Origin of the sequence: uncultured Imperialibacter sp., from assembly GCF_963974565.1 — a bacterium.
GTDB lineage: Bacteria > Bacteroidota > Bacteroidia > Cytophagales > Cyclobacteriaceae > Imperialibacter > Imperialibacter roseus.
In genome coordinates this window covers 518827-634169 of the sequence record NZ_CAXBCJ010000001.1, presented here as the reverse complement: position 1 = coordinate 634169, position 115343 = coordinate 518827, and the positions used below count along the sequence as shown (strand labels likewise).

The 115343-nt window shown below is 47.7% G+C and carries 96 protein-coding genes (2 of these 96 only partly in view); 21 read left to right on the top strand and 75 right to left on the bottom strand.

From position 1 onward, the window contains the following. The 7 genes from lepB to AAC052_RS02775 all read right to left on the bottom strand — a co-directional run. Positions 1–769 carry the 5' portion of a signal peptidase I gene (gene lepB, locus AAC052_RS02805; protein ID WP_339810760.1) on the bottom strand. The gene continues 323 nt to the left of window position 1, outside the view, so 769 of the gene's 1092 nt are visible here — the first part of the coding sequence; its start codon is at positions 767–769; its stop codon lies beyond the left edge, outside the window. 285 nt (positions 770–1054) lie between these two features. Next, positions 1055–1789 carry a 4-hydroxy-tetrahydrodipicolinate reductase gene (dapB, locus tag AAC052_RS02800; protein WP_339810758.1) on the bottom strand — a complete coding sequence of 245 codons (735 nt, stop codon included), beginning with the start codon at positions 1787–1789 and terminating at the stop codon, positions 1055–1057. A gap of 2 nt (positions 1790–1791) precedes the next feature. Beyond that, the gene (locus tag AAC052_RS02795) at positions 1792–2448 is read right to left on the bottom strand and encodes a DUF5683 domain-containing protein (RefSeq protein ID WP_339810757.1); all 657 of its coding nucleotides are present in this window, start codon (positions 2446–2448) and stop codon (positions 1792–1794) included. Continuing rightward, complete coding sequence (locus tag AAC052_RS02790; protein WP_317490051.1) at positions 2448–3359, bottom strand: ParB/RepB/Spo0J family partition protein; 912 nt, start codon at positions 3357–3359, stop codon at positions 2448–2450. Before AAC052_RS02790 ends, AAC052_RS02795 begins: the two co-directional genes overlap by 1 nt. Next, on the bottom strand, positions 3359–4147 hold the full coding sequence (locus AAC052_RS02785) for an AAA family ATPase (protein WP_151997090.1): 789 nt from the start codon (positions 4145–4147) through the stop codon (positions 3359–3361). The genes AAC052_RS02790 and AAC052_RS02785 overlap by 1 nt, the downstream gene beginning before the upstream one ends. Positions 4148–4395: 248 nt before the next feature. Beyond that, entirely contained in the window at positions 4396–6216 is a 1821-nt protein-coding gene (yidC, locus tag AAC052_RS02780; protein WP_339810756.1) for a membrane protein insertase YidC, read from the bottom strand. Between the two features lie 24 nt (positions 6217–6240). After that, positions 6241–7863 (bottom strand): CTP synthase, encoded by a 1623-nt coding sequence (locus tag AAC052_RS02775; RefSeq protein WP_339810755.1) that lies wholly within the window; start codon positions 7861–7863, stop codon positions 6241–6243. A gap of 278 nt (positions 7864–8141) precedes the next feature. On the opposite strand from AAC052_RS02775, the gene AAC052_RS02770 reads away from it, so the two are divergent. Both AAC052_RS02770 and AAC052_RS02765 read left to right on the top strand, forming a co-directional pair. Then, entirely contained in the window at positions 8142–12557 is a 4416-nt protein-coding gene (locus AAC052_RS02770; protein ID WP_339810754.1) for a PKD domain-containing protein, read from the top strand. Next, positions 12557–13594: a type IX secretion system membrane protein PorP/SprF gene (locus AAC052_RS02765; RefSeq protein ID WP_339810753.1), complete on the top strand. Its 1038-nt coding sequence runs from the start codon at positions 12557–12559 to the stop codon at positions 13592–13594. Before AAC052_RS02770 ends, AAC052_RS02765 begins: the two co-directional genes overlap by 1 nt. Positions 13595–13676: 82 nt before the next feature. Here AAC052_RS02765 and AAC052_RS02760 read toward each other — a convergent pair whose 3' ends face one another. The 5 genes from AAC052_RS02760 to AAC052_RS02740 all read right to left on the bottom strand — a co-directional run bounded on the left by AAC052_RS02760 (position 13677) and on the right by AAC052_RS02740 (position 18646). Continuing rightward, the gene (locus tag AAC052_RS02760; protein ID WP_339810751.1) at positions 13677–14249 is read right to left on the bottom strand and encodes a YceI family protein; all 573 of its coding nucleotides are present in this window, start codon (positions 14247–14249) and stop codon (positions 13677–13679) included. Between the two features lie 100 nt (positions 14250–14349). Further along, complete coding sequence (locus tag AAC052_RS02755; protein ID WP_339810750.1) at positions 14350–15471, bottom strand: aminotransferase class III-fold pyridoxal phosphate-dependent enzyme; 1122 nt, start codon at positions 15469–15471, stop codon at positions 14350–14352. Between the two features lie 114 nt (positions 15472–15585). Further along, on the bottom strand, positions 15586–16809 hold the full coding sequence (locus AAC052_RS02750; RefSeq protein ID WP_317490058.1) for a hypothetical protein: 1224 nt from the start codon (positions 16807–16809) through the stop codon (positions 15586–15588). An 88-nt stretch (positions 16810–16897) separates the two neighbouring features. Further along, positions 16898–17803: an aminotransferase class IV gene (locus AAC052_RS02745; RefSeq protein WP_317490059.1), complete on the bottom strand. Its 906-nt coding sequence runs from the start codon at positions 17801–17803 to the stop codon at positions 16898–16900. Positions 17804–17926: 123 nt separating this feature from the next. Continuing rightward, positions 17927–18646, bottom strand: coding sequence for a sulfotransferase family protein (locus tag AAC052_RS02740; RefSeq protein ID WP_317490060.1), 720 nt, complete (start codon positions 18644–18646; stop codon positions 17927–17929). Between the two features lie 237 nt (positions 18647–18883). Here AAC052_RS02740 and AAC052_RS02735 point away from each other — a divergent pair, with 237 nt between their 5' ends. Next, positions 18884–20071: an MFS transporter gene (locus AAC052_RS02735; protein ID WP_339810749.1), complete on the top strand. Its 1188-nt coding sequence runs from the start codon at positions 18884–18886 to the stop codon at positions 20069–20071. Between the two features lie 4 nt (positions 20072–20075). On the opposite strand, the gene AAC052_RS02730 is transcribed toward AAC052_RS02735, so the two are convergent. The 3 genes from AAC052_RS02730 to AAC052_RS02720 are packed head-to-tail and all read right to left on the bottom strand — an operon-like array spanning position 20076 to position 22266. Further along, complete coding sequence (locus tag AAC052_RS02730; protein ID WP_339810748.1) at positions 20076–21071, bottom strand: nucleoside hydrolase; 996 nt, start codon at positions 21069–21071, stop codon at positions 20076–20078. Between the two features lie 34 nt (positions 21072–21105). Further along, positions 21106–21408 (bottom strand): DUF1330 domain-containing protein, encoded by a 303-nt coding sequence (locus AAC052_RS02725; protein WP_317490064.1) that lies wholly within the window; start codon positions 21406–21408, stop codon positions 21106–21108. 30 nt (positions 21409–21438) lie between these two features. Next, positions 21439–22266: a LytTR family DNA-binding domain-containing protein gene (locus AAC052_RS02720; RefSeq protein ID WP_339810745.1), complete on the bottom strand. Its 828-nt coding sequence runs from the start codon at positions 22264–22266 to the stop codon at positions 21439–21441. Positions 22267–22445: 179 nt separating this feature from the next. Between AAC052_RS02720 and AAC052_RS02715 the strand changes: the two genes are divergently transcribed. Further along, positions 22446–23066, top strand: a complete 621-nt coding sequence (locus AAC052_RS02715) for a hypothetical protein (RefSeq protein ID WP_339810743.1) — start codon at positions 22446–22448, stop codon at positions 23064–23066. Positions 23067–23075: 9 nt separating this feature from the next. After that, a complete protein-coding gene (locus AAC052_RS02710) occupies positions 23076–24221 on the top strand; it encodes a serine hydrolase domain-containing protein (RefSeq protein WP_151997076.1) in 1146 nt (381 codons plus the stop codon). Positions 24222–24272: 51 nt separating this feature from the next. Here the strand turns inward: AAC052_RS02710 and AAC052_RS02705 are convergent, their stop codons facing one another. The 7 genes from AAC052_RS02705 to AAC052_RS02675 form a co-directional block, all read right to left on the bottom strand. Next, positions 24273–24716 carry an NUDIX domain-containing protein gene (locus AAC052_RS02705; RefSeq protein ID WP_339810741.1) on the bottom strand — a complete coding sequence of 148 codons (444 nt, stop codon included), beginning with the start codon at positions 24714–24716 and terminating at the stop codon, positions 24273–24275. A 119-nt stretch (positions 24717–24835) separates the two neighbouring features. Further along, positions 24836–24988: a carboxypeptidase-like regulatory domain-containing protein gene (locus tag AAC052_RS02700; RefSeq protein WP_339810740.1), complete on the bottom strand. Its 153-nt coding sequence runs from the start codon at positions 24986–24988 to the stop codon at positions 24836–24838. A gap of 233 nt (positions 24989–25221) precedes the next feature. After that, on the bottom strand, positions 25222–26904 hold the full coding sequence (locus AAC052_RS02695; RefSeq protein WP_339810739.1) for a TonB family protein: 1683 nt from the start codon (positions 26902–26904) through the stop codon (positions 25222–25224). Continuing rightward, entirely contained in the window at positions 26901–27263 is a 363-nt protein-coding gene (locus tag AAC052_RS02690; protein WP_317490070.1) for a BlaI/MecI/CopY family transcriptional regulator, read from the bottom strand. Before AAC052_RS02690 ends, AAC052_RS02695 begins: the two co-directional genes overlap by 4 nt. A 148-nt stretch (positions 27264–27411) precedes the next feature. Continuing rightward, entirely contained in the window at positions 27412–28668 is a 1257-nt protein-coding gene (gene fabF / locus AAC052_RS02685) for a beta-ketoacyl-ACP synthase II (RefSeq protein WP_317490071.1), read from the bottom strand. A gap of 36 nt (positions 28669–28704) precedes the next feature. Next, positions 28705–29271 (bottom strand): TetR/AcrR family transcriptional regulator, encoded by a 567-nt coding sequence (locus AAC052_RS02680; RefSeq protein WP_339810737.1) that lies wholly within the window; start codon positions 29269–29271, stop codon positions 28705–28707. A 52-nt stretch (positions 29272–29323) separates the two neighbouring features. Next, the gene (locus AAC052_RS02675) at positions 29324–30898 is read right to left on the bottom strand and encodes a D-aminoacylase (protein WP_339810735.1); all 1575 of its coding nucleotides are present in this window, start codon (positions 30896–30898) and stop codon (positions 29324–29326) included. 209 nt (positions 30899–31107) lie between these two features. Between AAC052_RS02675 and AAC052_RS02670 the strand changes: the two genes are divergently transcribed. From AAC052_RS02670 to AAC052_RS02660, 3 genes are all read left to right on the top strand, one after another. Then, complete coding sequence (locus AAC052_RS02670) at positions 31108–33102, top strand: tetratricopeptide repeat-containing sensor histidine kinase (protein ID WP_339810732.1); 1995 nt, start codon at positions 31108–31110, stop codon at positions 33100–33102. 180 nt (positions 33103–33282) lie between these two features. Next, positions 33283–33675 carry a BlaI/MecI/CopY family transcriptional regulator gene (locus AAC052_RS02665; RefSeq protein WP_317490076.1) on the top strand — a complete coding sequence of 131 codons (393 nt, stop codon included), beginning with the start codon at positions 33283–33285 and terminating at the stop codon, positions 33673–33675. A gap of 2 nt (positions 33676–33677) precedes the next feature. After that, positions 33678–35768 carry a M56 family metallopeptidase gene (locus AAC052_RS02660; RefSeq protein WP_339810729.1) on the top strand — a complete coding sequence of 697 codons (2091 nt, stop codon included), beginning with the start codon at positions 33678–33680 and terminating at the stop codon, positions 35766–35768. Here the strand turns inward: AAC052_RS02660 and AAC052_RS02655 are convergent. Then, entirely contained in the window at positions 35758–36006 is a 249-nt protein-coding gene (locus AAC052_RS02655) for a hypothetical protein (protein WP_339810728.1), read from the bottom strand. The two genes, AAC052_RS02660 and AAC052_RS02655, sit on opposite strands and share 11 nt — an antisense overlap. A 20-nt stretch (positions 36007–36026) precedes the next feature. On the opposite strand from AAC052_RS02655, the gene AAC052_RS02650 reads away from it, so the two are divergent. Further along, positions 36027–38165, top strand: coding sequence for a hypothetical protein (locus tag AAC052_RS02650; RefSeq protein WP_317490078.1), 2139 nt, complete (start codon positions 36027–36029; stop codon positions 38163–38165). 3 nt (positions 38166–38168) lie between these two features. Here the strand turns inward: AAC052_RS02650 and AAC052_RS02645 are convergent, their stop codons facing one another. The 3 genes from AAC052_RS02645 to AAC052_RS02635 are packed head-to-tail and all read right to left on the bottom strand — an operon-like array spanning position 38169 to position 39780. Next, positions 38169–38609 carry a DinB family protein gene (locus tag AAC052_RS02645; protein WP_317490079.1) on the bottom strand — a complete coding sequence of 147 codons (441 nt, stop codon included), beginning with the start codon at positions 38607–38609 and terminating at the stop codon, positions 38169–38171. Positions 38610–38622: 13 nt separating this feature from the next. After that, positions 38623–39207, bottom strand: coding sequence for a TMEM175 family protein (locus tag AAC052_RS02640; RefSeq protein ID WP_339810725.1), 585 nt, complete (start codon positions 39205–39207; stop codon positions 38623–38625). A gap of 51 nt (positions 39208–39258) precedes the next feature. Then, entirely contained in the window at positions 39259–39780 is a 522-nt protein-coding gene (locus tag AAC052_RS02635) for a hypothetical protein (RefSeq protein ID WP_339810722.1), read from the bottom strand. A 424-nt stretch (positions 39781–40204) separates the two neighbouring features. Between AAC052_RS02635 and AAC052_RS02630 the strand changes: the two genes are divergently transcribed. After that, complete coding sequence (locus tag AAC052_RS02630; RefSeq protein WP_317490082.1) at positions 40205–41122, top strand: ThuA domain-containing protein; 918 nt, start codon at positions 40205–40207, stop codon at positions 41120–41122. A gap of 10 nt (positions 41123–41132) precedes the next feature. On the opposite strand, the gene AAC052_RS02625 is transcribed toward AAC052_RS02630, so the two are convergent. The 4 genes from AAC052_RS02625 to AAC052_RS02610 form a co-directional block, all read right to left on the bottom strand. Continuing rightward, on the bottom strand, positions 41133–41732 hold the full coding sequence (locus AAC052_RS02625; RefSeq protein WP_339810718.1) for a hypothetical protein: 600 nt from the start codon (positions 41730–41732) through the stop codon (positions 41133–41135). A 64-nt stretch (positions 41733–41796) separates the two neighbouring features. Further along, complete coding sequence (locus AAC052_RS02620; protein WP_339787342.1) at positions 41797–42990, bottom strand: Gfo/Idh/MocA family oxidoreductase; 1194 nt, start codon at positions 42988–42990, stop codon at positions 41797–41799. 102 nt (positions 42991–43092) lie between these two features. After that, positions 43093–44283, bottom strand: a complete 1191-nt coding sequence (locus tag AAC052_RS02615; protein ID WP_339810716.1) for a nucleoside permease — start codon at positions 44281–44283, stop codon at positions 43093–43095. Between the two features lie 49 nt (positions 44284–44332). Further along, positions 44333–45190 (bottom strand): phytanoyl-CoA dioxygenase family protein, encoded by an 858-nt coding sequence (locus AAC052_RS02610; protein WP_339810715.1) that lies wholly within the window; start codon positions 45188–45190, stop codon positions 44333–44335. A 214-nt stretch (positions 45191–45404) separates the two neighbouring features. Here AAC052_RS02610 and AAC052_RS02605 point away from each other — a divergent pair, with 214 nt between their 5' ends. The 3 genes from AAC052_RS02605 to AAC052_RS02595 are packed head-to-tail and all read left to right on the top strand — an operon-like array spanning position 45405 to position 48362. Next, entirely contained in the window at positions 45405–46718 is a 1314-nt protein-coding gene (locus tag AAC052_RS02605; RefSeq protein ID WP_339810714.1) for a gluconate:H+ symporter, read from the top strand. Between the two features lie 58 nt (positions 46719–46776). Beyond that, entirely contained in the window at positions 46777–47238 is a 462-nt protein-coding gene (locus tag AAC052_RS02600; protein WP_339810713.1) for a RidA family protein, read from the top strand. 11 nt (positions 47239–47249) lie between these two features. Beyond that, positions 47250–48362, top strand: coding sequence for a D-TA family PLP-dependent enzyme (locus AAC052_RS02595; protein WP_339810712.1), 1113 nt, complete (start codon positions 47250–47252; stop codon positions 48360–48362). Positions 48363–48402: 40 nt separating this feature from the next. Here the strand turns inward: AAC052_RS02595 and AAC052_RS02590 are convergent, their stop codons facing one another. The 5 genes from AAC052_RS02590 to AAC052_RS02570 all read right to left on the bottom strand — a co-directional run bounded on the left by AAC052_RS02590 (position 48403) and on the right by AAC052_RS02570 (position 53257). Beyond that, on the bottom strand, positions 48403–49608 hold the full coding sequence (locus AAC052_RS02590; RefSeq protein WP_339810710.1) for an alpha/beta hydrolase-fold protein: 1206 nt from the start codon (positions 49606–49608) through the stop codon (positions 48403–48405). 45 nt (positions 49609–49653) lie between these two features. Beyond that, complete coding sequence (locus AAC052_RS02585; RefSeq protein WP_339810709.1) at positions 49654–50628, bottom strand: glycosyl hydrolase; 975 nt, start codon at positions 50626–50628, stop codon at positions 49654–49656. Positions 50629–50776: 148 nt separating this feature from the next. After that, entirely contained in the window at positions 50777–51493 is a 717-nt protein-coding gene (locus tag AAC052_RS02580; protein ID WP_339810708.1) for a rhamnogalacturonan acetylesterase, read from the bottom strand. Positions 51494–51574: 81 nt separating this feature from the next. After that, a complete protein-coding gene (locus tag AAC052_RS02575; protein ID WP_339810706.1) occupies positions 51575–51880 on the bottom strand; it encodes a nucleotidyltransferase domain-containing protein in 306 nt (101 codons plus the stop codon). 147 nt (positions 51881–52027) lie between these two features. Further along, complete coding sequence (locus AAC052_RS02570; RefSeq protein WP_339810704.1) at positions 52028–53257, bottom strand: DUF711 family protein; 1230 nt, start codon at positions 53255–53257, stop codon at positions 52028–52030. Between the two features lie 142 nt (positions 53258–53399). Between AAC052_RS02570 and AAC052_RS02565 the strand changes: the two genes are divergently transcribed. Next, the gene (locus AAC052_RS02565; protein ID WP_339810781.1) at positions 53400–54083 is read left to right on the top strand and encodes an FAD-binding oxidoreductase; all 684 of its coding nucleotides are present in this window, start codon (positions 53400–53402) and stop codon (positions 54081–54083) included. Between the two features lie 46 nt (positions 54084–54129). Here the strand turns inward: AAC052_RS02565 and AAC052_RS02560 are convergent, their stop codons facing one another. From AAC052_RS02560 to AAC052_RS02520, 9 genes are all read right to left on the bottom strand, one after another. Further along, a complete protein-coding gene (locus AAC052_RS02560) occupies positions 54130–54510 on the bottom strand; it encodes a nuclear transport factor 2 family protein (RefSeq protein WP_317490096.1) in 381 nt (126 codons plus the stop codon). Positions 54511–54624: 114 nt separating this feature from the next. Then, positions 54625–55458: a putative beta-lysine N-acetyltransferase gene (ablB, locus tag AAC052_RS02555; RefSeq protein WP_339810702.1), complete on the bottom strand. Its 834-nt coding sequence runs from the start codon at positions 55456–55458 to the stop codon at positions 54625–54627. Positions 55459–55462: 4 nt separating this feature from the next. Further along, the gene (locus AAC052_RS02550) at positions 55463–56737 is read right to left on the bottom strand and encodes a peptidase (protein WP_339810700.1); all 1275 of its coding nucleotides are present in this window, start codon (positions 56735–56737) and stop codon (positions 55463–55465) included. After that, on the bottom strand, positions 56730–57380 hold the full coding sequence (locus tag AAC052_RS02545) for a 3-oxoacid CoA-transferase subunit B (protein ID WP_317490099.1): 651 nt from the start codon (positions 57378–57380) through the stop codon (positions 56730–56732). The genes AAC052_RS02550 and AAC052_RS02545 overlap by 8 nt, the downstream gene beginning before the upstream one ends. After that, positions 57359–58057 (bottom strand): CoA transferase subunit A, encoded by a 699-nt coding sequence (locus AAC052_RS02540; protein WP_339810697.1) that lies wholly within the window; start codon positions 58055–58057, stop codon positions 57359–57361. The genes AAC052_RS02545 and AAC052_RS02540 overlap by 22 nt, the downstream gene beginning before the upstream one ends. Positions 58058–58060: 3 nt before the next feature. Beyond that, positions 58061–59323 (bottom strand): aspartate aminotransferase family protein, encoded by a 1263-nt coding sequence (locus AAC052_RS02535; protein WP_339810695.1) that lies wholly within the window; start codon positions 59321–59323, stop codon positions 58061–58063. A 133-nt stretch (positions 59324–59456) separates the two neighbouring features. Next, complete coding sequence (locus tag AAC052_RS02530) at positions 59457–61964, bottom strand: CehA/McbA family metallohydrolase (RefSeq protein ID WP_339810694.1); 2508 nt, start codon at positions 61962–61964, stop codon at positions 59457–59459. Between the two features lie 163 nt (positions 61965–62127). Next, on the bottom strand, positions 62128–63882 hold the full coding sequence (locus AAC052_RS02525) for a hypothetical protein (RefSeq protein ID WP_339810692.1): 1755 nt from the start codon (positions 63880–63882) through the stop codon (positions 62128–62130). Between the two features lie 184 nt (positions 63883–64066). Further along, a complete protein-coding gene (locus AAC052_RS02520; RefSeq protein ID WP_339810691.1) occupies positions 64067–64618 on the bottom strand; it encodes a DUF3124 domain-containing protein in 552 nt (183 codons plus the stop codon). 171 nt (positions 64619–64789) lie between these two features. Between AAC052_RS02520 and AAC052_RS02515 the strand changes: the two genes are divergently transcribed. Further along, on the top strand, positions 64790–65836 hold the full coding sequence (locus tag AAC052_RS02515; RefSeq protein WP_317490105.1) for a potassium channel protein: 1047 nt from the start codon (positions 64790–64792) through the stop codon (positions 65834–65836). A gap of 8 nt (positions 65837–65844) precedes the next feature. Here the strand turns inward: AAC052_RS02515 and AAC052_RS02510 are convergent, their stop codons facing one another. The 4 genes from AAC052_RS02510 to AAC052_RS02495 all read right to left on the bottom strand — a co-directional run bounded on the left by AAC052_RS02510 (position 65845) and on the right by AAC052_RS02495 (position 70670). After that, entirely contained in the window at positions 65845–66315 is a 471-nt protein-coding gene (locus AAC052_RS02510; protein WP_339810689.1) for a DUF6265 family protein, read from the bottom strand. 74 nt (positions 66316–66389) lie between these two features. Then, entirely contained in the window at positions 66390–67913 is a 1524-nt protein-coding gene (locus AAC052_RS02505; protein ID WP_339810688.1) for a sulfatase, read from the bottom strand. A gap of 218 nt (positions 67914–68131) precedes the next feature. Then, positions 68132–69481 (bottom strand): DEAD/DEAH box helicase, encoded by a 1350-nt coding sequence (locus tag AAC052_RS02500; protein WP_339810687.1) that lies wholly within the window; start codon positions 69479–69481, stop codon positions 68132–68134. A 367-nt stretch (positions 69482–69848) separates the two neighbouring features. After that, positions 69849–70670 (bottom strand): hypothetical protein, encoded by an 822-nt coding sequence (locus AAC052_RS02495; RefSeq protein WP_339810686.1) that lies wholly within the window; start codon positions 70668–70670, stop codon positions 69849–69851. Between the two features lie 426 nt (positions 70671–71096). Here AAC052_RS02495 and AAC052_RS02490 point away from each other — a divergent pair, with 426 nt between their 5' ends. After that, the gene (locus AAC052_RS02490; protein WP_339810684.1) at positions 71097–72530 is read left to right on the top strand and encodes an ATP-binding protein; all 1434 of its coding nucleotides are present in this window, start codon (positions 71097–71099) and stop codon (positions 72528–72530) included. A gap of 122 nt (positions 72531–72652) precedes the next feature. Here AAC052_RS02490 and AAC052_RS02485 read toward each other — a convergent pair whose 3' ends face one another. Together AAC052_RS02485 and AAC052_RS02480 are read right to left on the bottom strand one after the other, a co-directional pair. After that, positions 72653–73207: a dihydrofolate reductase family protein gene (locus AAC052_RS02485; RefSeq protein ID WP_339810683.1), complete on the bottom strand. Its 555-nt coding sequence runs from the start codon at positions 73205–73207 to the stop codon at positions 72653–72655. Between the two features lie 6 nt (positions 73208–73213). Next, positions 73214–73849, bottom strand: a complete 636-nt coding sequence (locus tag AAC052_RS02480; RefSeq protein WP_339810682.1) for a hypothetical protein — start codon at positions 73847–73849, stop codon at positions 73214–73216. A 442-nt stretch (positions 73850–74291) separates the two neighbouring features. On the opposite strand from AAC052_RS02480, the gene AAC052_RS02475 reads away from it, so the two are divergent. The 3 genes from AAC052_RS02475 to AAC052_RS02465 all read left to right on the top strand — a co-directional run bounded on the left by AAC052_RS02475 (position 74292) and on the right by AAC052_RS02465 (position 79199). Further along, positions 74292–76679: a TonB-dependent receptor gene (locus AAC052_RS02475; protein ID WP_339810679.1), complete on the top strand. Its 2388-nt coding sequence runs from the start codon at positions 74292–74294 to the stop codon at positions 76677–76679. Between the two features lie 38 nt (positions 76680–76717). Beyond that, positions 76718–77935, top strand: a complete 1218-nt coding sequence (locus tag AAC052_RS02470; protein ID WP_339810676.1) for a DUF4374 domain-containing protein — start codon at positions 76718–76720, stop codon at positions 77933–77935. Between the two features lie 64 nt (positions 77936–77999). Continuing rightward, the gene (locus AAC052_RS02465; RefSeq protein WP_339810673.1) at positions 78000–79199 is read left to right on the top strand and encodes a PepSY-associated TM helix domain-containing protein; all 1200 of its coding nucleotides are present in this window, start codon (positions 78000–78002) and stop codon (positions 79197–79199) included. A gap of 221 nt (positions 79200–79420) precedes the next feature. On the opposite strand, the gene AAC052_RS02460 is transcribed toward AAC052_RS02465, so the two are convergent. The 24 genes from AAC052_RS02460 to AAC052_RS02345 form a co-directional block, all read right to left on the bottom strand. Next, entirely contained in the window at positions 79421–82282 is a 2862-nt protein-coding gene (locus AAC052_RS02460; protein ID WP_339810670.1) for a pitrilysin family protein, read from the bottom strand. Positions 82283–82521: 239 nt separating this feature from the next. Further along, positions 82522–83637, bottom strand: coding sequence for a Fic family protein (locus AAC052_RS02455; protein WP_339810668.1), 1116 nt, complete (start codon positions 83635–83637; stop codon positions 82522–82524). A gap of 116 nt (positions 83638–83753) precedes the next feature. Next, positions 83754–84140, bottom strand: coding sequence for a DUF1801 domain-containing protein (locus tag AAC052_RS02450; RefSeq protein WP_339810667.1), 387 nt, complete (start codon positions 84138–84140; stop codon positions 83754–83756). A 6-nt stretch (positions 84141–84146) separates the two neighbouring features. Continuing rightward, positions 84147–84521 carry a DUF1801 domain-containing protein gene (locus AAC052_RS02445; protein WP_339810665.1) on the bottom strand — a complete coding sequence of 125 codons (375 nt, stop codon included), beginning with the start codon at positions 84519–84521 and terminating at the stop codon, positions 84147–84149. Positions 84522–84871: 350 nt separating this feature from the next. Beyond that, on the bottom strand, positions 84872–86236 hold the full coding sequence (locus AAC052_RS02440) for a sulfatase (protein ID WP_339810664.1): 1365 nt from the start codon (positions 86234–86236) through the stop codon (positions 84872–84874). A 24-nt stretch (positions 86237–86260) separates the two neighbouring features. After that, positions 86261–86728 carry a GNAT family N-acetyltransferase gene (locus tag AAC052_RS02435; protein ID WP_339810662.1) on the bottom strand — a complete coding sequence of 156 codons (468 nt, stop codon included), beginning with the start codon at positions 86726–86728 and terminating at the stop codon, positions 86261–86263. Positions 86729–86768: 40 nt separating this feature from the next. Then, a complete protein-coding gene (locus AAC052_RS02430) occupies positions 86769–88595 on the bottom strand; it encodes an SGNH/GDSL hydrolase family protein (protein WP_339810660.1) in 1827 nt (608 codons plus the stop codon). Positions 88596–88796: 201 nt separating this feature from the next. Beyond that, positions 88797–90629, bottom strand: coding sequence for a von Willebrand factor type A domain-containing protein (locus tag AAC052_RS02425; protein WP_339810658.1), 1833 nt, complete (start codon positions 90627–90629; stop codon positions 88797–88799). A gap of 199 nt (positions 90630–90828) precedes the next feature. Beyond that, on the bottom strand, positions 90829–91713 hold the full coding sequence (locus AAC052_RS02420; protein WP_339810657.1) for a TraB/GumN family protein: 885 nt from the start codon (positions 91711–91713) through the stop codon (positions 90829–90831). Between the two features lie 137 nt (positions 91714–91850). Continuing rightward, entirely contained in the window at positions 91851–92678 is an 828-nt protein-coding gene (locus AAC052_RS02415) for a helix-turn-helix domain-containing protein (RefSeq protein ID WP_339810655.1), read from the bottom strand. Between the two features lie 139 nt (positions 92679–92817). Then, complete coding sequence (locus tag AAC052_RS02410) at positions 92818–94359, bottom strand: acetylxylan esterase (RefSeq protein WP_339810653.1); 1542 nt, start codon at positions 94357–94359, stop codon at positions 92818–92820. 49 nt (positions 94360–94408) lie between these two features. Then, the gene (locus AAC052_RS02405) at positions 94409–96376 is read right to left on the bottom strand and encodes a sialate O-acetylesterase (protein WP_339810651.1); all 1968 of its coding nucleotides are present in this window, start codon (positions 96374–96376) and stop codon (positions 94409–94411) included. Positions 96377–96634: 258 nt separating this feature from the next. Next, positions 96635–97408 carry a CHASE2 domain-containing protein gene (locus AAC052_RS02400; RefSeq protein WP_339810649.1) on the bottom strand — a complete coding sequence of 258 codons (774 nt, stop codon included), beginning with the start codon at positions 97406–97408 and terminating at the stop codon, positions 96635–96637. 28 nt (positions 97409–97436) lie between these two features. Continuing rightward, entirely contained in the window at positions 97437–98897 is a 1461-nt protein-coding gene (locus tag AAC052_RS02395) for a serine hydrolase domain-containing protein (RefSeq protein WP_339810648.1), read from the bottom strand. Positions 98898–99049: 152 nt separating this feature from the next. Further along, positions 99050–100759, bottom strand: a complete 1710-nt coding sequence (locus AAC052_RS02390) for an FtsX-like permease family protein (protein WP_339810647.1) — start codon at positions 100757–100759, stop codon at positions 99050–99052. Positions 100760–100806: 47 nt separating this feature from the next. Continuing rightward, positions 100807–101676, bottom strand: a complete 870-nt coding sequence (locus AAC052_RS02385) for an ABC transporter permease (protein ID WP_339810646.1) — start codon at positions 101674–101676, stop codon at positions 100807–100809. Beyond that, positions 101673–102011, bottom strand: a complete 339-nt coding sequence (locus tag AAC052_RS02380; protein ID WP_339810644.1) for a helix-turn-helix transcriptional regulator — start codon at positions 102009–102011, stop codon at positions 101673–101675. Before AAC052_RS02380 ends, AAC052_RS02385 begins: the two co-directional genes overlap by 4 nt. A 12-nt stretch (positions 102012–102023) precedes the next feature. Further along, complete coding sequence (locus AAC052_RS02375) at positions 102024–102527, bottom strand: hypothetical protein (protein ID WP_317490137.1); 504 nt, start codon at positions 102525–102527, stop codon at positions 102024–102026. Between the two features lie 226 nt (positions 102528–102753). After that, a complete protein-coding gene (locus AAC052_RS02370; protein ID WP_339810643.1) occupies positions 102754–103212 on the bottom strand; it encodes a YdeI/OmpD-associated family protein in 459 nt (152 codons plus the stop codon). A gap of 132 nt (positions 103213–103344) precedes the next feature. Then, complete coding sequence (locus AAC052_RS02365) at positions 103345–104520, bottom strand: cystathionine gamma-synthase family protein (RefSeq protein ID WP_339810642.1); 1176 nt, start codon at positions 104518–104520, stop codon at positions 103345–103347. 237 nt (positions 104521–104757) lie between these two features. Then, complete coding sequence (locus AAC052_RS02360; protein WP_339810641.1) at positions 104758–105138, bottom strand: hypothetical protein; 381 nt, start codon at positions 105136–105138, stop codon at positions 104758–104760. A gap of 25 nt (positions 105139–105163) precedes the next feature. Beyond that, entirely contained in the window at positions 105164–105577 is a 414-nt protein-coding gene (locus AAC052_RS02355) for a VOC family protein (RefSeq protein ID WP_152000609.1), read from the bottom strand. A 120-nt stretch (positions 105578–105697) separates the two neighbouring features. Next, positions 105698–106189 carry an SRPBCC domain-containing protein gene (locus AAC052_RS02350; protein ID WP_339810640.1) on the bottom strand — a complete coding sequence of 164 codons (492 nt, stop codon included), beginning with the start codon at positions 106187–106189 and terminating at the stop codon, positions 105698–105700. Beyond that, positions 106182–106511, bottom strand: a complete 330-nt coding sequence (locus AAC052_RS02345) for a metalloregulator ArsR/SmtB family transcription factor (RefSeq protein ID WP_339810638.1) — start codon at positions 106509–106511, stop codon at positions 106182–106184. The genes AAC052_RS02350 and AAC052_RS02345 overlap by 8 nt, the downstream gene beginning before the upstream one ends. 348 nt (positions 106512–106859) lie before the next feature. Between AAC052_RS02345 and AAC052_RS02340 the strand changes: the two genes are divergently transcribed. Then, positions 106860–111884 carry a translocation/assembly module TamB domain-containing protein gene (locus tag AAC052_RS02340; protein ID WP_339810636.1) on the top strand — a complete coding sequence of 1675 codons (5025 nt, stop codon included), beginning with the start codon at positions 106860–106862 and terminating at the stop codon, positions 111882–111884. Between the two features lie 4 nt (positions 111885–111888). After that, positions 111889–114165, top strand: coding sequence for a BamA/TamA family outer membrane protein (locus AAC052_RS02335; protein WP_339810634.1), 2277 nt, complete (start codon positions 111889–111891; stop codon positions 114163–114165). A 4-nt stretch (positions 114166–114169) separates the two neighbouring features. Here AAC052_RS02335 and AAC052_RS02330 read toward each other — a convergent pair whose 3' ends face one another. Further along, positions 114170–115343, bottom strand: partial view of a cation-translocating P-type ATPase gene (locus AAC052_RS02330; protein ID WP_339810632.1) — the 3' portion only. 1334 nt of this gene lie beyond the right edge of the window; the window shows 1174 of its 2508 coding nt (coding positions 1335–2508); its start codon lies off the right edge, out of view; it ends in the stop codon at positions 114170–114172.

The window sequence follows — 115343 nt, the reverse complement described above, 5'->3', positions numbered from 1 at the left end:
CGTAGGGTATTTCAAGAGGCCCCCAGTTGTCGGCATTCCATGGGAAATAGTTGGCGTCGGGGAAAATGCGTGGGTTGGGCTGATCAGATGGCATCAAGGTGCTTATCACATCTTCTATAAAAGGTTCTGCCTTCAATAGTTCGGCGGTGGCTGGGGTGGTATGGACCAAATACCCTCCCTGAAGCTGATTGTGCTCAGAGATCTCGTACTTGGCGAACACCCGATCGTTGATCCTTTGATCAGTTTTTATAAAGTACCTGTACTGCATCAGTTCCGGATTTTCTCCCTTTTCGCCGTTCACGTACACTTGCCCTTCTCTCACTTCCACCACATCGCCGTGGATACCAATACAGCGCTTAATGTAATGGGTTTTTAAATCTACCGGATGCTCAAACTCAGGTGGGTAGTTGAATACCACCACATCGTTTCTTTCCACTTCGCTAAAGGCTGGCAAACGATACTGTGGCAATTGGATCCAGTCGAGGTAAGAGGGGATGTCGGTTCCCCAGATTTTGGCATGCGTTAAAGGTATTTGAAGAGGTGTGGCAGGCGTGCGGGCACCGTACGACACTTTGCTCACAAAAAGGAAGTCGCCAACAAGCAGAGATTTCTCCATAGAAGGGGTGGGGATGGTGAATGCTTCCATGAAAATCCACCGGATGAGCGTAGCTGCCACCACTGCAAATACAATGGCATCTAACCATTCTCTCAGGGGAGATTTTTTCACTTGCTCCTTTTCTTCCTTTTTACCAAAAAACTTCAATTTCATCTGTATAAAATTTATTCTTCAATGGCCAGATGGAATAGCTGATTCCGTTTCAAAGTGAAGATTTAGCTTTTCATGGCTTATTCACTCTCGTTCGGGTATGTTATTCCTTATGGCTATTTCATTTGAGTATAGTTTGCTTTCAGCGGCCAAAGGGAATTACAGACACCGTTTTGAGCTTACATTTTGATGGTTTACATGTATGTTCATGCTCTCAGCGTGCAGTTTTCCTTATGGCTAATTCATCTGTGTCTCTAATTAATTCGGGCTATTCGCCCGCAATAATAACTAAAATTTTTCACCTTCTTTTGACCCCATCAAATCATCCATGCCTCGCACTCCTTTTTTGTCGAGCAGCCACTCAGCAGCCACTACAGCCCCAAGGGCGAAGCCTTCCCGGCTAAACGCCGTATGTTTGATTTCTATTTCGTCGATTGGCGATGTGTAGTGTATGCTGTGTGTGCCTGGCACGTTGGTCATTCTAAAGGATTCAATACCCAGTATACCAGGGTTGTCGCATTTGTCATTGATCAGTTTGGAGAATTCCGGCCGCTCTTTTTGAATTCCTTCCGCCAGCGTAATGGCAGTACCACTCGGAGCGTCTTTTTTCTCAGTGTGGTGAATCTCCTTTAGCCCTACTTTGTACTCAGGGTAGTCTTTCATCAGCCTCGCCAAGCCTCTGTTTAGCCTGAAAAAAAGGTTAACACCCAGGCTGTAATTGGAAGCATAGAAAAAAGCACCATTGTTTTTTTCGCAACTGCTCACCACTTCATCCCATTTGCCAAGCCAGCCTGTGGTGCCACACACTGTGGGGATATTTACCTCCATTAGAGAGAGGATGTTTTTTACGGCACCTTCTGGTTGGGTGAACTCTATGGCGATGGTGGCGCCGCTGTCTTTCACAAGCTTTCCAACATTCTCAACTTGATTTTCAAGTGTGCCTGCAATTTCGTGTCCACGTGAAATGGCTATTTTTTCGATGGTCTTACCCATTTTTCCATAGCCAACTAAAAATATCTTCATCCTTAAAAACTTATTTTAATGCCCAGGCCTGCGTAGGCGTAGCCATTTATATTGCCAATAGTGGGTGTGTAATTGATGACAAGTTCGTCATTTATGTCAAATTCGTCGAGGTGGGCAGCGATATGTGCGTCTACAATATTGAGCATGTACACCACCCCAGTAATGATAATCATATACTCTCTGTTTCTGCGAAAACTCTGTGTATTTCGCCGGAGTGCCGTTTCGTTGAACCTTGGGAATGGGTTCACCGTGCTAGGATCCTCGTCTATTTCAGCAAAAAGCGACTGCCGGAAAATGTTATAAAGCCGGTTATTGGTATAGATCATATGCCCTAAAACGACAAAGGCGCCATAGTAAATTGGCACTTTCCACACCTGGCCCACATAGACCTGGCCCATGCCAGGAAATATAGCGGAAAGCATGGCGGCTTTTTGAGGGTCAAGTTTGCTTAGTTCTTCTTTGAGCATAATGCCCTTCGGGAGGTTTGAAACACTGTCTCCTCTTATGATCAGTGGCTCGCCGGTTACTACTTCAACTGAGTCTCCTGATATTTCCTGAGCTTGGGCAAATTGACATAAAAAAAGCAGCAACGCCGCCAAAGATATAACTCTCCAGGCAGGTGCAGCTGCTATCAATTTTAAAGCTTCCTTTCGGAACATCAGATGTTCAGTATTTCCAAAATTCTGTTGAGGTCCTCGGTAGAAACAAAGGGTATTCTAATTTCTCCTTTGTTTTTTTCATCTGCCTTAAGCGAGATCCGGGTACCAAAGTGCGAAGATAGTTTATTTTGGAGGTTTTTTACTTCGGGTGATAACGAAGGATTAGCCGTTTTATTGAGGTTCGGTGATTCAGGAGCTTTTTGAGTGTATTCCCTTACCAACGACTCCACTTTTCTGACAGAAAGATCTTCGCTGATAATTTTCTTGAAAATACTCAGCTGTGTGGCAGGATTGTCGATGCCAATAATGGCTCTCGCATGGCCCATAGAAAGCCTGCCATCACGCAGGGCTATCTGGATATCAGGAGGAAGCTTCAAAAGCCTGAGGTAGTTGGTAACAGTTGTTCTGTTTTTACCAACTCTGTCACCCAGCTCTTCCTGCTTCAGGTTACATTCGGAAATAAGCCTTTGATAGGAAAGAGCAATTTCAATGCTGTTGAGATTCTCCCGCTGGATATTCTCAATCAAAGCCATTTCCAGCATTTGCTGGTCATCGGCTGTTCTGATATAAGCGGGTATGCTTTCGAGTCCGGCCAGCTTTGATGCCTGCAAACGGCGCTCACCGGAGATCAGCTGAAACTGATTTTTGCTTAACTGCCTGACGGTAATTGGCTGAATAATGCCCTGAACCTTGATGGACTCAGAAAGCTCAGCCAAAGCTTCTTTGTTGAACTCAGTTCGTGGCTGAAACGGATTGACCTCTATTTGCGCCACAGGAATCTCACCGATAGCGTTGGCCGTGCCAGCGCCGGAACCGCTCAGCTTTTCAGAAGTATTGGTATTGTCGTCAAGCAAGGCTCCAAGGCCTCTTCCTAAAGCATTTCTTCTTTTAGGTAGTTTATTGTCCGTCATCAAGCGCTCACTTTTGGAATCCTCATTTCATTCCTTTTTAGGATTTCTTCGGCCAGGTTGAGATAGCTGATAGCTCCTTTGCTTTCCGCATCGTGCGCTATAGCCGGTAGGCCGAAACTTGGGGATTCACTTAACTTAATATTTCTAGGTATGATTGTTTCAAACACGAGTGACTTGAAGTGTGTATTTACTTCTTCCACCACCTGGTTAGAAAGCCTCAGTCTCACGTCGTACATGGTGAGCAGAATACCTTCTATTTCCAGCTCTGGATTAAGCCTGGACTGAATGATCTTAATAGTATTCAGGAGTTTTCCCAAACCTTCAAGGGCGAAGTACTCGCACTGAACGGGTACCATTACCGAATCGCTGGCAACAAGGGCATTGATTGTGATCAAGCCTAGTGATGGAGAACAGTCGATGATGATGAAGTCGTACTCATCCTTGACCAGCCCAAGAGCCGTTCTCATTTTTTCTTCTCTGCCGCTGATGCTCACCATTTCTACCTCGGCACCTACCAGGTCAATGTGGGAAGGCATCAGGTACAGGTACTCCAAATCCGTTTTCACAATGGCATCGTGCGGATCATCTCCGTTCACCATACACTCGTAAATACTAACTTCCACTTCCTTGGGGTTCAAGCCAACACCCGACGTAGAGTTGGCCTGAGGGTCAGCATCTACAATGAGGGTCTTGTACTCCAAAGCGGCTAAGCTGGCAGCTAAATTGATGGCCGAGGTTGTTTTACCTACTCCGCCTTTCTGGTTCGCAATCGAAATGATTTTGCCCATGAGAAAATCCAAAAATTGGTTCAGGAAACTGGTTTAAACCTCCAAATAAGCGACTGATTTAACAAAGGTCTTCTTGGGGGAAGCACAAATATAGATGAATAAAGAAGAATTGTTAGTGAATGGCTTATTTGGTAATCCCCAAGTTATCCACGGGTAATTCACAGTGGAGAAAAGTTGTTTGTTAAAGATTATCAGTTAATAGTTTTTTGCCACTATTAACCAATAACCAATAACCAATAACCAATAACCTATTTCTTCTTCCTCGAAGCATTGCCTGCCTTCATGGCCTCGTCCAGTCGCTGCTGAAACGACGATTTTTTCTTGTTGGCGTTCTTCTTTTTGTTCTCTTCCAGTTTCAGCTTGATTTTGTCTTCATCCACAAACCGTCTGATGAGGGTCTGCTGGCCAAATGACAGGATATTGGAAACGAAGTAGTAGTAAGTCAAGCCAGCTGCGTAGGAGTTCAGGAAGAACAGGAACGTAATCGGCATGATGTACTGAAGCGTTTTCATTGGCCCCTGCACTGTGGTCATCTGGCTGTTGCTCCAGGTATAAAGTATGGTAGAAGCGGTCATCAGCAAGGTGAACAAACTAACGTGGTCACCATAAAATGGGATCACGAAGGGCAGGTTCAGTACACTATCATATGTAGACAAGTCATGCGCCCAAAGGAAGGACACTTGCCTGAGCTCGATGGCGTTCGGGAAGAAATAGAACATGGCAAACAGAATCGGCATTTGCAGCAACATGGGAATACAGCCGCTGAGAGGGTTGATACCAACCTTCTGGTACAGTGCCATAGTTTCCGACTGCTGCTTTTGCATGTCGTCAGGGTACTGCGCCTTGATTTCATCTATCTCTGGCTTAAGCACCTTCATTTTCGCCATGCTCATGTACGACTTGTAGTTGAGCGGGAAAAGTATCAGTCTCATCAGAATCACGATAATGATAATGATGATACCGTAGTTGGTGATGAAGCCTTCAAGGAAATGAAAAACCGGGATCGTAAACCCTTTATTGATCCAGCCCAGGATACTCCAGCCCAGGTTGATATTACTGCTGAACTCCGGTGCTACATCTTTAAGGGTATTGTATTCGTTAGGCCCAAAATACAATTTACCAACCACACCACTGTTTTTCCATCTTTCGGATGGAAGGGTCAGGCTCACCATGGCCTCTTTTACCTTGGTGGTGTCGGCTACGGTATACTTGGTGGCCACATAAGCACCAGAAAAACCATCATTGGCTATAATAGCCGCCGTAAAGAATTTCTGTTTGATGGCTACCCATTGAATGGACTCACTGATTGTTTCTTCCTCAAGCCCTTCCGATGTGGCGCTGAGCTCGTCAGTTTCACCGGCAAGTGTGTAGTAGTTAATGGTAGTCCGTATACGGGAGTCTTTCAGGTCGGCCTCAACTCTTTTTACGTCGTTTTTCCACTGAAACACAACGGGCTCCTGACTAAGGTAGTTGTCGAGGCCTTTGGTAGTCAGGGAATAGCCAATCTCATAGCCTTTGCCGTAGATTGTGTAAGCCTGTTCGATGTACTGACCAGTGCTTAGAGACGCTCTAAGAGTCACTGTGACAGAATCGTTGCCCGATACCTTCTTTGATGTAACAGAAGGCTTAAAATAGAAATCGTCAAGCCTCAGGTTCCTGTTTTGGCCACCAAAGCTCAGGTTCATTTCAGAGCTTTGCTCATCCAGCAGGATCAGTGGTTCGCCATTGTACGTCTTGTAGTTTTTTAGCTCTACTGAGGAAACAAAACCCCCCTTGGTGTTGATCGACACTTTGATGTCGTCATTTTCCAGGGCAACTTCGCTGTTTTCACCTGACGCAATGGCTGCAAATGCGCCAAACTTTTCTTTCAACTGACCGTCTTTTATTGAATCGGCCAACGGCGTAAAAGCTGCGGTGGTAGTATCTCTGGAAACCTGCGAGGGCTGCACCACGCTTTCGGTTGTGGCTACTATTGGCTCTTCAACTGGAGGATCGGGGGCAAAAAAGGTAAAATAAACGGTGAGCAAGATCAACATCATGACCATCCCAATTACTTGCTGTCTATCCATTATTTGTTATTCTGAGGTGATGTTTTATTTATATGTTTCTTTTTTAAAGGCAAGAGCGGCCTTCACGAAGCGGACAAAAAGTGGATGGGGGTTCATCACGGTACTTTTAAGCTCAGGATGAAACTGACTACCAACAAACCATGGATGGTCTTTCAATTCCATTATTTCTACAAGCTTTGTATCGGGGTTAATACCCGTGGCAATAAATCCGGCTTCCTCAAATTGCTCCAGGTATTTATTATTAAATTCATAACGATGTCTGTGGCGCTCCATAATTTTTGAATGGCCGTAAACCGAATAAGCTTTCGAACCTTTCTTCAGCTCACATGCATACGCCCCCAGTCTCATGGTGCCACCCATTTTGGTTACTTTTTTCTGAGCTTCCATCATATCAATGACGGGAGCTTTTGTCTTCGGATCCATCTCTGTAGAGTTGGCCTTCGGTATATTTAGTACGTTTCTTGCGAATTCAATTACAGCACACTGCAAACCAAGGCAAATTCCGAAGAAAGGTATTTTGTCTTCACGGGCATATTTTACCGCCTGAAGCTTGCCTTCCCAGCCACGTTCACCAAATCCTGGCGCTACTAAAATGCCATGTTTGTCCTTCAAAAGGCGCACTACATTGTCGCCGTCAAGTTCTTCAGAGTTAATCCACGACAGTTCCACCCGGCATTCATTGTGAGCGCCCGCATGTACAAAAGCTTCTGCTATAGATTTGTAGGCATCCTTGAGTTGCACATACTTACCAACAAGGGCAATTCTTACCTCGTCTGTCGGATTCTTAAGCCTGCCCAGGAATTCCTTCCACTGGTCAATTTGAGGTTCTTTCTTATGAGAAAGCTTCAGCTTGGTGAGTACTCTTTCATCCAGCTTTTCTTTTCTCATGAGAAGGGGCACGTCGTAGATGGTTTCAGCATCCTGTGCTTCTATCACGCAGTTGCTGGCTACGTTACAGAAAAGCGCCAGCTTCTTGCGGATTTCGCTGGTAAGGGTATGTTCGGTCCGGCAAACCAGAATGTCGGGCTGAATACCCGCTTCCAGAAGTTGCTTTACTGAATGCTGTGTCGGCTTTGTTTTTTGCTCACCCGCAGCCTTGAGGTAAGGAATAAGTGTGAGATGAATGGAAACGAAATTATTAACGCCCAATTCAAACCTTGCCTGGCGAACAGCTTCTATAAACGGCAATGACTCAATATCACCTACGCAGCCACCGATTTCAGTGATGACGATATCGTAGTCGCCTGTTTCACCCAGTTTATAAAAGTTATTTTTTATTTCGTCAGTGATGTGTGGCACCACCTGCACGGTCTTCCCCAGGAAATCTCCCCGGCGTTCTTTTGTGATAACATTGTTATATATACGCCCCGTGGTGACATTATTATCCTGAGAGGTTTTTATGTCGAGAAATCTTTCATAGTGGCCAAGGTCAAGGTCGGTTTCTGCACCATCATCGGTTACGTAACACTCACCATGCTCGTAGGGGTTTAAGGTGCCCGGGTCGATGTTGATATAAGGGTCAAATTTTTGGATCGTTACCCGAAAGCCTCTGGCTTGCAGTAACTTGCCGAGAGATGCCGAGATGATTCCTTTGCCTAATGAAGACGTAACGCCGCCCGTTACGAAGATGTATTTTGCTTTGGACATAAGAGGTGAGTTCCGAAATATTCTTTCGGGACACAAAGGTAGGCCTAAAACTGAAATAATTAAACAATATAGAATTTCAATTGAACAGAAGTATAATTTCCTGACCGATCGGTTGTGGCGCCCGGTTTAAGTGAGGCCAGCTCTGGACTGCCCGGTTTGGGACTAAAAGGAGGAATGGCTGGATGTTGTATTAGTGCTATTGATGAAGCAATAATATGATAATTTAAAGATTAAATGTTAATTATTTTATTTTTGAATTTCATGCACTACCTTTGGGTATGCCTGCCATCAACCAGCAAATTGTAAAAGGCATTTCAGGTGTATTCTTGTATTTCTTGTTTTTGCAAGGACATGCTCAGTGCCCTCCCGGCCCGCTTGGCGTTGGCCGTTTTCTAGACAAACCCAGCGGTTGTGCCACTGGGGCTGGCTTAATGATACAGTTTCAACCACTGTACAGCCAGCTGGATGACAATGCCGAAATTCATATCGATTGGGGTGACGGCACAGCGGAGACTGTCATTAACGTTGGCTCTACTGGAATTCAGGCAGGAATAAACTACAACACTCCCCAACCACACACTTATTCTGAAGCCAATACTTCCGGCACTTGCGTGCTGGACATCACCTGCTGGGTTGTCAGCTCGTGTTACACAGTGGACGAGACAACGGTGACAGCCGAAATTGCAGTTTTCAATACTGATGATTTTGGAGATGGCGGAAGTGATATCACCATTGCACCCATGCTGGTGGAGGTCTGCGCCGGAACCTCTGTAGACGTGAATTTCGATGACGTGAGCCCCTGGAATTGTACTGATGCCGCAGCGATAAGCACGCTTAATAATAGGCCCAGATGGACACGCTGGACACATGGTGTTTTTACCGACATCACAGGCTCCGTGCTGGTAGATGGAAACCCGGTCGCTTTTCCTTTTCAGGAGCCCATTTTTGATCACGTCCCCTCTCCAGTGCTCAATCCCATCGCTCCTGGCAACCAGTCGTTGACAGTAACTGTGCCTGCCACAGCTACTATTGGCGAGGAGTTCCACATTCGGCTGGAGAACTGGAACCAGTGCAATCCTTATGAGGATGCTGGTGGTGTACCAACAGGCAATGCGCCCGTGACCCAGCAGGCGATTATCAGAATAATTGCGCCACCAGATCCAATTGTCAACACCGTAGTTCCCGGGCCTTACTGTGTGGGCGAGGCGGTGGATTTTGAGTTTGGCGGCACACCTTTGCCGGGATATACCTACGAATGGGATTTCGGAGACGGCAGCCCTGTTTCGACGGACCAGGATCCGACACATACCTACACCAGCGACAATGGGGGAACTCCCTTTGACGTGACGGTTTCGGTAACGAACAATAACGCCAACGTTTTCTCCTGCCAGGTGGTAACCACCCCAGCCTTCCAGGTAACCGTGAACGCCGTTCCCGAGCCGGTAGTGTCCGTCGAAGACATCGTTGGAAACCCAATTTCCACCTCATTTTGCGGCGCTGTCGGTGGTCAGGACATTTATTTTAACCTCGACGCTGCATCTTCTATTCCTAATCCTGGAAATACAGATGTCACGTGGAATTTCTACGAAAAAGATGACTTTGGAACCATAAACACCAGCCTCCCCAATCCAGCCCTGCCCATTCTGAGAACGATGGTGGATCCGGGGGTTTACCGTGTGGAAGTGGAGGCGATGGACAACCTCACCAACTGTGGCTCAACCGACGTGGTGGATATCACAATCTACGACACGCCCGTTTCTACCTTTACCAGCCAGGCCAATGTGTGCGAGGGTGACAGGTCATCATTCAACACCATAGCTGACCAGGTCACCTCCATTCCGGTGGTGGTGAATGGCGATCAGGTGGAGTTTTGGGATTGGGACTTTAGCTACGATGGGGTCAGTTTCAATCAGGAACTGCGAAAAACTGACAATGCCGATTTTGACTGGTACCTGGACGGGGCACCGGTAGTAGGTGAAGTGGAGCCTACTATCTCCGTAGCTGGGAGCTACAGAGTGGCACTGCGAGTGACCACGCAAACCGGGATGTGCTCCGATCTCTTCGAAACGACTATCACAGTGAATACAGTGCCGGTTCCGGTTATTTCGGTGGAGGATGCTTCCAACGCAGCGCACCCCACTACATTTTGCAAAGTTGTTGCTGGAGAGTTTCTTTACTTTGACCTCGATCCTTCGTCTGTCAACCCTCACCCCGGCAACACAGATTTTACCTGGAACTTTTATGCAGTGGATGATGATGCAACTATTTCCTCTTCTGTTGTGAATCCAGTCACGCCAGTGCAAAGGTTCTTTAATGATCCCGGCGTTTACCGGGTTGAGCTAGTCGTTGATGACCTCACGTCGGGGTGTTCGGCAAGCACTGAAGTGCACATCACTATTTATGACCTGCCGACGGCATCGTTTGAAGCTACGGAAGTATGCGAGAGGGAACGAACCAGGTTTAGTGGAATTAACAATGTTGTTCCGGTGTCTGTAAATGGAGATGTGGTAGAGTTTTGGGATTGGGACTTCAGCTACGATGGGGTAACGTTTAATCAGGAGCTTAGAAGAACTGATAACAGCGATTTCGAATGGTTTTTGGATGGGAGTGATGTTACAGGGGAAACAGAGCCTTTGATTTCAATGGCTGGCGTATATCAGGTAGCACTCAGGGTAACGACGCAAGTTGGGCAGTGTTTTCAAGTTTTTAGCCTTGAGGTAGAGGTGAAAAAAACGCCGGTGGCTTCGCTTTCGTCAAGCTATACAGAACCCGTTTGCTTTGGCGAAGAGGTGGTGTTCACCAACGAGAGTGTACAGCCAGATGAAATTAGCCAGGCAGGCCCGGTTAACTATCAACTGCTGGTAACTGATCTCGACAACAGCGACGTGGATACGGTCAATTTTTTTGGAGCAACACTACCTTATGGCTTTCAAAACAATGGGACAAGTCAGAAGACCTATGCAGTTAATCTGGTAGCAAACGCTTTCAACAGTTGTTCGGCCCGGGCAGATACAATATTTGTTGCGGTAAACCCCGGTTTCAACTCAGCTTTCTCCGACCCTTACTATGACCCATTGATGCCAAACTGTTCTCCGCTGACAGGAGCGTTTGAGGTAAGTTTAGCGACAGCCCAGCTCGACGTGGACAGCTATACATGGACGATTGAAGGGGAGGGCGGTGTGTTGAATGGCTTTCCGCTGACAGTACAAAAAGGCCCGGCGAATTTCAATACACTTGCCTATACATTGACCAATTCGCTGAGAAGAAATGTGCTCTACAGGATTACCTTGTCAGCTGAAAAGGAAGGTGTTTGCATCACAGACTCACAGCAGATAGTGCGGGTAGATCCAGTTCCCTCGGGAACATTTACTGTTAGCGAATCTCTTGACAGTTGCCTGACGAAGACAGTGGTTTTGGAGGCAGATGAAAGAGGGTTGGTGGCTTACGACTGGGTAGTGACTGCCAGCCCCGATCAAATGGTGGAAGACGACGACCTGCTAACGCTCATCTATAGCCGGCCTGACCCTGGGCAGCCGGATGTCTCTTCAACCGTTACGCTGCAAACAACTAACTCAGCAGGTTGTGTCAGCAGCACTGAGGAAGCTTCATTTGAAGTTGAAAATTTAAATCAACCAGTTGTGGTGGATTTTCTCGCCACACCCGAACGTCTTATTCTGCCGGATGTCGATGTAAGTATCCAAAACCTGACCACAGGAGGCGAAAATCTTCAATACCTATGGGATTTCGGCGACGGCACTGAGTCGTTGGTTGCTGATCCTGAAGTGCATACTTTTCCTGGAGCAGGGAGCTACACGATCCAGCTGGAAGTCACGAATGGTTTTTGTGTGGAGTCAGTTGAACGAACCGTTGTGATCGACCCAACCGTTCCTGAAGTAGACTTCGTTCCTGATCGCTACAGCGGCTGCAGGCCTTTGACGGTGCAATTCAACAACACCAGTCAATTTGCAGACTCGACCAAGTTCGTTTGGGACTTTGGCGATGACCAGGGGTTCTCCACCGCAGTGAATCCAAGATATATCTACAACGAACCGGGGACATACTCAGTGACTTTGACTGGACAAAACAGCATTGGCAATTCGGACACCGAGACCAAGGAGGCAATTATTGAGGTGTTTGAGGTACCAATAGCAGCCTTCGATTTGAGACCAGGGGAGGTCTATTTACCCGGCAAACCCGTTTTTTTCTCTAACCTGAGCCAGGCTTATGATTCTGCCTTTTGGGATTTTGGGGATGAAAATTTTTCGACTGAGGAGAGCCCTGTGCATTATTATGCGGAGAAGGGTGAGTACAGCGTCACTCTTATTGTGAAAACTGACAATGGTTGCGCCGACACCCTTAGAAGACAGAGTGCTGTATTGGCGATTGAAGGCGGTAGCGTTGTTGTGCCCAATGCTTTTACCCCAAGTACGCTGGGGCCCGGAGGGGGAGAAGGTGGCACTGGTTCTTTCAACGACATGTTTTTGCCCCGCACGCAGGGGGTCGTTGATTTCCGCATGTTGATTTACAACAAATGGGGGCAGTTGATTTTTGAAAGCACGAACGTGGACTGGGGATGGGATGGCTACTACAATGGAAGGATGGCTCCACAGGATGTGTACGTATACAAGCTTGAGCTTACCTACATCAATGGACAAAGGCAGGAGAAAGTTGGGGACGTAACGCTTATAAGGTGATGGGGAACAAAAGTAGTTTTATTGTAGTCTTGATTTTTTTTTATAGCCTGGCTGCGGAGGCCCAGGATTTTCAATACTCCCAATACTACTCGGCACCCCTTTATCTGAGTCCGGCTTTTGCTGGCACGGAGGAGCACCAACGCATTACGGTAAACAACCGGATTCAGTGGCCAAGTTTACCAAAGGCTTTCAATAATTATTCCCTTTCGTACGACTACAATATGAAAAACCTCAACAGCGGGGTAGGCTTACTGTTAAGCACAGAACAGGCTGGGTCGGCTGGGCTAAGGAACACTTCAGGCGCTATAAACTACAGTTACAAAGTTAATTTCAATAAAAAGTGGGTCGTTAGCACAGGCATTTACCTGGGCTATACATCAAGAAGAATTGATCCCACAAAAATCATATTTGGGGATCAGATTGATTTTGGCGTCGATGGTGTGCCATCGTCTGATCCGGTGGCTAGTCAAATAACACCGGTTCAGTATCTTGACACCGGTGCGGGCATTTTGATGTACAACCGGCGGGTTTGGCTCGGAGCGGGCTTCCATCACCTCAACCAGCCCAATCAGTCGTTTCTGGAAGGATCAAGTAAGCTACCCATGAAGTATTCCATTCATGGAGGAATCCAGATTCCGCTTGGAAACAAAACCTTCCAAAGAGGTGAGGCGCCGTCGAGTATTTCTCCAAGTTTTGTCTTTAAGTCGCAGGGTACCTTTCAGCAGTTGGACGTGGGGGCGTCATTTCTCTACGAACCGATTATTTTCGGACTGTGGTACCGTGGAATACCATTTGCCGACAATGGCACCAGCTTTATTAACCACGATGCAGTTATTTTATTGATGGGAGTAAGGTTTCTTGCGTTCGATGTTGGCTACAGCTACGATGCCAGCATTTCAAGGCTTGGAGCAGACACAGGAGGCGCTCATGAAATTTCGATTCAGTACCGTTTTGATACCACCAACCCGGCGAAAGTGAAGCGGAAAGATAAATTTCTGCCCTGCCCTTCCTTCTATGGTAAAGCGAGTAAAAAGTAAAAGGCAGGACTGGCCTGCCTTTCTATAATCAAATTAGGGTGATTCTCGGGTTATGTTAAAATGGAAACCTCCGCAAAGTTAATTAACTTTTCGGAGCATTCAACTCAACATTACAAGTAATCTGAACTTCATCGGCCACCACGAGTCCGCCAGCCTCAAGCGCAGCATCCCATTTCAATCCGTAGTCGAATCTGTTGATAGCGCCTGTTACTTTGAAACCAGCTTTCATGCCTCTTCCTGTATCAACCTTGCCATTGTACTTAACATCGAATTTTACTGGCTTAGTCACATCACGCATGGTGAAGTTTCCTGCCAGGTAGTACTTACCGCCTTCATTTACGATTTTACCGCTGAACTTGATGGTAGGGAATTTTTCTGCATTGAAGAAATCATCTGATTTCAGGTGGGTGTCTCTTCTTTCGCTGTCGGTATCCACTGAGGCAGTTTGAGCAGTGAATTCAACCGCTGCGCCAACAAATTTGTCATCACCTCCGGTTACAGTTCCTGAGAAGTCGCCAAAAGTGCCGTCAACTTCAGAAACTACCATGTGAGTGACGGTGAATTTAATGTTGGTGTGGGATTTGTCCAACTCCCAGCTTTGAGCAAATAGTTGTGTGCTGGCTACTGCAAAAATAAGTGTAAGAAGTTTTTTCATAGTACAATAAGTTTATGTGTTGGTACAGATAACGGATTGCCGCAGTTATTGTTTTGCTAATAGACCAACTATCCGTTTTTAATGAAGTTTGCTAACACTTTCAGGACAGCTCCAACTTTAATGCCTCATTGAACAGATCGACTTCTTCGGCTTTTAATGCCAGCGAGGGGAGAAGGCGAATGGTATTGGGCTTTGCTTCGCCTGTAAAAATGCGATGCTTTACCAGTAAATCTTTCCTCGCCGTTGTTTTCGTGTCAGGTAAGTCAAATCCTATGATAAGGCCTCTGCCCCTCACATTTTGATGGCCAACAAGTTCCTGAATTTCTTTGATCCATTGGCTGCCCAGAGAAAGGGTATTGTTCATTAATTTCTCGCTTTCCATCACCTCAAGCACAGCCAGGCAAGCCACGGCTGCCAGGTAGTTGCCGCCAAATGTCGTGCCCAGCATGCCACTCCACGGTTTGATGTCAGGGTGAATGAGCACGCCTCCCACAGGAAAGCCGTTGCCCATCCCTTTGGCAGTGGTGATGATGTGAGGTCTGATGCCTGCGTACTGGTGAGCAAAGAATTTGCCTGTTCGGCCATAGCCACATTGAATTTCATCGAGAATGAGAACACATCCCTTCTCCTTACACTTCTTGTCTATAAACTGCAGGAATGAGTCGTTCGGCATACGGATGCCACCAACGCCCTGGATGCCTTCTATAATGACCGCAGCTACGTCAGCATCCAGCGCTTCGGTAAAAGCCTGCTCATCGTTGAGCCGACAAAAAACGATTTCGTGACCGGCGTTGAACGGCGCCACGATCTTCGGATTATCGGTGGCAGCCACCGCACCGGATGTGCGGCCATGGAAGGCCTTGTCAAACGCAATGACCTTCTTTTTGCCAGTAACGAAGGAGGCCAGCTTCAATGCATTCTCGTTGGCCTCGGCTCCTGAGTTGCAAAGGAAAAGCTGATAGTCAGGATAACCAGACATGTTGCCCAGCTTTTCTGCCAACTCTTCCTGCTGGGGGTTCTTGATGCTGTTGGAGTAAAATGAAATTTTCGAAAGTTGCTCGCTTAACCTCTCCACATAGTGCGGATGAGAGTGGCCGATGGAAATGACCGCATGACCTCCGTAAAGGTCAAGGTATTTATCTCCTTTGTTGTCCCACAGCCAGGAGCCCTGCGCTTTTACCGGTGTGATGTCGAAAAGAGGGTAAACGTCGAATAGTTTCATTTTGCTTGAGAATAAGGCAGCAAAGATGAAAAAAACGGCTGATTAACCTTAAGAAATTTGGACGGTTTTGTGCCTCTGCGCAAAGATTTCGGTCTCTGGAATTCGAGTGTCGTTTTAAAGCTGCAATCGACGGTTTCCAATGCTCAATTCGGAGTTTGTTACCCACTCAATCTCAAGCCCATACCACCCCCCTAGAGGGCTCCCAGTTCTCTGTTTGAGGCTGCTTTGTGAGAGGTCGTAAGTCCAGACTTCCGTCGCCCCGCTCCTTGTGGAAAAAAAGGCTAGCTTTTGACCGTCTGGTGAAATGCTTGGCAAGTAAGAAGACCAGGGATCATCAAATAGAATTTGAGAAGTTTTAGATTTTAAACTGTGCCTATATATAACCTGGTAATTATTTTCACTGCCGGAAAAATACACCTCCTCACTGTGCGGGCTGAGGGTAATTTTGTCAATCACGAAATTGGATGACTTCTCTAGAGCAAAGCTTTGCCTTCCAATGACTGGTTCTTTGAAGCTTCCATCTATTTTAATTCGCCAAACCAGATCATTTTCATTTTCATCGCCGTCAATGTAGTAAATCCATTCACCGTTGGGTGAAAATGTCATAGAACCTAAAGTCGTGGAGAAAACCGGCAAATTGATAGTAGTGTCTTTGCCGAGATCGTAAACTGATAGCTGGAGATCCTTTCCTGAAGGATCATTGGCGTCAAGCCTTCTGGAAAAAGCAATAAGTCTGCCGGAAGGTGCCCACTCGCATTCTTTTACATTGTGTTCTATCCGGCGTGGTTCGTTTGTGTAATAAGGGAAAATATATAGGTCAGGCGTATCACGCCAATTGCTATAGATATATCGAGTAATATAAGCCGCACTGTCCGTCGTCGGTGAGAACGAGATGTTTTCGGCATGGTCGTAAACCCAGGAGCCCTTTGTAAGTTGTTTGGGCTTAGAAGGAACCACCATGATGGTGTCATACTGGACGGAAGCCAGTCCTTTTTTATTTCCTGCTACGGTGACATAATAGGGTGTGCCATTGGTTAAATTCTCAATAGAAAGCCGGTTACCGTCTGTGAACAGCGTGGATACCCTTGTGAATTCAGCTTTTGCATCTGTAGAAACAAAGATGTCGTAGGAGTCTGGTTTGTTTCCCTTGACGGGAAGTGAACTGAGCGCTCCCGGCAGGAGACCACTACGACTAATGAACCCTAAGTCAATGCCAGACTCTTTTGGGTAACCAACAAGGTAAGACGGGCGAAGAGGTACATCTAAAAGATCTTCCTGCTGGCATGAGGATAAAGCAATAAAGCCGAAAATAGACAGAAGTGTAGCCAATTTTCTCATAAGGCATCTCATTTAATGTAAATATAAGACGTCCAATGCTTGAGTTTGGTAGGAAGTGGAGAATAAATATTCTACGGTTTATGCGAAGTTAACCAATTACAACCCCTCTTTTTTTCGTCTCTTCCTCATGCCATTTCTGGAACTGCTTGGTTACAGGCCCAACTTTCCCATCGCCAATCTGTCTGCCATCCACCTGAACTGCCGCTGCCAATCCACCCTCTGTGCCAGTGGTGAACATCTCGTCCATGTTGTACATCTCGGCAATCGTAATGTTCTTTTCCTTCCATTTCACACCATTTCTTTCAGCCAGCTCGAGCATAAGCGCTCTGGTAATACCGGGAAGGCAAAAATCAGCGAACGGTGTGATAAGCTCTCCCTTTTTTGCAAAGAAAATATTGGTTGTATTGGTCTCGCTCACGTAGCCATTCAGGTCAAGCATCACAGCGCCGTCGCAATTAGCATGGTTAGCTTCGATCTTCGCCAGGATATTATTGATCAGGTTGTTGTGGTGGATTTTTGAGTCCAGACACTGCGGGGAGTTGCGACGGATGGAGGACGTAATCAAGGTCAGACCTTGCTCAGTCGTGTAAATAGGCGCCTTCCATTCAGCCAGCACGATGAGTGTGGGGCCATACTGGTTCAATTTTGGATTCATGCCGGAGGTAATCTTTTTGCCTCTCGTGAGCGTCAGCCTGATATGCGCATCGCTCATCATGCCATTCACTTTCAGCGTTTCTACCACAGCCTTTTTCACTTCCTCTTTCGATGGAGTGCCTTCAAAAGCCATTGCTTTGGCTGAGTTGACCAATCTTTCGAGGTGTTCGTCCAACATAAACACTTTCCCGTCATACACTCTCAAGCCTTCCCAAACGGAATCGCCGCCCTGCACCACGCTGTCAAACACAGACACCTTGGCGTCTTCACGGGCGTAAAACTGGCCATCGATATATACTTTGATGTCGTTGTTTTTTGGGTTAGGTAATTTTGGATCCATGGGAAGAAAGTTATTGGTTGAAGGTTATTCGACAATGTGCAGGTAGACTAAAAGGTAATTAGTTAAGTACAAGAGGCTAATGGCGAATTTTCCAAGGTTTGCCGGGTGTTTTTTTGGTGTAATTTACACTTTGACAGCACTTTTGTAAAGCTCTTCATATAGTTCAATGCTTTCATCCATCAGCGGCTGCAGGTCGGGCCGGATTTTCTCATTTTTAGGAGTGTACTGGGCAAAGCCAGTCGACTTATGCACGTTGTGGTACCAATAGGGAGCCCAGGCTCCATCTTCCGGCCTTGCACCAGCTTCCCATGCCAGCATTTGTTTGTAAAATGGGATACCAACAAAGCTGCAAAACGCTCTGAGCATCCCTTCTGGGTTAAGCAGAAGGTCTTTTGAATCGAAAATAAATGTTTCTTTGCCTGCGGCTTTTAGTTTCTTAAAGAGCTCTAGTTGCTTGTCCAGCCCGGTATCACGTAGCGCAGGGTGCGGCAGCTGATTAACAAGCGACGGAAGCATTTCCCTTGGGTCACGAATGAGAAACAGATTGACCAGCTCATCAAGAAACGATTCATCGAGGCCAACGAGGTGGTGGCACATGTTTTTGATAAAGTAGACCGGTTTACCGTTAAAGCCCAGGATAGTTTTGGAGATAATTTTGTCGGCGTTTTTTTCCAAAACTTCCAGCAAATGGTCTTTCCCCGGATGCTCCGACCCCGTTGTTTTTAAGTAGTAACCATATAAAGGCTCATCCACCACCGCCGTGTCGGGGCGCTGAGCAAATGAGTACATCAAAGCGGTGGAAACATTGCGTGGGCCGGACCAAACTGAAATGCGAAGCGTCATAGACTGATGATGAAAAGCGAATATATTTTGATTTGGGTGTAAATGGTAGTAATACAATCGGTTTCGGTGATAAATACCCTTTTAAGCTTTCATCCGTGCATCCGTTTGATGATTTTTGCATGCCATTGAGTTAAGAGCATTTTACCCTTTCATTCCCTAAAGGGCTCAATTAACATTGGGTTCTCCCTTTAGGGTTGGGGTTAGGAAGGTGATATCGACCGCTAACCTCTTAACTCAATGACGTTGATCCTCATGGATATGACCGACCAAACTTCCTCTGTAATTTTGAATAAAACAAGGCTTCGCATTGCCGTGGCTTCTATCTTTTTTGTGCACGGTCTTAACTTTTCCAGCTGGGCAGCAAGGATTCCCGATATACAGCTTAAACTGGGACTTAGCGAAGCAGCCCTTGGCGGTGTGCTGTTGATTTTGCCGTTGGGCTCTCTTGCTTCGCTACCGTTTTCCGGAGTCATTATCGACAAGCTGGGCAGTCGCCTGGTGGTGCTGGTTGCAACACTTGGGTACGCTCTCACTTTGCCTTTTCTCGGTTTTTCATCCAGCGTGGCTATGCTGAGTGTCGGGCTCTTCATTTATGGTTTTTTTGGGAATACGGTGAATATCGCTGTGAATACACAAGCCATCGGGGTTCAGACACATTACGGGCGAACCATTATGGCTTCATTTCACGGCACCTGGAGCCTGGCGGGCTTCACCGGAGCGGGCATTGGCACGCTGATGGTGGCGCTCGGTATAGAGCCGCAGATTCATTACCTGATCATGCTGGCATTGGTGGTTGTTATTCTTTCGATCAATTACCCTCATACACTTAAGGAAGATGTAAACCGCAATACCGGCAAATTCAAGTGGGTAAAACCTGACGGAACCCTGGTAAAAATTGGACTCATTGCCATGTGTGGTATGATGAGCGAGGGTTGTATGTTCGACTGGAGCGGAGTTTACTTCAAAAAAGTAGTAGAGGCGCCGGAGGCATGGGTGCCGCTGGGCTTTAGTGCTTTTATGATGACCATGGCCGGGGGGCGGTTTATCTCCGACCGGCTCACAAATAGATTTGGAATAGGCACGGTGTTGAAAGGTAGTGGTATTCTTATTGCCAGCGGGCTGCTGTTCGCTGTGGCTTTACCCTATTTTGCAACAGCACTGATTGGGTTTCTTTTGGTAGGTTTTGGTGTGTCGTCGGTGGTGCCTCTTGCCTATTCAGTGGCTGGAAAATCTAAAACCATGTCGGCGGGTATGGCGCTAACCATGGTGAGCTCTATTTCTTTTCTTGGGTTTCTTTTAGGCCCGCCTCTCATTGGGTTTATTGCCGAGGCCAGCAGCTTGCGTGCATCTTTCCTTTTCATCGCTGTTATTGGCAGCCTCATTGCCATCATTACTTCGATGAGTAAGACGATTCAAAGGGCCTGATATTTTACTTTTTCGGCTGATACATCATCAAGTCATCAATCAACGTATTGACTTTGCGCACCTCCATTTTCTCCACCAGGCGGGCATGGTCCTTACCGCTTGTATCCCAGGTGTTGGTGCCGGTTGAGTCGACCGACATGTGGCCGGTTTCAATGCTGTAGTAGGGATCGTAGCCCTTTACAGCTACCAATACTGCCGTCTGATCCCAGCTCATGCGCCCTGCTGAGTCTTGTGGATCTAATGGAATAGAAATGCGAAAGACATCTTTTACGGGGCTGTTTTTGATAGCTGCGTTATTGATCAGAGGAAGTCCCGTTTTGATTTTTTGCCCAATATGAAATCCGCTAAGTAGGATAGGCGTCGGCCACTCTTCCATCACCTGCATCGATGCGATAGGATCTCTTTTTACGTTGTATTCCGCCCCGGTTGGAAACCAGCCTGCCATGCTTACCAGCTGCTTCACCTTTTCGGCCACAAGTTGCTTGCCGCTCAGGTCGCTGAATTGGTCGGGAGCCGAGTTGAGGAGGTTGGCAAGATTGGTGAAAAAGCCCACCGTAACGACGGTCACACTGCCGTCGGGTTGCGCTGCTAATACCTTGCGGTAGACCTCCACAGCACCTGGTGCTTCATCATTTGACTGTAGCCGATGGGGGTAATTAGCAATTACCGAATCGGTCCAGTGCTGCTTGTCGGTGTCGGCTACCGATGGGCCTTTAGGCACACCGATGGGCAAGCCTGGCCTTCCAAAATAAGTATTGAACACGTCAATAGCCGCAGCTGCGTTCGGGTGGCTACAGCTGGCAACGGTCGCCAGAATGTTCACCTGACCACTGTCGGCCAATGCATGGAGGAGGGTGATCGCTCCGACATCATCGTAGTCCGGCCCAAAGTCCGTGTCGAAGATCAATTGAACGGATTCTGTCTGGGTTTTGGCTTTATCATCACAAGCCGCACTGCCAAGGAGAACGACTACAGCTGTTAGGAGACTAAAATTCTTCATCTTTTTTTGCTACAATATATTGCTAACTGTCACTCTATAGTTTCTCTCCTTTTATCAAAGTCACCGACTTGATCGACTCTTCCTTCAGGTGCAGAAACTTCTTTCTTTCCTCGTCTTTCATATATGCCTCGAAGTCGGTTTGTGATTCGAAGCTTACATAGTGAATTTCGTAGGGTTCTTCTATCGCAATGTCGATATACGACTCCTTCGATGGACGAAGCCTGAAATGCAGCTTCCCATTGTAGATGGGTATTCGTGGAATGGCGATGGCTTCAAATTGATTGAAGATATCTTCCTTTCCTTCTTTGATGTAGATAAGTTGGGTGAGGTATAGCATGTTTTTTTGATAGGCTCAGCTAAAAGTTTTCTATTGCTCCATCCAACTTCTGAATTCCTGCGCTTTTTTCCTACTGACAGTGATCTCTTCCGTCGGACTCGGCGATAGTTTTAACAGTACTTTACCCGTTGGGTCATTTTTCATAGAGACGATGGCTCTCCGCTGAGCGATACACTGCCGGTTGACTCTGAAAAAATCAGTTTTTTCCAGCCATTGTTCCAATTGATCGAGCGTGTCGTCTAAAGTGTATTCTTTGCCTTCGAAGGTTTGCAGCGCATTGAAGTCGCCCACCTTGTGCACGTAAGCAATACTTGAAGAGGCCAGAGGGACTTTGGTTTTTCCAAAGTTGGCTAAAATCGTCTTTCTGGACACGGTATTTGCTTCCTGGGCTCCTGCTTTTTGCTCAAGCCTCGCCTCATAATGTGCCCTCATATAGAGCAGACCGTAGGCCATTTGAATGATGGTGACAATCAGGCACGCAAAAGGCACATCGTATGCGAAGACTACGGCGACATTGAACTCAGGTGGTCTGGTCATGAAGAATTCGTTGTAGAAAAAGCTCACCAGCACAGTTAGCAGCACAGTAAACCCGTACACAACAAACCCCTGGATAAAGGCCCGAAGAGCAGCTTGCCCCTCCCAGGCCACTCTCCTGTCAAGGTGTACAATGGTTGCTCTTGTGACTGTAAAAATAATGCCGATCACCAATATGGCCGTAGCTACGTCGAGGTAGTAAATAGGGGTGCTGAGCAGGTCTTTGAGCGAAGCCGTCTCGCCTGTATGGCGGTAAAGCACCCCAAAGAAGGGAACAAGCAGCCAAAGCCACTTGTCCTGGTAGCGATGTGAACGATGCTCCATATTTCACAAATATAGTTTTTCGCTAAATCTGTTTGTTGGGATTTTTCGGACTGTTCTTTCGGGTGCTTAAACGGTCATTTCGGGCGCTCAATTTGTTCTTTCATTCTTAAAAAGGCCGTAGCAAGCTAACGGATGCGCTTTTGTGACGTTCAACGCACTGTAAAAAAAAACTCAGCAGAATGAAAAGGAACTTAAAAAGAAAGATGCTCCTGAACAGTTACCTGTTGCTCGCCATTATGGGTTGCCAGCATGCAACAGAAGCTCAGCAACTGCCGTCACTAAAAGTTAGTGTGCTTTGCCAGGGGTTTGGTCATAGCCTGTCGGGCGTGCCCAACCCTTCATTGTCGTATGGCCTAAGGGTGGGCACCGAGTGGAGTTACTTTACCAAAGGTATTTTTAGCGTTGGTCAGGATGTCAACCTGGGTTGGTATGTGCACAAGCGCATGCAAAATTCCTGGATGGTGTCGACGGCACCCACAATCCGCCTCGCCACCAAAGGAGGCTTCGAAGCTTATTTCTCACTGGGGGCTGGCAAGGCAGTTAACCTGATGGCTCAAAACGGCTACAAAGACAATGGCGACGGAACCTTCACCAGAGAGCATCATGCATTTTATTCACCGTGGCTTCTCACAGGCTCTCTGGGCATTGGCTACAATCTGGGCAAACGTTCGAACCTGAGTATGACTGTTTTTGCCGAAACGCAAACGATAGCCGAGCTGGCGCGAAATCAGTATACACCTGTTTTCCCCCACCATTTGTTCCACATAGGAGCAAGAATTCCTTTTTCCTCCAACTTTTAATGTACTACAATGAAACCCACCAATTTTTTTATTGTTTCCACTTGCCTGCTGTTTAGTTCCTGCGCCGGAGAAGTGGCTCCAGGCCCTGAGGTGTCGGATTGCAACACGAGTGCCTATGAAGTGCCGAATGCGACTTTTTATGAATCATTGCTTAAAGAATACTGGATTGAAACTGGTAGTCCGGGTGTGGTGGCCATGATCAGCCAACCCGGGAATACCTGGGCTGGGGCCGTTGGGCAAGCCGACCTGGAAAATGGTACTGCTATGCAGACTTGCCACCAGTTTCAGATCGGCAGTATTTCCAAGATGTTTACTGCCGCCACAGTGCTGTTGCTCCAGGAGGAAGGAAAAATTGACATCGACGAAAAGGTGAGCACCTATTTGCCGCAGCTGAAAGGCAACATTGAACATGTTGACAGAATGACGGTGAGGCAGCTATTGAATCATACGGCTGGTGTACCAGATTACTACTACATGCAAGCGTATACTTTTGACATGATGAACGACCCGTCGTCGATCAAGCGCTCGGCAAACGAGGCATTGCGGAAGTATAACTACGGCAAGAAGGCGGACTTTTTTCCGGGCGAGGGGTGGAACTACAGCAATTCGGGTTATGTGATGCTGGGTTGGATAATTGCGGAGGTAACCAAAAAGCCGTTTGAAGCTGTAGTAAAAGAGAAAGTGATTGACCCTGTCGGTTTGACGGATACTTACATGGTTGACTTTAGGAACCCCCGCCGGGCTAAGAACTATGTTGACCTGAGTGGCAAGGGAGTGCTGATTGAATCGTCGAAATATGATGATGGCGTGATAGGCACCCCGGAAGGCGGCGTGGTGAGCACCGTGCAAGACCTGACTGCGTTTGCCCGTGGGCTCTTCGCCGGAGGATTGCTGACAGCTGAGTCGCTCAGCGAGATGATGTTTGTTCCTTGCGGACCGGATGCTATTGACGAAGGGGTTTGCGGATACACCCTTGGGTTGAGCTACTGGAAGAATACTGCCTATGGCGACGCTTTTGGGCACAGCGGTGGCGAAGTGGGCATGGAATCGCTCTTGCTTTTTTTTGTTGAACACGACGCCGTTGGGGTGTTTTTCAGAAACCGAAATGGCCCTTCGAGAAAGCAGTTTCTTTTCGATATGTTGTTGAAAGAATAAAAAAGCTGGTCCTCAGAGTATCGGGGGCCAGCTTTTCATCGTATTCAGTCCCTATATGTAATTGTAGAGCAGAGTTACCTTGAATGTGGAGTGTTCTACTTTCAATTCCTCAAAAAACCGCCTCGTAAACCCACCCAGGTCATAGCTTTCAATTTCTTCCAGTAGCACCCATTCAAACTCCTCTGCTTCGTCGTTCAAAACCACTTCAGAGGAGTTGGTTTTGCAAAGGAAGTCGATAAATATAAAGTGCCTTTGGGCTTCAAATGTGTCGCTGTAAACGGCTTCCTGCAGGCTGATGAGTTGGATGTCAAAGATCTCGAGGCCAGTTTCCTCCTTTACCTCACGAATCAATGCATCTTCCATTTTTTCGCCCAGCTCTATGTGACCGCCGGGGAAAACATATTTGTCTCCCCATTTCTTTGACTTACATAGCAAGACTTTGCTCTCGGGGTTGAAGATGATAGCACCTACCGTTGGTTCTGGGTATTGTTTCATGTTTAACTATTGATAACGAATTATGCCCACTCAAAGTAGTGGGCACAAATTCAAAGTATCCAAAAATAACAGTCTATTTTCTGTTGCCTGGCAATGTCAAGTTTACAACATGGGAATAATTAAAAAGCGGTTTTCTGAGTTTTAAACCCTACGAATGAAACGATCAGATCGCCACTTTCGGCTTCAGTTACGAGCTTAAATGTTCCGTCGAGATCAGAGACAGTGCCAATTGTTGCTCCGGCAAAGATGATTTCTGGAAGAAGAATCTCCAAGGTTTAAGGGAATGATAGCTGAATTTAATAATGTGTTTCTCAGCAAAAGTACCTCAATGCCTCCAGGATTTCGAGACTGCCGAATGATCGCAAAAAGATAAACACTAACAAATTCCCCCGCTTTATGAATACTAGAACACCAGAGCGCATATTCATGCAGCCACATTGAATGAATTGCCTTTTTTCGAGCGCATCCCTTGCCATATTAACCACTAAGATTTTAGCGCCGATGTCTAAAAAGTTAGTTTCTTGGTATCGAAGCCTACGAATGAGAATACCACTTCACCGCTCTGTAGCGAAGTCTGTAGTTTAAATGATCCGTCACGATCCGAAACCGTACCAGAGCTTGTTCCAGCCAGAACAATATTAGTGCCGGGTATTGCCTCCCCTGATTCTAGTTTTATTATGCCAGTTATCTCTTTTATGTTGCCAACTTGTTTCACTTGATAGCTATCGATCACGAACTTATCATTCACAAGGGTAGCATGACTGGGGGCATTGGATTTAGCATCGGGAGTGAGTGAAAAATTGATGGGCAAAATCATTCGTTGACGAACCTTCTTTCCACGTTGTTGTGCGGGTTTCCAGGGTGCAGAAGTCTCGATTACCCTCATGGCTTCTTCATCACATCCGTCTCCAATCCCTGAGTTGATTTTCAGATTGGTAATTCGTCCGTCTTTTTCAACTACAAATTCTACTAGTACTTTGCCCTCTGTGCCCTTATTTTTAGCGATGGCTGGGTATTTTAGGTTTGAAGACATGAACTGATAAAGTGCCTGTATCCCCTCTGGATATTCGGCAACGTCTTCTACTACGGTAAATAACTCTCCGTCTGTTAGACTTGCCAGGAGGTAGCCCTGCTTGTCTTCTGATACTGGGTAGGTTTTTAAAAGAATGTATCCATCCCCTAATGAACTCCTAGCTTCGTCTGCAGATAGCTCCATGTAAACGAATTCTTTATCAGGGTACATTTTTTTGAAGGTGGGTATGTCAGCTTGCACCTCCTTAGGATACTGATTTGCTACAAGGCTTTCGCCTTGCTCTTGACAGGAGACAGCTATAAAAAATGCAGCCAGGATAGGAGCAAGCGCTGCCAGCTTCCACCACCCTGTTTTTTGTTTCATTGACTTAATCATGGCAATTCTTTTTAGTGTTAATGATTTATTGAAATGATTCGCTATGTGATAGCCGGCACCAGTAAGCGCCAGCCTGGCAATAAGGCTGCAGTAGATCTGCTCCTCTCCTTTTTTTACTGATAGTTCGTCTGCCCGGTATTCATGGGCTTCTACAAGAGCATTTTTCAGTAGGTAAATAGCCGGATTGAACCAGAACATGATTTGCAGGAGCTCAACAAGCAGAATGTCAAGGCTGTGCCACTCCCGGTAGTGCACAAGCTCGTGCTCAATAATTTTGTTTTTGGAATCTTCATCGAGATCGGTTATCTGCCCAATGAAAATGTGATGGAAAAATGAGAAAGCGTGGTCAGTACTTGGAACTTCGTATACTTTGACTCTGCCAATGTTTTTGATGAAATGCCCGCTTGATCTATGCTTCAAAAGCGCAGTTAGCCTAAGTAATAGTCGGGCCGAAAGAAAGGCTGTGACGGCAAAGTAGAGGCAGAAGCAAACAGTCAGAACGCTGAGCGCTTCTCCGCCTGGGGAAGCGGCTGCTTTTTCGGCAGAGAGAAGGATACCTGGCAGATAGTATCCGTTGACTTCAGCTAGACTATTTTCGTTTACGCCAACATTGACGCTGAAGGACAGCAATGGGAGTATAGCGGCACTCGTCAGCATCACAAGGAGTACAAGCCTTTTTAAAAGAAAGGACTGCTCTTTTTGAACAAGGGCAAGATAGGCTAGTGCAAAAAGCAGCAGGCCGAGGTTTGCCTCCATGAGGTAAGAGAGGTAATTGTTCATTCTTGTTGTTTTTTTACTTCTTCCATCAATTTTTCGATTTCTTCTTCCGAAAAGTTGTTTTCCTTCACGAAGAAGGATACCAGGCCTTCAAATGACCCGTTGAAATACCCTTTTAGAAAGTTGTTCAGGTAGAAGACGGTGTATCTTTCTTTGCTGATAATAGGGTAGTACTCATGTGTTTTGCCATAGGCTTTGTGATCGAGAAAGCCTTTTTTTTCCAAAATTCTCACCGTCGTCAAAACGGAATTGTAAGCCGGTTTTGGATCGGGCATTTTCTCCAACACGTCTTTTACCAAGCCCTTTTTTAAGGCCCAGAATATTTTCATTATCTGCTCTTCTACTCTCGCTAATTCCTTCATGCTAAATCTTAAAACTAATCAATTAAGAATAAAACTAATCTATTAGTTTTAAAGTTCAAATAGTAAAGTGGAAATATTTTTTCGGTGGGTAAAAGCAAAAAAGGCACCCCAATCGGGATGCCTTCAAATTTTCGAGTGCTCTAGTTTACTAGCTGAACCTTTTCAAAATCACCGTTGCATTGTGGCCCCCAAATCCGAAAGTGTTACTCATCACATAGTCCACTTTCCTGGATTGCGCCTTGCCTACTGTGAGGTTCAGGCCTTGCGGTAAGCCGGGATCGAGGTTTTGGATGTTGATTGTAGGTGGCACGAGTTGTTTTTGAATGGCCATGATTCCTGCCAGTGCCTCGATAGCTCCAGCACCACCAAGGGCATGCCCTGTCATAGATTTGGTAGAGCTGATGTTCATCTTACTGGTGTGTTCTCCAAAAACGGAAACAATACCCCTCAGTTCACTTGGGTCTCCCACGCCGGTTGAGGTTCCGTGCGTATTGATATAGTCGATGGCCTCAGGGCCTATCTCAGCATCTTCCAGCGCTGCCCTCATGCCCAGAGCGGCTCCTTCGCCTTCGGGGTGGGTGGCTGTGAGGTGGTAGGCATCGGCCGACATGCCACCGCCTACGATTTCTGCATAGATTTTTGCTCCACGCATCGTGGCATGTTCCAGGCTTTCCAGAATAAGAGCTCCTGCTCCCTCGCCGATGACGAATCCGTCACGGTCGGTGTCATAAGGGCGACTGGCTGTTTCAGGGCTTTCGTTTCTGGTCGAGAGCGCCTTCATGGCACCAAAGCCGCCTACACCAGTTTCGTTGATTGCAGCTTCTGAACCACCGGTAACAAACGCCACCGCTTTGCCCCACCGGATGTAGTTGAAGGCGTCAATAAGAGCTGTGTTGGAACTTGCGCACGCTGAAACGGTAGTGAAGTTTGGTCCCCGAAGTCCATTTCTAATAGAAATGATACCGGAGGCGATGTCGACAATCATTTTCGGAACTAAAAATGGATTGAACCTTGGCGTGCCATCGCCTAGGGCGAATTCTGAGATGTTCTCCTGTAACGTAAGCAGTCCGCCGTTTCCAGATGCCCAGATTACTCCCACTTTGTCTTTGTTGAGGTCGGAGAATGCAAGAATGCCTGAATCGGCGAGGGCTTGCTCGGATGCGGCAATGGCATATTGAGAAAACAGGTCATTCCTCCGAACCTCATTTTTGTCCATATACTGTAAGGGGTCAAAACCTTTGACCTCGCAGGCAAAACGAGTCTTGAATTTTGACGCATCAAAACGTGTAATGTTGGCAGCGCCAGACTTTCCGGCGGCCAGGCCGTCCCAGAATTCTTTGACCGTATTTCCAAGCGGGGTGATGGCTCCAAGGCCTGTAATAACTACTCTATGAGGCTGTTGCATGGTTGTATGTAAGCGTTAATATTTATTTCAGATGGTTTATTTGTTTAATCCCAGATCGGTTTTGATGCCCTTGATCAAATCACTGAAAGTTTCATTTCCCATGAGCCTGGCTATTTGCACGCCCGCCGCCAGGTTGGTAATGATCATTGTTGCTTTCGTTTCGGGTTTCATGTCGAACGTAAACATACCTTCAGCTTTCCCCATTGCCAAAAGATTGGTGACCCAGTCATGAATAAGGCGGGTAAGGCCCTTCATCACATTCGTCATATTCTCCGGCAACCCGTAGAATTCAACACTGATGGCACCCACCAGGCAGACTTTGTCATTTTCTGAGTTTATTGAATAGGTTTGAATGAAGGCATCCAGTTGTTCCTCAAGCGACAATGAGGCGGTTTCTTCCTTAAAGTCTTTGAACCGCTGTATGGCGCTCCTGATTACTTCAAGGCCCAGCACTTCTTTGGTAGGGAAGTGATAGTGAACAGCCGCATTTTTCACACCCAAGGTATGAGATATCTCATGGTAGCTAAAGGAGTTGTATCCTTTGCTGCGGATGAGGTCTTCAGCCAAATCCAGTATCTGCTGACGTGTATCAAGGCGTGCCACAGCGCAAACTTACTTACTAATTAGTAAGTTTACAAACGTAAGTTTTCTCATATTAGTTTCGGGCCCTTTTCAGAACCCTCCCAGCGCCTGGATTTATTGAGCCATCGGGTTTTACAGAAATAATTCCATTAACAATGACATAAATAATACCTTCCGGATACTGATGCGGGTTTTCAAAAGTCGCTTTGTCGGCAATGGTCTCGGGGTTGAAGACGACCAGGTCGGCGAAGCTGCCAACTGCGATGCTTCCCCGATTCGTCAGGCCCAGGCGGGCAGCTGGAAGTGAGGTCATTTTTCGGATGGCTTCCGGCATCGGGATCACTCCCAGTTCCCGGCTATAGTGACCAAGCACCCTGGGAAAAGTGCCATAACTTCTCGGGTGGGGGTGCCCATCGCCCGGCTCAACCAACGAACCGTCGCTGGCCACCATGGCCATCGGGTGCTGCATAATCCGCTGCACGTCTTCTTCGTTGATGACATGGAAAATGCAGGAGGCTCCCCCGTTTTCCTGGGCTTTCATGACGAGCTCGGCACCAGTGGAAACGGTGGGCTGGAGGCCTTCCATTTCAGCCCAGTCCTTTAAAGTTTTCCCTTCCAGCTCTGGCTTCCATTTAACTCGGCCGAATTGTACCCTGTTCAAATCTCCACCTCCTCTGTCGTTGAGGATATTGAATTCCACTCCCGCTTTTATGTCCGATCTTGTTTTTTTGTCGTTTAGCCGGATCCTGTACTTTTCAATCCCGCCTTCCATTGCCCATGCAGGAATGAGCACCGAAATCCCTGTTTGGCTGGCAGTATATGGATACTGATCCATCATCACGTCGAGGCCAATAGCCCTGGCAGAATCGACCATGGCCAATGTTTTTTTGCTGGCGCCCCACATGGGGAGCCCAATGGCTTTGTGATGAGTGAGCACAACAGGTATTGTCGCTTCCTGCGCAATTTGAATGGCCTCCTGCACCCCCTCGATCAGTCCAAGGCCTTCTTCTCTCAGATGTGAGGTATAGATTCCACCGTACGACGCTGCAACTTTTGATAGCGCAATGACTTCGTCCACTGTTGAAAATGCTCCTGGCAGGTACTTAAGGCCCGTTGATATTCCGAAGGCACCCGCCTGCATGGCAGTGTCGATCTGCGCTTTCATGGCGGTGAGTTCTGCCGGGGTAGGTTGCCTGTCCTCCAAACCCATGATGTTGCTTCTTATGGTGTTGTGACCCACAAGGTAGGCGACATTGGGGCCCAATTTGACTTCAGCAAGTGAATCCAAATAGGACTGAAAAGGCCAGGGACTGCGGCCATCGGGTCCACCCAGGGTGAGCGTGACCCCTTGCCTTAGGTGGGAGGAGGCCGAGGGAATTTGCAGCAGCCGCTCAATATGTGTATGAAGATCGATGAAACCAGGAGCAACCGCCAGGCCGGAGGCGTCGATGGTGTCCTTACCGCCGTGTTTTAGCTTTCCAATGGCGGCAATGGTGTCGCCATTGATGGCAATGTCACTGAGGATGGGCTCATTGCCGAGGCCGTCGTACACCCGGGCATTGAGAATGACCAGATCGTATGGCATTTTTTGCTGACAGCCAGCAAAAAGAGTAACACCTGTGAATAGGCCTAATAACAGATATTTCATAGTGGGTTTGGCTTTTTGATGATAGAAGTTGCAAAAAAATGGCATTGACTTTAACCAATTCTTATATGACTGGAAACTTGGCAGCGGCTAATTTCCCAGAATACCTCGAAGATGGCTATTTATCTGATTCTTTTGCCTTATTTTGCCGGAAGCACACCTTCATTTGGCTTAACTCGTCTTTTTGTTGATTGTGTGTGCATTTGTTAATTATGAGATTCCTTTTTAGTATCATTTTCACTGTTTTTCACCTTAGCTATCTGCTGGCAGAGGGATCTCAGGATGTGGTACCTCTCAACGACGCAGAGTATCCTTCCACTTTCTATCGGGACTATTTTCACGAGTTGAGAAAGAAAGCAAACAGAGATAGTGTGATTGTGTGGCTGAAGGACGAAATCAGCAAGCAGGAGCAGTTAGGTCATACAGTCAATATCGTCAATCTGCAAATTATACTCGGCCAACTAAGCCGATCTGTATCAAGAACAGATGCTTATTTGGTTCTTGAGAACGCATTGAATGCTGCCCGGAAACTTGATATGCGCTATGAGGAAGCGCTGGCCCACCTTGAAATAGGTAACGTATACAATTCAGTGGGCTCCAAAGAAGAAGCGTTACAACATTTTTTATTAGCGGCGGAGCTTTCGGAAACAAACAACTATCCTGATCAGGCCTTTCGGGCTTATTATCACGTCGCTAACCTTCACTACTCCTCCGACAACTACAAAGAAGCGCTTGCGGCGCTTGATAAGGGGTTGCATTTTTTTTCCATTGAAGAATGGATGGAGCGGGACAAATTTACAACGACAGACGTAGTCAGTGCCTATAACACCATGGGGCTCTGTTACTATGCGCTTCAGAATTATCCGGAAGCTATCGATGCCTATGACAAAGGATTGATGGTTGCAGGTAAGCGACGAAGTGACATGTGGGTTGGGCTTATCCATGGCAACATGGGCAATGTCTTCTTCAAGCAGGGAAAGCTTGATTCGGCCGAAATGCTGATTAAAATTGACCTCAACGTTAGTAAAAAGCACAAAGCTTTCCGCAGCATCGCTTCCGACTACCTTGCCATAGCCAGTATATATCAAGGCCGTAACGATCTTTTGACAGCTCAAACATATTTTGACTCAGCCTATCAGGTCATTAGTCAAAATAAGATGTCGTACGCCAGTTATTTCAAACGAAGAGCTGAGTTGGCTTATGCCATGGGGGAATATAAAAAGGCCATCGACTTTAAGAATACTTACGACGCCATGGCAGATTCCGTCGAAAAAGTAAAGAAGTCTAAAGAGCTTGCTTTGATTCAGTCAAACAATGATTTCAAAACCAAGCTGGAAACATTACAGCTTCTGGAAAAGGAAAATGAGCTAAAGGACAAAGAAATAGCCTATAAAAATGTGCTTATTTATGGAGGCGCCTTCGTCACTTTGCTTGCTGTTGTACTGGCAATAGTGCTGAACAGAAGTAATCAATTAAAAGTCAAGCTTAACAAAGAGCTCGAAAAGGAAGTCGAGAGGAGAACGGAACGACTGGCCAGCACGGTAAAAGAACTTGATACATTTATATATCGGCTGTCTCATGACTTCAGACGCCCGCTTACAACTTTGATCGGGCTCGACTCATTGGGTCGCACGCTAAGCAAAGACCCGGAAACAAGTGAGCTGTTTTCTAAGGTGGGAAAGACCGCTAAGCAAATGGACAGGATGTTGCTGAAGATGACATATATCCACGAAGTCAATACTTTGGAGCCAACTATTGTTCAGACTAACTTGAGGGACGTTGTGCAGGAAGTGATAGCTGGATTTGACGATGACTTCTCAGCTTTGAAAATGCAATTGATTGTAGAAGTGCCTGATGAAATGATCGTTGCAACCGACACACGATTTTTGCAATTAATACTCACTAATCTTTTGGAAAATGCTTTCATTTTCACCGATGAGGGAAAAGAGCAAAAGATTATCAAGGTCAGTTCCAGATTAACTGAAAAGGGATGGGGAATTTTGATCAGTGACAATGGCGTAGGTATTTCACACGAAATCAGAAGCAGAATATACGAGCCTTTTTTCAGAGGAAGCCCAATTTCTCAGGGCAATGGCCTTGGCCTTTATTTGGTGAGGAAGGCCATGAGCAAGCTCAAGGGAAGGGTGGTTGATTATAACGGCGACCAGGGAGAAAGCGTCTTCATGCTTGAGTTCTTTATCTCCTGATCGGGCTTTTTCATTTCTTATTTTCAAACCAGCTTAGTGTATGTTTTAGTTGCGACCGACCACCGACTGTGAGTCGTTTTCAGAAACCTCATTACGAAATATTTCGTAGAACTTCTTGCGAGTTCAAAATCAGTTCCTATATTTGAACTACGAAAGTATTCGTATATCACAGAAATCACAATGAGCAAAAGCACACCAACAGATGCAGAACTAGAGGTACTTAATGTCCTTTGGACAAAAGGGCCCTCTACCGTAAGAGAAATCAATGAAATGCTGAGCAAGGAGAAAGAGGTGGGTTACACTACCACACTCAAGATCATGCAAATTATGACGGTGAAGGGCTTGCTCGAAAGAGATGAAAGCAGCAGAACCCATGTGTACAAGCCCCTGATGAAGGAGAGCGATACGCAGCGAACCATGATGGATAAGCTACTCTATTCGGCTTTTGGGGGCTCGGCTTCCAAGCTGGTGATGCAGGCACTCGGCAATAATAAAACAACAAAAGCTGAGCTGGATGAAATCAGAAAATTTCTGGATGATCAGCTCGAAAACAAGAAAGGAGAACGGGAATGAACATGCTTCGACCTTACTTATCTGACACACTTGTGCAAGCCCTTGGGTGGACATTTCTCCACTCTTTGTGGGTAGGGGCACTGTTAAGCGTTATTTTTCTCGGTGTGAGATGGATCATGAAGTCTTACAGTGCGCAGTCCAAATATGTAGCGGGACTTTCATTCCTTAGCTTGCTCCCCGCCATTATGCTGCTGATTTTTGTTTACACTTTTAACGAGTTGGCCCATGTGAGCCCTTCCAGCACGCCGGAGATGGAGGTGGGCACAACCCAGCTGGCTGAGTTTACCACAGGAGCTGCTGATGTAGTATCGCAAACGGCTGAAGTACCATTTTATGTAGGATGGCTGGACGAAATCAGGACTTATTATTTTTACAAATACCATTCGTTTCTGGTGACAGTTTGGCTTATTGGAATAGCCTTGCTGTCAGCTCAAAATATTGGAGGCTACTTCTATTCCGGGAGGCTTCGCAAGCAGGGACTTTTAGAGCCCGGTGAGGAGTTGATAAAAGCATTTAATTTATTGCTTAAAGCTTCCGGAGTGAGTAAAGGCGTCCTCCTTATGGAGTCCCTACTCGTGAAGGCGCCAGTGCTTGTGGGCTATTTTAAACCCGTCATTTTGCTCCCAATCGGTCTGGCGTCCAGCTTATCAACCAGCGAAGTGGAGGCTATCCTTGCCCACGAAATAGCCCATATTCGTCGCCATGATTTCCTGGTCAATATTCTGCAGTGCTGCGTGGAGGTGCTTTTCTTTTATCACCCTGGTGTTTGGGTGATTGGCTCAGCCATCAGAAGCGAAAGAGAAAACTGCTGTGATGATATAGCCGTCCGGTTAAGTGGCAACAGCATGAGCCTGGCTTTGGCACTCACCCATGTGGAAGAGTGGAAACTGACCAGCAACGTGGCCTTAGGGTTTTCAGGTAATAGAAACTCATTACTCAATAGAATAAAAAGGATAATCAACGACAAAACAATGAAAGCACAAAACAGAGACGGTAATTTGCTGGCCATAGCCATTATTGCCGGCCTTTGCCTGAGCACGCTCACGGCATTGAAAGGAATCGATTATGAAATGGTACAAGAAATACCCGCTCAGGAGGAAGTGGCGCAGGAGCCAATAGAGGTGGAGCCAGCAATAGAGATGACAGAGCCTGTTCAATCTGAGGAGCCTTTTGTAGTTGCTGAAGTTGAACCTGTGGAAGAGCGTGAAGCCACTGTAGCGGTGGTGGTAAGCGCTGACACATTGATTCAAGGGGAAGCTGCTCCATTGCCAGCGCTGGCCCCGGTGAGCGATCGGGCTAGTATGCTCCCTTTACCAGGAACTCCCCCCTTACCCCCAATGGATGCGGTTTTGCAGGCAGGTTCTCCCGACATGTACTCGCTGGCAGCCCCGAGAGCCAGGTGGAGCTATTCCCAGTCAGCTGATAGGGTATGGGAGGCAGCAGCAACAGGAAGCGACACTGTCGTTTGGGATGCGCCCGCACCGGCAGACACACGGGAATTTGCAATGCACATGCAGGATATGGCCCGGGAAATGGCTCATATGCAAGAGCACATGGCGAGGGAAATGGCTGAAAGGGCTGTTGAAATGAGCAAGGCCGCAGAGAACATGTCGCTTCATCATGAGGAAATGGCCTCAGAAATGGCCAGACATCAGCAGCAGATGGCCGAGGAAATGGCGGAGCGACACAGGGAAATGGCAGAAAAGCATGCGTTAATGGCGCAGGAATTTGGTGAAAAACATCAGGAAGAAATGCTGAAGCATCAGGAGGAAATGATGAAAGAGCAAAAAAAGATGCTTGCTATTCAGCAGACTGAAATGAAGAAGATGGAAGCCGAAATGAGATTGCACGAGGAGAAAATGAAGGTCTTCGAGAAGGAACTCAGGTCAGAGCTGGTGAAGGATGGTATTATCTCTTTAAAGGACGACCATTTCAAACTAAGGATCAACGGGAAAGAGCTGACGGTTAATGGAGACAGGCAGTCTGCCGAGATGTACAAAAAGTACCGAAAACTTATTCAGGAGAAGTTTGGCGATGGCTACACGTTTGATGAGAATAGCAATGAAGAAATGAACATGAGTTTTAGTTTTTAATTTCAAGTCCATATAAAGTTGAAAGGCTGGCCTCAGGGTCAGCCTTTTTTTGTGCAGGCATGGAGCTTTTGACTTTTAGAAAATTCCCATCTGCCAGGCAAGGAAAAGGCATCTGTTGCCGTTTGTATAGGTTGTAGTACCATAGCTTCACCTTCCCTTGGCTTGTGATAAAATATAATTCTAATTTTGGCTCCGGAAGTTCACCTGGCCTAATCTTTTGATCTAAGTTTTCACGCATCTTTGTAAAAAGTGTTACTCATGCGCATAGCAACCACCGTAGTATTCTTCCTGTTTGTTAGTATTTCTTCAGCACTGGCCCAAGGTCAAAGCGACCCCAGGAGTTTGTCTTATTATTTTTCGGATGTAGAAATGCACGTCGATACGATGGTGTATTCGTGGAAGAAAAATTCTCAAATCATTCAAAACAGACGCCAGCTGCCGTTTGCCTATGACGAGGAAAATGAGGTGGCTGAATTTTATTTGAGATTTAGCCAAATTGGCGATAGCAACAACCTTCGGCTGGCACCTTCAAAAGACTATGAGCTGATTGACTCTTTGTTGGTTTATCCCGGCTATGCTCGTTTCAAGGTGAGGTTTAGAGGCCTTACCGAAAGTAATTTTCTCAAATTTACTTTCGAAGTAAGCACCGATACTTCTGCCTATCAGCTGGCGGAACTTCCATTATTCCCTTATACGCAGACTTATGTGGAAATTTATCCCTCTGCTGATGAGGTGTTCATTGGCGAGGAAGTTTCGTTCGACATCACAACCAATAATGCCAGCAATATCGTTTATGACAATCGCTGGACGTCGGGGCTTCCTATTAACTATCGAATAGATAAGCAAGGCAGCCAGCTGGTGATGTCGATTGTGCCGAGGAACCTGGGCTACCAACGAGTATCTATTCCCCTGCTGGTTCGAAAGCCAATTTTAACGTCGGAGGGATTCTCTTACCATTTGCAGCCACTTGAGTATACATTTCAGGTGAAATCAGGTCGGCTCGTCTTTCTGCAAATTGACAGGCAGGAAATAACACCGCCCGATGACAATACAGTGCCTATTGAGATTCTCATTGACAATAACCGAAACCTTGAGTTGGGCAAAACCTACCGGGTGGAGAACCAGGAAGCACAGGGTGGCCCGCTCATTGCAGAGCTTTACACCAAAAGCCGACTTACTACGAACAAGATACTTTGCTTGATGCGGCTTTATGGCAATCACAGAAAGTCGGAGGGCTATTTGTACATAAAAGACGGAGACGAGGCGAAGTTTGTGACCAATGTGGACATTACGCCCAAGACTGACATTAAGACCATTTATGTCCAAAGAGAGGGCAAAGACTGGCAGGCAGGAAATGCGGTGTATCCGGGCGAAACAGTTTCCATTAAACTTGAAGGACAGGGGCTGCATAAGGGAAATTTCTTCTTCCAGGGAGCAGACAATTTATTGCTCGATTCGCTGATCCGGAATGAGAACATGGCCGTTTTCAGGATCAAAGTGCCTGAGACGACGTCTTCGACAAAGATTGAGATCTTTAATCACCGGGAAAATACGGGCAAATACCTGACTGTGACTGAGTACCAGAAAGCCCGCAAATTTGACTTTATGAAGCTCGATTTCGGCAACGAGCAAATGCAATTGGACGAAATCAACAAGCCGATTTACTATGACGGGACTATTACCGACCTGGTTTTGGCCTTCGACCGCTCTAAAATTGACAGACCGGGAGACCTTAACGGAAAGCAATACCTTAGGATTGATGTAAAGGTCAGCAACAAGCAAGGCAATCTGCTTGAAATATATAAGTTTGACCAGGTAGGCATTTGCCCTGGTGAAAATTCGTCCAGGTTCGGACACTACAGCCAAACGGACTGCCAGGCAGAGAACATCAATTTCAATAACTACTTATCCAGAAAGACTTACGATCTGGACGAGTGGTCAAAAATAGAAATTGACATTAGCCATGTGAATGAGAAGTATCCCGGGCAGCAGGTGTCTAAGAAAAGGATCATTATTTACCTCAAGAGAAATCATACATTCGATGTTGATGTATCTTTTCCCGGTGGACTTTTGATTTTGAAAGCAGGTAGTGAGGATTTTGCAAATTTTGGCGGTATTAGCTTTGCGATGATTGCCCAATTTAGTTTTTATCAGGAGGGAAGGATTGCCAAGGTGAAGCCATATAAGCTGGGAGCTGGTTTCATTGCCATTAATGCATTTAATTTCTCGGAGGCAGCGCAGGCCAATAGAGACGTGGGGCTCGTCGTAATGGGATCTCTCTATCCGATTTCCAGTACCAACAAATTGACCTTCCCCTTGTATGTTGGGTTTGGGTACTTAATGAAGGAGGGTACGTTGTTCTCCCTGGTAGGACCGGGAATCAGGGTGCAGTTTTAGCCCCTAGCCTGTTATTTGCTTCAGGTGGTGGAGCATATGGGCGTGGTAGTCTTCGATAAGAAACGCCAGCGTGTGGAGTTCAACAGCCTCCTTGCCGGTGTCGCAGGTGTTCTTTAGTGCCGCAGCTGGAATATTTCTGACTGTTCGCACAAGCTGTTTATTGATAAGCAGCCAAAGCTGTTGAAGCTCGCCGATATCTGCCGACTGGTAGTTCTGACACCGCACCCATTCATCCTGGTGATAGTATATCTTGTCATCAGGCTCGTGCTGGGATACAATGAATCGACGAAGGTTGTTTTGAGCGCTATCGATCAAGTGCCCGAGTATTTCTTTTTTAGACCACTTGTCGGGCGCAGGTTTTTGAGTCCATTCATTTTCACTCATGGAGGCGAAAGTGCCATAACCGACCATTACTGACTTTTCTATGTCATCTGCCTTCGCCATACAGCTTCCTTGTTTAATTGGTGCCTTCTTTTAACTTCTTTTCTATGCGCCTGTCGGGAATGAGCCACATTAAAGCCACCAAACCATAAATGCCACAGGCAATCCACTCATTGATGAAAGAACACCCGATGGCGATAATATAGAGCACGGGTGATGCCTTCCCTTTGGCGTCGCTTCCAAGTGCTTTGGCTAGCACTGAGTCCTTTCCGTTAGCTTTGATAATTTTTATTTGCAAAATAAAGTAGGAGACAGCTGCCATAAGAAGCACAAAACCGTACAACGCAACGGGCACTGGGGCGAAATGATTTTCGCCCATCCATCCGGTAACAAAGGGTACAAGTGACAGCCAAAACAGCAAATGAAGATTCGCCCAAAGCACGCCGCCACTCACCACCCGGGCTGCATGTAACAAGTGGTGGTGATTATTCCAGTAAATACCCAGGTAGACAAAGCTTAGGATATAGCTGAGAAAAACAGGGAACAATGGCTTAAGTGAGGCAAAACTAGTCCCATGCGGTACTTTCATTTCCAGCACCATAATGGTGATGATGATCGCCAGCACCCCATCGCTGAATGCCTCAAGTCTGTTCTTGTTCATGTTTCAATGAATGTGGAAATTGCCACGAGCAAGTACCGGCAGCAGAGGCACCTACTTTACGGGCTTTAAATTTTTCAAATACCTGGTGAGTTGGCTAATCTGTCCATCTCGTTCCTCACGAAATTGTAGCCTTAGCAACTTATGAACTTTGCCCGAGCGGGTGCTTAGAAATATTTTATAGATATAGTCCATGCTCCCCTCCTTAAATGCACTTACATCTGAAGAAAGCTCATTTTTCTCACCATAAAGGTCAAAAATGTCGTGGATGGCGACTTCGTTTCCGAGGATAATTCCTTTTTTGATATAGACAGCCTCTTCATGGATATTAAAAGTTACCATTTTGGGGAACCTCCACCTGTCGTATAAAATGGGAACGAGAAGCAAAAGCAACACCAGGAGAATAATAGTGGGGCTTACACCAAAGAAAAAAGCAAAAATGGCGATTGTCAGCGATACCTGAGATTCGAGTTGTTTGCCAGAGGACATTTTAATTGTGATGGAGCCAGTGTCGTAACTAACAACGTATTTGTTGTCGTTAAGCATTTGCACCAGGTGTTGATCCAATTTTAACATCTAATTCTTCAGTTGGCCACTAATCTGTTCTCTTAGCTCCTGAAACACTGAATGAGCCAGTTTGAGAACTAAAAATACCTCTTTTGGAGATTTAATTACATTATACGCAGAAAAAATGGAAGTATGAGGACAAACGTACTCGTTATATCCAAAATGAAGCCAGATAGGCTCGCTAATTTGCCTTGGCGGCGAGGGGTGAAAAAACGAATTTGGAAAAAATAGTAAAGTGTTTCCCATTAAAAAAATGAATATGGAAGTCTAAAATAAGACAGAAATGTAAGAATTGCTATAACGGAGTTGTGCAGGCCGCAAGGTTGTCAGCGATCGTTCATATAATTGCAGAAGTGCTTTTGGCAGAAAGTGCCTATATTCGGTCAGCGCTTAATGATCCATTTTTGAGGTCAAAAGCTAATTATTGATTAAGATGATGAACAAAACCCTAACTACATTTTGCCTGCTTTTGTGTGCTGCTTCGATGTTCGCTCAGGACTTGAAACCTTTCGAGTTAACGGACGCCTGGCTTGCTAGCGTGGATGAAATCGCTCCATCTTCTACTACAGTCTCCGTAAGGAAAAAGAAGACCCTACTTATTTTCTCCCTGCATACCGGCTTTGAGCACTGGACGATTCCACACACTGAAGCGGTGGTGAAACTGATCGCTGAGAAGAGCGGGGCGTTTAAAGTAGTAACCTCAAAAGACATAAGCGTCTTTGAAATAGACAACCTAAAGAATTACGACGCTGTTGTGCTCAATAATAACTGCTCGATAAGTGATGAACGAAATATATTCTGGGACGTCTTGAAAACAGACAGCACGCTTACCGAACAGGTGGCACGCATGAAAGCAAAACAGCTGGAAGACAACCTGCTCAGCTATGTGGATCGTGGTGGTGGGTTGGTGGTGCTGCACGGGGCCATAACGATGGAAAATAAGTCGGACAACTTTAGCCAGATGGTAGGTGGGAGCTTTGATTATCACCCGAAGCAGCAAAACATTGCCGTGAAACTGGTAGATCCCAAACACCCGATGGTTCAGGCATTTGGCGGTGAGGGGTTTGAGCACATAGACGAAGCTTATATCTTTAATAATGCCTACTCACAACTTAATTTTCATCCGCTGCTCTATATGGAAGCGGATAAAATATCCGGGCTTAAAGAGCCCATTGGCGACAATATTAAGTACATCTCGTGGATCAAGCGCTATGGCAAGGGGCACGTTTTTTATTCATCGCCATCACACAATGCCCAGGCATTTGAAAACCCAAAGCTACTGAGGTTCCTGCTGGACGGAATGCAATACGCAGTGGGTGATCTTAAATGTGACGACTCGCCGATGAAGTAATTGGGCAGGACTATTTTTGGCCCCCTTTTCTCTTCAAGCCCTTTGCCATTCTCTCAAAGTAGGCTTCCATGCTTTCTCCGGGCTTCATTGGCAGATTTTGCAGACCATCTTCGACGATATCAAGCAACAACGTGTAGCGGCTAAAGTTTGCCTCCAACACACTTTTGTCATTAGTTTCCCAGTATTGTCCTTCATCTAACAAAACAAAGTCTTCCAGATATTTCTCTTTCAGGTATTTCAATAAGTGAATGATCACTTTGTGGATATGAATTCCGGCAAATTGCGTTTTTGTGGAGAGTTGGTAGAGGTACTTCTTTTCATCTTCATCTTCATCTCTCTGTTCTCCAAAGAATTTTAGCGCAACTGGGGTACTCATCCGCCCATTAGATAAAAAGGATATCCAAACTGGTTCACAGTTTGGCGGGGAGAAGGCAACCCCGTAGAGCTCACCATCGACCAACTGTCCTTCATCGGCGTGAACAGGAAACTCTTCTTTGAAAACAGACAGCTTCCATTGATGGATATTGGCGATGTCTTTTACCTCTTCTATTAAATCAGGCAAAGATGCTCTGTTTCCTATTCTTCCGCTATAGTGAATAGATAGCCCCATTGAGGTTCAATGTCAATTAAATCTATCAGCTTTCAAATGTTCAAGCTCTCAGATACGTTACTCCTTACTTCTCCACCCTTTCTATAAATTTCCCGGTAGCTTTTTCTTTTAGGATCAATTTTTTGGCTCCATAATGAGTCATCTCCTCTTTCACCAGGTAGTGGTCAGCGTCATATTCTACCAGGTGGCCGTCTTTAGTTACACCTGTCTTGCCACGCCAAATGTCGAGCTGCACAGGTTCCCATTGCTTGGTTTTGGCAGACTTGTAGCAAGCGTCGAGGATACAGTTGACCACATAGCCATCGTAAAACGTTTCCTTGGCCTCCCTGCCTTCTTCTATGGCATCGAACATGTCCATGAACATGTGGTTGTAGCCTAACTCATTCATTTCATCACCTACGGGAAATAGCCAGCCGGTATTGCTTTCCGCTTTTTCGGCTACATAGTCAGCTCCCTTGCCAGTGGTGAACATTTCGAAGCCAGTGCGCAGGAAGCTGTTGATCCAAATCGTGCCTTCGGTACCCATCACTTCGTCTCTCAAGTCCATGCCGCCACGGAATGTCCAGCTGACCTCAAACTGGCCAATGGCTCCGTTTTCGTACTTCACCAGGGCTATGCCATGGTCTTCCGCATCAATAGGCTTTACTTGTGTGTCGGCCCAGCACATCACCTCCACAGGCCTGATGTCTTTGCCGATGTAGCTGCGGGCAATTTCCACACAATGACAGCCCAAATCCAGCATACAGCCGCCACCGGCCTGCTCCATGTCCCAAAACCAGTTGCTGTGCGGTCCCGGGTGGGTTTCTCTCGATTTGGCCCAAAGGATACGGCCCAGCGCACCATTCATTACACTTTCGTGGGCTTTGATGTGCTTGGGTGTGTACACGAGGTCTTCGAGGTAGCCGGCAAAAATACCCGCCTTCTCCACTGCTTCCAGCATGCGTTTGGCTTCGGCTGCGTTTCGTGCCAGGGGCTTCGTGCAGATAACTGCTTTTTTATGTTTGCAACAGAGTAACACGGCTTGCTCATGAAGGTTGTTTGGAAGCGCCACGCAGACCACATCCACTTCGGGGTGGGCAATGGCCTCTTCCATATCGGTAGTCCAGTGTTTTACGTTGTAGTCTTTGGCAAACTGGGTGGCGGTTTCCTCCCGGCGGGCATATATGCTTACCACTTTGTCTTTGTTGCGGTAGCCCTGAATGGAGTCAGTGTAGAAGCGGCCAATAAAGCCACCACCAAGCATAGCTAATTTTCTCATCGTCGAAGTAGGTTAAATGTTCATTTCAAGATTCGATGAGGGCCTGTCAGGGGACAGGCCCCGTTTTTTGGGCAGGTCTTCTACTTATAAGATATTTAATAATCAGGCTGCCACTTTTACCTCCTTCTTCTCTCTGAAGAAAAGGATAAAATAGACCATAACCCCAATGGCGATAAAGGCTGGCACCCACCAAATGCTTGTCCAGTCTTTCACACCGTCAGTGGTGTACATGTCTACTGCATAGCCTGAGAACCAGGTGCCTATCGTCATACCCACACCATATGTAGCGAATGTGAAAAGCCCCTGGGCTGCGTTCTTGATTTTTGCTCCAGCCTTCTTTTCGGTATACATGTAGCCCGTGACGAAGAAGAAGTCGTAGCAAATGCCGTGAAGGATAATCCCTGCATAGAGCATCCACATGCCAGTGTCCACATTTCCGTAGGCAAAACACACGTAGCGGAGAATCCAGGCAGCCATGCCGAGCAATAGCATTTTCTTCACACCGATATTGTTGAACAAGAAAGGTATGGCGAGAATAAATACAGCTTCAGACACTTGCCCCAAGGTCATTTTGGAAGCGGCGTTTTCCATCCCGACATCGTTAAGGAAGGGGTTGGCAAAGCCATAGTAGAATGAAAGAGGGATACATACCAAAATGGCAGCTATGAAAAAGATCAGGTAGGGTTTGTCCTTGAAGAGGACGAAAGCTTCGGTGCCTAGTGCTGCTGAGGCATCTTCACCACCCTTCGGAGGAGTGTTGGGTAGCATAAAACTAAATACGCCAAGTGCAGCAGAAACTACGGCCGCCATCACGAAGGTAGAAGGCGTTTTTTCAATCCCCAAAAAGCCAATCATCAAGCCAGCCACAATCCAGCCAAGGGTTCCGAACACTCTAATCCAGGGGAATTGCTTGCCCGGATCCGTCATTTGCCCGAAGGCAATACTGTTGGAGAGGGCGATGGTCGGCATATAAAGCAATGAGTAGGCCATGATGATCCAATAAAAAGAAGAGTTGTCAGCTACCTGCGTGGCCAGGAACAGCAATGCCGCTCCCAGCAGATGAAGCACTCCCATGATTTTTTGTGCGGCAAAAAACCTGTCGGCTACCATGCCCACAAAAAACGGTGAAATCATGGTGGCAATGGCCAGGGCACTATAGGCGGCTCCGATGTGGATGCCGGTTGACCCAAGGTGTTCTGACATATAAGTGCCCATGGTGACATACCAGGCGCCCCACACGAAGTATTCGAGGAGCATCATAATGGAAAGTGAAATACCGGTAGTTAGCTTCATTTGTAGCTGAGATGTTAGTTGTTAATAGTTAATGTTCTGATGTGTAGTTCTACTTTGTGACAACCTCTTTTTCCCAGCCTGTTTCTTTTAGTGCGGGGTCTTTTTCCTTTTTCAGGAAATCGGACTGGGAGGTAGCTCCGACGGCTGCGGCCTTCATCAGTGCATCATCGTCCACCATCGAAATTGGCTCACGCCATCCCAGAGAATCGTCGTTGTAAGCTGGGTTAGAAAGTGAGTTGTAGCAAGAAATAAGTGACCAGCGGGGCTTGTCGGATGTATTGGCTTCCGACCGGTGCAAAAGATTGGGATGGAAGAAAAGCGCATCACCTGGCTGTAGCTCTACATACATGTGCTCCAGTGTTGCCAAAGCGTGATCCACCATCACCATGTCGGCACCCACCTGTTCGCCGGTGAAGCCGTGGTTGACACGGCCCATTTTGTGTGACCCCCTGATGATCTGAAGACACCCATTGGCCTTGTTGGCCTCGGTAAGGGCGATCATTACGCTGGTGAGCTGCTCCGGATATAGAAACTGGTTTTTGTACCAATAGCCATAGTCCTGGTGCCACTCCCAGGCTCCGCCAACCTTAGGCTCTTTTTGCATGAGTTTGGAATGGAAATGGCAAACAGGGGATGGGCTATCAAGGAGCTTCTCAACGGATTTCACCATTCGCTCGCTTCGCACCAGCAAGCTGTAGATGTCGTCTCCGGGCTTGAACCAGAGAGTTAGCCTGGTTTTCTTGCCGGTTTGGTCATTCAAATCGACAGCATTCTCCTTCATCACCTGATCGCCAGTGGCTACCTTATAGAGCTTGTCAATTTCGGCCTTGCTGAAGAAATTTTTGATGATTATGAAGCCTTCTTGTTGATAGGAATGAACTTCTTTGTCTGACAAGACACGTGCCATGGGTGTAAGTTTTGGGTGTTCAGTAGTAGCTAATTTACAAACAAAATGATGGATTGGCGTGCCAGCCAGATAAATTCTGTTTCAATGGTTTTCTGCCAGCATAATGAGCTACAGGAAAACGCAACCGTACTGGGTTCGTTGGAAAATTTTTGTTGTCACCGCTGAGTAATTCTGCTATCTTCCAATTTCAATTATAACTCACCTACTTTTAACCATGTCGATATTCATCATCCTGCTTTGCATCCTCGTGCTTGTTCTGCTAATCACCTGGGGCAAGGTCAATCCATTTCTGGCCTTTCTTGTAGTTTCCATTGGTGCCGGGTTGGCATTGGGCATCCCCCTTGAAGATGTGGCGGGTTCTGTGCAAAAGGGTATCGGTGGTCTCCTGGGCGACCTTGTCATCGTAATTGGCCTCGGTGCCATGTTGGGTAAACTGGTGGCGGAAAGTGGTGCTGCCCAAAAAATCAGTCAGGTGCTGATGAACTCCTTTGGAGAGAAAAATATACAGTGGGCCTTGATGGCTACCGGCTTTGTGGTGGGCATTCCACTGTTTTATAATGTAGGGTTTGTGCTGCTGGTGCCTCTTATTTTTTCGGTGACTTACCAGTACAAGCTGCCTGCCGTGTATATCGGAATTCCCATGCTTGCAGCGTTATCTGTGACTCATGGGTTTTTGCCACCCCATCCATCACCCGCTGCGCTGGTTGGTCAGCTGAATGCCGACATGGGGCTGACACTTTTGTATGGCTTCATTGTGGCAGTGCCAACCATCATTGTTGCCGGACCAATATTTGCCCGTACGCTGAAGGGAATTGACTCCAAGCCGCTGGCTACTTTTCAGGCCAAGCCATTGCCTGACGATCAGCTTCCAAGTGGGTTCACCAGCTTTTTCTCTGCACTGCTGCCGGTAGTTTTGCTGGCAAGTGCGGCACTTTTGAATAGATTTGGCGACTTTTCTGGAGGAACAGCTAAGATGGTTTCTTTCTTTTCTGACGCCACCATTGTGATGATTATTTCGCTGGCCGTTGCCACCTATTCCATTGGACTTGCTTACAAAAAGAAGATGAGCGAGGTGATGGGCTACTACACAGAGGCCATTAAAGACGTTGCTCCCATTCTGTTGATTGTCGGAGGAGCCGGTGCTTTGAAACAAGTATTTAGCGATAGCGGAGTAAGTGTTGAGATAGGGGCTTTACTGCAAAACATGGACATTCATCCCCTGATCCTGGGCTGGATGATAGCCGCTTTTATAAGGGTTTGTATCGGGTCGGCTACGGTGGCTGGATTAACTTCTGCCGGTATTCTGGCTCCAATTATGCCGCAGCTCGGAGTGGACCCTAACCTCATGGTGCTGGCTGTCGGCGCTGGTAGCCTGATGTTTTCACACGTCAACGACTCTGGCTTCTGGATGTACAAAGAATATTTCAACGTGAGCATCAAAGACACCATTCTTTCATGGTCGCTGATGGAAACTGTTGTTTCTGTGGTGGGTATGGCTGTGGTGTTGCTGATCGACTTGTTTATATGATTCCGATTCAGCGTAGAACTGAGGATTTTGAAACTAACAATTGAAAATTGGATATCGAATGACTGCTGACGAAAGATTTGCCCAATTGGGCCTTGAATTGCCTCCGCCTCCGGCACCCAAAGGGGTGTACAAGCCCTTCCTTATTGATGGCAGGCACTTGTATGTATCTGGTCACGGGCCTGTAAAAACAGACGGCTCCCTGATCTTTGGCAAGGTAGGAGGTGAGTTGGATATTGAGCAGGGCAAGTTGGCTGCTCAGCAGGTGGGTTTGACGATCCTTTCGACCATCAAGACCAACCTTGGCAGTCTTGAGAAAGTAAAACGGGTGATTAAAGTGCTGGGTATGGTAAACGGAGTGCCCGCTTTTGACCGCCATCCTTATGTAATCAATGGTTGCAGTGAACTGTTTGCAAAGGTGTGGGGGGCGGAAAATGGTATTGGCGTGAGGAGCGCTGTGGGGATGGGTATGCTGCCCGAGAACATCCCCGTGGAAATTGAGGCACTTTTTGAATTGAAATAATTGAATAAGCTATGGGAAGTGAATGGTATACAATTGACAATATAGATGAGCTTGATTCACCAGCGATGGTAGTGTACCCGGAAAGAGTGCGTGACAACATCAAGGGGGTGAAGGGAATGATTGATGATGTGGACAGGCTCCGACCTCATGTAAAGACCAATAAGGCGAAGGAGGTGTGCAAAATGCTTATGGATGAAGGCATCAAGAAGTTCAAATGCGCCACCATAGCCGAGGCAGAAATGCTGGGGATGATCAGGGCGCAGGATGTGGTGCTGGCTTACCAGCCCACAGGACCTAAGCTGACACGGTTCCTGCAATTGATTAGAAAATATCCTACAACGACCTACTCCTGCCTTTACGATAACGCCCAATCGGCTCAGGACATATCTATTGCCTTTGCCGATCAGGGGCTTCGCATCAACGCCTATATGGACGTAAACAACGGCAACGACAGATCGGGTATTATACCAGGCCCGGAAGCCGTCGCCCTTTACGAGGGGGTAGCCACCATGAAGGGCATCGTTCCGGTGGGCTTGCATGTATATGACGGTCAGCATCGGCAGGTTGATATTGGGGAAAGGACCAAAGCTTGCAACGCAGCTTTTGAGGCGGTAGAGAAACTTAAGATTGATATTCAGCAGCTTGGTTTTCCTGAGCCTGTTGTTCTGGCAGGTGGCTCCCCAACATTTCCTGTTCATGCGCAGCGGAAGGATGTAATATGCTGCCCTGGTACTTTTGTTTATTGGGACAAGGGCTATAGCGATATTTGTGCAGAGCAGCCGTTTTTGCCTGCTGCGTTGGTCGTTTCCCGGGTCATTTCCTTGCCCACAAAAACCAGGATATGTACAGACCTTGGGCACAAATCCATTGCCTCAGAGAACGTTCTCACTAACCGGGTCCACTTTCTCAATGCCCCTGAGCTGAAGCCTGTTGGTCAAAGTGAGGAGCACCTTGTGCTGGAAGCAAGAGAAGGGCATGGTTACAGGGTAGGGGATGTATTGTACGGGCTGCCGTTTCACATCTGCCCCACCGTAGCGCTTTATGAAAGAGTTAATACAGTACAAAAAGGGCGAGTGAATGGCGAATGGAAGGTGATAGCCAGGGACAGGAAGATTGAGGTGTGAGTTATTTGTGAGCCTTCTCAACGGTATGCAGCGACCAGGCTTAATTCTTTAACTCCGCTAACCTCAGTTTTACTTCTTCGTTGGATGGGCTCAACTCAAGGACTCTTTTGTATTGGGTAATTGCCTTTTCTGTATCACCAGCCTGCCGGTATCCTTCAGCCAGGCTTAAATAAGGGATGTGTGAATTAGGATAACTCTCTGCGCTCAGTTCCAGTATTTTGATGGCATCAGCTATTCTTTCTTCCTCTTCCAATAAATACATGCCGACCTGATTCAATAATTTCCCTGGCGGAGAAAGCTGGCCTCCCATTCTCTCCGATAGGGCCTCGTAGTGTTGCCTGATCGACTCACCTGTCGAGGCTTTTATTTGATTAAGAGGATACTTGTAGCCTTCAAAAACGAACTGAATGCCATCATACAAAGTAATTAGCGGAATGGAATAGTGGTCTTCATGCTCGTAGAAGTGGGTTTGGTACCTAAGGTCAGCTATTTGTAATGTGTCCAGTGTTCTGGTAAAAGCCTGCACGGCTCTTCCCAGCCTTCCAGCTTCGATGCCCTCGTTGAAGGGATTGTTGGCCTGGCCAAAGTAGATGGAAGAGGTAAAGGTTTCTTTCTTGGCTAAAAGCTCCTGGGCCCTTTTTATCAACACCTGATCGTCCCACCACAGACTTGGGTCAATAGCGACAAACCCTTTAAATGAATCGCTCTCAAGGAAAGTATCGACAGCAAACAGGCCCGAATACGAATGTCCGACAAGTATCCGGCAGTTGGTTGTCCGGTAGGTGATGTCAACCGAAGGCAGGAATTCTTCTTCGATGAATCGCCGGAATTCGACTGCACCAGATGCGACTGCTTCGTTAGCGTAATTGGGTAGCATATCCCTACTTCGGTCGGTGTTTGGAATGCCGATCACGATCATCTCCGGAATTTGCTCTGTACCGCCTGAACTCATGGTTTGTACCATGCTGGCAGTTAATTGAAACAGCCGCTCTCCATCCAACACAATCATGACTGGGTAGCTATTATCTATGTAAAAATCGTCGCCCTGGTAGGAGACGGGCAGGCTGACCATATACTGTCTGGTTTCACCGAGGATCTTCGAATCAATTGAGTAAGCTCTCCCAATGACAATATCTGTTGCAGGTTGGCCATTTAAATTAAAGAGGCTGCACGAAAGGAAGAGAAGGGTCAGAGCTTTTCGCATCACAGAAACAGGATAGGTTCCTTTAGCTATACGTAAGCACATGCTGCAAGGGTTATGCTTGTGGCAAAGTGAAGCTGCAACTTCCAACTATTTTAATGTCACGATTTTCGGAGAGTTCATCAGTTCAGCTCCGTTCAAATTTCCAGTGACGTTGTAGAAGCCGGTGTCACTCCAAAAGACAAACCCAGCCAGCTCAGGGAAGGCGTTTTCCAATTTGTCGAGCACATCGAGGCATTCTCTCGGTGGATCTTTCTCGCCTCTGATGCCTAGTTCTGCCCACCAAATTACTTTATCGTGATTTTTTTTCTTTTCAACCGCCCAGTCGTACTCGGTAAACACTAAGCCGGTTCCGTAAGCTGATTTTCCAATGACATCTACATAGGCATCGCCAGGGTAGTAGTCAATCAGGGCACCTTGTCTCTGTGTGGTATGGTAAGCCCAAATGATGTTTTTCAGCTTCTTGGTTTTGGTGAAGTAGTCGTGAACCAGTTGGTAGAGCTTAATGGCCTGTTCAGCTCCTTCCTTGGCGTGCCACTTATTTTTATCGTCACTTTCTACGAAAGGCGTGTAGACAACCGGGATTTTGTGATCTTCCAGCCACTGGAGGTTGGCTGCCATGCGATCCATTTGTTTGTAAAAGTTTGTTTTAGTCGGATTGTCACTGTCAGCGAAAATAGGGTCGATGTCAAGTGGGTCGTTCCATTTGCCCCCGGCAGGATTGGCATACCAGCTATAAATGCCCAAAATCATTCCCTTGTCCCACATTTTCCTGGCTGCGTTGTTCCATTCTTCATCGGTAAATGGATTGTCGTCAAAGTCGTAGGTGATGCAGCCGTACCGTGGCATTTTTCCTGTGTGGTCGTACACCTTTTTTACCCAGTTGCTTTCATCGTCTATATCAGGATTTTCATTGTGTACCCATGTGCCGACTTGTCCGAACAGGTAGGTGCCGTTACCCAGTCCTTTCATGTATTTAAGTACTTTTTTTGTCGGTCTGGCATTGGCCTGAAAGGCAATGGCAAGAATAAAAAGTATGGAAACGGGCAGCTTTAATGACTTCATGGGGTCGGAATTTTAGCAATGGTTTTGCGTTGCTGACTTCATAGAAAACAAGATATAAAAATGCGCAAAGTTTGCCGAGCTTCTTTCCTCCAATGGAGTGCACGCATTTTGCAGCAACTCAATTTGTGTCTTTGGTGCTGGGTGGCTTCTACTTAAAGATGGAGGCAATCGGTAACCTCTGCGCTTTAGCTTCTTCCACAAACAGCCCTGCTACTATACCGGCTCCCGCCACATTCAGATGAGTGGAATCCTGTTTGGTCTGGGTGAAGAGAAAGATGTTTTTCGATTGTTCTGGCCCCATGTCTGACACCAGCTTGCGTGTCAACGCTGCCATATTCACGTAAGCTGTGTCGGTTTCCCTGGCGATTTGCGCTGCCCCTGTGATGTAGTCACCGTGCGTGTCTTTGAGGTTGCCCGCTGCATCGAAATGGCGCCTGACAATAGAGGAGCAAACGATGGGAATGGCCCCTTCCTTTCCGGCTTCATCAATGAATTTTTGGATGTTTTGTTTGAAGCTGCCAAACGGCTCAGTGTGTCGGGCTGTGTCCGTTTTCTCATCGTTGTGGCCAAATTGAATAATGACGTAATCTCCTTTTTGCAGGCTGTCGTACACCGCCTGCCAGCGGCCCTCATTGATGAAGCTTAGGCTGCTTCGGCCGTTGACGGCGTGGTTGTGGACTTTGGCTTTGTTAGTGACGTAGTCAGCCAGCCCTTCTCCCCAGCCAAGCTCAGGATAGGCTTTGGCGGATTTTGGTGCCATGGTAGAGTCGCCGATCAGCCAGATGTTTACTTTTTCGACCCTTTTCGATGAGAAAAGTGTGCAGCAGACAAACAAGACACTAACGATAATCTTAATCCTTGTCATTTATAGCAGTTTCAATTCGTAGCCCAGAAATTCATAAATCGAATCAATAGATGTCTTTATGTCGAGCAAATATTTTTTGCCTCAAGCTGCATAAAGCAATTGCTTGGTCTCTTTAACACTCTCAATAAAGAAAGGATTGGAGAGCGAGTTTTCAGTGATCAGGTCAACTTTATGATCAAAAAGTTTCTCCAACTGCCGGTGCAGGTCAAAATAGTTGTCAGTGTATTTTTCGAAAGAAATTTCTTTAAAGGAAATAAGGATATCGACGTCGCTTGATTCGTTGAACTTGCTGGTGCATGCCGAGCCAAAAACGTGCATAGTTTTGACGTCGTACTTTTCGCAAAGCGCTTGCAGTTCTCTTTTGTTATGTTCGGTAATCGTCAGCATAACTGATCATTAAACTATACAAAGATACAAAGTTGTAAACGTATCTGTAACCGTTTCGTCTTTTCATGTTGGCCTTTTACATCAGAAACGGGAAGGGTTGCAGTTCGGAGACGTTTGGCTAAATTGAAAATAATAGAAATAGGACAGCTACTCCACCCTCATCACCTTCGCCGCTGTTAAATAAGGATTATCAAAAGTCACTTTGTCCCCCACTTTTTTGCCGGGGATTAGGAACAGCCTGGCTGACAATGCCTTGTGGGTGTACTTGAGGGAAAGAGAAGCCACATCGGTAAAGATGCGTTCAACAGTAGCCTGTGAAGTGGCGCCTGCCAGTGGGATTACATCCAGTCCGGTGCCGGAAACGGAGGAGAATAACAAAAGCTCCTGCACGGTGTACCTGCCTTCATTGGCTCGCTGCGCCAATACTTTGTCTTCAATCACGGGCAGCATGAGGCCGGAGTAGCCGCAGGTTTTCAGGTCGAGGTTCTTGATTACATCGGTGATCAGGGAGCAGGCACTTAGCGTGGATGGCCCGCCGAAAGGCTGCTTGGTCAATGTCTCAATGGCGGTGCCGATGCTGGCGTCCAGTCCCGGGGCCGGAGAAGTGTCGATGCCGTCGTACTGCCAGCTGTAAGTGGCTGATATTTTTGTAGCTAGTGTCTGCACCGGCTGGAACTGCTTTTCCAGTTCGGCTTTTAAGTTTTCCCTGGCGTTGACCATGGTCGATTTCGAGAACACTTCTGTCAAAAGGTTTGGGTATTCAATGCCTACCGCAAAACTATTAACGCCCGAATGGAACGCTGCCGGAAAGAAGGGAATCCCAGCCGGACAATTGGCAGATGCCGTGAACCGGAAATTGCCTTCGCCGCCTTTTCCTACTTTGGCAACCGCTACCACTATTTCTGCTGCGGCTTTGATGGTATTGCGGTGGATGCCCAGGGCTGTGGAAGAAACGGGCAGACTGAAATTAATGAGTTCTGTTTGGCCAATCAGTTTGGCGGCCCAACCCGCAACCGTTGCATTGTATTCGTTAGGTGGTAGCACAGCGCCGATAGCAAAAGACACGTTATCTCTCCGGGCTATTTCGTCAAACTTCTTCAAATAGGGCAGAGCCTCGTCCAGCGTTTTGCCTCCCAGGTATTCGTACAGGTTTTGCGTGGAAATTCTGATCGTTTGCACCTCGTAACCAGCATCGGTATAATCGGTTCGGGCTTGCTTCAAAAACTGAACTGCTTTGAGCACTGAGGTGGTATCGGAAAGGTCGTTTACCGTAATGCCCGCAGTGATGGTTCTGATTTTGAAAAGGAGGGGAGGGTTTTGGCTGTGGGATATGAGAGCAAATAAAAGGAAGCCAACAGAAAGCAGTGTACGAAACATAGGATAGGTTTTGGTAAAGCTAAAGTTAATAAAGAAAAGGATAGCTCAAGCGAATTTTGGATGCTATGCGCACGCACGCTATTGGTGCTGCTTGAAACAATTTGACTGGGAGCCGTTGTTAACAGGTAGATAAAGAAAACTTATTGTCTGTACTATTCATTGTAAACCAGCAAACACATGCAGTATAAAAAAAAAAATTAAAGCCATCAACTGGCTAGCTCATAATGTCATACAACTCGAGGTACCGAAGCCAAAAGGATTTGAATATAATGTGGGTGACGCTGTTGAAATTAAAGTGAATGACCAGGAGCCTGGGCCTTTTACCATGACAAATTTACCTGGTGAAGGCAGGCTGGAGTTTGTGATTCGTGTTTATGCAGAGCACCACGGGAAAACGGAAGCCCTCAGTCGCCTCAAACCAGGTGATGAAATAAGCTTTACCGAGCCGTTTAATACTTTTCAACCTCAGAAAAGGGCCGTTTTTTTGGCTGGTGGCACAGGCATCACGCCTTTCATTGCTATCATGCGGTATATGCAAAAGCAGGATACGCTGGCTGATTGTTTCCTATTCTTTTCCAATAAAACCAGAAAAGACCTGTTTTTGGAAGAAGAACTGACTGACATGCTGGGTGACCACTTCCAAAATATCATTGCCAACGACAAGGATGACCCGGACTACTATGGAAACATCGATGAAGCGTGGCTCAAAGCCCATATCGACGACCTGTCGAGACCAGTGCTGGTGTGTGGCCCTCCGGCTTTCAATGAAGCCATGGAAAAAGCTCTGAAGAGTATTGGTGTGAGGGACATTGATTTGGGCAGTTAACTAAATGAGGTGATAGAGTCAAAGACTTTTGCTAGAGGTGGCATTGTCAATACATGGTGTTTGGGTTGGCCGACTTTTCCGGAATTTGCTGAATGGAGTCCCAGTGCTCAACAATCTTGCCTCTTTGATCGAACCTAAAAAAATCCATGGTAATGTATTGGTCATTGCCGGGCCAGGTTTGATATGTGTGGAGCGCCACCAGATTGTCTTCTGTGATAGCCCTCACAAACTCAATCGATTTCTCAGGGTACAACTCTTGCATTCGCTCAAAGTATTCGATGAACCCATCAAGTCCGTCCGCTACCGCTGGGTTGTGTTGAATGTACTCATCGCTCAAAAACAACTCTGTGGCTTTTCTGGGGTTGCCCTCATAAGCCATTTTATAGAAAGCTATGGCATTTTGTTTATTCTCTTGTAGGTGATTCATGGAAATGAATTTTCGCTATAATGTGATTTACACAATCAACACTTTTAAGGCTATCACAATTCCTTTCGGTCAAACAGCAAGTGCGATGTCGAAGGGGTAGCGGGTGCCAAAACCTCACACTTTTGGTTTTGTCCCGCCTTTATACCACACATTCATATCTTCCAAACCAGAGTAGATAAAGCAATTGTTGATCAGCATGCCTCCGTAGCTATATCCTAATTGATAAAAGACCTTGTTCATGCCGTAGGATTCTGCACGGGCGATGGTATAGAGGCAATGGATATTGTCTGCAATCAAAATCTCCTCGAGTTTTGAAAGCAGCTTTTTTATATGACCTTTTCCCCGGGCTTCAGGAAGCGTGGCGCAGTCGGTGAGTTCGGCATTGGCATATTGCCGGTTGATTTCAGCTGAGGCGGCGCTAACAATTCTGTTTTGCTCTCGGATGAGCACATACTTCGTGCCTTCCTCCATCGTTTTTCTCACATAAGCTGGGTCGTTGAGAGGCGTCGGGTACACCTGAAAGACTTTAGCATAAAGCTCAGCCAGCTCTTTTGCGTCAGCCTCTTTTGCCAGGGCAACTGTACTTGCGTCGACTTCTGTTACGCTGTATTTCTGGTCAAGGATGCTCGTGACAACTTTTCTTTCATCCATCAACTTAGCACTATTGCCTCGTTGAGTTAGGGGATACTTCACCAGAAAAAACATATCACTCCCATTGAAATACTTTTTAATTTCAGCCTCTCTGATAAAACCACCGGATAGAAAAACTGTAGCATGCTGGTTCCGGGATTTGACAATAATTTTCTCAGCCCATGCTGGTGTCGACTCAGTTATCAGGGCCAATACTCCATGCGTATCGCCGGAATAGTCGTCGATCCTGATTCTTTTATTGAAAGCATCAGAGTAAGCGCTGATGGCGGCTATGTCATTCTTTATTTCCGTGATCACTTTTTTAGTCAGTTGATGCCACCCCGCACCACGAAGTAAGCGTCAGTGCAAAAAGCTTGGCAGCCTTTATCATTTCTGTTAGGTCAATGAACTCATTAGGAAAATGGGCTACTTTCGTTTCTCCCGGCCCGATGACGAGGGCTGGGATATTGCCCACATTCCCCAGTAGTCCGGCATCGGTTCCCCAGGGAGATGCCTGTATGGTAAGCGCCCGGCCATAGATAGTCTCAAAGTTTTTCTTCATCAATTCAGCAAAGGGATGGTCGGTGGCCACTGCATTGGGAACCCACTGGGCACCGAAAAATTCAACCTTGGCCGGGTGGTCTTTCAACCAATCGTCGGCCTGGCATAAGCTGGCCACGTGCTCTACCAGCTCTTGCTTCACTGCGTCGATTGTTTCGTGCGGCCCTACGCCCATTCGTCCCTCAATCGTAACAAGGTCTGGTACCGATGAGGGCCAGGAGCCCCCTTTGATGGTGCCAATATTGATGGGGATTGGAATGGGAATATGGCTGTAAAGTGGATCGTCCACCCTGTCATTGCGGATTTTTTCCAGCGCCAGTATGCCGTTGTGAATTTTGATGGCTTGCTCAATGGCAGAAACGCCTTCATAGCGAGTGCCGGCGTGTGCCGATAAGCCTTCGACAGTCACCCTGAACCACATCGAGCCTTGCTGCTTGATGAACAGTTTCATGTTGGTGGGCTCGGGGATAATGGCCGCATCGGCAGTATAGCCCCGCAGCAACGTAGCCAATGTGCCCACGCCACCCGATTCTTCTTCTATGACAGAATGGAAAATAATGTCTCCCTTTAGTTTGATGCCACTTTTGATCACAGCCTCAATGGCCAATAGCAGCGCCACGTTTCCGCCCTTCATGTCGGTGGTGCCACGGCCGTACATTTTGCCGTTTTCAATCTTTCCTGAAAATGGATCATCGATCCATTTGCTTCGGTCGCCTTCCGGCACCACGTCAATGTGGCCATTGTAAATGATCGACTTTCCGCCGCCCTGACCTTTGAGCACGCCCACCACATTGGGGCTGCCCACATAAGTATCACGGGAAGCCACGAAGTAGGGGCTTTTAGCAAGCTCCTCATAAACAGGATCCCAAACGTCTACTTCAAGGCCTAGCCTGTTCAATTTTTCGATCACTATTTCCTGTACGCCCCGCTCGTTGGTTTGCACGCTGGGCTGCTGAATTAATTGCTGTAGGTAGGCGATAGCGTCATCGGCGTGTTCATCGATGTAGGCTTCCAACGTCTTTTGAAGGTCAGTCATGGGCTTTGAAGTTGGTGGAGAAGGAAAAGTCAGCTTCGGTATTGTTTTTCACGTCCGCTAGAGTGTAGCCTGGCATCAGTTCATCGAGATACAACTTCTGATCGATGATGGAAAACACAGCCATTTCAGTGATGATTTTCTTTACGCAATGATAGGTCGTAACAGGAAGGGAGCACTCAGTCACAATCTTTGGCTGTCCGTCTTTGTCGCAGTGGTTCATCACGGCAATGAGGTTTTTGGCACCATAGGCCAATTCCATGGCACCGCCAACACCAGGCACCCTTTTGCCAGGCACTATCCAGTTGGCCAGGTCTCCACGGGTGTTCACCTGCAGCGCTCCAAGGATAGACAGGTCAATGCAGCCTCTGCGGATCATACCAAAGGCAATGGCACTGTCGAAGTAGCTGGCACCGGGTAGGATAGTCACCGGCAGCCCGGCGGCATTGCTCAGGTTGCCATCAGCATTTTCTTTGGGGGTTGGCCCCATGCCCAAGATGCCGTTTTCCGCCTGAAAAAAGACCCTCATGTCTTCGCCAAGAAAGTTGGGCACCATAGAAGGAATACCAATACCAAGGTTCACGATCATGCCATCCTTTACTTCCAGTGCCGCTCGTTTGGCTATTATTTGTCTTGCGTCTCCCATACCCATTTCCAGTTATAGCCTTTCGATTGCACGATGTATTTCACATAGATGCCCGGCACCACAATTTCCTCCGGATCAAGCGCTCCCATGGGCACAATTTCGTCTGCTTCCACAATGGTCACCTTGCTGGCCATGGCCACATAAGGGTTTGTGTTTCGGGCTGTTTTGTCAAAGATCAAATTGCCAAAGGTGTCAGCTTTCTTGGCGTAAACAATTGCCACATCTCCTGTTAGCGGCGCTTCGTAGAGGTATTCCTTGCCCTCAATCGTAATCCTGGGCTTGTCGTATTCAAGTTGCGTTCCTTTACTCAGTTCTGTTAAAAAGCCGTTTAGTCCCACACCGCCTGATCGTATCCGCTCTACCAAAATGCCCTGTGGCGAAAACTCTACCTGTAGCTTGCCCTGGTTCATCAAGTCGCCCGCTGTGGGGTTGGAGCCAATGTGCGAAGCGGTCAGGTGAGTGGCTCGCTCCAGGCACACGAACTTACCGATACCGATCCAGGGGAAGCCCGCATCGTTGCCGATCAGCTTTACGTCTTTCACGCCCGAGTCGATGAGGCAGTCGATCAGGCCGGGCGGCGTGCCTACACCACCAAATCCACCAAAAAGCAGGGTCATCCCATCAAAAAAAGCTGATTGGGCGGTGGCATAGTCGGTAACTTTATCGAATAGGTGCATAGGTTAGCTGCATTCTTTTAGTGATTGCTCCAGCTTGCCGAGGAGTTCATCGGTTTCGCTTTTGTTGATGGTAAATGGTGGGGAAATCAACACGCCGTTTTCATCCGTTCCTTCTTTTCCTCCCACAGCCGGGTAAATCAGCAGGCCGTTTTGGTAGCAATGCTCAATGAGTTTTGCTTGCATTCCTTTGATGGCAGGATCCAATTCGAAACCCATCATCAGCCCCTTGCCCCGCACTATTTGCATGACAGGGTATTTCTTTTGGAGGTCATAAAGGGCGGATTTGATGTAAGCACCTTTCTTGTTTACGTTGTCCAGCAAGTCGTCTTCTTCTACGATATCCAGCACTTTGAGAGCAGTGGCGCAGGAGAGTGGATGCCCGCTGTAGGTGTGGCCACTCATGATGAGCCCGCTTCCTTTTTTTATCGGCGCAAGAACCTTGTCGGTCATCAAAGTGGCAGCTATGGGCGCATAGCCGGCTCCCAGGCTTTTTCCAACGGCAACGATGTCGGCCTGAGTGCCCCAGTGCTCCATGCCAAACCATGTTCCGGTTCTTCCCAGGCCTGTCATTACCTCATCGGCGATGAACAAAATCTCATGTTTGTCGCAGACTGCTTTGAAGCAGGCATAGTATTCGTTTACCGGTGCCAGGGCAGTGCCGGCTGCTCCCACTATAGGCTCGGCGACAAAAGCAGCAATCTTTGAAGGGCCGATGGTGTCGATTGCTTTTTCAAATTCGGCTACCTGATCCTCCAGTGAGTCGTTTTCCAGGTCAGCCGACAAAGCAGGGTATTTCTCCAGCATGGCTTCAAACCGCTGCCTTCTCAGGGCATGGCCCGATAAGGAAAGTGCCCCCATGGTGATGCCGTGGTAGCTTTTCTTCCGGGTGATGAAATGTGTCTTTTCAGGCTTGCCGTTTTCCTGCCAGTACTGAATGGCGATTTTCATAGCCGTTTCAATTGCTTCGGTGCCACTGTTGACGAAGAAGCTGTGCGTCAGTGACTTGTCAGGCGATAGTTCGTACAACTTAGTGGCCAGCTGCTCGGCTTCCTCTGAGGCGAACTGCGACCGGTACACAAACTGGAGCTTGTCTAGATGTTTTTTGATAAAGGGCAGGAGCTTTTCGTGGGAATGGCCCAGCGAGCAAGTCACCGCTCCGGAAGACCCATCGAGGTAGGCCTTGCCGTTTTCATCGTAAATGTAGACGCCTTTGGCACTCGCTGCCTTGAGGTACGTCTTGTTCAGGTTGGGTTGTATGTTGTGCACTTTGCTGCAATTAATTCTGTAGAAAGTTGACGTCGTGGCTGGTTTTAAGAATCGTCATCTAAAATTAGCTTAAAAATCTTCCGATTCCCTTTAGGGTCAGGGTAGTGAGGAAGATTTTTAAGCTTTCCTTATGTCACTTACGCTCTTCAAATATCTTTCTAGCCTCTTTGATATCCTTCAGTACCCTGGTTTTTTCAGCTTCCGTATTCCACGTAGTAACAGCCGCAGCTGCTTCTTCAATCCGATCAATCCAGGTGAGAAAGTAATCAGCGTCTTCAGCCGAATGTATGGGTTGCCCACCTACGTTTACAAACACCGCATTGGTAGTGGCATAAGGATAGATATCGAGGACTTCAGGATTGGGTGCACTGTAAGCCCTGAGAAGCACCCAGGAACTGTTGGAAATATTCAAGGTTCCTGTGAAATCAGCAGTGGTACGGTCGCCGGTTAACGCAATGGTTTTCACCACCTTCCCATTTTGAATAATTTCCAGCTTGTCGATAGGCACAGAGGAGCGAACAAAGCCTTTGTAGCTGAGCTTCCCTTTTTTCGCAAGCGTTATGTCTCCGCCAGGGCCCTGGTTATCAAGACTAAACCCAAGGAGGGGCCCATTGCTGGCGAAAGTCTTCCCTTTCCTGATGCCATCAATGAATTTCTCATGGAGTAGCCGTTCATCGCCTTTCTCCATTTTCACAAACGCTCGTGTCAGACCAACAGGCCCCCGTAACGAGGCGTAATTGGCCATGGCGTCGGTGCCGCCAACAGGAGCCAGCCGAAAGCCACAGTTCATCAGCTTGTACCATACCCCGGCGGAAATATGATGATCGCTATACCCTACTGTCTCATAGTAGTCCACTTTGCCCAGTGCTACATCTACAGGCAAGGAAAAGCTCGTGGGCTTGCTGAGGTCAGGTTCGGTTTCAAAAGGATGCACGTAGCCCACAATACCGTTTTGGTCATGTGCGATGTCGGCCACCACAGTGTTGGAGGGGTAAGGGCTTTCGGTGCCTGTATGGGTATAGCCGACGTACCCTGGAAGAAGATAATTGGACGACATGCCCAGCAGACCAGTATGCCCCCAAAAGCTGGTGTGGTACTCTTGACCATGCATAATCAGGGTCTCTTCGTCTGAAGCATTGTCAGGATCCACAGAAAAATATTCAATATCCGGAATGCGCTGTTCTTTGTTCACCACAAGGTTGTATACGATGTCCAGGTCTTCTGCTTTAGCCTGCATGGCCAGGTGTGCTGGCGTATTGCGGTAGTGCCCGCCGTAGTTCATATGCACATGCACATCGGCTGACTTCCAGGTGCCGTGGTACGACGGAATGGTGGAGGGAGCCCATGAAAAAGTAATCTCTTTTTCCTCACCTGCTTTCACTGCGATGGTAGCATCATTTGCCTTTCGGAAGCCTTTCCAGGCGGTAATTTTTACCTCACCGACAGGCACCGTCACTTTCACTTCTCCTGGAGAATGGAAATAGTAGGTTTCAAATTTTTGTTTGCTTCGGTCAAAGGTCTCGTTGCCATGCATCCATGCATCATCAGGTGCGAAGCTTTTGTCACCCACCATCACAGTCAGTCGGGCCGGAGTCGGTTGCTTGCTATCATTATAGGTTTTTATAATAATAGTTGCCGTTGGGTGGATGTACTTCTTTTCATTGATCAGCAATGACCACTTTTTACTGGTAAGCCAATCCATCAGGTAGAGTTCCGTGTTTCCTTGTTCATTGGTTATGTAGGCGATCTTGCTTCCGTCGGGTGACCATCGGGCATGAGTGGCGTCGAAATCGCCGTATCCCATGGCAATGGGGTAGCCTTTTTCATCGGCCGGAGTCATCCAGAGCTGGTGCCACTGCTGGCCGAGGTAAGACGAGTAAATAATGCGCTTGCCATCGGGCGACCAGTCGGGGCTGGCACGCCAGTTCGTTTCTTCCTCCCTTAGCAAAACGGGGTTGTAGTTATCCACCTGGGTGCGGTAAATATTGCCAGAGCCATGCAGCACATCGGGGTTGGTGACGAACACCAGCGATTTGCCATCGGGCGACCAGGATGGACTCAGCTGATGATCGGGCTGGCCGTAATAGTAGCGGGGAATGGCGGTGGTGCGTTCCGGCGAAAGAGGTTTCGCTGCAAGTGTATTGTTGTTCAAGCTCCCTATCCAAATGCGGAAGTTGCCAGTTTCCTTTGTGGAAACAAAAGCAATGCTGGTGCCGTCGGGTGAAAAGCGAGGGTCGATATTGACTGCGCCGCCCTCCGTCAGTTGGGTGGTTTTGCCGGTTGACAAATCCAGCAGTTGGAGCTCCATGGCATCGTTATCGTACCGCACAAACACGACGCTGTTTCCATCGGGCGACCAGTCGGGCTGGTAATCGTAGCCAGGCCCGTCTGTGATTTGTGTGGCAGTGGTTTCAGCAATTTTTTGCTGCCACAAGCTGCCAGCCATGGAGTAGATCAGGCTGGTGCCATCGGGCGACCAGGTGGCAGAAGAGGGGCCTGTGGTGAGCTGCGGCACATACATTTCCCGGTAATAATAGGGGTGGGGGATGTCAATTTGGCTCAACACCCATGGCCTTTGCCCCAATAGAGGAGAGAATGAAAGCAGGCCAAAAAGCAAAAGGAGGTACAGGCGTTTTTCCATCCTCACTAGTTCGGAAAAAAGGCTGTGGTTTCAAAGATGTTTGATCGGAGAGGCTGCTTTGGCTATCAAATCTGACCACCAACAGTTGCATTTTGCACGGTTGTTAGAAGCGACTTCGTCCTAAATGGAACTCCGATAATGCCAGGCTTCCCAGGGCTTTGATTTAGCCCCAGGTATAGCTGTCGAGTTTCTCCAGTAGTTTGGTCAAAAATTGCGACATCTCATCGTCAGTGCCGTCCAACCTGCGACGCAGCCAAAAGCCGATGGCTATCTCCTCTGTGAAGTAATAGTAGTCATTGTCGTTCGTGGAAAATTCCTCATAATACTTAGAAAAAACACTATTTTTCAAGTCCTGAGTGGTGTAGCGGTCGTAGAGGTAGCCAGGACCGTAGAAGCCCTCGGATTGCATGGCGTTTTTGTAAGCCAAGGCCTCGCTCTCCCATTTATTGCCATCGGACAGATACTCGTAGCTGGTAGCCAGCATCCAAACCATTCGCCTGAAGGATACCCTGTATATTTTTCCAGCCTCTTCTCCAAAAAACTGTTGGTTTGGTTCTGGGACGAGGTTGTTGCCCATCCAGCTTACGAAGTTAGGATTAAGTCTGCTGAAGGGCAGGTCGTTCAAGTCTCCAGTCGTCTGGTAAAGGTTGAACCCCGATGCTTCGGACACCGCCCTTTGCAGCGAGTAGGAATCAGCATTGGCATCTTCCGCTTTGAGGTATTGGCGAGCGCCATCGGGAAGGCTTGAGCGAAAAAGCGTAGCGAAATGAGCGTAAACGCCCATAGTGGTTCCGTTGATGGTTAGTTCTTCTGGTGAGGTGTTAAAATAAAAAGACTCTTCGCCAGGCAAAATAACGGCAACAAACCAGTCGAGCATCGACGTCAGGAACCTAGTCCGGTGTGCTTCATCAAGTGTAATTGGCCCGGTCTCTTCGTAAAACTCCATCGCAGGAGCCTCCGCCATATCGTCGCCGTCGTAGTACTCTTCCTCATAATATTCGTCTTCATAAACCTGGTTATCACCTGCATATAGCTGAGGAACCGGGTCGCTGTTTCTCAAAACGAACCTTTCTGTATTTCTATCATTGTCAAAAAAAGGCACTTTGCGGATAAGGTAAAGCTCGTAGGCATTGACGGCTACCTCATCCTGAACGAAGATCATTTTTTTTGCCCAAACAGGAGGAAAGGAGGCGTACAGATACCCGTCCCTGTTTACCAGCGTAACCGTGTCGGATCGAAAGCAATCGCCTATACCCACTGCTTCATACTTGTCAGCAAAATAGGCAACCACCTTTCCGGGACTGTTACCCTCTGTGGAAAGTCGGAATCCATCGAATTCGGTCAGTGCATTTAGGTGGACAATCGTGTATCCATCTATTGGGCCAGCGGCACTATTAGCGGAGTCGATGTACAATTCTCGGGTGACTGCATTGTTGGCATAGATGTAGCCAGCGGAAACAAAGATGGCCAGCCCAACAAATAGGCCGACCAATACGCCATCGAACTTCGGCTTTGGAGTAGTATCTATGTCATTTGCCCAGGCCTTCACCGACTTGAAAAGCATGGTTGAGAAGATGAGTAGTGCATAGACGAAGAAGAGCAGTGCGTAGGCGAACATAATCAGAAACCCGTCCTTTCCAATATCATTGAGAACAGCCAGCCCCTGGTACAAAATAGAAGCCGAATAAAGCAAGCCGACGGTGGCTGTAAGGTGAAGCATGGTGTATGACTTTGTTGAACCGGTCATCCACATAAGGCTGGAAATCAAAAACCAAACGCATGTGAAGCAGCTGGCCAATGCCCACCAGAAAGTGGCGAAGCCTGGCTGGAGGAAGACCAAAACTGATTGCAAAGCCAACCCGAAAAAAATCAGCAGGTTAAGAACCGCATAGATCCTGAAAACTATGGGAAACTTCATAAATGAAAAAGTTAGGTTTGATGAATGTAATTTAGATGATTACAGCATCACTTGTATCTGGCGGGAGGGCCAGGAGCAAAGTTTTTTTTCGCCAAATGACTGACAAGTAGGTGTTTGTAGGTAGATGTCTGGTAAAAGTTTTCGGAAGATGTTGGCAAACACCGTTAGATTGCCTTTGCTGTGGTTACTCAATGCTTACACCCTGCGTAGTAAAAGAAATGCCTTGCTGGCCAGAAGTTGATATCATCACCGCTTCAAACAGTGGCTTGTGAGTTTCATCTCTTACTGCCCACTCGAAGATGAAGTTGGCCCCAGTGCCTCCTTCATTGTCTACTTCATCAATCACTATTTCTATCGTTTCCATTGGGCTGATGAATATCGGATTCTTAAAGTATGTTCTGAGCAGCTCGCCATGTGTGTTGTAATAGTCAGCTTTCAGCATGTAGATAGAATCGGTAAGGCTGGTATTCCGCATACTGATGGTGGACGTCAGATCATGCGTTCGGCTTTCCGACCGGCTGTAAATTTGTGAGTAAACCGACAGGTAGGTTGATCCGGTAACCAGGGAGTCGGACTCATTCAGTTCTATGAACCTTTCTTTCCAGTTTACAGGTTTCACCGAACTTGTTGGCTCAGGTTCCTTGCAGGCGAAAAGTGCAACACTTAAAGTCGCTGCCAGCAGCAGGTGGCGTGCAAATGTCTTTATTAGTGATGTTGCCCGATTTGAAAAGCCCATGAATTGACTGGTTTCGTTTGAGAGTCAATTTACAGAACAATTGACTAAAGCCATGCTCCCCGGTCAATATTGATTGGCTAACAAAAAGTATTCTCTGCCAAAATCTCGTCCGCTTTATTCCTTCCACAAATTTCTCTAATTTCCGAGAACTATTTGGAGGCTCAATCACAGATGTCAGAACTGAAGACCATCAATCATGTAAACAAGCAGCTTAGGAATCTCATCATTTCGTTCTTCCTTTTCCTTTTCAGTTTGGGTGTGGGTTTAGTCGGTTTCACGGTGATCGAGGAACTGGATTTTGTGAATGCTCTCTACATGACCATCATCACTGTGGGCACCGTTGGCTTCACGGAGGTAAAGGAGTTGAGTGCTGCAGGCAGGGTGTTCACCTCCATCTATATTTTAATGAATCTGGGTATTTTCGCCTATGTGGTGTCAGTGATATCCAGCTACATATTTGAAGGAAAACTAAAATCAATTGTTAAAAGCTATCGCTCGGGTATGGAAATAAGTAAGCTGAAGAACCATGTGATTGTGTGTGGCTATGGAAGGAATGGCGCCCGCTCTAGTGAAGAGTTGAAAAAGAGCAAAGAGCAGTTTGTCATCATCGAGAAAGACCCCAATATGGTGAATGTCATTCCAGATGAGATGAAATTGTTCATCGGGGATGCCACGGAAGATGAGAACCTGCGGACGGTGGGGATTGAACGAGCCAGGGCCATTATTATTACCACACCCAACGATGCTTCCAACGTTTTCATCACGCTGACGGCCAGAGCACTTAACGAAAAAATCAGGATCATTGCGAGGGCTTCTAACATTGAAACGGAAAATAAGCTGTATCGGGCCGGTGCCAACAATGTCATTCTTCCCGACTTGCTCGGAGGCATGTTCATGGCCCAGCTCGTCACCAAGCCGATTGTTATCGAATTCCTAAACTTGCTCAATGGTGTGTCAGGGATGAGCTACCATTTGGAGGAAGTGGGCTACGAGCATCTGAAGTCGGAGTATAGGGACAAGACCCTGAGACAGCTGGATATTTCGGCCACGACTGGCGTGATTGTGGTGGGAGTGAAGGACAACGTGAAGGGGCTTATCCCCGGACCATCCGCCGATACCTTTATCGGCGAAAATGACTACCTGATTGTGCTGGGTTCCAATGTCATTCTCAAAAAATTCTTCGATGTCTACACTACTCTCAACTACGACAAAATGTAGCCCGAAGATTATTCACTTTTTTTCATCTGAAAGACTTCTGTTTCCACACTGTCCCCTCTTTTTAACCGAAGCTTGATGTCCATCTGGTTGTCGGATTTCCTTTCGAACACCAGGCCCTTCAGCTCGATTTTGTCTTTGGAAAATGTTATCATTTCAAAAGTGACATAGTTTTCTTTTGTTTCCCAACCGACCAACTCAGGCGTAAAGTGCTTGAGGCGGAGCCCCGTTTTGTCCAGCACCATAAACTCGTAGAAGTTGAGGCTGCCATCGGCATTGTGGTGCCGGTACACGCCCATCATGGTGCCGTCAGCCGAAGGGGGCGACCATATTTCTTCGGACGTCCCTCCAAAGCCGTCACCTGTCCAGCGGCCGGAAAGCCAGGCGTAGTCGTTGATGTTGAAAGGTGTCGGCTCGTTGCCTGCGGAAACGTAAGGCGTGAGAAAGAAAAGGCAGATGATCGTTGTGATAGTTGTTTTCATACATTGTTCCTTTAGAGGTTCTAGGGTATAGACAGACTCAAGTGCTGACAATGGACAATTATCTCATTTTTTCTCTACTCCAGACAGGGAATCTCCTCTTTAGTAAACGGACGAGCGATGGCATAACCTTCGATGCCTTCAGCCAGGTCAAAATCATGGAACTGGTAATTGGGAGTGTAAAGAACGGTGTCCCAATAGATCGTCAATGGGTCTGTTGCCCGCAGGTCGCCGGTTGATTCCATCCATTGCTGAAGGTCAGCCTGCAGGCTGCTCATGGTCGATCGGTACTCCGGGTCAAGTGCCAGGTTGTGCAGTTGGAAGGGATCTTTTTTGATATCGTAAAGCTCTTCTGGTTGGCGCTTCGCAAAGGTCAGGTTGAAATAGTCCGGTGTGGTTTCTGCAGTTTTGCCTTCTATGGCCATTATCAGGTATTTGGTGATGGAGTTGTCCACGTCGCCATACTGCCCTACCGACTGATGGGTAGTCGGATTACCCGCAGGCCATCTGTCGGGCATGAAGTTTTTGATGTAAAGGTATTGCTCCGTTCTCACGCTGCGGCTGGGGTAGCTGAGGTCGCCAGCCCGCACGTTGGCATGGCGCTCTCTTTCCGAAAAACCCCGACTTCTGTCCTTGCTTTCAGTACCCGCCAAAAGTGGCCACAAGCTACTCCCTGCTGTGAACATGCTGGCGTCCAATCCAGCAGCTTCCACGAAGGTGGGTGCAAAATCCACAGCGTTCGTGAACTCCGTTATCACCGTTCCCTCAGCTATTTTGGAGGGAAAGCGCATGGCCAACGGCATGTGAGCACCATATTCATACAAGTTTGCTTTGGCTCGGGGAAAAGGCATGCCGTTGTCACTCGTCATCACCACAATGGTATTGTCCAACTCACCCGCTTCCTCCAGCATTTTCAGGATGCGGCCACTTTCCCTGTCGAACCGCTCCACCTCGAAGTAGTAATCGAGGATATCGTTTCTCACGCAGGGCAGGTCGGGCAGAAAAGCTGGCACAATGACGTCGTCCAGCGACATGCCTGTTTGTATGCCAGTATTAGGCACGTAGTCTCTGTGTGGGTCGGTGCTGCCAAACCAAAAGGAGAACGGGGTTCCAGCAGGCTTCTGCGCAAAGAATGCCTCAAAGGAGGCAAAATCTTTTCCGGCCGGGTTGTCGGTATAGCCGCCTGCTTTGAAATCACCGGGCCCCCAGCCTTTCCTGGTTTTGCCGGTGAAGTAGCCATTCTCGCCCAGGATGGTGACCCAGTTGGCAAACTTTTTCGGAAACACCGACCACAGGTTGCCAGCTGACTCCAGCTGGTGCGGAAAGCGACCAGTTAATATGGCCGCTCTGGATGGCGAGCAGCTGGGCGCTGCGGTGTAAGCATTTTGAAACAAGGCACCTTCCCTGGCGATGCGGTCGAAAGTAGGGGTGCGCACCACAGGGTCGCCGTAAATACCGGCGTGGGGGTACGACCAGTCGTCGGCAATCAGAAACAGGACGTTGGGTTGCTTAACGGCAGGCACCTCTTTGGCAGGCTGCGATTCAGGTGTGCAGCTAATGGCGAGGAGGATTGAAAGGATAATCAGGAAAGAGTTTTTCACGCAGGTAAGTAGGTTAGGGGTTCAACCAGAAGGATTAAGTTACAAAAATCCCTCTACTTGCTGTACTGCCGCACCCTGCTTCTGTAGCAAAAACAGTCAAAAGTTCTATCATGAAACCCTCCAAGGGTTCACTTTCATATAGTCGCACCAGATATGACCTGCTATTTCCCTCACAAGACAAACCCTTGGAGGGTTGTGGGCAAACAGCCGTTGCCCTACTACTTCTTCTTATTATTTTTAAATTTATCGCCCCTGGTCTTCGGCTTCGTGTATTTCAGCACGATCTCCCTTTTGTAGGAACCACCCAGGTTCACCTTTTTGTTCTTCGCTATTTTTTCATGGAAGCTCGGCCCGGCCAGGTCTTTCTTGGCATTCCGGTGTGGGTTCTTGTTGTCGCCGCTTTTGGCCCTTTCTTCGGGCAACAGCTGGTGCGAAATTTCAATGCCTTCCGGCATTTCCAGTAGCGCAATTTCATGCAGCATGAGCACCTCAATGGCTAGCTTGTGTTCTTCCTCTCTGTCGGTGAAGAAAAGGATGGCGTTGCCTTTTTCTTCCATCCTACCGGTACGGCCAATGCGGTGGATATAGTTTTCCGGGAAGTTGGGCGTGTCAAAGCTCACCACATGGCTCACGGTCGCCAGATCCAACCCACGTGCCATGACGTCGGTGGCAATAAGGATGCGGTTTTTCCCGCTGTCGAAGTCCTCAATGGCCTTGACCCGGTTGTTCTGCGACTTATCGGTGTGGATGATGCCCATTTCCGGTGCGTAGGGGTCTTCCAGCAGGTCGTAGAGGAGGTCTGCGTTCTTTTTGCCGGTAACGAACACCAGCACTTTCTGGAAGGTGTCTTTGTCCCGCAGCAGGTTACTCAGCAGGTTGGCCTTGGTGTGGAAGTTGGGCACCCGGTAGGCTGTTTGTTCGATGGTTTCGAGGCGGGCACCGCTGATGGCAATAGATATTTTGACCGGAGCAATGAAGCTGTCGTTGATCAGCTCTTCCACTTCGTCGGTCATAGTGGCGGAAAACATGATGTTTTGTCTGCGCTCGGGGATAAGCTCAAACAGGTTGGTAAGCTGAAAGCGGAAGCCCAGGTCGAGCATCACGTCCACTTCGTCGATCACCAGCTTCTTGATTTCTTTCAGCTGAACGGCCTTGCTGATGGCCAGGTCGTAGATGCGGCCGGGGGTGGCCACCAGGATGTCCATGCCCTGGGCTACTGCCAGCGCCTGGGTTTTGATATTGGTGCCGCCGTATACGCCCATCACCCGCACATTCATGTATTTGGCGTAGGTGTTCACCTGCTCCACCACCTGCAGCACCAGCTCCCTGGTGGGCACCAGTATGAGGATGCGGGGATGCACTTGCTTCGAAAACTTCAGCTCCCTCAGCAGCGGCAGCATATAGGCCAGGGTTTTGCCCGTGCCGGTTTGTGCAATGCCCACCACATTTTTACCGGAGAGGACGACGGGAAACGCCTTCTCCTGAATGGGGGTAGGCTGGGCAAAGCCCAGGTCATCGAGGGCATTGAGGAGGGGATTGGACAGGTTGAGTTCTCTGAAGGAATTCATGGGTTGTGCGACTTATCAAACGAACTGCAAAAGTCGGGAGTATTGGCGAGGTAAAAAAATGGGGGAGGGAGTGTTGTGCTTGGGCTATAAGTTAGGGCTTCGCCTCTCCGGTCGGATTTCAGCAATGGTTCAAGCGTCCGCTTGGATCTTTTAGCATTTTGGAATCGACACAAGCGGACGCTTGCGCCAGGGGGGCTTGTTTTGTTTCAAGTGGAAGCTTCAACCAGCCTCTATTGAAGCTTCATTGAAAAATGAGATAGAAAAGGGAGTGTTTTTATTCGCATTATAGACCGTATGATAGTCTTTCCAATTCGCTAAATGGATCTATACGAATAGATTACAAAATTGAAGATCACAGGTTTCTGACTTAGGAATTTTCCTTTTCTAGCTTTATCAATAAGTTGGGAATCAGAGTTTCACTAAAGCCGGCTACAAATGCAAATACTAATGCGCCATACATAGGCTTTGATAGTTCATTAATTATTCCGAGAGCAAGATTACTTTGAATGATAAAGTAGGCAATTACAGCACTGAACGAGGATATGATTGCCCTTTCAAATCCGTAGAATAAATACAAATACCAATCTACGTCCTTCTCGAACACCATTTGTCTTATTCTTCTCGAAACAGAGATGAATCCTCCAATTGTACCGGCAGTTACCACGAAAATTAGATGTCGGTTGATGGGTTTACAATGAAATAAATTTAGGTTGTAAGTAAGAATTGAAAGTAAGATGCAAAATGCGACGAAGGTTAAAACAGTTCCTAGATATCTTAGCCGATTCCTAAACTGATTTCGATACACGGTGTTGATTTCGTTTATGAGATCATCGAGTTGTTTTTCGGCTTCTTCAATACTTCCGTTTATAGCTAAAGCCAAAATGGGAGCGATTCTACTTTTGACGCTTGAATCATCGACCACTTTGTACAGAAGCCCCTTGACCTCAATATATTTTGCTCTGATTTTAAAGTAGTTGCTCTCTCGACCGTTTTTATCTTCTTTTGTCCATGGCTCGATCGCTATTCTTATCGAGTCTACCAAATTCTTTGATTCAATTTCATAGATCACAAATTCGTCAGCTCTAAGGAAGATGGAAATAATTTCGTTGCCGCTTTGATCTTTCGCACCTTTGGTGTAGCCGGATAAAATTCTTTTAGCTCTTTCTTTGAATTCTTCCTCTGGAGTCATTGTGACAAGATTTGATGAAATTAAATATACAAAACAACACGCTTTTATTTAGATATAATTTTAACTATTTGAATGAAGCCAGTAAGACTAAGCCCATAACTCTCGTTTGCAACCCCTGCTCGCCAGGGAGGACTGGTGAGACTTACGCTTGTAACACATCATTCAACCAATATATCAATTAATCCTTTTCCATGGTTGTAATTCCTGACACTGATATATAGATAGTCATCTGGGCTTCAGTGAAAAAGGAATTGGTTTTTATCCGGTTCACAGCCCCTACGATTTGCCTTCGACTCTGCCAGTTGACTTGGCTGCCCCTTTTTCTATTTTTAGGCATGGAAATATTCAAAAATCATCTTATTTATGATTATTATTGTAAATAAGATGACTATAACATTCTTATTTAGCTAAAATAAAGAGAATAGTATGACTTTACAGTCTGTATCGGAGAAGCAAATCATAGAACGCCTCAAGTTTGAGAACCCGTGGTGGGTCACCGGGGCGATCGAGGATTTCTATAACGAGATGCCCAGGAGGCTGTATTTCGGTCTGTTCAAAACGCTGGCCTACGAAACGGGGGTGCGCAGGGCCCTGATATTGATGGGGCCACGGCGGGTGGGCAAAACAGTCATGCTGTATCATACCGTGCAGGATTTGATTGCTTCAGGTGTTCCCGCCAATAAGATCATCTTTATTACGGTGGAAAGCCCTGTTTATCTGAATGTAGGGCTGGAGCAAATGCTGCAATACGCCATGACGGCAGCTGGCCAGGAGGAGCTGTCTGGTCTTTATGTGTTCTTCGATGAGGTTCAATACCTGAAAAACTGGGAGGTTCACCTCAAGTCGCTGGTCGATAGCTACCGGACATGCAAATTCATAGCGTCGGGCTCAGCGGCAGCGGCATTAAAGTACAAGAGCTTGGAAAGCGGGGCGGGCCGGTTCACGGATTTCCTGCTTCCGCCGCTCACCTTCAATGAGTACATCCATTTGAAAGGGCTGGAAAATTTAATCAGGCCTTCAAAAGTAGACTGGCGGGGGGCTGATATCGACTTCTATTCTACCACCCATATTGAGGAGTTCAATAAACATTTTATTGACTACATGAATTTTGGAGGCTATCCGGAAGTCATTTTTTCGGAGAAGATTCAAGCCAATCCGGGCCGGTTTATCAGGCAGGATGTAATCGACAAGGTGCTGCTGAGGGATTTACCGAGCTTGTACGGTATTCGGGATGTGCAGGAGTTGAACTCGCTGTTTACCACCATTGCATACAATACTGGCAACGAGTTTTCGCTGGAGACGCTGAGTAAAGAATCGGGAGGCGTGAAGAAGCAGACGATCAAGACCTATGTCGAGTATTTGGAGTCTGCGTTTTTGATCAAGACGGTCAAAAGAGTAGGGCAGGACGCCAAACGGTTTCAACGGGATAACTTTTTTAAAATGTATCTGACCAACCCGTCCCTTCGGGCGGCTTTGTTCTCGCCTATGTCCGCCACCGATGATATGATCGGCAACATGGTGGAAACGGCGATTTATGCCCAATGGATGCACCGTGATTGGTTCACTCCGTGGTATGCCAGGTGGCAAAATGGAGAAGTGGATTTGGTTGCTCTGTCGGAGGCTAAGTTTGAGCCGCTTTGGGCGCTGGAGGTGAAGTGGTCGAACAGGTACTTCGAAAAGCCCAGAGCCTTGAAAAGTCTGCTGAAGTTCAGTGCCGAAAACGGCCTGAAACATGTGCTGGTAACCACCATTGATAAGGAAGGAAGCAAAGAGGTTGACGGAGTTAATCTGCACTATTTTCCTGCAGCTACTTATGCTTATGCCGTTGGCAAGAATACTTTGAAAATGAAGGGCGGATAAAATCGGGCGCTCATGGATTTGAAGTGCCACGAGGGGATTCCAACCTGGTTGGGGTGTTTTGGTCGGGTCACAGACCCTATGATAGACCTTCGGAATTTCAAATTCCGAAGAGCGGGTGCATGTTAATTTCTCTTCACCTCGTACCACAGCTCCACCATGCCATTCTTGTAAGAAGTGACGTCCTTGAGGTGCAGGGGCTGCTCCACACCTATGGAATCAAAAAACAGGAGGCCTTCTCCCAATAGCATAGATTTCACGGTTACTATAATTTCGTCAACCAGCCTGCCCCGGAGGAAGTCTTTGGCTATGACAGCGCCACCTACCACCCAGATGTTTTTGTAGGCGGGCTTCAGCCGATCAGTGACCAGCTTTTCAAGGTTGCCTTTATAAAAAGAGACATTCACCCTGGCGGACTTCAGCGGTCGCCTGGTGAGGACTATTACCGGCTTATTTCCGTAGGGCCAGCCCAGTGCCAGGGCATGTTCATAGGTTTTAGCACCCATTACATAGCAGTCGATGCCCTCGAGAAAGGTTGTGATTTGTTCGTCAGTTAGGTCGATACCCCTTTCATACGTATCAGGCGTTTCAATCCACGACACGTCCTTGTCCTTTCTGGCAATAAAGCCGTCGAGGCTGGAGACCATGTGTAGGGTGACTTTGGACGGGGTGGAGCTCATTTCTTTCTATTTGACCTTTAGCCGTATCACATAAATGGAGTCTGTGGAGAAAATATGAATACTGTTGCTGCTAAGGGTAAAGCCAGCATTAAAAAGCTCTTCAGCACTCATCATGCTGAGCGAATCGACGGTTGCCTGGTCAAGTTTGCCCTCGTACATGTAGGGAAGGCCATTGCTCAGCTGGCGTGACTTAGTCAAAACTGTGGAGGACTTCGCTTGCAGCGTCCGCTTCATGTCATGCGTGGTTGTGAGGAGCTTGGTGAGCGTGAGTGAGGTACTGCTCAGTTCAGTCAGCGAAAATATTCCCCCAAAGTTAAGCTTGTCCTGATCGGCCTTGTCGTCAAACGTATGCTCGATATACTTGTCGTCGATCACTTTCCAGCTGCCGAAGGATCCATTGTAGAAAAACTTTCCGTTGGGATAATAGCTCAGCGAAACATTCATTGGCGAGGGAAGTGTGTGGCCTTTGTTCTTGGTGGCATCTTCAAATACCCTCCAGTAGCCACCGGTCAAAGTAGCTAAAGCCTGATCGTTGAGCATGATGGCGTCAGGGTTACTGAGTTCGAAGCTCTTAGGCTGTGCGATAGCGGAAGTCAACAAAAGATAACAGGCGGCAGAGAAAAAATACTTTACAGCTTTCATGACATAGCGGGTAAGTTGCAAAAATGCCAATGCTAATGATTCGTCCGACAGGTGGCTTTCATGTAACTAAAATAAACATTCTTTGCGCTCGGGGTTCATTTTTCTTGCAAAATCTAACCAGCGCAGTGACTGGTGAAGACACCGACGCTGTCAGGAAGGAATAGAAATGCAGACAAGTTAATGTGCGGCGAAGCACACAAGTACATGTAAAAGAACACCAATGCCAGTATTGGAATTTTTTTCAAGCTGTGGTTTAATTTACGGTAATCACCACATTTCCCTTTTTGCCAGCCAAAGACCATTGAAACGCTCCATTTTCCGCAAATCGTGAACAAGGAAAATAATTCCGACAATTAGTTCCTATCATTTTCGTGTTTCGGGTTTGTCTCATACATTTGCCATTATTTGTAATAAGTCTAAATAATAATAAGACAAATCAAGGATGACGAGACTGGTACTTGTATGGATGTTAGCTTGTTGCACACAGGCCGTGTGGGGCCAGGCTTTCGAACGTCATGCCACCATCACAGGGAAGGTCACCTCTGCGTCGGGTGAAGAGATGGCAGGAGCCAGTGTGTTATTGAAAGGTACCACCACGGGAACTGTGACAAGTGTGGATGGCAGTTTCGAAATCGCCCATATTGCTGCCGGATCTTATGTGCTTCAGGCCCATCTGTTGGGGTTTGAGGGATTTGAGAAAGAGGTGAGATTGGCGGCTGGTCAACGTTTGAGGATCGATATCACGCTTGAGGAGGCCAGCTATGAGCTTGACAATTTGGAAATAGTGGGCAAATCGGAAAGCACCGAGGTTCGTGAGCTGCCCTATGCCGTGTCTGTAATAAGTACGAAGAATTTATACAACAGCACTTCCAATGCTAAAGAGGTGCTCAACCGTGTGCCTGGTGTGAGGGCCAGGGAAGACGGCGGCGTTGGTTCCAACCTGAGCTTTACGCTCAACGGCTTTTCCGGTGATCAGGTGAAGTTCTTCCTGGACGGCATCCCTATGGACAACTATGGGTCGTCACTCAGCCTCAACAATATTCCCGTCAACACCATAGAGCGCATAGAGGTTTACAAAGGTGTGGTGCCGGTGTGGCTGGGTACCGATGCCCTGGGTGGTGCAGTGAACATTGTATCGAACAAGCGCCACAACTTTATTGATGCTTCTTATTCTCTGGGGTCGTTCAATACGCATTTGGTGTCGCTGAATGGCGCTTATACGCATCCACAAAATGGATTCACCGTAAGGGCAAATGCCAATGTCAACTACTCCGACAACAGCTACCGGGTGTGGGTGCCGGTAAAGGAGGGGAACAACATTGTGGATTCGGCTAATGTGAGAAGGTTCCACGACCAGTACCGCTCGGGTGTGGTGAAGCTGGAAGCTGGGGTCGTCAATAAGCCCTATGCCGACAACCTGCTGCTGGGGCTGATGGTATCGGGCAACGACAAGGAAGTGCAGACGGGCGCCACGATGAACAGCGTGTATGGAGGGATCTTGAGAAACAGCCAATCGGTTATTCCCTCGCTGAAATACAACAAGGAAAACCTGCTGGTAAAAGGATTTAACCTAAGCTTGAATAGCGCTTTTAATGCGACAAAAAGCCAGGTGATTGACACTTTGAGAGGAGTAACTTACAATTGGCTGGGCGACACCACCTATACTCCCAATTCCAACGATGGCGAGTTGTCACGGACTTTTACCACGCTGACCGACGGTGAGTTCAATAGTCAGGTCAACGCCGGTTATATCATCAATACCCAACATTCACTGGCCTTTAACCATTCTTTTTCTCACTTCGAAAGAGAGGTGTTTGACAGAGAAAACCCTGACAGAATCGAAAACCAGTTTCCTAAGGCCATCAACAAGCAGGTGATGGGACTGGCTTACAAATTCGACGCCAGCGAAAAGTGGAGCACCACCGTGTTTGGCAAGTTTTACCTGCTGAAAGCTGCCACGAGTAAGCAGTTCGACTTTGGGCTGCCGACCCAGCGGACGGAGGCTACTGAAAGTAGAAAACAAAACCTGGGTTATGGACTGGCCAGTACTTATTTCTTATTGCCCCAACTTCAGATGAAAGCTTCCTACGAACACACCTACCGCATGCCCTGGGCAACTGAGATTTTTGGAGATGGTCTGTTTGTGCAGCCCAACCCCGACCTGGGGCCAGAGCAGAGCGACAACCTGAACCTGGGAGCGGCCTACCAGTTCACACTCAAGCGCCACCACCAGCTCATGCTTGAGAGCAGCTTCGTTTATCGGGAGGCGAAGGATCTGATATACCAGGTGGTGAGAGTGGCCAGCCCGGAAACTTATTACGAGAACCTGGCCCAAACGAAGGTGGTGGGTATGGAAGGCAGCGTAAGCTATCAATGGAAAAAGCTGTTGAGGGTGGGTGGAAATGTCACCTTTCAGGACATTACCGACCAGGCCGACTCGGTGTACAATGAATCTTACACCAACACAGGCTACCAAAGGAATTTCCAAAAGGGATACAGGCTGCCTAACACTCCTTACTTTTTCGGGCATGCCTATGCGGGCCTAACGTTTCAAAACGTAGCGGGCAAAGGGTCTTCTTTGAATGCGAATTACTATTTCAATTTCGTTCAGAAGTATTTCTTAAGCTGGGCTGAGCTGGGCTCCAGAGACACCAAGAAAGTCATTCCACAGCAGGCTTCCCACGACTTGGAGCTGTCTCTAAGCCTCAGAGAGAGCAAATACAATATTTCGCTGGAATGCAGGAACCTGGCCAATGCCAGGCTGTACGACAAATACTATTTGCAGAAACCGGGAAGGGCATTCTACCTGAAACTCAGGTATACACTTTAATCAATTTCAACAAACACAAATAATCAAAACAAAAGGATATGTTTTCTAAAAATCAATTCAAGCCATGGGCTATGCCAGCACTGATCTTAAGTGCGGCCATTTTCTTCACAGGATGCGGTGGGTCGGACGATCCCGAACCGGAAGAAACAGAGAGTCCGTTTGTGGTATCGCTGGCCATTCAGGGCAGCGACAATGGATTCACTTACTATTCTGTGCCTTTCGAGGACGTGATGACGGGTTCACTTTCGGCAGTAGGCCAGGGCATTGAGCAGCCGGGCTACTACGACTTTACTCAAATCGGCAGCACCATCTATAGCATTGGTGGCCTCGACGATGTGAATGTAGTGGGCATTTCGAAAAATGAAGATGGCTCTCTGGAGCAGGTTGGCGATATTTCCTTTGTTAATAGTCTGTCGGACATCATCAAAGCAGACGACAATACGCTGGTGGCCCTGGAGCTTTCGGCAACTTCTGATCAGGTAAAATTCCATACCATTGACATCAATTCGGTCGCTGTCAAATCAACCGTATCACGTCCTGTGTCTGACCTGGTGTCTGAGTATTCTGCTGCCTATGGGGGCATGAGAATCAGTGGTGATTATCTGTACCTGGCGTACTATGTGAGCGACCCCACTACCTACAACACCCCTTCTACTGAGCAAGCTGAAGTAGCTGTGTATTCTTATCCAGCCTTCGAATTTCAGAAAATAATGACCGACTCCAGGGTAGGGCCTATTGGTGGCTTCAATGTAAAGGCGGGCTTGATCAAAGACGAAAAAGGAGATGTGTACGCCTTGTCGCATTCTAATCCTGCCAATGGCTACAGCCAAACTACAAAGAGCGCAGGTATCCTTAAAATCGAGAAGGGATCGACAGCCTTCGAAGGGGAGTATTTTCTTGACATTGAGGAGCTGACTGGCGGCAAAACCACTGCCCACCTCATGTACCTTGGCGATGGCAAGGCTTTTGCCGAAATCAATATGGCTGACCGTGCCGATCAGGCAAGATGGTCTGACGGCCCTTTGCGGTCGGCGGTGATCGATCTTTACGCCAAAACCGTCACCTACATCAGCGGAGTGCCTGAGCATGCAGGGCAGGGTCGCCGACTGGCAGCAGTGCACGACGGCGACTTCGTGTATATGTACGTTCCTGAGGCTACGGGCATTTTCGTGTACAAAATGGATGTGAAAAACTTCACCGCAACCAAAGGCGCAGAGGTAGAAGCAAACTTCGTCGCTGGATTCTTCAAGCTATAATATTTGAACTGCCAACCTCCGGCCTGGTGGGCGGGCCGGAGATTGTTGCTGATCTTGACTGTCAATGAAAAACAAAAAAAGGAAGGCTAAAAACAAAAGTGCCATCAGCCGGCTTAACGATTGGCTGCACCTCTGGCTGGGGCTGACTTCCGGAGTCATTGTTTTAGTGGTGAGCCTTACCGGGTGCATCTATGTTTTTCAGCAAGACATAAAAGATGCACTGGAACCATGGCGTTTTGTAGAGGCGCAGGATCAACCTTATGCTCCTCCCAGTCAGCTGCTCGACACGGCTCAAGCTTATATGCCTGGTGCGAAGGCTACCGGCTTGACTTATGCCACCCGGAAGGGCGCTGCAGCGGTTGGTTTTTCCTCTTTTGAAGAAGGGAAACGCAGCTTTACGGTCGTTTTTATGAACCCTTACTCGGCTGCGTTTCTAAAAAAGCAGCAAACCATTGGTAATGGGCAGTTTGATTTTTTCCGTTTCATCATCGATGGGCACCGTGCACTCTGGCTGCCCTATGAGATTGGCCGACCGATTGTTGGCGTTGCCACTTTGGTCTTTCTGGTTTTGCTCGTGACTGGCCTGGTGATGTGGTGGCCTAAAAACAGAAAGAAGGCAGAAATGAAAAAGGGGCTTACGATAAGATGGAACGCCAGTTTTAAGCGGGTTAACTATGATTTGCACAATGTGGTGGGTTTCTATAGCCTGATATTGGCACTGGTGCTGGGCATCACAGGCCTGGTGTACAGCTTTGAGTGGTTTGCCGATGGACTCTATTATGTGACATCGGGGGGAGAGAGCCGGCTTGAGCACAGTCACCCTCACTCCGATGTATCGAAGGCTGGCCTCGTACAACATAATGATAGCATTTCACCATTAGATCGAGCCTGGTACAAAGCCGTGGCGCTGGAGCCTGATGCACAGGGGTGGTATATGACACCTATCCTCAGCGATGAAGACGATGCGATTGAACTAATTGCCTATCAGGATGAAGGATCATTCTATAACCACAATACCTATTTCTACGACCGATACACACTGGAGCCTTACCGCACCCGGGGAGACAGGTTTGCAGAGGCAGGCTTTGCTGATCAGCTGGCCATGCTGAACTACGATATACACGTGGGGGTGGCATTGGGCTTGCCCGGAAAAATACTGGCTTTCTTCATCAGCTTGATTTGTGCGAGTTTGCCGGTCACCGGGTTTATGGTATGGTTGAACAAAAAGAAGAAATCAAAAAAGCGGGAAAAGATTCGGCTGTAGACAACACACGACCGAGCAAAAAAATGAAGACTTTGCAAACGGTTGGGTTCAAAAGAAAAAGAAAGAGGCTGTCTCAAAAAGTCCAGTTTGCTACTTACGATGTCACATTGAGCCTGTCGAAATGCACATTAGTGCTGTTAACAAGGTTTCGACAAGCTCAACCTGACATCCATTGAGGACTTTTGAGACAGCCTCTTCTTTTTAGGTGTTTTTGATGTCTGCTATTTGTCTACTTTAATCGAATTTTTGTCAATAACATCCCCTTTGGCATCAAGCTCTACCACTTCATACCCAAGCTGCTCCAGCTTTTCCCGGTTGGTGGCGCCGTCGCCAACAACGAGGATATAAATACTGTCGTCGTCGAGGTATTTTTTTGCCAGCTTATTGATCTCATCTTTCGAAATGGTATTGATGATCTTGGTTTGCTGATCGACATAGCTCTTGTCGAGGTTGTAATGAGCGATTGTCCGCAGGAAACCTGCTTTTTGCCCAGGCGTTTCATAGCTTCTTGCATCCCGCTGACCAACTGAATTTCTCATAAAGGCAAGCTCATCATCGGTAATGCCTTTTTCCCGGTAGTCTGTGATCTCTTTCATAAACTCAACCACTGCGCTATCGGTAGCCGTTGCCAAAACTCCTGCATAGGCCTGATAGGGCCCCGGGTCTTCGGTAGAGCTGAAATAGGCGCCGGCACCATACGTCCAGCCTTTGTCTTCTCTCAGGTTGAGGTTGATGCGGCTGTTGAAAGCGCCTCCCAGCGGGTAGTTCATCAGGTAGGACTTGAAATAATCACCTGTCGCATCGTATTTCAGGTCGGTCATGTAACCCACACGGATTTGTGACTGAGGTGCGTTAGGCTTGTCGACCAGATAAATCTTGGTTTTGTCACCAGGCTTAGCGGGAGGCAGCGTTGGAATGGCCACTTTTTTGTTGGGCCAGCTTTTCAGGAAGCCCAGTTTTGGCAAGATATCTTTCTGATCAATATCCCCCACAATTACCAGCTCGCCCAGGTTGGGCGAGTAGTACTTGTTGTAGAACGCTTTTACATCGTCGAGGGTGATATTGGCCACCGTTTCTTCTATGCCAGAAGTTGGCACTGAATAAATATGCTCGTCGCCGTACAGCAGCCTGTCAAATACCTGCCCGGCAATAGCTGATGGATCCTGCTGGCTGGCCTTTATGCCTTCCATTTGTTGCTTGATTACCCTGTCAAAGTCGATTTGCTGGAAGCCTGGTCGCAGGAGTTTTTCCTCCGCAAGCTGTAGCGTTTTGTCGAGGTTCTTCTTCAGTGTATTAATACTCACCACCGTCGAGGTACGGTTGGCATAGATATTAATGCTGCTGCCAATCTTCCGCAGCTCTTCCTGCATGGCTTCGGCCGAGTAGTTTTGGGTCGACTCATCCATCATGGAAGCTGTGATTTGTGCAAGCCCGCTTTTCTTTGGGTCGGCTGCATCGAACTTGTGGCCGCCTACCAGCGTCAGCTGTATGGCCACGGTCGGTATTTCATTGCTTTTTGTGCCAATCACCTTAATGCCGTTGTCGAATTTGGTTTCCCAAAACTCAGGCACTTTTACGAGCGGGCTCGGGCCGGAAACGGGTCTTTTACTTCTGTCGAAAGGTTCGTTGGTGGGTTTTTTGTAAGTAAGACCTGTATAATCTGTTTTTGGAAATGCGCTGACGCCACTTGTTGGCTTCTCAAAGTTGTCAGGCTTGGCGGGGGCGGTTTCTGCATTGGGCAGATAGCTGAGGATAACGCCAGGCTTGTTGTATATATACTTATTGAACACCCGCATCACGTCGTCGGCTGTGATGTCGAGGTAGCGCTGCAGGTCTTTTTTGATCAGGTTGGGGTTGCCGAATGCGTACTGGTATCTTGATAGCTGTGATACTTTGCCGCTCACACTGGCCAGCCCGTTGATGGTATTCGACTCCTGGTTGGCTTTGAATTTTTTCAGGTCATCTTCGCTCACACCATTTTTGGCGAATTCGTCCAGTATCTGGCGCATTGCTGTTTCGAAGTCGGCCAGGGTTTGCCCAGGGTAGGGCAGCACAAACATGGTAAACTCGCCTGAAAGCTCTGCCGCCGGATGGAACACCGACGCCTGAATGGCTTTCTGGGTCAATACAAATTTTTTGAAGAAGTAAGAGCTTTGCCCAGTTCCCAAAATCTCTGAAAGGCAATCAAGCGCTGCTTCGTCAGGGTGCATATTGGGCACGGTAGGATAAGTGAACATCAGTGCTGGGAAGCGGATGTTGTTGTCGACATGCGAAATGTAGCGATCGGCGGGAATCACCGGGGCGTCCAGCTTCATTTTTGCTACCTCCGGCCCTCTCGGAATACTTCCAAAATACTTTTCAACAAGGGTGATCACCTTTTTCGGATCAACATCGCCACCCACAATGAGGGAGGCGTTGTTAGGGCCATACCACCGCAGGAAGAAGTTTTTCAGGTCTTCCAGATTAGCCCTGTCGAGATCCTCCAATAGTCCGATGGTCGACCACGAGTAAGGGTGCCCATAAGGATACACGGCGGCAATTGTCTTTTCGTTCCACATGCCGTAGGGAGCATTGAGCACGCCCTGGCCTTTTTCGTTCTTCACAGTCGCCCGCTGCACTTCGAATTTTTTCGTTGTCACAGCGTCGAGGAAGAAGCCCATCCTGTCAGCTTCCAGCCACAGCATGGTTTCCAGCTGGTTGCTGGGCACTGTTTCGAAATAGTTGGTTCGATCACGGTTGGTGGTGCCATTTAGCGTCCCGCCCGATTCTGTAACAATCTTGAAATGTTCTTCATCGGCCACATGATCCGATCCCTGGAACATCATGTGTTCGAAAAAGTGAGCAAAGCCAGATTTGTTGAGCTCCTCCCGGGCAGAGCCCACGTGGTAGGTAACGTCGACATGCACCAACGGGTCGGAATGATCTTCGTGAATGATCAGCGTCAAGCCGTTGGCCAGTTCGTATTTTTCATAAGGAATCACCAGCTCATCACCGGTTTTTGTCACCTTTTCGATGAGCTTGGTTTGTGATTGAGAGGTCAAGGCCATCGAAATGGCAAGACAGATGAGTAGCAGTTTTTTCATTCGAACATAGATTAGTTAAAAAGTAGTATTGAGTCTTTAACGTTTGATTACGAAAAAGTGGTGTTGCGGATATAATTTAGTACAAAACGGTGGTTCTAATAGGGTTTCGAAAGCAAAATAACCTGAATCAGGCTTTTATTGGACTTTCGGCTTATATTTTTCTGTATGAAGGTAATTCTTTGAGGCCATAGTGCCATGTGATGGCTGGCAGAGGTGTGTTGCACACTTCTGTCGATCCCTTAATTTGAAACCAGCTGATAATAGGTACTTCTCCCACCACCTTCTGCTTTTGTCAGTATGTGTTTTGCTACCAAATCCTGTATGTCTCTCAGGGCGGTGTCGGGGGAACACCCGGTTATCTTCGCCCACTTGGAGGTGGTGAGGTTGCCTTCAAAGCCGTCCATCAGTTTCTCGAGCATAAGCTTCTGGCGTTCGTTGTCTATCAGGAGCGCATGCTTGCTCCAGAAGGTATGCTTGAACATCACCGCATCCAACACATCGTACGATGCATTGAGCGAGTTGAGCAGGCAGTTCAGGAACCAGTCGAGCCAGTTGGTGATGTCCACATCCCCCTGCTGGGTTTTTTCAAGTATGTCGTAATAAGCTTTTCGCTCCTTCCTTATCTGCGCCGACATGCTGTAAAACCTTTGGGGCATGCCGTCGGCCCTGGCCAGCAGCATATCGGCGATGGCTCTGGCTATTCTGCCGTTGCCGTCCTCAAAAGGGTGTATGGTAACGAACCATAAGTGGGCTATGGCGGCTTTCACAACCAGGTCATTGCTGTCGTTTTCGTTGAGCCAAAGCAGGAACCTGTCCATTTCTTCATCGACGTGCTTGGCCGGTGGTGCTTCAAAATGCACTTTTTCCTTGCCCAGTGCTCCTGATACCACCTGCATGGGGCCGGTGGAATCATCTCGCCAGTTGCCCACGAGCACTTTGTACATGCCGCTTCTGCCGGTTGGGAACAGGGAGCTGTGCCAGGCGAATAGCCTGTCTTTTGTCAAAGGGGCGTTGTATTGCTGGGTGGCGTCCAGCATCATATCGACTACACCGTCTACATCCCTGTCGGAGGGGACGAGTCCGGATATGTCCATGCCTAAGCGACGAGCCACCGAAGAACGCACCTGCTGCGGATTCAGGATCTGGCCTTCTATTTCAGTTGATTTCAGCACGTCGAGGGTGAGCGTTTCCAGTACCGCTTCATTTTGCAGCACAAACCCCAACGATTCCATTTTGCCTACCAGCTTTCCTTGCAGGTGGCGCACCCTGCCTAGTAGTGGTGTGAGCTGTTCCTGCCTCCATTCAAAGGCTGGCCAGCTGGTTTTCTGATAGATGTATGGTAGTAATCTCCGCATAATATGCGTTAAATATACTTGTTATTCTCCGCATTCAGAAATAATATCCGCAAATTATGCGGTGAATAGAAGGGCTAATCGCCGCAAGAGATCTACGTGAAGTAAGTAGCGAAGTGTTATTTCTTCTTTTTCTCTCTGGCCTTATCCAGGTTTTCCTCTACCCTGAATTTTACGACCTGGCCGATAAGGTCTAGCGGCAGCGTCTTATCGATTGGAAACTGAACCGAGCCTTTAGCGCCTTTGTAGCCAGACAGTTCTTTTTTGAAAGCTTCAATACCGGAAGGGGTGGGGTAAAAGCCGATGTGTTTATCGTAGGCGGCGTAATACACCAGCATGCCCTCAAGCATGAAGGCTGGCATGTTGTAGCTAATCTTCTCTATTGCCTGAGGGGCTGCTTTTTTGATCGTTGCCCTCAGACTTCCCATCAGTTGCTGTGTTTTTTCAGGAAATGCGGCGAAGTATTCTTCAACTGTTTTGAATTTGTGAGAAGGTGCTGCTTCCATGGTGTTTTACTTTTTTGAGGTAGACTGGACTCTTTGGTTGTTCTCCTTTAGTCTGAATGCAACCAGCTGCGCAATCAGTTTCAGAGGCATGGGTTGGTTTAGCGGAAATTGTGCCGTCGACTTTTCGGTAGTAAAGGGAGCTATGGCTTTTTGGAAGGCCTGGTCACCCGCTGGCACCGGATACATGCCGATATGCTTTTTCCAGGCGGCGTATGATACCAGAAAACCATTTTGTTTGAAAGCAGGCATGTTGTAACTGATCAGCTCTTCTGCCTGGGGTGCCGCTTGTTTAATTGTTTGCCTCAGGGCTGTCAAAATCGACTGCACTTCCTCAGGAAAAGTGCCGATATACTCATCGACTGATTTGAATTTTGTTCCCATCACCTATTGTTTTTGTACTAGCTGTAATTACAAAAATACCTTCATCCTTATAAATTCCTCCGGTGCAGAAGCGGCAATTGGAGGGGTGGTTTGCGGCAAGGGTCGCTAGTGCCCTTTAGTCATTTAATGGTCGTGCCACCAATTCGGCAAGGGCCTTCGTTGTGGGCGCGACATGCGGCAGTGGTGCCCACAGCGATAGCTGGTGGCACCATCTCAGAGGAGTTCGGCTCCCGTTTGCAAGAGACTACAAAAGTTTGGATTGTCAACTTTAGGCTGGGCAGCCAGCCTGGCTCATGCCGCAGTGTTCCTCAGCTAAACCAGCGAAACTTTTGTAGTCTTTTGACGCCTCTTCATTTGGACAGACTTTCAATTTCCTCATTGCACTGCTTACGAAGCGATGCCAGTATCTTCTGCGATGCCTTGTCTTGTACCAGGTTTTTTGTTTCCCATGGATCGTTGACAAGGTCGTAAAGTTCTTCAGAATCTGGAATATCCCTGTACCTGAAGTACTTGTATTTCTCGGTTCGTATGCCCTCACTGGCAGCGATAGGCTTAAAGTCCCAGAGGTGTTCGCACAGGAAGGCGTCCCGTCGTGGTACAGCCATTTTCGTTTTTTTGGTGTGACCAGTGAGGCTCATGCCCTGATAAGACGCTGGAATTTTGGCCTGAGCAAAGTCAAGGATAGTGGGAGCAATGTCGGCATTCAGTGCCATGTCTTCCACCGTTTTTGAACCAACGCCTGACGGATGATAGATAATCAGTGGCACACGCAGCGACGGTTCGTACATCAGCCACTTGCCAGCGAGCTGGCGTTCCCCGAGAAAGTAGCCGTTGTCGCCCATGAGGATGATGACTGTGTTTTTATCAACTCCTTTTGCTTCCAGCGCTGTTCGTATTTTGGCGATGGCTCGGTCTATCCCGGTGATCATCCGGTAGTAGCCCTTTACCATTTGCTGGTATTTTTCCGGGCTATCGAACCGCCAGTTCCAGCGGGTTCGGTTGAAGCCTTCTCGCACAGGCAACGGCAGCTTCATGAAGTAGTTGTCGTCGGCCATGGCCGGGCCTGGGATAGTCACATTTTTGTACAGGCTGTCTACCTCCTGGGGCCAGAAGTACTGCTGCGGTGAGCTATCGTCGGCGTGAGGCGCATGGAAGCTAATGGAAAGGCAAAACGGCTTGTCTTCTGGCGCATTTTCGATAAAATCGATGGCATTGTCCCTGATCACGTCGGTGGTGTGTTTGTGCCTGGTGCCTTCTTCTACCAGCCTGAAGTAGGCCCCAACGGGTTCGGGCTTGTATACGTCGAAAAGGCTCGTGTCTCTTTTGTTTTCAAAATTCACACCCATTTTCCCCAAAAATCCGCTGTAGTAGCCCTCACTTTTCAGCACGGATGGATAACTGTTGTCGGTGAATTCATTGTTGATCGGAGGCTGCTGGAAAGTGTACTTGTGTTTCCTTTCGTACAGTCCGGTGATGATGGTAGCCCGGCTGGCTGCGCAAATGGGGGTGGTGACGAAGGCATTTTTGAAGTAGACACCCTCACGGGCCAGCTTGTCCATTTCCGGTGTTTGAATGATTGTGTTACCCGCATAGCCCAGGGCATCCCAACGCTGGTCGTCGGTGAGAATGAAAACGATGTTGGGCCTGGACTTTTGCCCATACACGTAGCCAGAGAAGCAAATCAGGAGGAGGGTTAGGAGGTTTTTTGACGTCATGGGAGAATCGTTTTTAGCGTAAAGTCAGGCTGTCGGTTGCTTCTGTAGCTCCTTCGCAAAGCAGATGCTGCTGGCCATATTGGCATATTGTCCATAGTTTTCGATCACCGTGTAGCCAGCTTTTTTGTATAACCGGATGGCATTTTCGTACTGCCTGCCGGTTTCTAAAATACAATATTCGCAGGAAAGCTCTGTAGCCCATCGCTCTAACTCGTAGAGAATTTTAGAGGCAATTCCCCGCCCTCTGCCTTCAGGAGAAGTGTACATTCTTTTGACTTCCATAGTGGTGGCGTCGAATTTTTTGATAGCGCCGCTGCCGAGAGCTGTTTCTCCATCGTAAGCCACCACTACGTGCCTGATCTTGTCGATGTGATTGTATTGGGCATAAAAGGCATGGTCTTCACCGTCCATGGCTGTCACGTACATATCCAGTTGCTTGACAAGCTTGACGAAGTCTGGATTTTCAGAAGTGGTTCGTTGTAGTTGGAGCATGGAGGCAAATCGTGTCAGCTGGGAACGTGGTGGTTCAGGATTATTTTTTGGCCTTCATCTCCTTTGGTATTTCGACCAACGGCTTCAGTGCTTCTCTCATCTTCACATAACCAGCAGCATTGGGATGCAGCCCATCTGAGAAAAGGCTTTCGTCTATCTTGTTGTCCTTTTTCAAAAAGATCGGCCCTACATCTGCGTACCTGACTTGTTTATTGCTTGAAAGCCTGGCCATTTCAAGGTTTAGATCTGCCACTCGTTGCTCGTTGTTTCGCCTCGGCAAAAGCCCCATGAGCGTAATTTCCGCTTTTGGCTGGCGGATTTTGATGGCGTCAAGCAACAGTCCCAACCCCTCCAGAATTTCGTCATCTGTATTCAGGTGCAAGTTATTGGTGCCTATCATGATGAAGATCTTATTGGCTTCAAATCCATCCAGTTCGCCATGGTATACCCGCCAGAGGACGTTTTCCACCCTGTCCCAGCCATAGGCCTGGTTGCGCATGCCTGCGGGCGTGAACAATGTTTTCCATGACTCTTCTTCCACCACTCTTTTGGTTCTGGGCAAACCTCCCCAAAAGTGAATAATAGAATTGGCGAGGAAGACCATCTTAGGTGGTTCTTTGTCATTCATCGCCAAAATCTCATTGTGCCTTTCTTCCCAATCATAGTTGTTGGGCTCTCTGTATTGCGTGACAGGTTTCGTAGTCGAGGCAAGACCAACAGGTTCATTGAGAATGGCTCTCAACGCTTTTTCGTAGCCCTGCGCATAGTGAAGCATGCCGAGGTCGGTGGGATGAGTGCCATCTACCGTATCGTCCAGTCCCAGGCCAATCTCCTCCTTAGTCAGGTAGAAGAGCCCGCTTACCCCTTCTCTTTTTAACTGATAAAATGCCTCTTGTTGTACACGGTTGGCTGTGGTGTATTGCCACTTTCTATCGTCGTTGACAAGGGCGTCTGTATAGCCAGCGTTATCCACCAGCAAAATTGGTGTAGTGGGATGCTTTGCCCTCAAAGCACGAACTGACGTTAGTACCCGGTTCTTTAGCCCCTGTTCTCCGTTGATGCCGAGCCTTTCCCAGGTGCCTGGAATCAGGTTGGGCAGGCAGTCGAGCACAAACACTTTGGCGTCGATTTCATTGACAAAATCTACGACGGAGCTGTCGAGACGGCCATTACCGCTGAAAGCCAGGTTGATCAGTGGCCTATCCATTTTTCTCCCCAATATCGATGTCCACGCCATGCCGGGCCGGGAAGCGCAGGCACCGTGAGCAATGGAGGTGCCGTACACGACGATAGGCTTTTCTTTTCGCACAGGCAGAGGCTTGAAATGAGCACTGGTTTCCACGCCCACTTCCAGCCAGGAAACCGAATTGTAAAGCGGCAAATAAAGGCGGTATTCTCGGCCCAGCTCGTGGAATTGGTCGTTGGGCCTTAGCCCTTCGTAGCGGTAGGTAATGGTATCACCAAAGTTTCGTTTGGCAGCGCACCAGATTTCCTGTCCGTCATTAGTAATGGCGTAGAGGTCGACACCACTTACGCCCGTGGCGGGCATGTGATCCATGCCGTAGTTGTTGCCTTCTCCCTTCGGTTTCGAAATATAGCGAACAACAATCTGCGAAGAATTGGAGCGGAAGCGTACCATCAGGCCTGCTGAATGTTGAGAAAGATTCCAAACTGCTGGTGGAACCTTGCCTTCCGCCCTGGCCGGTAGCCTGTCGTAAGGAGCTTTGGTTTCGCCTGCCCAGGCTTGTCCTTCAATGACGGGGAATGCATGTTCGGCTGGGTTCCACCATTTGATCGTCGGGGTTTCTTGTGAGACGGCGCTGAAGGTAACAAGGCAAACGACGATGGCGAGTAGGTGTTTTTTCATGAGGTGTTGAAAATAGAATAACGAAAGCCCTTTTTTTGCTCAAAAAGGGAAAGTCAATCTAATAGATTTTACTTAAAAAGCCTTTCGAAAAACTATTAGGTGGTTTTATTCCTGCTCTGGAAAGGGTTGCATAGTTTCGTCTCTGGAAAATAACAAAAAGACCGGCCCGGTGAGTTTGAAGCTACCGGCCGGTCTTCTTTTTTAGTTATCTAAAGGGGTGTCAAGCAAACTGGCAGTTTCCACCAGCCTGATCATCTCAGCACGATAGCCCTTTGGGTCGTCGCTCCGGGCATTGACAGCCAGGTCGTAGGTTGATTCCCACGTAGCTGAACCTCTTTTGTCGGAGTCCCTTAAAAGCATGCCAAACTGAGCTACCGAGGCTGAAAACCGGAAATTTGCGCTCGTAGCTTCCAGTGCCACCGGCTCATCTTTTACCACTAATTCCACCAGTTGGCTTCTGAACCCATCGGGCTTTTTGTACCTGAGTTTTAAAGTTACCAGGTCGTTGCTTGTAAGTGCCACCTCTGATGGCTGTGAGTTCTGGTACTTCAACCCTGAAGCAGTGCCTTTCTTTCCGGCTGGTACAATTTCGTAGAGTGCTGTCACCGAATGCCCGGCACCTATCTCACCCGCATCTTTTTTGTCATTGTCGAAGTCTTCATCGTCCAGAATTCTGTTTTCGTAGCCGATGAGGCGGTACTCTGTCACATGAACCGGGTTAAACTCCAATTGGAATTTTACGTCTTTGGCGATGGTGAAGAAGGTGCCTCCAAACTCACTCACAAGTACCTTTTGGGCCTCGAGCAGATTGTCGATGTAGGAGTAGTTGCCATTTCCTTTGTCGGCGATGATCTCCATTTTGTCATCTTTGATATTCCCTCTACCAAAGCCTAATACTGAAATGGAGATACCCCTTTTTCTTTCTTCTTCGATCAGCTGTTCCATTTCATCATTGCTTTGCAAGCCAACGTTAAAGTCCCCGTCCGTTGCAAGTACAATCCTGTTGTTACCTTCTTCAATAAAATTCCTTGCGGCCACTTTGTATGCCAACTTCAATCCTTCGCCACCAGCAGTCGATCCGCCAGCAGATAACTTGTCCAGCGCCGCAAGAATGACATCCTTTCGGTTGCCATCGGTCGAAGGTAAAACCAGACCTGAACTTCCCGCATAAACAACCATTGCGACCCGGTCAACCGGTCGTAAATGCTGAACCAGTAGCCTTAGTGATGATTTCAGAAGGGGGAGTTTGTCAGGATCGGACATCGACCCCGAAACATCGATGAGGAAGACGATGTTGGAGGGAGGCAGTTGATCCATTTCAATTTTTCTGCCCTGTAACCCCACATGCAGGAGCAGGTTCTTTTTGTTCCAGGGGCATGACGATAGCTCATAATTCACGCTAAAAGGTGTCTCTCCTTCGGGCTGAGCGTAATCGTAGTCAAAGTAATTGATCATTTCTTCGACCCTGACAGCATCTTTCGGAGGCAGCGAGCCACTTTCAATGTACCGACGCATGTTGCTATACGATGCACCGTCCACATCAACTGAGAAGGTAGACAGAGGTTTCTTGGTTACCTTTTGAAAGCCAGATTCTTCAATTTTGGCGTAGCTTTCCTGGGAAACAGGCTGGTATTGCTGTTTTTTCCGGCCTCTTGTTACAACGGAAACACCGGCTACTCGGCCCTGGAGTTGTGACGCCAGCCCAGTTACGACTACTTCCTGCAATTGCTGAACATCTGCCGACAGCGCCACGTCGACTATAGTTCTCTTGCCGACGTCAACCTCCTGGGTGACGTAGCCAAGGAATGAAAATACAAGGATGTTCTTATCTGCTGGATCCAGCTCAATTTGGTAGTGGCCGTTTACGTCGGAAACTGTGCCCAGGGTTGATCCCTTTTTTACAATATTTACGCCCGGGATAGGTGAACCATCGTCCTGGTCGGTGATCCTACCCGATACAATTTGCCCGAAGGCATGTGCATCAGCCAGTGATACAAACAGGCTGAGCAGCATGAGGTGTAGAAGTTTTTTCATAACGGTATGTTTACGGTTTATAATGTTACTTATGTAGTTGGTAACATTATAGAACCGATCAACCTGTATTTTTACCGCTCATTCATTTCGTTAATTATTGAGTTTAAACTGAGTGATACTTGTAACCGTCAGACAGACAAAACTTTCCCACCAAAGCCATGGCGGGTACGAAATATAGAGGTGGTGTAAGTGAGGGCCGTTAATGAGTTTCCTCGGGCGTCACCACAAACCCTCTTTCTCTCAGCTGACTGATCAATCCGCATTCAAACTGTAGATGACTCAAGCCGACAGCGACAAAGCAGCTTGATGACTGGAGATCGCCAACGATTTTTTCTATCCATCGGGCGTTGCGTTCGGTCAGCATGAGGCTGTTACGGCAGGGCTCCGTTAGCCGGTAATCAAAGGCCATTTCCCGGTACATGCTGGTGGCTTCGCAGCTTTGGGCATCACCTCCGCTCTTTATTAATTTTATAAGCCGGGACAGACGTTTTTTATGCACTTTTGGTGGCATGCCTTCAATGTCTTTCCTGATCAATTCCAGTTGCTCTTCGGCCGTTTCCAGGCCAATCACCCGCTTGCCTGCCTGCTTGGCAAGAAAGCCGATATATTCGTCGATTGAGAGATTGGGATCGGCGGCGGATCTTGTGTTGCAGGTGTTAATGGTGTATTCTCTGTTGAGAGCTGCGTGCAGTTCCTCAGGCCGCAGCTTTTCAAAGTTGGCGGGGCTGTGTTGCAGGCGCTCTCGTAAGTAGGCCAGGTCAGTTTTTGTCAGGTATTTTGACCATTGAGTGTCAGCCGTGCGGGCGTTCACAATGTCGTTGGCTGTGTGCCCGGGTGCGGGGTCTGATTCTGTAATCACGATATCCGCTGCCATGAGTTTGTCCTTCGCAGTTTTCAGTGTATCAAAGAAAGACTTGCTAAAGGCGTGGTGAGTACCAAAGAGGTAGGATTCAGTTGTGCCATCGGGTGAAACTACCCGGAATAAAAGTGTGCCGGGTACCTCACCCTGGTGGTTGCTGGCAGCAAGCCTTCCAGCGATAAAGCCGAGGAATATTGCAAGAAGAATAGATGCAAATTTTTTCATCAGTCAGTGTTGTATCTACTTAGATATCCTTGAGTATGCCTTGGTGAAATAGAGGAAGCCAGCTATGATTTTAATTACCAAAATTGCGAGGTTACAACACAGCAGGATAGTAAAAACTGGACAAAAGATGTTTAGCTTCAGTTTCTTGTGAAAATGGGCATCTGCAATTCCCTTGGAGCTTTTAGGTACTCTCCGGGTGTTAGGCGTGTGAACTTCTTCATTTCTTTGATAAAGTGCATCTGGTCATAAAAGCCATTGTCGTGGGCAATGCTTGTCAGGTTGACCTGGCTGGCTTTGTTGGTGGCTTTCAGTGTATGAAACAACCTAATCAGCTGCCCGCACTGCTTGGGTGACACACCCAGGTTTAGCAAGAATTTTCTCTCAAAAGTTTTTATGGTAACGCCAGTTTCTTCAGCCAGATCGAGTATGCGGTGAGCGCCCCTGCCGTCCACAATGCGGTTAATCAGGTAGTCGAAGGTAGCGTCAGCCTGCCGATTGAGCGTCAGGAGTCTTTTCATAAAGTAGGCTTCAATATGCCTGACCCTATCCAGCAGACAGTTGGTTTCAAAGAGCTTGCTCTCCAACTCCAGTATATCTTTTCCAAAAAGGTCTTCAATTGGAATTGACTGATTGATAGTTTCCTGAAGGCGTGGCTTGATAAATGGGTAAAGTCCGTGGGGCTTGAAACGAACAGAAAGGTTCATTTCTCCGTCAACTTTTACATCCTGTGCAATGGTTTTCAATCCTGATAGGTGACTTCCCAAAACCTCTACTTTTCCCAGCCCATCTTTTATTTTTCTTTCGAGCGTACCGGAGGTAAAGATCAGTTCCACTGTATTGTCTGGTGCCACCAGGTAGGTTCTTCCTTTGTTTTCGGGCCGCTTTGTATAGCTTTCTGTCCACACGCAGTCGATGTATCGACTAAGTATGCTGTTCAGCTTAAACTCCTGATACTCATTAATCATACTGATGCTCTTATGACCGCATGGAATGAGTATACTTTGACGGGGAGAATTTGTTGCAAAACTGTGGTGAGTGGTTGAGGACACCCTCCCTGGTCACAAGCAATATCAAATCAGGCCTACACTTAGGTTGCAGCCTGAGTTATTGTGTTTTCTCGTACTTTAAAAAGCTGCTTGCCCATGGAATGAAATATTGGAAGTTGGGGGCATCGGTGTGCCCTCCGTCATGTTGTCGCCATGCCAGCTCACCACCGAGCAGACCTGTGAGAACGGGCGGCATTTGCTCAGTCTGATAATTATTGGAGACTCCAATGTCTTTGACGCCTAACAGCTTGAATGCCGGGCCGGCCGCCACCGTAGCCATGTAGCTTCCCTGCTGATCCAGCCATTTGGCATCGCCTTTTTCTGGTATTCCGTAGCTGATGAATGTTAAACGAGGAGCACACAGTGCAATTAATTGGTGAGAATCAACGGGCAGGTCACAGCCTGTCTTGCTGCCAAATTTTGCTTTGGAGGCGCCATATTTAAGATAATTGCCCGCCATCCAGTGGTATTCGCCCGAACCAGTGAGGTTTTCCACGGCTTCGCCAAAAACACGTCGGTGAAGTACAGCGCCTCCCTTTCCTGAAGATCCGATCAATCCTACGGCAAATCTCTGCTCCAAAGCGAGGGTTACCAGGGCAGCTTTTCCGTACCGTGATACGCCTTCGATACCCACTTTCTTTGCATCTACCAGGGTGTCTGTTTCCAAATAGTCGAGGCCTCTTGCGGCTCCCCATGCCCACGCACGCAGTGAGCCCCAGTCTTCAGGTTTGCGTGGTTGGCCTTTGTTCACCAGGCCAATAATCCCCCGGGTGAGCCCGGCACCGTTGTCGGCCTGGATGCTGGCAGGCTCAATGGTGGCATAACCCCAGCCCGCTGCCAACAGCTGCTCCGTGGGGGGAGAATCGCCGGTAGGAGCCGGTGCAAAGAAGTTAGGGCCGGGCAGTTTCGTGACGGGCGTATAGGCGGGATAACGATCAAAAATTTCCTTTACCTCAGGATTGCTCTTAATCATCATTTCTTTAAAAGCAGCATTCAGGGTCTCCATGTCGCTATTGGAAGGCTGGGCTGGTGAAGGGAATGAGGGACGGCCAAACATCATTAAAACGGGTACAGGGCCTTTCACATTGGTGGGCACCACCAGCATCATGTTGATGTCGACATTGATGAGCGGGTATGCGCTGTTGTCGACATGCCCCACCAATTGCTTAGCTATAACAGGTATGCGGCCTACGAACTCTTTGTCGGTGATTTTCACTTCCCAGGTCACTGCCGGGATGTTTTTCGGCAGGCGGCCGTACATCTCCCGTTCAATGTCTTCTACAATTTCAGGCCGGCGCTGCTTCCACCACATGTCGGCCGAGGTGACTTTTTTGCCGCTGCTGGTTACGAGAAGGTCTGGCAACTGAGGGCAGGGGTTCGCAATGGATTCGTCGTAGTTGGCATGGTTGGGTGCCGACTCATTGCCACTAGGGCCTGGTCTTAGCTGTTGAATGCCCAGCTGCTGCATCATGTTGGTGTGGTCTTCCTGGGCTGTAAAGGTGACCAGGGGCGGGTATTTGCTGCTGTCATTTTTTGCCCCCTGGCCAACAGCCACCTGGCTGAGTGAAGCAGTAAATAATAGGATAAGTAGGTTTTTCATTTGCTGGTGTTGTTAATAATCTGGTAGAAATAGCTGTAAGGGCCATGCATCATTGATCTGTCCTGAACGGGGAGGCCGGTAAGCCTTCCCGGTTATACAGGTTTGGATTGTCAGGGTTGTCGGCCCAGGCGTACCGCACATATTTTGGTTCGGTCACTTCGTCGCTCCAAACAATCACTTTGTCACCTTCAATCTTCGCCTGTGCCCAAACAAATTTTTTGTCCTCTCCGGCAATGGCAAATTCGCTCAGTGCTTCTCCATCATCGGCGATTAAACCACCACCGGTATGAGAGAAGGAGATCGTTATTTTGTTGCCCTCGATGGAGTAATTTTGATACAAAGGGCCTGAATAAACAACTTCTTCACCATAAGCTATCCTAAGGGCAGCAAGGGCCATTCTTTCTCCTACATCCTTTTTATTGTCAGGGTGAATATCATTCCATTCTCCCAAATCAATATTTACCGTCATGGCCGTGTTGGGAACTTTCAGGCCCTTCAATTGCGATTCTCTCAAAATGGCCCAGTTACTTTCTGAGGGCAGGTAATTCACGTCCATAAAATTGGGTAATTGGGCATAAATAAAGGGTGCGTCGGGATAACTGAATTGATTTCTCCAGTCTTTGATCAGTGCTGGCAGGAGGTCAGCGTATTCAGCAGGTTTGCCTGCGTTACTTTCGCCCTGATACCACAGTATTCCTTTGATGCGATAATTGTTGATGGGAGCGACCATGGCATTGAACAGTGACGTGGGCTGATTTTGGGCACTGATGCCTGGTGGCAATGTTGGCTGGGGCTCAAACACAACGCCTACTTTGTATTGCCAGTAGCCCTTAAGGTCGACAGTGTCGGTGCCGGCAAACAAGCAATAGGGCTTATCGGGCACGAACCCACCTTTGCCATTGTAGTTAGTGACCTTAACCACAAAGACATTCTTTCCAGCCTTTAGCAGACCAGCGGGAACCGGGTACCTTCGTTGTGGGTATTGATACGTTTTGTTTCCGACTTCTTTTCCGTTGATGTAGAGCACATCTGCGTCCACTATCCGCCCAAGAAATACCTTCGCCTCTTTGTCTGCCATTGAGGCTGGCACATCAATTTCTTTCCTGTACCAAACGATGCCATTCAGGTCTTTGGCACCCTGGTCTTCCCAGTAGCCTGGGATGTTGATGGTACGCCAGTTTTTTGGGACAAAATCAACAGCATACCATGGTTTTGGCTCGGTTAGTCCCTTGTCTTCGGGTTGCTTTAGAGGCTGGCTGGGCCTTGCCTTTCTATTGATGGCATTGACATAGGCCGTGTCCTTATTGTTTTCTATGGTTTGCAGGATCGAAGGGAATTCTTTGAAGCCTTCCTCACTTGTCCACGCCTCAATAGGGGTGCCGCCCACGCTGGCGTTGATCAGGCCGATGGGCACATGGTATTTCTCATAGATCTTTTTCGCAAAAAAATAGGCCACGGCCGAAAAAGGTCTCACCTCTTCTGACACGGCCTGGCTCCAGGAGCCGTCAGCCAAATCTTCCAATGGGCCGGCCAGACTATTGCGGGTTGGGATAAGAAACTGCCGTATTTCAGGGTAGTTGGCATTGGCTATTTCATCGGCATAGGTCACATCATGGATGTTTAGCTGGTGAACCATGTTCGATTGCCCCGAGCAAAACCAAACATCACCAAGCAGGATATTTTCGAGGGTAATGGTGTTCTTGCCAGAAATAGTCATGCGATACGGGCCACCGGCTTTCATGGCAGGCAACTCTACCTGCCATTTTCCCTCTGCAGAGGTTGTTGCCTTATATCGCTTGTTGTTGAATGCAAGGGTGACCTTTTCGCCGGGAGACGCCCACCCCCACATGTTGAGTTTTGCGTCACGCTGCAAAACCATACCATTTGTGATGATTTGTGGCAGCTTCACTTGCGAAAAGCCGTGCGTCAGCGGGGCTATCAGTAGCGCAAGTAGAAGGAGTCTTCTGACAGTTACCAACGAATTATGCTTTTTGAGCATTCCTGTCTCTTTCTTCATTTGTTTCAACGGGTGGTTAGTTTAAGCTTCAGACCGAATGGCTTTTGTTCTTTAAAAAATTGCCGATAAATGCAAACATGCTTTCAAGTCCGACAATGAAGATATGATATTTTGTATACATGCCCTAGAGCATAGGTGGCGTACCCTGCGTCCGACTTGGCTTTGTTTTGCGACACAGACATGAAATGCCGATCTGTTGAATGTCTCCAGAAAGTGAAAAAGGAGAATTAGCGTTCGGATTCATGATTACTATGAAGACTATTTGGGAGGCATCACTTCGTTTGGTTTTGACATTATTTCCCGTACAACGGCCGCATGAATTTCTATGCCATTGTGCACACTACCATCCTTCATTGCAAATTGATCCTCCTCATTTCCAACATAACCAAAGAGCACAATTTTGTTCTGCAGAGAAGCGCTGTCAAAATTACCAAGGAGCAGGTCTTTGTAGTCAATTATCGTGATGCTGTCCATTTGCAGTGTCGGCATGATCTCAAATAATTCATCTGGCTTATTCTGATATTTGTCTTTCACACCATATGCCTTTGCAGCCAGTTCGTAGCTAAACGAGTTGAATATTTTATCCCCAAGTTTCATTTGAGCGACATAGGATTTGTCAATGGTTCTAAGTGCAGGAGGGATATTTCCGGTTGCTTGATTTTCAACAATTAAATTAGCAAAGCCGTAGCTGTAGGAATTGGCCTGAAATTTTGGATGCGGGTATATCAACTCATCAAATTCATTGGTTTGTTGATTATAACCCTCTGGTTTGAAAATATGGACTACCTGACGGGCATTTTTTAGCTCCCTCACAATAATGGAATCCTTGGCGAGGCTGTCTTTTAGTAGAAAGATGTCGAGGCCAATTACCTTTGGACTACACTTATTGACTACAGCCAACTGTTGGCCAAGACTGACTCTGTCGGTCTTGCCTATGTTGATGATGGTGACCACGTCTTTCTGAATTGGAGAGCTCTTCGGCACGCTACAGCTCAGCAGTGTGAGGCTTAGAAGAATGACATACCTATTCATAGATTGATCGCTGGTTCAAAGTCTGACCTCACTCTACTTTATAAAACCTGTAGTTGTTGTTCCAAAGCAAGACCACCGGGCCATTCTCACTGGCTGAAAAGACAATCTGGTCTCCTTTTTCCAGGTCGATGAATTTCATAGCCTCCGTCGGTGTCAGACTGAATGATGTGTTTTGGTCAGGGTCAATTACAGTCAGCTGACCATTCGTCAGCCTTACTTCAATATAATAGCTGCCGGATCCCGGCACCTGCTCTGAATACTGATACTTTCCGACAAATTCCTGTAGTTTTTCCGAAGAAAGTTTGATGGTTTCAATGGTTCTTACGTTCGAAAGTCCCCAGTCGTAATAGTCAGAGGCCGAATTGATGATTTCGCCAATCAGCCGGCCACCGTTGTCGGCATTCGTCATTATGATAATGGCTTCTCCCTTATGGGCAAAGGCTACCATATTGTTTGTGAAGCCTGCATTTTTGCCGCCATGTTGAAAAATCAGGTCTTCGCTATCGTTTTTCAGTGATGGCCCCAGTCCCCAGTCATTTTTGTCTTTGGTGAGCATGCGGGTCACCATTTCCTGCGATAAGATGCCATCCTTTTTGCCAGCCACAATGGATTGAATTTCAATGCAATATTTGGCCAGGTCGGATGGGGTGGTCCAGAGGCCGGCAGCTGCCTGTTCAGGGTAGTTATGCCAAAGCCCGTCAATGAGGGTGCCATTGCTGTCATAGGCAGCACTGGCTTCAGCAGCACGATCGGCAGGTAGTGGCTGCGTATAAGTGCTGTGTTCCATACCCAGAGGTTCCAAAACACTTTGCTTCAGGTAAATGTCGAGTGGCAAGTCGGTTACATCTTCAACTACCTTTTCCATGATCGTATAGCCACCGCCTGAATACCTCCAAAGGGTGCCGGGAGTTGTATCTACGTAGATGGCGGGTGTGTTGCCTCTGCCATTCAATACCGTTTCAATGCCCGGAAATATCATGGAGGGGTGATAACCAGGGAAACCGTGAACAGTGGTGCCAGCCGTATGAGTCAGCAGCCGACGGAGTGTTACTTTTTCAGTTTGAGTAAATTCGCTGTCAGGGACTTTCCAGCTTGTCAAATACGTATTTACATCGGCATCCAGCTCAACTTTCCCCTCCTCAGCAAGCTTTAACGCAGCCAGTGCAGCAATAGGTTTGCTGATGGATCCTGCCTGAAAGAGCGTGTTCACATCAACCAGACTGCCAGTTTGGGAGTTAGCGGTTCCGTAGCCTTTGGCCCAGCTAACCTTTCCGTCTTTTACTACGGCTATGCTTACTCCAGGCACGTTATAGTGGGCCATTCTCTCAGCAAGCGTGTAGGTCTTCTTTGGTTCACCTTTGATTTGCAAGCCAGCCACCAGGCTGTTTTCGATAACCTGGGCGGCGTCTCCATTGCCTACCTGGGTTGGGGTGGAACAGGAGTAAAAGATGGAAAAACAAATGAGCGCAGGAAATGTCAGAAGTTTCATGAAGTAAGTTAGGTGGGTTTGTGTTAAGGGTAAAGTTGTTTAATAGTAAGCAAGATAGCAGAATGTACCGAAAGGAGGTCAATTTGCGGAACATCAAAAAAAGCCACCCCACCGGATGGCTTTTAAGTTGCTCGAATGCTCTTCTTTGGGTACTATTCGTATCTCAGTGTTTTTGAAGGATCCAAAACAGCCACTTTGTATACCTGATAGCCTACCGTGAGCAAGGCAATCGCCAGCACAATGAACAGCGACAAGCCAAGAAACAGCCACGGGAAGCTGATCCGGTAAGCATAGCCGTCCAGCCAATCATTCATTCCAAAGTAAATAAGTGGCGCTCCCACAAGGAAAGCCATAATTATCAGGCTTAAGAAGTCTTTGTAGAAAATACCAATAATGTGTCCCACCGATGCGCCCAGCACTTTTCGAACACCCACTTCCTTGGTGCGCTGAATCGCCATGAAAGAGGAGAGGCCAAAAAGGCCAAGCGTGGCCACTATGAGAGCGAGTACTGAGAACGCACCGAAAACGGAGCCAAACCTTTTGTCTTCCTGGTACAATCCGTCAAACCTTTCATCCAGAAAAGCATACTTCAGAGGTGCACTGGGAAAAAACTGCTCCCAGGTGGCAGCCAGCACATCGAGACCCTCCTGATACTTGCCTGCTTCCAGCTTTACCATCACCTGCGGTGGTGCATCATTGTAGAAATAAACGGTTGGTTCAACAGCATTTTTGAGAGAGCTGCGGTTCACGTCCTCAACGATTCCCACGATGTTCCATTTTGGGTTTTCGGGGTTTTTGCCGAACTGAATCTTTTCATTGACTATCATTTCATTTACCTCCAGGCCAAACCGCTTGATAAAGGATTCGTTTACCAGCACGGTTGCCGTGTCGATACCCCTGGTTCTGTCGAAGTTGCGGCCAAAAAGGAGATTGATGTCAAGCAGATCGATTACTTCATCGTTAACATACAGAATGTAAGTGGTGGCTTCCAGTAAGTCGGTTTTGCCGACGATTTTGATCCCTCCGCTGCTTGAATTCACGTCGGAGCTGCCACCGCCCGGCAGATTGGAGATCATGGCCACGCCCTTTATTTCAGGGTGGTTTTTTAGCTCCTCAGCAAACAAAGTACGTTTCTGGGTTTGAGCTGCAAAATCTTCGTTGTTGGATCTGGGGCCTCTGAACCCAACTATCTGATCAATTGACATGCCGATGTCCTTTGACCGCATGAAACTGACCTGCTGATAGACGATAAAGGTGCAGGCAATTAGCGACAGAGAGGCGGCAAACTGAAGCACCACGAGCCCTTTTCTGAGCCAAATCCCTTGCCTGGAGTTTCTGAATTTGCCTTTCAGCACCATCACGGGCCTGAACCCGGAGAGCACCAGGGCAGGGTACACACCAGACACCAGTGTGCCAACAAAAGCAAAGAGACCTACATTATTGAGAAATCCTTCATCATTCCAGGCATGATCGAGTATTTCTTTGCTGATCAGGTTGTTGAACGATGGCAAGGCAAGCTCTGCCAGCCCAAGGGCAAGTAAAGCCCCCAGCACATTGATCATAAAAGCCTCTGTCATGAATTGAAAAACGAGCTGATTCCGACGGGCGCCCACTACCTTTCTGATGCCCACTTCTTTCGCTCTGTCAAAAGACCTGGCCGTGGAGAGGTTCACGTAATTGACCCACGCAATGACCAGGATAAAAATGGAAATAAGGTTGAGGAAGCTGACTGCCCGGGCGCTGCCGTGTATCTCTGGTTCAAAGGTTAAATCGGAATAAAGGTGAATGTCAATCACGGGCTGAAGATTGAATACGAGGGTGTTGTCTTCTCCCATGTATTTCTTTGACAGGGCAGGCAGCATTGGCCTGATATTGTCGATATTGGCTTCTTTGTCGAGTTTTACATAGATTAATAGTTATACCCATTCCACGCCTCCTGATCAAGCCGCTCCTTGATGGTGCTGATGGCCATCAGGATATCAAATTTGTAATGAGTGTTCTGACCGGGGTCAGCAATCACACCAGCGACCTTAAAATCTTTCTCAAAATCTTGCAGGTAGATGGTTTTGCCAACAGGATCTTGACTCTCAAAATAAAACCTGGCCTTTGATTCCGATAACACAAGGCTGTTCGGTTCACTCAAGAGAGAGGCAGTATTGCCGCTGAGCACTTCGTAAGTGAACAAATTCAGGAAATGTTCATCGACGGCTATTACACGTTCCTCGGTTACGAAGCTTTCTCCTTTTCTGAAGATCAACCCCCCAAATTGGTAGGTGGTGGTGGCGTCGATAATTTCCGGCACCTCTTCCACCAGCGCTTTGCCAGAGGGGGCGAATGACATGGCATCCCTGGTGCCCAGCACGCTGTCTACCACCTGATCGGTTGTGAGGCGATACAATTGGTCAGCATCGGCAAAGTGCCGGTCATAGCTTTCTTCAAACTTTACATACTGCTGAATCAGCAGGAAGGCCGCCAGCCCAACTGCCAGCCCCATTACATTGATAAAGGTGAAGGCCTTCTGTTTGAGCAGGCTCCTGACACCTATTTTGAAATAATTTCTTAGCATACCTGTGTCCTTTATAATTGAGTTTTTGAAAAATGTTCGCATTAATGAAGGCCGAAAAAGTACAATCACTTGCAGCATGTACTTCCAATCGGCCACCACCGGCGAAGCTGCCCTGTTGCGCAGGTATAGCTCCTCCAGGTCACCACTGATGTCGGGGTAAAAATCGGGGTGGAGGTACCACCTGAGCAGCCGGTTCGCCAGCCGTTTGATCATGTGAATTTGAAATCCAATGCAACAGGGGGAATGGCATTGTACAGCGCCAGCCGCACATCCTTTGAGTGATCCAGCGCCTTTTTTCCATAAGCCGTGATCGTAAAGTAGCGCTTGGGCTTGCCGCCCCTTTCGGTATTGGGTTCCCCCTCTCTGGAGTGGAGATAGCCTTTGCTCTCCATTCGCCGAAGGGCAGACTGCAGGGCACCCACGCTCACTTTTCGCTTCAGTCGGCTTTCGATTTCGTCTTTTAATGCTACCCCATAGGCTTCAGGGTACAAAACACCAACGGTCAGGAGTACAATCTCCTCGAACTCGCCTAGTTGAAATTCTTTCATATGTCAATCTTCTTATTTAATAGCTACTTTGGTTTCCTTCAGCCCTTTCGACTCGAAATAGGCAAGTAATTCGGCGGCGTCTTCCTTGCCTTTTTGGGCGTGATGCAGAAAAGTGAAACCATGTGGTCCGAGTGTATGGACCATCTGAGGATAGGCTTCAATAATAGGCTTGATCAATTCAGTCTTGCCAAGCATAGTAAGCGCATGCAGGGTGGGTCTTGCTCCGGCATCGATGAGGAAATTGACCATTTCCTTGTAGCCGACATGGCCACCGGCTCCGATGGCTGTTTCGAAGTCGCCATTGCCCCAGTCGTGGCTGCTGTAAATCAGGTTGGGAAACTCAGCCAACAGCTCTTTCACCTTGCCAAGGTTGCTATGGCCGGCACCAACAAACTGTTGCACGATGTCTTTTTGGTAAGGGGCGGGTTTGTCCTCCTGGCCAAGGATGGTATTTGGTGCGATCAGTAAAGCCGATGCACTTAAGCCAAAGCCTTTCATGAATTGTGATCTGTTCATAATAAGTCCTTTTTAGTGAGTTTTTGTTTGCTAACCGGCTGCGATGAGGATTCCCTTTTCACATTCCGGCCGCCCTACACACAAGCAATGTCTTATTTGTAGTATTGGTAAAGGTAGTGATAATCAATCAATATCCTAATTGTAGTATTGATGATTACCGGCTTAAAGAAGATAATATGAGGTCCACCAATTTTGTGAGTCTGTGGTGGTTGCTGGTAACTGAATATTAGATTTTACCGCCTTCAAGCATTTGTATGGCTTTTTCAACTCTTCTGGCTCTTGTTTCCTCTGTTTTCGCATCTTCAATTGGAAGCACCAGCAGTTTTTTCTTGCTGTTTGAGAGTCCTTCGAATTTGCTGTTAAGGGCAGGCTGAGCGTCCAGTGCTTTCTGAAGATCTTCCGGTACTTCCACCGTTCTGGGAGCCGTATCTACTTCCAGCGTTACTTTCACTTTGTCGCCACCAGCGAGGCCGGAGGCTGCTCTGTGGGCAGAACTGAAACTAATCATGAATTTTCCGCCCATGGTGGCAATGGCGCTTCGGTAGGTATAGTCGTTTACTGTGACCACCACGAGGGGTTTTTTGCCCGCACCAAGCGCTTCAACAATTTCTGCTGGCACAGGAATGCCTGTGTTATTACCCGTTTGAAGAATGGTCGTTTGAAAGGTCTGCTTCGATCCGCTCATCTGTTTTCATTTTTGGTTGAATCAAAGTTGGTAAATCTGCTCAAAGCCGAAAGTGGCATTGCCGACATAAAAGGAGGTGAAATGCGACACGAGGTAACTTTTCCAACCACGGCTTTTTTCACATCGGAGGCATCAGATTCTGTTGAGCGCCTGGGTGAGATCGGCGAGCAGGTCGTCGAGGTTTTCGATGCCGACCGAATAGCGGATAAGGCTTTCAGGAATGCCTAACTGTGCACGTTGGGCTGTGGTCAGCTCCACATGACTGGTGGTGCGGGGCGGGCCGGCCAGCGTGCTTACTGAGCCTAGGCTGGCAGCCAGGTGCACCAGCTTGAGGCCGTGCAGGAATGTTTTTACACTTTCGTAATCGCCTTTGAGCGCAAAACTCATCATCCCTCCAAAGCCCGACATTTGCGATTTCGCAATAGCATGGCCTGAATGGCTTTCCAGGCCCGGATAAAACACATCGTCGATTTTTGGATGGGCTTTCAGGAAGGTGGCGATCTTCATAGCCGAAGCGTTTTGCCGCTCAATGCGCAGCTCCAGGGTTTTCATACCCCGCACAATGAGGTAGGCGGGATCGGCCTGCAGACTAGCGCCGTTGATTTCCCGGAACTGGTACACTTTGCGAATCAAATCTGCTTTACCAGCCAGCAGTCCCCCCATGGCATCAGAATGTCCGCAGAGGTATTTGGTGGCACTGTGCACTACCAGGTCAGCACCCAGGCTCAATGGTGTTTGATTGATGGGAGTGGCAAACGTGTTGTCGACGACAACGACTGCCCCGACTTTCTTAGCCGCAGCTGCCAGCCGTTTGATGTCCACTACTTTAAGTGTGGGGTTGGTCGGCGTTTCCAGGTAAAGCAGGTCGCAGCCTTTGGCTATTTCAGCCTCCAATGCTTCATGGTTGGTGGTATCACAAAGCTTGACTTCTACGTTATAGGAGGGAAGGAAATCGAGAAAGATGCGGCTTGTGCCGCCGTAGGTGTCTTTCAGTGAAACGACTCTTTTTCCTGCCGTAAGAAAGGCAAACAATGTATTGCTGATGGCTCCCATGCCGGTGGCGAAGGATATGGCTGCTTCGGCTCCCTCCAGGGCTGCAATCTTTTCTTCCAGCACCCGCACTGTTGGGTTGGTATTGCGGCTATAAATGTGGCCTTCCTGCTTGCCGATGGCCACGGCGTACCAGTCGTCGAGATTTTCGTAGGCATAGGTAACGCTATTGACAATCGGTGGTGTGGTGGCGCCATATGGGAATCTTTCAGTTTCGCCGCCCCACACGGCGAGCGTGCCTTTTTTAAGTTGGGTCATAAATGGTAGGTTTATCGATCTCTTTGGACATCCCACCAGGTGATGGCCGGATGGTCAACCTAAAATACGGCATTGTCAATCATGCTTCTACCAATTTTACACCAAATGTTGTGCATGCAGTGCCTCTGTTTTTTTTTGTGCCGCTGCTTTTGACATGGTGGATGGAGCCGATGTCCCGAGCCAGACCGGAGTCACCCTTACATCGTCATCCCAACGCAGGACGGGAAAAACAATAGCTCATCTGCCGAATCCAACCCTGAGCTTGCCGCCCAACCAGGCACTTGGCCAGCCAAGAATAACCAATGCAACCGGATACCAATGAGGAGGCTCGCTCCACATCGCCACCGCTCCGAGGATGCCCAACACAGTCCCGATGGAAGCGAGAATGATGGTGTGCCTCATCGGATTAATATGGGCTGTTCTGGCAGTGACGTAACCGCCGACAAACACATAAAAAGTGCGGTAGAAAGTGACGAATAGTTTGAACCAAAGTGGATTTAAATCGAATGGTAACAGCATAAGCCCCGATTTCTCAAGAACAACATCGGTGATATGAGACAACGCAAAGATGACAACCAGTCCAAGCAGAACGGCCCCTGCGCTTTTAAAGAAGTTCATAGTAGTAGGTTTAGGTTGGTGAAAGTTAATTTTTCATTTTACTCATGTCCATGTAGAGCACATTCCAGCGGTGCCCATCCAGATCAATAAAAAGACTGCCATACATCCAGCCGCTCATTGCGGACGGCTTGTGCGAGCTTTTCCCGCCCGCATCAATCGCTTTCTGAGTCAAAGTATCTACTTCCTCTTTGCTCTCGGTATCTATGGAGAGTAGCACCTCGCAGCCTTTGCTTGTGTCGGCAATGTCAGCATTTGCAAAACCCTTAAAGGCAGGCTCTTCAAACAGCATCACCACCACATTTTTCTCTCCGACCAAGAGAGCCGCAGAGGTTTCAGTGTCTCCAGGCCCGGTGCTGAACTGAAAACCAAGCTTGGTAAAAAAGGCTTTTGACTTCTTTACATCTTTCACAGGCAGGTTGAGCCAAAGTTGCTTTGTCATATCGGTATTGGGTTGGGTTTTCGAAAGTCAAATATCAGTTTTTTTGACAATGACACTACGGTATGAATGCGACAAACACAAGGGGAGTCTGCGACTTGCCGCATTCATGAAAAGAGATTTTTAGACAAGGGTTTTGATTAGCTCGTCCAGATTGTCGTGCGCCATGGCGAAGCCCTCCTGGAAGCCCATGTCGACCATTGCTTCGAGCGCTTCGACTGAACTATAGGAGGTAACTACATTCACTTTTGTACCGCTCTCTGTTGCAGAAAAAGTAACGTCCCAATGAGCGCCTGGAAAGTCTTTATTGATAATCCCGTTCTCATCGCAAAAGGAATCTTTGGCCGAATAGCTGATCGGAATTTTGATCTTCCCATAGTCAAGCCTCGCCCAGGCTACTTCTCCTTCAGGCCCCACCATGCAGTAGTGCCAGTAGCCACCTTCTTTAAAGTTCATCGATTTTGTTTTGGCTTTCCATGGGCTTGGGGCCCACCACTGATCCAACAGAGTGGCGTCAGTCCAGGTTTTCCAAACCAGTGCTACGGGCGCATCAAAATGCCTTTCAACTAATATTCTCTTATTAGTTAAATCTTTGGTGAAAACTGTCTTATTCATCTTTGTCTTCTTTTAATTGATTAAGCAAATTATCGAGTTGGTTAAATCTATTTTCCCACATTTTACGGAAGGGTTCAAGCCAATCGGCTACCGCACTCAGCTTTTCTGGTTGCACCTGGCAATAGCGCTCCCGTCCCTTTTGGTCAATGATAATGAGCCCACATTCGGTCAGTATTTTGATATGCTGAGATATTGCTGGTCGGCTAACGTCAAAGTTTTCGGCGATGCTATTGAGGTTGAGAGACTTGTGGGTGAGCAGGTTCAAGATGTCTCTTCTTGTTGGGTCGGCTATGGCTTGAAATACGTCTCGTCTTATTTCCATTCTATATTATGTAAGTATTTGCTTACAAATATATATGTAAGCATATGCTTACACAAATAATTTTTATTTTTCTTTTTTGTTAAGGAATGATTGTGACCTCAGGGGTGTTTAGAATTGCTGTGATTAGCTGATTGTTAATGAAATAATTATTAAATAGCTTTTGGGAAGGCATCGCAATTGTGTCAGGATCTCAATGCATGAACTATTTGCTGAAACAATGATCCTTTCATTATCGAATTAGAAAATAGCTGTTTGGTGCTATCTTGCGTTATTATCTTATACCCCTCCAATCTAATTAGAATATTTTCCCACATTGCCACCCTGCACATGAGGGTATGATTGGAATGTATGCCAGAAAGAAAAGGAAATAAATTCATTAAGATCATTGCCGGAATTGTGTTGAGCATATTGATGCTTTTCATTATTGTCGTTTTGATCATCCGAAGTCCCTGGGGCCAGGATATCATTGTGAGCAAGGCAGTTGGTTTTGTAGAGGAGAAGACGGGGGCAAAAGTGGGTATCAGGAGACTCTTTGTCACTTTCTCGGGCAATGCTTTCCTCGAAGGGCTTTATGTAGAAGACCAGCAGAGCGACACACTGGTTTATTCGGAGAGCCTGGAGATATCGGTAGCGCTGATTCCGCTAATTAAAGGAGATGGTCTCAACCTGAAAATGCTGGAATGGTCAGGGCTTACAGCCAGGGTAAACAGAAAAGAGCCCAGCGGAGTCTACAATTTCGATTTTCTGATAGCTGCATTTGCAGCTGAGCCCGACTCGACTCAGGCAGCCACTGAACCACCTAAAGAAGAAGCTCCTTTCACCATCGAGATTGGATCTATCGCTTTCAATGATTTTGATATTACTTATGATGACGAAGTTGGCGGTATGCTGGCTTTGTTGAAAATAGGTACTCTTGAGCTCGAAATGGACGACTTCGTCCTCGATCAGATGAAGTTTCACGTCGAATCTTTTGCGCTCGATCAGTCAGCAGTTACCTACAAACAATATCAAACAGCCGGTTCGCCGGAAGATACCACTTCCGCCGCATCGTCACTTCCGCTTCTTATCGTTGATGAAATAGCGCTTGAAGACGTTAGTTTCCTTTATGAATCAGCTCCTGATTCCCTGCTGCTTTTGGTTGATGTAGGGTACTTGTTGGCTGAGATACCGGTGTTGAATCTGGAAGAAAATATTGTTGAAGTAGCATCATTCACTTTTAACAATTCTGAAATTGCCTACACGTCTGGTCGACACTTGCAGCCAGCGGCCTCACAGCCCGACAGTACTGTAAGTGAGCCCTCCCTGATCACCTTCGAATGGCCCGACTGGCAGGTAGCCGTGGAATCAATCACACTTGAAAATAACCAGGTAACCTACCAGGCAGACACCGTTCGGCCGAAGGAAGGTATATTCAACCCAAATGCCATGGCTATTACCGACCTTTCCTTCGAAGCGTCGGACGTTACTCTTCATCCGGGATTGGCCCACATTCAAGTCGGCGGTTTCACTTTCCGGGAGGCGAGTGGCTTGCAACTTGACCAGCTGGCGTTTGACTTGAAAGTGGGCGATGAAAATTTGTCGCTGTCAGACCTGGAGCTGGCAACTGGCAAGAGCAATATGAAGGCAGACCTAAAGCTGAGTTACCCATCTATCGCTGGTGCATTGAATGAGCCGGAGCGAGCGGTGGCAGACGTCGACATCAGCGAGCTGCAGGTCGATGTGAGCGATGCCTTTGTTTTTGCGCCAGCATTAAAAGACAACGAATACCTTTTAGCATTGAGTAAAAAAATCATCAATGGCAGGGTTCGAGTCGCTGGCGGGCTCGATGATTTCAGTGTGGAAGACGCTTTCATTGCCTGGGGTGAAGGCACGTCGCTAAGGTGGAGCGGCGGGCTGAAGCACGCCCTGCAGCCCGAGTACTTGCGGTTTGAAGCCATGCCGCTGCTGATCAAATCGCAAAAATCCGACATCCTTCGCTTCGTAGACGAAGAAGCACTTGGTATTGCCCTCCCTGAAACAATCACTTTGCGGGCGGAAGCGAAAGGTGACAAAGATGGATCGACTTTGCTTGCTACTTTGACTATTCCTGAGGGCGAAGTAAATATCGACGGGAAATTTACCAACAAGGAGCAACTGGCTTTCAGCGCTCACATTGATGTCAACCAGCTTCAACTCAATAAGCTATTGAAAAGTGAGCAGTTGGGCACTCTTACTTTCGAGGCAACTGCTTCCGGCTCGGGGGCAGATTTGTCCACACTCAACGCCTCGCTTCAATCTGACTTTAAAACGCTTGAGTTTAACCATTACGATTTCTCGGGGCTAACGCTGGCAGGAGACATGCAAAACGGCCAGGGTGACGTTACGCTATCTTTCAAAGATGAAAACCTGGATGTTTCCCTGAAAACACTACTGGAGCTAGACTCCACTTCCTCCACCATTGGGTTGACGCTGGATTTGAAAGGGGCAGACTTTAGGGCGCTGGGCGTAACAAGCAAGGACCTCAGGGCAAGGTTCAAGCTGCAGGCTGATTTTGAAGGCAACACCGACTTTTTTACTGTTAAGGCCGATATCAAAGATGGGTTGGCAGTCTATGAAGGAGAGTCGTTTCCGCTGGGTAGCTTCAAGGCGGGTGCCTCAATTCAAGAAGACACAACTACACTTAACATTTCCAGTCGTTCGCTCAATCTGGATCTTAGATCAAATACACCTCCGGTTTCTCTGGCAACAGCCCTCACCCGGCAGTTCACCAGGTATTTCCCTGACTCCGTCGCTACTGACACCCTGCTGCAGGCAGCTTCCATGAAGTTGAGCCTGACGGTGCGTGAATCTCCTTTTCTCAACGAGGTGATGCTCGATGGACTGGAGCGACTGGATTCCGTTACCCTGAAGGTGGAATTTGATGAGGCTCTTCAAACTGTCGCTGCAAGATTAAGAGCACCTTTTGTGCAGTACAATGGCAATACGATCGATAGTCTCCGAATGGATGTGCGGGGAGCCAGAGACAGCTTGACTTTTGAGTTTGGCTGGGCTGGTGTAAATGCAGGGCCGCTCGCTGTTGAGAAAACGACTTTTGCCGGCGTGCTGCAAGACCGCTTGCTCCTGCTTGACTTCACCTCACTTAACGAAGATGCGACCCTGGCTTATATTCAGTCTGAAATTCGAATGGAAAAAGGTGCTATCACCTATCATCTCGTGCCTGCTGGGCTTATCCTCGACAAAGAACCCTGGAAAATTCCTGAAACCAATCAAATCCGCTATTCTGACAAACTCATGGTATTTGAGGATTTCACTTTCAGTAAAGGGAATCAGTCGCTGACGGTTAGTTCATCACTGCCAGACACTCAGGAAGAACATATTGGAATTTTGTTTCAGGAGTTCAGCCTTGCTACCCTACTTAGTGCCCTAAATCCTGACCAGCAGCTGGCGACCGGCGTTTTGGCCGGAAAGCTGATCATTGAAAATCCATTCCGGGACGCTGGCATTTTAGCCAACCTCAATATTGATCAGCTGGAGGTGATGAAAGTTGCATTTGGTAAGATGGTTGTCAATGCGAAATCAGTTGGTAGAGGAAGCTACGATTTTAACCTGGCACTTAGTGGTGAGAATGCCGACCTCGACCTGACAGGCGATTATACGGCAGCCGAAGAAGGAGCCAATATTGACCTCGATCTGAACCTCAATAGTGTCGATATGAAAGCAGTTGAGGGCTTTGCCTCTGAGGCGGTTTCTGATGCCAGCGGAAAGATTTCTGGCAAAGTCAAAATTACTGGCACTACTGCTTCGCCGGAATATACCGGCAAGCTCAACTTTGCAGCCGCCAGTCTCAAAGTTAATTCACTGAATACCCAGTTTACCTTGCCAAACGAGGTGCTGACTGTCGATAACGCAGGTTTGTATATGGACAACTTTACAATCGTTGATAAGGACAAAAATGCCTTTCGACTGGACGGCAAAGTGCTCACTGAAAGCCTGACCAACCCTACTTTCGACTTTACAGTGAAGGCAGAGAATTTCCAACCGGTGAATGCGTCAGAAAATGACAATGAACTCTTTTATGGCAAAGTGAAAATGGATGCAGACCTCGCTGTTAGCGGAGATCTGAAAGTGCCGGTTGTGAAAGGGAAGCTGGCGATCAAAGAAGGCACGGATTTCACATTTGTGGTACCTGAATCTCAGGTGGACATCATGGAACGAGAAGGGGTGTTACTTTTTGTGAACAAAGAAAATCCGGACGATATTCTCACCAGGGGAGACGACAAAACTGCGGCTGGCCAGTTGGTCGGCTACGATGTAAACACCAATTTGTCTGTAGAGAAGAATGCCGTTTTTAAGATTATCATAGATGAGAAAACGGGCGACAACTTCCAGGTGTCCGGTACCGGCGATCTGATCGTGGGCCTTGAGCCAAACGGCAGAACCACGCTGTCTGGCACCTACTCCATTAATAGCGGGCATTACGAGACCAACCTCTACAACCTGGTAAAAAAACGATTTGAAATCTCTCCACAGAGTACCATCACCTGGCGGGGAGATCCCCTTGATGCTTTGCTCAATGTGAGGGCTATCTATAAGGTAGAAACCTCGGCGGCTCCTCTGATGGCTATTCGAACATCAGGAGAAAGCACCAATCTGGTCAGTAAATACCAGCAAAAGCTTCCTTTCCTGGTCTATCTGAATGTGGATGGGCAGTTGCTGCAACCAGAGCTGTCTTTTGCGCTGGATATGCCTGAAGATGAGCAGGGAGCCATTGGCGGTGATGTATATGGCAGGCTGCAGCAGTTGAACAGTCAGGAAAGTGAGTTGAACAAGCAGGTATTCTCTCTGCTGGTGCTCAACCGGTTTTTCCCCGGATCTGGCAGCGATGGCAGTGGCGGTGGTGCTGTGTCTGTAGCCAGAGGCAACGTAAACAAAGTACTGTCGGGTCAGCTGAATAATTTTTCTGATAAACTGGTCGGCAAAACTGGCCTTGATCTCAATTTTGGACTCGATAGCTACACCGACTACCAGGGGGAGAGCCCGCAGGACCGTACGCAACTCGATATTAATGCACAAAAGAAGCTGTTCAATGATCGACTGATTGTGCAGGTGGGCAGCGCTGTCAATATTGAGGGTAGCAGCCAGGCCACGGAGGGAACCACGCCCGTTATCGGTAATATAAGTCTCGAGTACCTGCTGTCTGAAAGCGGCCAATACAGGTTGAAAGGCTTTAGAAAAAACGAATTTGAAAGTGTAATCGATGGACAGCTGATAGTCACTGGTATTGCATTTTTGTACAACAAGGAGTTTAATAAGTTCAGAGAGCTTTGGCAGAAAATGGCAAAGGACGAGGGTTTGGAAAAGGAGATTGAAGAGGAACAAGCTGAAAAGAAGTAAGAAATTGAAGTTATTGATTAAGATATCGGTATTTTTTATGCTAAGCGCCTTGCTTGGAGCGTCCTCCTGCAGGGTAAAAAAGTATATCCCGGAGGACGAGTTGCTTTATACCGGGTCAAAAATTGACTTGACTGCCGAAACCAAAGTGGATCAGCTAAGCGACATTGAAGAGGAGCTGGAAACTGTGATGAGGCCCGAGCCCAACTCTAAAATACTTGGGGTTCGCCTTGGGCTGCTGGCTCACTACAAAGCACAAAGGAAACACCCCGGCCTTTACTACCGCTTTCTGAATAAAAAGATAGGCGAGGAGCCTGTTTATCTCTCCGACGTTAATCCGCTTCGGGTGGAGGAGCTTGTCAACAATCGCCTTGAAAACCGGGGCTTTTTCAGAAGTGAGATTAGTTCGGTGGAAAAAAAAGGCAAACATACCGGCTCCGTTAAGTACACGGTTCATGTAGACGCCCCTTACACTATCAAGAGCTATCAGCTGGACAGCGGCTCTCTGCCGATTTACAAAGAGATTAGCAAGTATATGAATCGCAGTGGCTTTGTTAAACCCGGAGGCAGGTTTGATTTGGAGCGTTTCAAAGTGGAGCGGGATCGGATTGACTTTTTTCTGAAGGACAAAGGCTACTACAATTTCAACGCAGACTTTCTCATTTTTGAAGCCGACACCAATGGATACAATGATAAATCCGTCGACCTCTACCTCAGGCTAAAAAGAGATGTGCCTCATAAGTCGGTAATCCCTTACGAGGTTGCCTCCATCAATGTGTTTCCGCATTATTCACTAAACGAAGGAGTGAAAAATGACACTGTAACGCTTTCGGGAATCAACTATATTCAGGATTCTGCTTTTTTCCAACCCAGGCGGCTGGCTCCTTATATTTTGCTTGAAAAAGGGAAGAGGTATAATCCCACCGACTCACGGCGGACGAGCAACCGGCTGTCTTCTATCGGTAGCTATAAGTTTGTGAATATTCAGTATGATGAGGTCGGAGAGGCGAATGCGAGCGATTCGTTGGGTCAACTGGCCACTAATATCTATCTGTCTCCTTTGAAAAAGCGAGCTTTGAGAGCAGAACTTCAGGGTGTCACCAAGTCCAACAACTTTGTGGGGCCGTCTTTGTCGCTTACTTACAGCAACCGCAACCTTTTCCGTGGAGGAGAAACGCTGAGTGCGACCGGCAAAGCTGGCTATGAGCAGCAGCTAATCAAAGGTGACAACACGGGTTTAAAGAGTATTCAATTGGGCCTAAAGGGCGATCTGGTATTTCCCAGGCTTTTGTTTCCTGTTGAAATAGTGCGGGATTTTAAATATGCTGTGCCCAAGACCAAGTTTAGCACCGGGGTGGAGTACTTGAACAGAAGTAAGCTTTATGTCCTGCAATCGCTCACAAGCACGTTTGGTTATAGCTGGAATGCCACCCGATATGTTTATCACGAACTCAATCCCATCAGCATCAACTTTGTGAACCTGGCCAAAACGACGCCTGAATTTGACGCAATCCTTGCGGAGAATGATTTCTTGAGAAGTAGCTTTGACCAAAAGTTTATTGGAGGCCTGACTTATACCTTCACTTACAACGAGTTGATGAGCTCAGGCATCCGGAACCCCTTCTTTGTTACTTTGAATGTGGACATGGCTGGCAACGGGTTGGGGTTACTCAACAAGCTAACATCGCAGCGTGAGAAAAATACATTCTTTGGGCTTGAGTATGCCCAGTATTACAAGAGCGATATCAATGTTCAGTACTACGGATACCTCAGCAAGACCCAAAAGTTGGTGGCCAGGGTTTTTGCAGGGTTTGGCTTTCCATTTGGCAATTCGGTCACACTTCCATTCTCCAAACAGTACTTTTCCGGTGGACCTTACAGCGTACGGGCATTCAGGGTGAGATCGCTGGGGCCGGGCACCTATAAGCCTGATAGTGAAAGTGTAGGGTCTTTCTTCGATCAGGCTGGTGATATCCGGCTGGAAGCCAACCTTGAATACCGTTTCCCCATCTATTCGTTTCTAAAAGGTGCCGTGTTCGCCGATGCCGGCAATGTTTGGCTGACCAACGAGAATGCCTCCTTACCGGGCGGTAAGTTCACTTCCGATTTTATCCGGGAGCTGGGCGTTGGTTTCGGAACCGGCTTGCGGGTCGATATTCAAAACTTTGTGATCAGGCTCGACCTGGCAGCGCCTATTCAAAAACCCTACCTTCCCAAAGGAGAGCGGTTTGGTTTTGACTGGAAAAACCCGGTGCTGAATTTTGCGATTGGGTATCCGTTCTAAAAGACTAGACCGTTTTAGCGGCTACTCTTGACCTCCACTTTATCATCTCAAACCAAATCACCGCCAAGAGACCGATGACCACGCTTGTCAAAAGCTGCACAGCACTGATATTATCAAAACCAAAGAAATTTGTCAGTGGAGGCACAAAGAGCAGTAGGCCTGTAATTGCCACAGTGGCGCCAATGATCAGGCCAACGAGGTTGTTTTTATACGCCAGCGTAGTGAGGACAGAGTAATAGAAAGAGCGATTGACAAGTGTAAGGAAGATATTGGACGAAATGAGAGTCACAAAAACCAGGGTACGGGTCACTTCCTCGTTGGCTCCTCCGTGGACGGCCAGCTGGTAGATCGACAAGGTCCCCGCTGTAATCGCCAAGCCCTGCACCACGCTTGTTGTCAGTTCCTTCCAGTTGAAGAAGGTGCTGGTGAAAGGCCGTGGTTTTTTGATCATCATGTTTTTTTCCATTGGCTCGTTCTCATAAATGATAGAGCACGTAGGGCCCATAATCAGCTCGAGCAAAATGATGTGCAGCGGCGAGAAAATATTGGGATAGATCCAGCCAAGGGCCAATGGAAGGAACACAGTAAGGATGATAGGGATATGAATGGAAATAATGTACTGAATGGCTTTTTTTAGGTTGGTGTAGATTTTTCGTCCCATGGCTACAGCTTCCAACATTTTCGAAAGATCATCTTCCAGTAGAATAAGAGAAGCCGCTTGTTTGGCTATCTCGGTGCCCTTTTTGCCCATGGCTATGCCAATGTGAGCGGCTTTCAATGCGGGCCCGTCGTTGACACCGTCGCCCGTCATGGCCACAATTTCATTCCTTGCTTTCAGTGCGTTGATAATTTTCAGCTTGGCCTCGGGAAACATGCGGGTGAATACTTGCATATCTTCCACTTTTTCTCTCAGCTCCTCTTCCGTTAGCTGCATCAACTCATCGCCGCTGATACTTTTGTCGAAACCACGAAACCCAACCTGTCGGGCAATGGCCCCCGTAGTGAGGGCATTGTCTCCAGTCACAATTTTCACCTTGATACCTGCGGCGTAAAACTGTTCGAGCACCTGTGGGATATTCTGTTTTGGCGGATCGTAAAAAGCCACCAAACCTTTGAAAGAAAAGGAAAACTCCTGCTGAGTAGCAGGGAAGTCGTTGCCATTAAAGCTGGCTTCGCCT

Bases quoted from the DNA above. Each gene is read 5' to 3' on its own strand.
- AAC052_RS02410 (WP_339810653.1), bottom strand. From the start codon at position 94,359: ATGAAAAACCTACTTATCCTATTATTTACTGCTTCACTCAGCCAGGTG.
- AAC052_RS02630 (WP_317490082.1), top strand. From the start codon at position 40,205: ATGATGAACAAAACCCTAACTACATTTTGCCTGCTTTTGTGTGCTGCT.
- AAC052_RS02585 (WP_339810709.1), bottom strand. From the start codon at position 50,628: ATGAAGTCATTAAAGCTGCCCGTTTCCATACTTTTTATTCTTGCCATT.
- AAC052_RS02775 (WP_339810755.1), bottom strand. From the start codon at position 7,863: ATGTCCAAAGCAAAATACATCTTCGTAACGGGCGGCGTTACGTCTTCA.
- AAC052_RS02515 (WP_317490105.1), top strand. From the start codon at position 64,790: ATGTCAGAACTGAAGACCATCAATCATGTAAACAAGCAGCTTAGGAAT.
- AAC052_RS02540 (WP_339810697.1), bottom strand. From the start codon at position 58,057: ATGCACCTATTCGATAAAGTTACCGACTATGCCACCGCCCAATCAGCT.
- AAC052_RS02655 (WP_339810728.1), bottom strand. From the start codon at position 36,006: ATGCGTGAAAACTTAGATCAAAAGATTAGGCCAGGTGAACTTCCGGAG.
- AAC052_RS02710 (WP_151997076.1), top strand. From the start codon at position 23,076: ATGAAACCCACCAATTTTTTTATTGTTTCCACTTGCCTGCTGTTTAGT.
- AAC052_RS02450 (WP_339810667.1), bottom strand. From the start codon at position 84,140: ATGGAAGCAGCACCTTCTCACAAATTCAAAACAGTTGAAGAATACTTC.
- AAC052_RS02665 (WP_317490076.1), top strand. From the start codon at position 33,283: ATGAGCAAAAGCACACCAACAGATGCAGAACTAGAGGTACTTAATGTC.
- AAC052_RS02550 (WP_339810700.1), bottom strand. From the start codon at position 56,737: ATGACTGACCTTCAAAAGACGTTGGAAGCCTACATCGATGAACACGCC.
- AAC052_RS02610 (WP_339810715.1), bottom strand. From the start codon at position 45,190: ATGGCACGTGTCTTGTCAGACAAAGAAGTTCATTCCTATCAACAAGAA.
- AAC052_RS02615 (WP_339810716.1), bottom strand. From the start codon at position 44,283: ATGAAGCTAACTACCGGTATTTCACTTTCCATTATGATGCTCCTCGAA.
- AAC052_RS02455 (WP_339810668.1), bottom strand. From the start codon at position 83,637: ATGCGGAGATTACTACCATACATCTATCAGAAAACCAGCTGGCCAGCC.
- AAC052_RS02660 (WP_339810729.1), top strand. From the start codon at position 33,678: ATGCTTCGACCTTACTTATCTGACACACTTGTGCAAGCCCTTGGGTGG.
- AAC052_RS02575 (WP_339810706.1), bottom strand. From the start codon at position 51,880: ATGCTGACGATTACCGAACATAACAAAAGAGAACTGCAAGCGCTTTGC.
- AAC052_RS02390 (WP_339810647.1), bottom strand. From the start codon at position 100,759: ATGCTGCCTGCCCTGTCAAAGAAATACATGGGAGAAGACAACACCCTC.
- AAC052_RS02360 (WP_339810641.1), bottom strand. From the start codon at position 105,138: ATGAACTTCTTTAAAAGCGCAGGGGCCGTTCTGCTTGGACTGGTTGTC.
- AAC052_RS02735 (WP_339810749.1), top strand. From the start codon at position 18,884: ATGACGTTGATCCTCATGGATATGACCGACCAAACTTCCTCTGTAATT.
- AAC052_RS02510 (WP_339810689.1), bottom strand. From the start codon at position 66,315: ATGAAAACAACTATCACAACGATCATCTGCCTTTTCTTTCTCACGCCT.
- AAC052_RS02465 (WP_339810673.1), top strand. From the start codon at position 78,000: ATGAAAAACAAAAAAAGGAAGGCTAAAAACAAAAGTGCCATCAGCCGG.
- AAC052_RS02635 (WP_339810722.1), bottom strand. From the start codon at position 39,780: ATGTTAAAATTGGATCAACACCTGGTGCAAATGCTTAACGACAACAAA.
- AAC052_RS02350 (WP_339810640.1), bottom strand. From the start codon at position 106,189: ATGAATAAGACAGTTTTCACCAAAGATTTAACTAATAAGAGAATATTA.
- AAC052_RS02395 (WP_339810648.1), bottom strand. From the start codon at position 98,897: ATGAAACTTCTGACATTTCCTGCGCTCATTTGTTTTTCCATCTTTTAC.
- AAC052_RS02520 (WP_339810691.1), bottom strand. From the start codon at position 64,618: ATGGGCTTTTCAAATCGGGCAACATCACTAATAAAGACATTTGCACGC.
- AAC052_RS02430 (WP_339810660.1), bottom strand. From the start codon at position 88,595: ATGAAAAAACACCTACTCGCCATCGTCGTTTGCCTTGTTACCTTCAGC.
- AAC052_RS02525 (WP_339810692.1), bottom strand. From the start codon at position 63,882: ATGAAGTTTCCCATAGTTTTCAGGATCTATGCGGTTCTTAACCTGCTG.
- AAC052_RS02480 (WP_339810682.1), bottom strand. From the start codon at position 73,849: ATGAAAGCTGTAAAGTATTTTTTCTCTGCCGCCTGTTATCTTTTGTTG.
- AAC052_RS02760 (WP_339810751.1), bottom strand. From the start codon at position 14,249: ATGAAAAAACTTCTTACACTTATTTTTGCAGTAGCCAGCACACAACTA.
- AAC052_RS02405 (WP_339810651.1), bottom strand. From the start codon at position 96,376: ATGAAGAAAGAGACAGGAATGCTCAAAAAGCATAATTCGTTGGTAACT.
- AAC052_RS02755 (WP_339810750.1), bottom strand. From the start codon at position 15,471: ATGAAACTATTCGACGTTTACCCTCTTTTCGACATCACACCGGTAAAA.
- AAC052_RS02560 (WP_317490096.1), bottom strand. From the start codon at position 54,510: ATGAATCACCTACAAGAGAATAAACAAAATGCCATAGCTTTCTATAAA.
- AAC052_RS02770 (WP_339810754.1), top strand. From the start codon at position 8,142: ATGCCTGCCATCAACCAGCAAATTGTAAAAGGCATTTCAGGTGTATTC.
- AAC052_RS02620 (WP_339787342.1), bottom strand. From the start codon at position 42,990: ATGAGAAAATTAGCTATGCTTGGTGGTGGCTTTATTGGCCGCTTCTAC.
- AAC052_RS02785 (WP_151997090.1), bottom strand. From the start codon at position 4,147: ATGGGCAAAATCATTTCGATTGCGAACCAGAAAGGCGGAGTAGGTAAA.
- AAC052_RS02590 (WP_339810710.1), bottom strand. From the start codon at position 49,608: ATGTGCTTACGTATAGCTAAAGGAACCTATCCTGTTTCTGTGATGCGA.
- AAC052_RS02670 (WP_339810732.1), top strand. From the start codon at position 31,108: ATGAGATTCCTTTTTAGTATCATTTTCACTGTTTTTCACCTTAGCTAT.
- AAC052_RS02385 (WP_339810646.1), bottom strand. From the start codon at position 101,676: ATGATCAAACGGCTGGCGAACCGGCTGCTCAGGTGGTACCTCCACCCC.
- AAC052_RS02790 (WP_317490051.1), bottom strand. From the start codon at position 3,359: ATGACGGACAATAAACTACCTAAAAGAAGAAATGCTTTAGGAAGAGGC.
- AAC052_RS02545 (WP_317490099.1), bottom strand. From the start codon at position 57,380: ATGGGAGACGCAAGACAAATAATAGCCAAACGAGCGGCACTGGAAGTA.
- AAC052_RS02500 (WP_339810687.1), bottom strand. From the start codon at position 69,481: ATGAATTCCTTCAGAGAACTCAACCTGTCCAATCCCCTCCTCAATGCC.
- fabF (WP_317490071.1), bottom strand. From the start codon at position 28,668: ATGCAACAGCCTCATAGAGTAGTTATTACAGGCCTTGGAGCCATCACC.
- AAC052_RS02740 (WP_317490060.1), bottom strand. From the start codon at position 18,646: ATGACGCTTCGCATTTCAGTTTGGTCCGGCCCACGCAATGTTTCCACC.
- AAC052_RS02355 (WP_152000609.1), bottom strand. From the start codon at position 105,577: ATGACAAAGCAACTTTGGCTCAACCTGCCTGTGAAAGATGTAAAGAAG.
- AAC052_RS02485 (WP_339810683.1), bottom strand. From the start codon at position 73,207: ATGAGCTCCACCCCGTCCAAAGTCACCCTACACATGGTCTCCAGCCTC.
- AAC052_RS02365 (WP_339810642.1), bottom strand. From the start codon at position 104,520: ATGACCCAACTTAAAAAAGGCACGCTCGCCGTGTGGGGCGGCGAAACT.
- AAC052_RS02730 (WP_339810748.1), bottom strand. From the start codon at position 21,071: ATGAAGAATTTTAGTCTCCTAACAGCTGTAGTCGTTCTCCTTGGCAGT.
- AAC052_RS02605 (WP_339810714.1), top strand. From the start codon at position 45,405: ATGTCGATATTCATCATCCTGCTTTGCATCCTCGTGCTTGTTCTGCTA.
- AAC052_RS02640 (WP_339810725.1), bottom strand. From the start codon at position 39,207: ATGAACAAGAACAGACTTGAGGCATTCAGCGATGGGGTGCTGGCGATC.
- yidC (WP_339810756.1), bottom strand. From the start codon at position 6,216: ATGGATAGACAGCAAGTAATTGGGATGGTCATGATGTTGATCTTGCTC.
- AAC052_RS02645 (WP_317490079.1), bottom strand. From the start codon at position 38,609: ATGGCGAAGGCAGATGACATAGAAAAGTCAGTAATGGTCGGTTATGGC.
- dapB (WP_339810758.1), bottom strand. From the start codon at position 1,789: ATGAAGATATTTTTAGTTGGCTATGGAAAAATGGGTAAGACCATCGAA.
- AAC052_RS02495 (WP_339810686.1), bottom strand. From the start codon at position 70,670: ATGACTCCAGAGGAAGAATTCAAAGAAAGAGCTAAAAGAATTTTATCC.
- AAC052_RS02380 (WP_339810644.1), bottom strand. From the start codon at position 102,011: ATGAAAGAATTTCAACTAGGCGAGTTCGAGGAGATTGTACTCCTGACC.
- AAC052_RS02675 (WP_339810735.1), bottom strand. From the start codon at position 30,898: ATGAAATATCTGTTATTAGGCCTATTCACAGGTGTTACTCTTTTTGCT.
- AAC052_RS02530 (WP_339810694.1), bottom strand. From the start codon at position 61,964: ATGGAAAAACGCCTGTACCTCCTTTTGCTTTTTGGCCTGCTTTCATTC.
- AAC052_RS02720 (WP_339810745.1), bottom strand. From the start codon at position 22,266: ATGGAGCATCGTTCACATCGCTACCAGGACAAGTGGCTTTGGCTGCTT.
- AAC052_RS02625 (WP_339810718.1), bottom strand. From the start codon at position 41,732: ATGGGGCTATCTATTCACTATAGCGGAAGAATAGGAAACAGAGCATCT.
- AAC052_RS02580 (WP_339810708.1), bottom strand. From the start codon at position 51,493: ATGACAAGGATTAAGATTATCGTTAGTGTCTTGTTTGTCTGCTGCACA.
- AAC052_RS02600 (WP_339810713.1), top strand. From the start codon at position 46,777: ATGACTGCTGACGAAAGATTTGCCCAATTGGGCCTTGAATTGCCTCCG.
- AAC052_RS02595 (WP_339810712.1), top strand. From the start codon at position 47,250: ATGGGAAGTGAATGGTATACAATTGACAATATAGATGAGCTTGATTCA.
- AAC052_RS02750 (WP_317490058.1), bottom strand. From the start codon at position 16,809: ATGAGAAAATTGGCTACACTTCTGTCTATTTTCGGCTTTATTGCTTTA.
- AAC052_RS02705 (WP_339810741.1), bottom strand. From the start codon at position 24,716: ATGAAACAATACCCAGAACCAACGGTAGGTGCTATCATCTTCAACCCC.
- AAC052_RS02795 (WP_339810757.1), bottom strand. From the start codon at position 2,448: ATGTTCCGAAAGGAAGCTTTAAAATTGATAGCAGCTGCACCTGCCTGG.
- AAC052_RS02725 (WP_317490064.1), bottom strand. From the start codon at position 21,408: ATGCTATACCTCACCCAACTTATCTACATCAAAGAAGGAAAGGAAGAT.
- AAC052_RS02570 (WP_339810704.1), bottom strand. From the start codon at position 53,257: ATGTTTCGTACACTGCTTTCTGTTGGCTTCCTTTTATTTGCTCTCATA.
- AAC052_RS02695 (WP_339810739.1), bottom strand. From the start codon at position 26,904: ATGAACAATTACCTCTCTTACCTCATGGAGGCAAACCTCGGCCTGCTG.
- AAC052_RS02420 (WP_339810657.1), bottom strand. From the start codon at position 91,713: ATGAAAAAATTTGCATCTATTCTTCTTGCAATATTCCTCGGCTTTATC.
- AAC052_RS02400 (WP_339810649.1), bottom strand. From the start codon at position 97,408: ATGAATAGGTATGTCATTCTTCTAAGCCTCACACTGCTGAGCTGTAGC.
- AAC052_RS02375 (WP_317490137.1), bottom strand. From the start codon at position 102,527: ATGAACAGATCACAATTCATGAAAGGCTTTGGCTTAAGTGCATCGGCT.
- AAC052_RS02690 (WP_317490070.1), bottom strand. From the start codon at position 27,263: ATGAAGGAATTAGCGAGAGTAGAAGAGCAGATAATGAAAATATTCTGG.
- AAC052_RS02765 (WP_339810753.1), top strand. From the start codon at position 12,557: ATGGGGAACAAAAGTAGTTTTATTGTAGTCTTGATTTTTTTTTATAGC.
- AAC052_RS02345 (WP_339810638.1), bottom strand. From the start codon at position 106,511: ATGGAAATAAGACGAGACGTATTTCAAGCCATAGCCGACCCAACAAGA.
- AAC052_RS02435 (WP_339810662.1), bottom strand. From the start codon at position 86,728: ATGCTCCAACTACAACGAACCACTTCTGAAAATCCAGACTTCGTCAAG.
- AAC052_RS02415 (WP_339810655.1), bottom strand. From the start codon at position 92,678: ATGATTAATGAGTATCAGGAGTTTAAGCTGAACAGCATACTTAGTCGA.
- AAC052_RS02745 (WP_317490059.1), bottom strand. From the start codon at position 17,803: ATGGATCCAAAATTACCTAACCCAAAAAACAACGACATCAAAGTATAT.
- AAC052_RS02650 (WP_317490078.1), top strand. From the start codon at position 36,027: ATGCGCATAGCAACCACCGTAGTATTCTTCCTGTTTGTTAGTATTTCT.
- AAC052_RS02370 (WP_339810643.1), bottom strand. From the start codon at position 103,212: ATGAGCGGATCGAAGCAGACCTTTCAAACGACCATTCTTCAAACGGGT.
- AAC052_RS02340 (WP_339810636.1), top strand. From the start codon at position 106,860: ATGCCAGAAAGAAAAGGAAATAAATTCATTAAGATCATTGCCGGAATT.
- AAC052_RS02470 (WP_339810676.1), top strand. From the start codon at position 76,718: ATGTTTTCTAAAAATCAATTCAAGCCATGGGCTATGCCAGCACTGATC.
- AAC052_RS02425 (WP_339810658.1), bottom strand. From the start codon at position 90,629: ATGAAAAAACTTCTACACCTCATGCTGCTCAGCCTGTTTGTATCACTG.
- AAC052_RS02460 (WP_339810670.1), bottom strand. From the start codon at position 82,282: ATGAAAAAACTGCTACTCATCTGTCTTGCCATTTCGATGGCCTTGACC.
- AAC052_RS02715 (WP_339810743.1), top strand. From the start codon at position 22,446: ATGAAAAGGAACTTAAAAAGAAAGATGCTCCTGAACAGTTACCTGTTG.
- AAC052_RS02490 (WP_339810684.1), top strand. From the start codon at position 71,097: ATGACTTTACAGTCTGTATCGGAGAAGCAAATCATAGAACGCCTCAAG.
- AAC052_RS02440 (WP_339810664.1), bottom strand. From the start codon at position 86,236: ATGACGTCAAAAAACCTCCTAACCCTCCTCCTGATTTGCTTCTCTGGC.
- AAC052_RS02475 (WP_339810679.1), top strand. From the start codon at position 74,292: ATGACGAGACTGGTACTTGTATGGATGTTAGCTTGTTGCACACAGGCC.
- AAC052_RS02445 (WP_339810665.1), bottom strand. From the start codon at position 84,521: ATGGGAACAAAATTCAAATCAGTCGATGAGTATATCGGCACTTTTCCT.